This window comes from Paenibacillus mobilis (genome assembly GCF_058267595.1).
This window is the reverse complement of record NZ_JBZCMS010000003.1, coordinates 403701-519043: the sequence shown is the minus strand read 5'-3', so window position 1 is coordinate 519043 and position 115343 is coordinate 403701. Positions and strand designations below refer to the sequence as shown.

At 53.7% G+C, this 115343-nt stretch carries 91 protein-coding genes and 1 riboswitch (2 of these 92 cut by a window edge); of the genes, 32 read left to right on the top strand and 59 right to left on the bottom strand.

Annotation, left to right across the window (positions count from 1 at the left end; all coding sequences use genetic code 11):
* From AC3ZPD_RS08510 to AC3ZPD_RS08460, 11 genes are all read right to left on the bottom strand, one after another.
* On the bottom strand, positions 1-688 hold the 5' portion of the coding sequence (locus AC3ZPD_RS08510; protein WP_490983851.1) for an amino acid ABC transporter ATP-binding protein. 59 nt of this gene lie to the left of the window's left edge; the window shows 688 of its 747 coding nt (coding positions 1-688); the start codon lies at positions 686-688; its stop codon lies off the left edge, out of view.
* Positions 689-706: 18 nt separating this feature from the next.
* The gene (locus AC3ZPD_RS08505) at positions 707-1351 is read right to left on the bottom strand and encodes an amino acid ABC transporter permease (protein WP_490983850.1); all 645 of its coding nucleotides are present in this window, start codon (positions 1349-1351) and stop codon (positions 707-709) included.
* A gap of 84 nt (positions 1352-1435) precedes the next feature.
* Positions 1436-2338 carry a substrate-binding periplasmic protein gene (locus AC3ZPD_RS08500; protein ID WP_490983849.1) on the bottom strand — a complete coding sequence of 301 codons (903 nt, stop codon included), beginning with the start codon at positions 2336-2338 and terminating at the stop codon, positions 1436-1438.
* An 85-nt stretch (positions 2339-2423) separates the two neighbouring features.
* Positions 2424-3056: a TetR/AcrR family transcriptional regulator gene (locus AC3ZPD_RS08495; protein WP_490983848.1), complete on the bottom strand. Its 633-nt coding sequence runs from the start codon at positions 3054-3056 to the stop codon at positions 2424-2426.
* A gap of 211 nt (positions 3057-3267) precedes the next feature.
* Complete coding sequence (locus AC3ZPD_RS08490; RefSeq protein ID WP_490983847.1) at positions 3268-4083, bottom strand: TatD family hydrolase; 816 nt, start codon at positions 4081-4083, stop codon at positions 3268-3270.
* On the bottom strand, positions 4080-4958 hold the full coding sequence (locus AC3ZPD_RS08485) for an ABC transporter ATP-binding protein (RefSeq protein WP_490983846.1): 879 nt from the start codon (positions 4956-4958) through the stop codon (positions 4080-4082). Before AC3ZPD_RS08485 ends, AC3ZPD_RS08490 begins: the two co-directional genes overlap by 4 nt.
* A gap of 52 nt (positions 4959-5010) precedes the next feature.
* On the bottom strand, positions 5011-5787 hold the full coding sequence (locus AC3ZPD_RS08480; RefSeq protein WP_490983845.1) for an ABC transporter permease: 777 nt from the start codon (positions 5785-5787) through the stop codon (positions 5011-5013).
* Positions 5784-6077 (bottom strand): MTH1187 family thiamine-binding protein, encoded by a 294-nt coding sequence (locus tag AC3ZPD_RS08475; RefSeq protein WP_490983844.1) that lies wholly within the window; start codon positions 6075-6077, stop codon positions 5784-5786. The genes AC3ZPD_RS08480 and AC3ZPD_RS08475 overlap by 4 nt, the downstream gene beginning before the upstream one ends.
* A gap of 650 nt (positions 6078-6727) precedes the next feature.
* Positions 6728-7807, bottom strand: coding sequence for an ABC transporter substrate-binding protein (locus tag AC3ZPD_RS08470; RefSeq protein WP_490983843.1), 1080 nt, complete (start codon positions 7805-7807; stop codon positions 6728-6730).
* Between the two features lie 118 nt (positions 7808-7925).
* Positions 7926-8039: riboswitch (TPP riboswitch) on the bottom strand.
* Between the two features lie 159 nt (positions 8040-8198).
* The gene (locus AC3ZPD_RS08465; protein ID WP_490983842.1) at positions 8199-8399 is read right to left on the bottom strand and encodes a copper ion binding protein; all 201 of its coding nucleotides are present in this window, start codon (positions 8397-8399) and stop codon (positions 8199-8201) included.
* A gap of 24 nt (positions 8400-8423) precedes the next feature.
* A complete protein-coding gene (locus AC3ZPD_RS08460; protein WP_490983841.1) occupies positions 8424-8777 on the bottom strand; it encodes a metal-sensitive transcriptional regulator in 354 nt (117 codons plus the stop codon).
* A gap of 403 nt (positions 8778-9180) precedes the next feature.
* Between AC3ZPD_RS08460 and AC3ZPD_RS08455 the strand changes: the two genes are divergently transcribed.
* Both AC3ZPD_RS08455 and AC3ZPD_RS08450 read left to right on the top strand, forming a co-directional pair.
* A complete protein-coding gene (locus AC3ZPD_RS08455) occupies positions 9181-10836 on the top strand; it encodes a copper resistance protein CopC (protein WP_490983840.1) in 1656 nt (551 codons plus the stop codon).
* A gap of 55 nt (positions 10837-10891) precedes the next feature.
* The gene (locus AC3ZPD_RS08450) at positions 10892-11608 is read left to right on the top strand and encodes a YcnI family copper-binding membrane protein (RefSeq protein ID WP_490983839.1); all 717 of its coding nucleotides are present in this window, start codon (positions 10892-10894) and stop codon (positions 11606-11608) included.
* A gap of 134 nt (positions 11609-11742) precedes the next feature.
* Here AC3ZPD_RS08450 and AC3ZPD_RS08445 read toward each other — a convergent pair whose 3' ends face one another.
* A complete protein-coding gene (locus tag AC3ZPD_RS08445) occupies positions 11743-12294 on the bottom strand; it encodes a flavodoxin family protein (protein ID WP_490983838.1) in 552 nt (183 codons plus the stop codon).
* Positions 12295-12565: 271 nt separating this feature from the next.
* On the opposite strand from AC3ZPD_RS08445, the gene AC3ZPD_RS08440 reads away from it, so the two are divergent.
* Both AC3ZPD_RS08440 and AC3ZPD_RS08435 read left to right on the top strand, forming a co-directional pair.
* Positions 12566-12793, top strand: a complete 228-nt coding sequence (locus tag AC3ZPD_RS08440; protein ID WP_490983837.1) for a PspC domain-containing protein — start codon at positions 12566-12568, stop codon at positions 12791-12793.
* Positions 12794-12813: 20 nt separating this feature from the next.
* A complete protein-coding gene (locus AC3ZPD_RS08435) occupies positions 12814-13494 on the top strand; it encodes a PspA/IM30 family protein (protein WP_490983836.1) in 681 nt (226 codons plus the stop codon).
* Between the two features lie 249 nt (positions 13495-13743).
* Here the strand turns inward: AC3ZPD_RS08435 and AC3ZPD_RS08430 are convergent, their stop codons facing one another.
* Entirely contained in the window at positions 13744-14673 is a 930-nt protein-coding gene (locus AC3ZPD_RS08430) for an SPFH domain-containing protein (protein WP_490983835.1), read from the bottom strand.
* Positions 14673-15107: an NfeD family protein gene (locus AC3ZPD_RS08425; RefSeq protein WP_490983834.1), complete on the bottom strand. Its 435-nt coding sequence runs from the start codon at positions 15105-15107 to the stop codon at positions 14673-14675. Before AC3ZPD_RS08425 ends, AC3ZPD_RS08430 begins: the two co-directional genes overlap by 1 nt.
* A 214-nt stretch (positions 15108-15321) precedes the next feature.
* On the opposite strand from AC3ZPD_RS08425, the gene AC3ZPD_RS08420 reads away from it, so the two are divergent.
* Positions 15322-17127: a glycoside hydrolase family 13 protein gene (locus AC3ZPD_RS08420; protein ID WP_490983833.1), complete on the top strand. Its 1806-nt coding sequence runs from the start codon at positions 15322-15324 to the stop codon at positions 17125-17127.
* Positions 17128-17345: 218 nt separating this feature from the next.
* Here the strand turns inward: AC3ZPD_RS08420 and AC3ZPD_RS08415 are convergent, their stop codons facing one another.
* The 4 genes from AC3ZPD_RS08415 to AC3ZPD_RS08400 form a co-directional block, all read right to left on the bottom strand.
* Positions 17346-18191, bottom strand: coding sequence for a sugar ABC transporter permease (locus tag AC3ZPD_RS08415; protein WP_490983832.1), 846 nt, complete (start codon positions 18189-18191; stop codon positions 17346-17348).
* Positions 18188-19489 (bottom strand): carbohydrate ABC transporter permease, encoded by a 1302-nt coding sequence (locus AC3ZPD_RS08410; protein ID WP_490983831.1) that lies wholly within the window; start codon positions 19487-19489, stop codon positions 18188-18190. The genes AC3ZPD_RS08415 and AC3ZPD_RS08410 overlap by 4 nt, the downstream gene beginning before the upstream one ends.
* A 120-nt stretch (positions 19490-19609) precedes the next feature.
* A complete protein-coding gene (locus AC3ZPD_RS08405; protein WP_490983830.1) occupies positions 19610-20932 on the bottom strand; it encodes a sugar ABC transporter substrate-binding protein in 1323 nt (440 codons plus the stop codon).
* Entirely contained in the window at positions 20853-21098 is a 246-nt protein-coding gene (locus AC3ZPD_RS08400) for a hypothetical protein (RefSeq protein WP_490983829.1), read from the bottom strand. Before AC3ZPD_RS08400 ends, AC3ZPD_RS08405 begins: the two co-directional genes overlap by 80 nt.
* Before the next feature lie 314 nt (positions 21099-21412).
* On the opposite strand from AC3ZPD_RS08400, the gene AC3ZPD_RS08395 reads away from it, so the two are divergent.
* From AC3ZPD_RS08395 to AC3ZPD_RS08375, 5 genes are all read left to right on the top strand, one after another.
* Positions 21413-23161: an alpha-glycosidase gene (locus tag AC3ZPD_RS08395; protein ID WP_490983828.1), complete on the top strand. Its 1749-nt coding sequence runs from the start codon at positions 21413-21415 to the stop codon at positions 23159-23161.
* A 105-nt stretch (positions 23162-23266) separates the two neighbouring features.
* Positions 23267-24313 carry a LacI family DNA-binding transcriptional regulator gene (locus AC3ZPD_RS08390; RefSeq protein WP_490983827.1) on the top strand — a complete coding sequence of 349 codons (1047 nt, stop codon included), beginning with the start codon at positions 23267-23269 and terminating at the stop codon, positions 24311-24313.
* Positions 24314-24579: 266 nt separating this feature from the next.
* Positions 24580-25245 carry a beta-phosphoglucomutase gene (gene pgmB / locus AC3ZPD_RS08385; protein WP_490983826.1) on the top strand — a complete coding sequence of 222 codons (666 nt, stop codon included), beginning with the start codon at positions 24580-24582 and terminating at the stop codon, positions 25243-25245.
* 67 nt (positions 25246-25312) lie between these two features.
* Entirely contained in the window at positions 25313-27637 is a 2325-nt protein-coding gene (locus tag AC3ZPD_RS08380) for a glycoside hydrolase family 65 protein (protein ID WP_490983825.1), read from the top strand.
* Between the two features lie 54 nt (positions 27638-27691).
* Entirely contained in the window at positions 27692-29362 is a 1671-nt protein-coding gene (locus AC3ZPD_RS08375) for a glycoside hydrolase family 13 protein (RefSeq protein WP_490983824.1), read from the top strand.
* A gap of 105 nt (positions 29363-29467) precedes the next feature.
* Here AC3ZPD_RS08375 and AC3ZPD_RS08370 read toward each other — a convergent pair whose 3' ends face one another.
* From AC3ZPD_RS08370 to AC3ZPD_RS08360, 3 genes are all read right to left on the bottom strand, one after another.
* Complete coding sequence (locus AC3ZPD_RS08370) at positions 29468-30586, bottom strand: acyltransferase (RefSeq protein ID WP_490983823.1); 1119 nt, start codon at positions 30584-30586, stop codon at positions 29468-29470.
* A 204-nt stretch (positions 30587-30790) separates the two neighbouring features.
* Positions 30791-31369, bottom strand: coding sequence for a nitroreductase family protein (locus AC3ZPD_RS08365; RefSeq protein ID WP_490983822.1), 579 nt, complete (start codon positions 31367-31369; stop codon positions 30791-30793).
* A 204-nt stretch (positions 31370-31573) separates the two neighbouring features.
* The gene (locus AC3ZPD_RS08360) at positions 31574-31903 is read right to left on the bottom strand and encodes a thioredoxin family protein (protein ID WP_490983821.1); all 330 of its coding nucleotides are present in this window, start codon (positions 31901-31903) and stop codon (positions 31574-31576) included.
* Between the two features lie 348 nt (positions 31904-32251).
* On the opposite strand from AC3ZPD_RS08360, the gene AC3ZPD_RS08355 reads away from it, so the two are divergent.
* The 8 genes from AC3ZPD_RS08355 to AC3ZPD_RS08320 all read left to right on the top strand — a co-directional run bounded on the left by AC3ZPD_RS08355 (position 32252) and on the right by AC3ZPD_RS08320 (position 41888).
* Positions 32252-34507, top strand: coding sequence for a helix-turn-helix domain-containing protein (locus AC3ZPD_RS08355; protein ID WP_490983820.1), 2256 nt, complete (start codon positions 32252-32254; stop codon positions 34505-34507).
* Between the two features lie 201 nt (positions 34508-34708).
* A complete protein-coding gene (locus AC3ZPD_RS08350) occupies positions 34709-36310 on the top strand; it encodes an extracellular solute-binding protein (protein ID WP_490983819.1) in 1602 nt (533 codons plus the stop codon).
* A 39-nt stretch (positions 36311-36349) separates the two neighbouring features.
* Positions 36350-37255 carry an ABC transporter permease gene (locus AC3ZPD_RS08345; protein WP_490983818.1) on the top strand — a complete coding sequence of 302 codons (906 nt, stop codon included), beginning with the start codon at positions 36350-36352 and terminating at the stop codon, positions 37253-37255.
* Complete coding sequence (locus tag AC3ZPD_RS08340) at positions 37255-38151, top strand: carbohydrate ABC transporter permease (RefSeq protein WP_490983817.1); 897 nt, start codon at positions 37255-37257, stop codon at positions 38149-38151. Before AC3ZPD_RS08345 ends, AC3ZPD_RS08340 begins: the two co-directional genes overlap by 1 nt.
* A 6-nt stretch (positions 38152-38157) precedes the next feature.
* On the top strand, positions 38158-39108 hold the full coding sequence (locus tag AC3ZPD_RS08335) for a sugar phosphate isomerase/epimerase family protein (protein ID WP_490983816.1): 951 nt from the start codon (positions 38158-38160) through the stop codon (positions 39106-39108).
* Positions 39108-39785, top strand: a complete 678-nt coding sequence (locus AC3ZPD_RS08330; protein ID WP_490983815.1) for a hypothetical protein — start codon at positions 39108-39110, stop codon at positions 39783-39785. Before AC3ZPD_RS08335 ends, AC3ZPD_RS08330 begins: the two co-directional genes overlap by 1 nt.
* A gap of 4 nt (positions 39786-39789) precedes the next feature.
* Positions 39790-40872 (top strand): Gfo/Idh/MocA family protein, encoded by a 1083-nt coding sequence (locus tag AC3ZPD_RS08325; protein ID WP_490983814.1) that lies wholly within the window; start codon positions 39790-39792, stop codon positions 40870-40872.
* 29 nt (positions 40873-40901) lie between these two features.
* Complete coding sequence (locus tag AC3ZPD_RS08320; RefSeq protein WP_490983813.1) at positions 40902-41888, top strand: Gfo/Idh/MocA family protein; 987 nt, start codon at positions 40902-40904, stop codon at positions 41886-41888.
* Between the two features lie 273 nt (positions 41889-42161).
* Here AC3ZPD_RS08320 and AC3ZPD_RS08315 read toward each other — a convergent pair whose 3' ends face one another.
* Positions 42162-43058, bottom strand: coding sequence for a LysR family transcriptional regulator (locus AC3ZPD_RS08315; protein WP_490983812.1), 897 nt, complete (start codon positions 43056-43058; stop codon positions 42162-42164).
* A gap of 111 nt (positions 43059-43169) precedes the next feature.
* On the opposite strand from AC3ZPD_RS08315, the gene AC3ZPD_RS08310 reads away from it, so the two are divergent.
* Positions 43170-44639, top strand: a complete 1470-nt coding sequence (locus tag AC3ZPD_RS08310; protein ID WP_490983811.1) for a DHA2 family efflux MFS transporter permease subunit — start codon at positions 43170-43172, stop codon at positions 44637-44639.
* A 417-nt stretch (positions 44640-45056) separates the two neighbouring features.
* Here the strand turns inward: AC3ZPD_RS08310 and AC3ZPD_RS08305 are convergent, their stop codons facing one another.
* The 13 genes from AC3ZPD_RS08305 to AC3ZPD_RS08245 all read right to left on the bottom strand — a co-directional run bounded on the left by AC3ZPD_RS08305 (position 45057) and on the right by AC3ZPD_RS08245 (position 69384).
* A complete protein-coding gene (locus AC3ZPD_RS08305; RefSeq protein ID WP_490983810.1) occupies positions 45057-47792 on the bottom strand; it encodes an alpha-mannosidase in 2736 nt (911 codons plus the stop codon).
* Positions 47793-47980: 188 nt separating this feature from the next.
* A complete protein-coding gene (locus AC3ZPD_RS08300) occupies positions 47981-51133 on the bottom strand; it encodes a beta-galactosidase (RefSeq protein ID WP_490983889.1) in 3153 nt (1050 codons plus the stop codon).
* Between the two features lie 2 nt (positions 51134-51135).
* Positions 51136-52455: a glycoside hydrolase family 125 protein gene (locus AC3ZPD_RS08295; RefSeq protein ID WP_490983809.1), complete on the bottom strand. Its 1320-nt coding sequence runs from the start codon at positions 52453-52455 to the stop codon at positions 51136-51138.
* A 193-nt stretch (positions 52456-52648) separates the two neighbouring features.
* On the bottom strand, positions 52649-55801 hold the full coding sequence (locus tag AC3ZPD_RS08290) for an alpha-mannosidase (protein WP_490983808.1): 3153 nt from the start codon (positions 55799-55801) through the stop codon (positions 52649-52651).
* Positions 55801-58104 (bottom strand): glycoside hydrolase family 3 N-terminal domain-containing protein, encoded by a 2304-nt coding sequence (locus tag AC3ZPD_RS08285; RefSeq protein ID WP_490983807.1) that lies wholly within the window; start codon positions 58102-58104, stop codon positions 55801-55803. The genes AC3ZPD_RS08290 and AC3ZPD_RS08285 overlap by 1 nt, the downstream gene beginning before the upstream one ends.
* A 64-nt stretch (positions 58105-58168) precedes the next feature.
* Positions 58169-59122: a carbohydrate ABC transporter permease gene (locus tag AC3ZPD_RS08280; protein ID WP_490983806.1), complete on the bottom strand. Its 954-nt coding sequence runs from the start codon at positions 59120-59122 to the stop codon at positions 58169-58171.
* 27 nt (positions 59123-59149) lie between these two features.
* A complete protein-coding gene (locus AC3ZPD_RS08275) occupies positions 59150-60040 on the bottom strand; it encodes an ABC transporter permease (protein ID WP_490983888.1) in 891 nt (296 codons plus the stop codon).
* Positions 60041-60217: 177 nt separating this feature from the next.
* Entirely contained in the window at positions 60218-61717 is a 1500-nt protein-coding gene (locus tag AC3ZPD_RS08270; protein WP_490983805.1) for an ABC transporter substrate-binding protein, read from the bottom strand.
* Positions 61718-62112: 395 nt separating this feature from the next.
* Positions 62113-63633, bottom strand: coding sequence for a response regulator (locus AC3ZPD_RS08265; RefSeq protein ID WP_490983804.1), 1521 nt, complete (start codon positions 63631-63633; stop codon positions 62113-62115).
* Positions 63626-65464 (bottom strand): sensor histidine kinase, encoded by a 1839-nt coding sequence (locus tag AC3ZPD_RS08260; RefSeq protein WP_490983803.1) that lies wholly within the window; start codon positions 65462-65464, stop codon positions 63626-63628. Before AC3ZPD_RS08260 ends, AC3ZPD_RS08265 begins: the two co-directional genes overlap by 8 nt.
* Positions 65465-65528: 64 nt before the next feature.
* A complete protein-coding gene (locus tag AC3ZPD_RS08255; protein WP_490983802.1) occupies positions 65529-67913 on the bottom strand; it encodes a sensor domain-containing protein in 2385 nt (794 codons plus the stop codon).
* A gap of 182 nt (positions 67914-68095) precedes the next feature.
* The gene (locus tag AC3ZPD_RS08250; RefSeq protein ID WP_490983801.1) at positions 68096-68584 is read right to left on the bottom strand and encodes a pyridoxamine 5'-phosphate oxidase family protein; all 489 of its coding nucleotides are present in this window, start codon (positions 68582-68584) and stop codon (positions 68096-68098) included.
* Positions 68581-69384 carry a formate/nitrite transporter family protein gene (locus AC3ZPD_RS08245; protein WP_490983800.1) on the bottom strand — a complete coding sequence of 268 codons (804 nt, stop codon included), beginning with the start codon at positions 69382-69384 and terminating at the stop codon, positions 68581-68583. Before AC3ZPD_RS08245 ends, AC3ZPD_RS08250 begins: the two co-directional genes overlap by 4 nt.
* Before the next feature lie 259 nt (positions 69385-69643).
* Here AC3ZPD_RS08245 and AC3ZPD_RS08240 point away from each other — a divergent pair, with 259 nt between their 5' ends.
* Positions 69644-69799, top strand: coding sequence for a hypothetical protein (locus AC3ZPD_RS08240; protein ID WP_490983891.1), 156 nt, complete (start codon positions 69644-69646; stop codon positions 69797-69799).
* Positions 69800-69938: 139 nt separating this feature from the next.
* Here AC3ZPD_RS08240 and AC3ZPD_RS08235 read toward each other — a convergent pair whose 3' ends face one another.
* The 9 genes from AC3ZPD_RS08235 to AC3ZPD_RS08195 all read right to left on the bottom strand — a co-directional run bounded on the left by AC3ZPD_RS08235 (position 69939) and on the right by AC3ZPD_RS08195 (position 79918).
* Entirely contained in the window at positions 69939-70937 is a 999-nt protein-coding gene (locus AC3ZPD_RS08235) for a glycosyltransferase family 4 protein (RefSeq protein WP_490983799.1), read from the bottom strand.
* Between the two features lie 6 nt (positions 70938-70943).
* Positions 70944-71948, bottom strand: coding sequence for a phosphotransferase family protein (locus AC3ZPD_RS08230; protein ID WP_490983798.1), 1005 nt, complete (start codon positions 71946-71948; stop codon positions 70944-70946).
* 157 nt (positions 71949-72105) lie between these two features.
* Entirely contained in the window at positions 72106-73068 is a 963-nt protein-coding gene (locus tag AC3ZPD_RS08225) for an alpha/beta hydrolase (protein WP_490983797.1), read from the bottom strand.
* 182 nt (positions 73069-73250) lie between these two features.
* A complete protein-coding gene (locus tag AC3ZPD_RS08220; RefSeq protein WP_490983796.1) occupies positions 73251-74345 on the bottom strand; it encodes a GerAB/ArcD/ProY family transporter in 1095 nt (364 codons plus the stop codon).
* 29 nt (positions 74346-74374) lie between these two features.
* Positions 74375-75619 carry a Ger(x)C family spore germination protein gene (locus AC3ZPD_RS08215; protein ID WP_490983795.1) on the bottom strand — a complete coding sequence of 415 codons (1245 nt, stop codon included), beginning with the start codon at positions 75617-75619 and terminating at the stop codon, positions 74375-74377.
* A 3-nt stretch (positions 75620-75622) separates the two neighbouring features.
* Positions 75623-77233 (bottom strand): spore germination protein, encoded by a 1611-nt coding sequence (locus AC3ZPD_RS08210; protein ID WP_490983794.1) that lies wholly within the window; start codon positions 77231-77233, stop codon positions 75623-75625.
* A gap of 251 nt (positions 77234-77484) precedes the next feature.
* Complete coding sequence (gene aguB / locus AC3ZPD_RS08205) at positions 77485-78360, bottom strand: N-carbamoylputrescine amidase (RefSeq protein WP_490983793.1); 876 nt, start codon at positions 78358-78360, stop codon at positions 77485-77487.
* Between the two features lie 36 nt (positions 78361-78396).
* Positions 78397-79425 carry an agmatine deiminase family protein gene (locus tag AC3ZPD_RS08200; RefSeq protein WP_490983792.1) on the bottom strand — a complete coding sequence of 343 codons (1029 nt, stop codon included), beginning with the start codon at positions 79423-79425 and terminating at the stop codon, positions 78397-78399.
* A gap of 220 nt (positions 79426-79645) precedes the next feature.
* On the bottom strand, positions 79646-79918 hold the full coding sequence (locus AC3ZPD_RS08195; RefSeq protein WP_490983791.1) for a GNAT family N-acetyltransferase: 273 nt from the start codon (positions 79916-79918) through the stop codon (positions 79646-79648).
* Between the two features lie 268 nt (positions 79919-80186).
* Here AC3ZPD_RS08195 and AC3ZPD_RS08190 point away from each other — a divergent pair, with 268 nt between their 5' ends.
* Both AC3ZPD_RS08190 and pepF read left to right on the top strand, forming a co-directional pair.
* Positions 80187-82631 carry a UvrD-helicase domain-containing protein gene (locus tag AC3ZPD_RS08190; protein ID WP_490983790.1) on the top strand — a complete coding sequence of 815 codons (2445 nt, stop codon included), beginning with the start codon at positions 80187-80189 and terminating at the stop codon, positions 82629-82631.
* A gap of 311 nt (positions 82632-82942) precedes the next feature.
* Positions 82943-84742 carry an oligoendopeptidase F gene (pepF, locus tag AC3ZPD_RS08185; RefSeq protein WP_490983789.1) on the top strand — a complete coding sequence of 600 codons (1800 nt, stop codon included), beginning with the start codon at positions 82943-82945 and terminating at the stop codon, positions 84740-84742.
* Between the two features lie 86 nt (positions 84743-84828).
* On the opposite strand, the gene AC3ZPD_RS08180 is transcribed toward pepF, so the two are convergent.
* The 3 genes from AC3ZPD_RS08180 to cidR form a co-directional block, all read right to left on the bottom strand.
* A complete protein-coding gene (locus AC3ZPD_RS08180) occupies positions 84829-87876 on the bottom strand; it encodes a PAS domain S-box protein (protein WP_490983788.1) in 3048 nt (1015 codons plus the stop codon).
* A gap of 301 nt (positions 87877-88177) precedes the next feature.
* Positions 88178-88963, bottom strand: coding sequence for a delta-lactam-biosynthetic de-N-acetylase (gene pdaA / locus AC3ZPD_RS08175; protein WP_490983787.1), 786 nt, complete (start codon positions 88961-88963; stop codon positions 88178-88180).
* A 76-nt stretch (positions 88964-89039) separates the two neighbouring features.
* On the bottom strand, positions 89040-89978 hold the full coding sequence (gene cidR / locus AC3ZPD_RS08170; RefSeq protein WP_490983786.1) for a cidABC operon transcriptional activator CidR: 939 nt from the start codon (positions 89976-89978) through the stop codon (positions 89040-89042).
* Positions 89979-90110: 132 nt separating this feature from the next.
* Between cidR and AC3ZPD_RS08165 the strand changes: the two genes are divergently transcribed.
* The 4 genes from AC3ZPD_RS08165 to AC3ZPD_RS08150 all read left to right on the top strand — a co-directional run bounded on the left by AC3ZPD_RS08165 (position 90111) and on the right by AC3ZPD_RS08150 (position 94308).
* Complete coding sequence (locus AC3ZPD_RS08165; RefSeq protein WP_490983785.1) at positions 90111-90491, top strand: CidA/LrgA family protein; 381 nt, start codon at positions 90111-90113, stop codon at positions 90489-90491.
* Positions 90488-91171 carry a CidB/LrgB family autolysis modulator gene (locus tag AC3ZPD_RS08160; RefSeq protein WP_490983784.1) on the top strand — a complete coding sequence of 228 codons (684 nt, stop codon included), beginning with the start codon at positions 90488-90490 and terminating at the stop codon, positions 91169-91171. Before AC3ZPD_RS08165 ends, AC3ZPD_RS08160 begins: the two co-directional genes overlap by 4 nt.
* A gap of 274 nt (positions 91172-91445) precedes the next feature.
* A complete protein-coding gene (locus AC3ZPD_RS08155) occupies positions 91446-92834 on the top strand; it encodes an MBOAT family O-acyltransferase (protein WP_490983783.1) in 1389 nt (462 codons plus the stop codon).
* 37 nt (positions 92835-92871) lie between these two features.
* Positions 92872-94308, top strand: coding sequence for a copper amine oxidase N-terminal domain-containing protein (locus tag AC3ZPD_RS08150; RefSeq protein ID WP_490983782.1), 1437 nt, complete (start codon positions 92872-92874; stop codon positions 94306-94308).
* Between the two features lie 64 nt (positions 94309-94372).
* Here AC3ZPD_RS08150 and AC3ZPD_RS08145 read toward each other — a convergent pair whose 3' ends face one another.
* Together AC3ZPD_RS08145 and AC3ZPD_RS08140 are read right to left on the bottom strand one after the other, a co-directional pair.
* Positions 94373-94855, bottom strand: coding sequence for a hypothetical protein (locus AC3ZPD_RS08145; RefSeq protein ID WP_490983781.1), 483 nt, complete (start codon positions 94853-94855; stop codon positions 94373-94375).
* A gap of 3 nt (positions 94856-94858) precedes the next feature.
* On the bottom strand, positions 94859-95416 hold the full coding sequence (locus AC3ZPD_RS08140; protein WP_490983780.1) for an NAD(P)H-dependent oxidoreductase: 558 nt from the start codon (positions 95414-95416) through the stop codon (positions 94859-94861).
* A gap of 215 nt (positions 95417-95631) precedes the next feature.
* On the opposite strand from AC3ZPD_RS08140, the gene AC3ZPD_RS08135 reads away from it, so the two are divergent.
* From AC3ZPD_RS08135 to AC3ZPD_RS08110, 6 genes are all read left to right on the top strand, one after another.
* Positions 95632-96267, top strand: coding sequence for an HlyD family secretion protein (locus AC3ZPD_RS08135; RefSeq protein ID WP_490983779.1), 636 nt, complete (start codon positions 95632-95634; stop codon positions 96265-96267).
* A 9-nt stretch (positions 96268-96276) separates the two neighbouring features.
* Positions 96277-97851: a DHA2 family efflux MFS transporter permease subunit gene (locus AC3ZPD_RS08130; protein ID WP_490983778.1), complete on the top strand. Its 1575-nt coding sequence runs from the start codon at positions 96277-96279 to the stop codon at positions 97849-97851.
* Between the two features lie 167 nt (positions 97852-98018).
* On the top strand, positions 98019-98483 hold the full coding sequence (locus AC3ZPD_RS08125) for an RrF2 family transcriptional regulator (protein ID WP_490983777.1): 465 nt from the start codon (positions 98019-98021) through the stop codon (positions 98481-98483).
* Between the two features lie 90 nt (positions 98484-98573).
* Positions 98574-99221 carry a nitroreductase family protein gene (locus AC3ZPD_RS08120; protein ID WP_490983776.1) on the top strand — a complete coding sequence of 216 codons (648 nt, stop codon included), beginning with the start codon at positions 98574-98576 and terminating at the stop codon, positions 99219-99221.
* A 279-nt stretch (positions 99222-99500) separates the two neighbouring features.
* The gene (locus AC3ZPD_RS08115; protein ID WP_490983775.1) at positions 99501-99656 is read left to right on the top strand and encodes a hypothetical protein; all 156 of its coding nucleotides are present in this window, start codon (positions 99501-99503) and stop codon (positions 99654-99656) included.
* A gap of 101 nt (positions 99657-99757) precedes the next feature.
* Positions 99758-100786, top strand: a complete 1029-nt coding sequence (locus tag AC3ZPD_RS08110; protein WP_490983774.1) for an ABC transporter substrate-binding protein — start codon at positions 99758-99760, stop codon at positions 100784-100786.
* Between the two features lie 158 nt (positions 100787-100944).
* Here AC3ZPD_RS08110 and AC3ZPD_RS08105 read toward each other — a convergent pair whose 3' ends face one another.
* From AC3ZPD_RS08105 to cydC, 10 genes are all read right to left on the bottom strand, one after another.
* The gene (locus tag AC3ZPD_RS08105) at positions 100945-102606 is read right to left on the bottom strand and encodes a glycoside hydrolase family 13 protein (RefSeq protein WP_490983773.1); all 1662 of its coding nucleotides are present in this window, start codon (positions 102604-102606) and stop codon (positions 100945-100947) included.
* Complete coding sequence (locus tag AC3ZPD_RS08100; protein ID WP_490983772.1) at positions 102603-104165, bottom strand: serine hydrolase domain-containing protein; 1563 nt, start codon at positions 104163-104165, stop codon at positions 102603-102605. The genes AC3ZPD_RS08105 and AC3ZPD_RS08100 overlap by 4 nt, the downstream gene beginning before the upstream one ends.
* 38 nt (positions 104166-104203) lie before the next feature.
* A complete protein-coding gene (pgmB, locus tag AC3ZPD_RS08095; RefSeq protein ID WP_490983771.1) occupies positions 104204-104872 on the bottom strand; it encodes a beta-phosphoglucomutase in 669 nt (222 codons plus the stop codon).
* A gap of 76 nt (positions 104873-104948) precedes the next feature.
* Positions 104949-107150, bottom strand: coding sequence for an amylo-alpha-1,6-glucosidase (locus tag AC3ZPD_RS08090; protein ID WP_490983770.1), 2202 nt, complete (start codon positions 107148-107150; stop codon positions 104949-104951).
* Between the two features lie 22 nt (positions 107151-107172).
* Positions 107173-108015 (bottom strand): carbohydrate ABC transporter permease, encoded by an 843-nt coding sequence (locus AC3ZPD_RS08085; protein WP_490983769.1) that lies wholly within the window; start codon positions 108013-108015, stop codon positions 107173-107175.
* A gap of 15 nt (positions 108016-108030) precedes the next feature.
* Positions 108031-108927, bottom strand: coding sequence for a carbohydrate ABC transporter permease (locus tag AC3ZPD_RS08080; RefSeq protein WP_490983768.1), 897 nt, complete (start codon positions 108925-108927; stop codon positions 108031-108033).
* 58 nt (positions 108928-108985) lie between these two features.
* Entirely contained in the window at positions 108986-110272 is a 1287-nt protein-coding gene (locus AC3ZPD_RS08075; RefSeq protein WP_490983767.1) for an ABC transporter substrate-binding protein, read from the bottom strand.
* A 29-nt stretch (positions 110273-110301) separates the two neighbouring features.
* Positions 110302-112635, bottom strand: coding sequence for a glycoside hydrolase family 65 protein (locus tag AC3ZPD_RS08070; RefSeq protein WP_490983766.1), 2334 nt, complete (start codon positions 112633-112635; stop codon positions 110302-110304).
* A gap of 144 nt (positions 112636-112779) precedes the next feature.
* The gene (locus AC3ZPD_RS08065; protein ID WP_490983765.1) at positions 112780-113790 is read right to left on the bottom strand and encodes a LacI family DNA-binding transcriptional regulator; all 1011 of its coding nucleotides are present in this window, start codon (positions 113788-113790) and stop codon (positions 112780-112782) included.
* Positions 113791-114008: 218 nt separating this feature from the next.
* Positions 114009-115343 carry the 3' portion of a thiol reductant ABC exporter subunit CydC gene (gene cydC, locus AC3ZPD_RS08060; protein ID WP_490983764.1) on the bottom strand. It continues 396 nt past the right edge of the window, so only the last 1335 of its 1731 coding nucleotides appear in the window; its start codon lies beyond the right edge, outside the window — the gene reads right to left on this strand; it ends in the stop codon at positions 114009-114011.

The window sequence follows — 115343 nt, the reverse complement described above, 5'->3', positions numbered from 1 at the left end:
AAAAAACCTCCGGCTCCTGTTCCTCCACGATCACGCCGCCGTCCATAAATACGATGCGGTTCGCCACCTGGCGCGCAAATTTCATCTCATGGGTCACGACGACCATGGTCATCCCTTCCCGCGCGAGCTGGCGCATGACCTCCAGCACCTCGCCGACCAGCTCGGGATCAAGCGCCGAGGTCGGCTCGTCAAACAGCATCAGGTCCGGCTCCATCGCCAGGGCGCGGGCGATCGCCACCCGCTGCTGCTGGCCGCCCGACAGCCGGGACGGGTATTCGTCCCTTTTGGCCAGCAGGCCTACCCTGTCCAGCAGGCGTTCGCCGATCCGCACAGCTTCTTCTTTGGTCAGCTTCTTGACCGTCAGCAGCGACTCGATTACATTGCCGAGCGCCGTCTTGTGCGGATAAAGATTAAACTGCTGAAAAACCATGCCCGTGTGCCGCCGGATTTCCCGGAAGTGGGCCTGCTTTTTCTTGGCCGGCATTTCCGCGTCCACGCGTACGCCGTTTACCTCAAGCGAACCCCCGTCAAGCTGCTCCAGTCCGTTGAGACTGCGCAGCAGCGTGCTTTTGCCGGAGCCGCTTGGACCGAGCAGGACCACGATTTCCTTGGGAGCTACGCGCAAATCGATTGTTTTTAAAACCTCCAGGCCGTTAAAAGACTTCGAAAGCCCTGTAGTTTGAATCATCCCTTCGCCACCTCCGGCTCAATAAACCTTGGACAGCCGTTTCTCCACGGCCTCCAGAATAATCGAAAACACGGTGCTCATCACCCAATACATAACGGCAATGCCTAAATAGAAGGGCATATTTACGTAATACTGGGCAATCAGCAGCTGCGCGGACCGCAGCAGTTCGGTTACGGTAATGGCGGAGACAAGCGCCGTCTCTTTGAGCATGCCGATAAACGTGTTCCCCATCGGGGCTATGGCCACCCGTGCCGCCTGCGGCAAAATGATTCTGCGCATCGTCTGCCAGGCCGTCATGCCGGTCGCATAAGCCGCTTCGGTTTGCCCTTTCGGAATCGACAGGATCGCCCCGCGAAAGGTTTCGGACAGGTAAGCCCCGACGTTGATGCTTAACGCCACATAAGCGGCGGTCAGCGGGCCAAGCGTCACTCCGTAGTCCACAAGCCCGTAATAAACGATAAATATTTGAACCAGGACGGGCGTCCCCCGAATGACCGAGACGTAGGCCCGGGCCAGCCAGCGGACCGGACGGTTGCCTTTTATCCGGGCAATCGCCACCACCAGGCCGATGACCAGTCCGAAAAACATGGATACCACCGTAATAAGCAGCGTATAATAGGCGCCTTTAAGCAGGAAAGGCAGGTTGTCCCATACAAGCTCCATAGTCGTTTAAATCCCCTTTGATTTGCTTCGTTAAGAGGACAAGGCCATGATCGCAACCTTCATGGCCTTGTGTCTCTGCGATTTTTACTCGGCCGGCGGTTCCTCTCCAAACCATTTCTTGAAGATGGTGTTATAAGTACCGTCAGTTTTCATGTCCGTAAGAGCCTGGTCGATTGCGGCCAGGAACTCGGGATTGTTTTTGCGGACTGCAATACCCGCCTGGTCGGACTTGATGGCATCGCCCACCGCTTTGATCTTGAAGCCGTTTTTATCTACGATCGGTTTCAAGGCGTACAGGTTGTTGATCGTTGCGTCAATGCGGCCCGCGTTCAAATCCTGAAGGGAAGTAATGACATCGTCATACGTCTTGATCGTAAACTTGCCGACCTTAGGAAGCACTTCGTTGCGCAAGTAGGATTCATCGTTGGTGCCGAGTCCTACGCCGATATTTTTCCCTTTAAAATCTTCGAGTTTCGTAATGGAGTTATTGTCATCCTTGACGATGACCTTCACTTCATTTGTAATGTACGGCTGGGAAAAATCGATTTGCTGCTTGCGTTCATCCGTAATGGTCACCTGGCTGATAATCGCGTCGATTTTGCCGGACTGCAGGCTTGGGATCAAACCGGAGAACTCTTGCGGAGCAAATTCGACTTTCACGCCTAGACGTTTAGCCACTTCTTTGGCGATGTCAGCGTCAAAGCCGTCGATTTCCTTGTTGTCGTTCAGGAAGTTGTAAGGCGCGTAAGTGCCCATCAATCCAACCTTGATTACGCCTGCCGCCTTGATCTGACTCAACAGGTTGTCGCCGCTGCCGCTGTTGGCGGAGCTGTCGGAAGCCGTGCTGGCCGGGGCCTCGCTGGCCGCGCCTTGAGCACCGTTCCCGGTGTTATTGTTTGAGCCGCAGCCCGCCAGCGCCAGGACAATCAGCAAAAGCGCGGATAAAGTTAGAAACAGCGGTTTTCTGGATTTGTTTTTCATTAACATCGTTAATCTCCCCTATCTCTGTTTTGAGTGATCCGGCCGAAACCGGCTGATGAACCCCTTCTAATGAAACAAGCTGCTTATTCGGCTAAACGCCAAGCAAGCCAAAAAATTCAAATCTCGCCGTTTCGGCTGCAAGCTGACGGGCTGACTTTGTGGCGATTCCGCTGTCCGTCGGCGCAAACCCAAACAACCAGCGCGCAATGACGCCTTCAATCAAACTCATGATCAGCGCTGCCCGGAATTCGGCATCAATCGTAGCCGGAAGCATGCCAAGCTCGATCGCCCTCCGGATGTTCTGCAGAAAAGCGTGCTCCATCGCAGCGCGGGTCTCCCCGATCGCGGTGCGGATCGTTTCAATCGTTCCTCCGCCTCCGAAAAACAGCTCCATCAAATACCGGTTGGATTCGGCGAATTGAAACAGCCTGTCCAGCAGAGCCTCCGAGGCATGCACCATATCCTGCACTGTTCCTGCCTCGCGGCGGTACCCTTGGCCGATGACCTCCAGCAGCTGCCTGCGTCCCTCTTTCACAATCTCCAGAGCAATCGCTTCTTTGCTTTTGAAGTACCAGTAGAAAGTGCCTTGTGCGACACCCGCTTCGGCCACAATATCGGATATTTTGGTCGCATGATAACCATCTTTGGCGAATCTCCGCAGCGCGATCTGCAGAATATGTTCCCTGCGTTCACTGCTGATTTGAGCCTCTTTATCTCCGCTCAATGCTCTGCCCCCCACCTGATTGACTAGTCAGTCGATTGTTTATTAAATCCTATCGGATTTGTGTGGTATTGTCAACCCTAGGTTTGGACAACCGTTTTGATAGCCGTATCATAAGGAAAGAGCCCATAAAAAAACCGGAGCCAGACAAGTGACTTGTCTGCTCCGGTTAGCATTTGTCGCATTCCTATTCTATATTCAGGCCTTCCTATCCCTAAATCCGATAAAAACGTCTGGTATTAGCCTCCAATCGCAGTGCCGTCTCCTCATAACTCCAGCCGCGCAGCCCCGCCAAAGCTTTGGCTACGTCGTGAACCATGCGGGGATGTGTCGGCTGCCCTTCAAACGGCCCCTCAAAAGGCCAGGGGCCGTCCGTTTCGGCCATGATCTGCTCCGGCGGATAAAGCAGCGCCAAGCGGCGGATTTCCTCCTCATAAAGGAGATCCGGAGTGAAAGAAACGTAGTACCCTCGTTCCGCCATACGCCGGACGGTCGAATCGGCCCCTTTGAACCAGTGAAAATGCGCCTGCTGGACGCCGTATTGGTCCAGCAGGCCGCAGACCAGATCTGCATCCTCATAAACGGCATGCAGAACCACCGGTTTGTCCAGCTCCGCGGCCAAAGCCAGAAAACGCTCCAGCACCTCAACATAAGGCTGGAGATCAAACCGTTCTCCCGCCCGCTCCTTCTCGCGGCGCAAATAATACGGCAGGCCGATTTCGCCGACAGCCGTCATGGAATCGGCGTGCTGGCGGATCCACGCGAGCAGCCGGTCCAGCTCGGCCGCCTCCGGAACCGGCTGCTCGGGATGGTACCCGTAGGCCGGCTTCACCAGCGCCGGATACCGGACCGCCAGCTGCTCGGTACGCTGGCACGATTCCAGATTCATGGACACGGCGACGAGTCCCTGAAGGGCGTCCTGCTCCGCGTCCGCCAGCATGGAGTCGATCTCTCCGTCGTTGTACTGCTCCAAATGAATATGCGCGTCGATCATTGGAAGCCGCTGCCTATGATTCCCGTTGGTCTTCATCTGTCCGACCTTCCTTCCTGCATCTTCCGCTGCTCTCTTCGCATCAGATCCGTCATCTCGCGGCGGAGGCGCAGGAATTCAGGTTCCTCCGCGATCTCCGGCAAGCGGGGACGAGGGAACGGGACCGTCAATTCATGCAGTACCCGGGCCGGCCTGCCGGACAGCAAGACAATCCGGTCCGATAGCAGCAGCGCCTCCTCAATGCTGTGGGTGATAAACAGCACCGAACGGCGGTTTTTCTCCCACAGCTCCAGCAGCCAATGCTGCATGTCGCTGCGCGTCATAGCGTCGAGCGCGCTGAACGGTTCGTCCAGCGCCATCAGCTCCTGCGGGCTGAGCAGGCCCCGCAGAAATGCCGCGCGCTGCTGCATGCCGCCGGACAACATGTGCGGGTAGGCCTCTTCATAGCCGGCAAGCCCGGCTTTGGCCAGCCATTCCCGCGTCTGCGTCCGCGCTTCACGCAGCGGCGTGCCCGCGACCTCCATCCCCAGCGCGACATTGTCCTGGGTGGTGCGCCAGGGAAATAACGCGGGCTGCTGCGGAACGTACGCGATGTGCCCGCGTTCGCCCGTAATGTCCCGGCCGCGCAGGGAAATCCGGCCAGCGTCCGGCTGCGTTAATCCGCCGATGAGGTGGAAGAGCGTGCTTTTTCCGCTGCCGGAAGGCCCAACGATGGATACAAACTCGCCTTCGGCCACCGTCAGATCAATGCCGTCCAGTACCTGCACCGCCGTCTTGCCTTCCTGATAGGTTTTGCTTAAACCCCTCACCTCCAGCACGGTCTGGCGGCCGGACGTATCTGTCGTTACGGCAGTCCTGCCGGCTCCGCCCGATTTGTCCGCGGCGGCTTTCCCTTCTTGTTCTTCGTCTGCCATCCTGGTCTCCTCCTTCCCTTGACTTACAGACTTCCTCACCCTGATTTGTTCTTCAGCGCCCTTTCCGGCGCGGCGGGCTGTACCTCGACAGCAACCTTTCCACGATAGCAACGGCTACAAACATCGCCAAGCTGATTGCGACAATGATTATTATCGCCACAAACACGCGGTCCGTCCGAAACGTGGACTTCTGCATTTTCATATAGTAGCCGATGCCCTTCTCCGCGCCGAGCCATTCGGAGATAATCGCTCCCATCACGCTGTAGGTAGCCGAAATTTTAAGGCCCGACAGCATAGACGGAATCGCATAAGGAAACTCCAGCTTTCGAAAAATTTGCCCTTTAGTCGCTCCGGCCATCTCCATGTAATTGCGCATCACATGATCGGTTCGGGCAAGCCCGTCCATAGCCGCAACGGCGACCGGGAAAAAACAGACCAGCGTAATCAGGATCAGCTTCGGCAGCACGCCGAACCCGAACCAGATCATCAGCAGCGGACCTAGCGCAATCGTCGGCACGTTCTGGCTGAGGATCAGCAGCGGGTAAAGCGCCGATTTGACAAAAGGAATCCGGTGCAGCAGCACGGCCACCAGCAGCCCGACGATTGAACCGACCGCAAACCCTTCCAGCGTCAGGGCCAGCGTGGCTTTGGTGTGCTCCCACAAGCCCGAAGCGCCGTTTGCCGCCTCATGGCCGATATCGGACGGGCTGGGAAGGATCCATTTTTCCACATGAAAGACGTCGACCGCAACCTCCCACGCCAGTAAAAACAAGAGGACCGCCACAAGGGGCGGCCACACGCTTTTCCAAACGGCCCGGACCGAGGTCATGGACGGTATTTCTCCGTTAGTTTATCCATGCTGACGCCGGCCGGCCCGTACAGGATTTTGATCTGGGAAATGATGCTGTCGCTGCCGAATTCATGGACCGCTTCGTTCATTTGGCGCACGATGTCCAGTAGCTCGGTCAGTTCGCCTTCCATCGTTGTATCCAGCGCATTCACCTGATGTTTAACGCCGGATTTTTGAATGACTTCAATGGCGCGGTCCACATAAGGGATGACGCTTTCCCCATTCGGAGTTTTCGGAATGATTTGAATGCTTACAAGTGCGTTGGGCATGAGGGATTCCTCGCTTTCAGATGGGAGTGGGAAAAATGGACAAATGAAGGGTTTGGAGCGATGCGGAACTTTTGAGATAGCTAGTGGAAAATAATGAGTTACGTCCTTCCGCTGGGCTGCGATCCGAATGTTCCTACGACCGCTGTTGTTTTTGAATTTTTATTATTAAATTTGAATTGGTTAAATTTCAAAAACAAAGGCGGGCGCTTACGCTTCTTCGGAATCATTCGGCTCTCCGCCAGTTACGTTTGACTGGCCTCATTATTTTGTCATGGGCATCTCCTAAGTTCCCGCCGTGCTGTTATAGGCTTCATTTGTCCCTTTTTTGTGAGATTAGTAATTAGGGAACAGGATCGTTTGAATTCGATCCTGTTTTAATCTTTAACACGTGCTGCTTACGAACTGCTTAAATTCTACTTTTAAGTTCGATTTCCCTTTGTTCTTTTATTCCTTTGTTCCTTACTCTTGCTACTTACTCTCTTCTTACTCTCTTCTTACCTTCTTCTTACCTTCTTCTTCCGACGCTTTTCAAAGCTCTGTTAATCCGATTAAACCTTAACCTAGTTAAACTCCTGTTCCTGAACGGTCCTTGTCACTGGCATCGGTTAGTCGACTACTAGACCCGGTCTAAGTAAGCGCCTCATCCTCAATTAAGATTCAGGCAGGAAGTCGTTCGTGAATGCTTTGGAGGCATCCAGCGGTTTGTCGAGCAGCTTGCGCTCGTACATCCAGTTGGCGTAGCCGGCCCAGACGGACTCCTTTTGCTCGCCCCATTTGGCGGCGTCGTCCTGATAGCGCGGGCTCAGCCATTCCTGGCTGGCTTTGACCAGCTTCGGATCAAGGTCCGGTACAGCTTTGATCAGAATGTCGGCCGCTTCGTCCGGATGAGCGATGGCATATTCATACCCTTTGGAAGTGGCTTTCATAAAAGCTTTGACCAGATCCGGGTTTTGCTGAATCTCTTTTTCATTGGTGGCGATGACCGGCGTGTAATAATCCAGATCCTTCGAATAGTCCTTCACATACAGCATATCCAGTTTCTCGCCGCGCAGCTCGGCTTCGATGCCGGTCCAGGCGTAATAAATCCAAGCAAAATCGACATCGCGTTTCACGGCCGTGAAATAATCGGCGTCGCCGATGTTGATGATTTTCACTTTATTTACATCGGCATTCTGCAGGTCCATGATGGATTTCATCACTGCTTCTTCCACCGGGGAACCCCAGCCGCCGTAACGTTTGCCTTCGAAATCCTTCGGCGATTTGATGTTCCGGTCCGCCGGGGCGGCAAAACCCGAGGTGTTGTGCTGGATCACCGCCGCAATCGAAACCAGCGGCACACCTTGCGTTTGTGCCTGGGTGATACTTTCCTGGTAACTGATGCCGAACGGCACTGCATCGGAAGCGATCATCGCATCGGCGCCGCCTTCATCCGGCTGCACGATTTGCACGTTCAGGCCTTCCTCTTTGTAGTAGCCAAGCTCCTGGGCGACATACAAGCCGGTATGGTTGGTGTTTGGCGTCCAGTCGAGCACCACTTTGATGTCCTTCAGGTCCTTTGCATCCGTAGATGGCGCTGCACTTTCGGCGCTGCTTTGGGAGTTGCCCGCCGCGTTGCTCGCACCCGGCTCCTGACTGCCTGCCGCGTTATTTGCTCCGTTTGAACCGCAGCCCGCTATCGCCAATAACAGCATGCCGGACAACAGCAGGGTTCCTAATTTTTTTGCTTTCACTTCTTGTTCGCTCCCTCTTCTTTTGGTTTCCCGCTTTTTGAAACTTAACTTGCCCTGAATGCCAAAAAAGGCGCCCGTCTCGGGGGCGCCTGCATCATTGTCAAATGTTATTAAACATGCAATTGACAGTAGCTCTTCCTACGCTGGCATTATCCAGATCAGGTATAAGGGTCAGCGTCTTTCGCGGGACGCACTCTCAGCCGGCCTTCATCCAGCTCCCCATGTCTATGAAATTGCGGGTTTTCACAACAAGTATTATAGTCATATTCTGCAAATGTTGTCCATAGCAAAAGGAAAGACTCCAGCCGTGGCCGGGCAGCGGCCGCAAAGCGGGAGTCCTATCCGTTCAAAATATTGTCAAAGCCTATCTCCAAAAAAACAAAATCAAAGTTTAAACAACGTCGTAACCCTGATCTTCGATCGCTTCTTTGATTTTTTCGAGGTTAAGCTTGCTTTCATCATAAGTAACGTCGACTTTTTTGGCCGCCAGATCCACTTTTCCCGTTGCTCCGGCTTCTTGAACCGCTCCTTCTACCGCTTTCACGCAGTGGTTGCAGGACATGCCTTCTACTTGCAGGGTAACTGTTGTCATAATAAAATTCCTCCTTAAATGTCGTTATCTCATCAATTTATTAATCGTCACAATCAGCTCATCCAAAACTTCGGTTTCGCCTTCCTGAATCCGTTCCACGATACAGCTTTTCATATGGCCTTCCAGCAGCAGCTTGCCGACGCCGTTCAGCGCGGATTGAATCGCCGCAATCTGATTCAGGACATCATCGCAGTACGTGTCCTTTTCGATCATGCCCTTAACGCCGCGTATCTGGCCTTCGATCCGGTTCAAACGGGCAACAAGCTTGCCTTTCATCTCTTCGGAGTGATGGCTGCGCCGCTCGGCCGGCTTGTTGTCCGTTCCGTTATGGCAGCTATGCTGTTCTTCATGCGGATGGCCCCCGCTAGTTTCCGCCACGGACTTCACTTCCTTATAATCATTAATTTTTCAATTCTTCGCTTTCCGTTATGCATTAATCCTGACATGATTCATTATACCCCCACCCCCTATATAAAACAAGTTTATTTCCTCCAAATTCCAGGAACACGCACGAACACACACCAGCACATACGAGACCTGAATTAGCCTTATTCCCTGCTTACTATGTAAGAACCTCGTCAATACTGGCAAATAGCTAAGCTAAACAATTCAAAACTTCAAGGCAATTTCTCATGGTATCGGAGGTTTATTCCCAATCCTTCACAGGATCGACACAGCTCTTTTTAAAATTTTAAATATTCATAGCCCGTTAAGGTCATGATTTGTCAGGCGCTCCATGATAAATTGTACAAATAAGACTCCGAGAGAGTAGGTTCTTTGTATGTTAAAAAAATATGTTTCCGGCGTACTAGCCGCCTTTTTTGTTTTTTTCGCGATCCAGCTGCTAATCCCGCAGATCGGCTCAGCCCATGCTTATATCGTCAAATCTGAGCCGGTTTCCGGAGAAACCTTGAAGACCGCTCCGTCCGAAGTCCATTTGGTCTTCAACGAAGCCATTGATCCCACCTTCTTTACCCTCAGTGTTCTTAACAATAAAGGTCAAAAGGTGACCGGCGGCGCACCCGCCATCGACACGGATAACCCGGCTGGTTTATCCGTGAAGCTGCAGCCTGACCTTCCGGAAGGCGTTTATATCGCCAGATGGAGAGTGATCTCCGGCGACGGCCATCCGATTTCGGGGACGATCCCTTTTGCGGTCGGTGAAGCGGCCGGTGGCGCGGCCGCGGCTCTGGCCGCCGGCGATTTGTCCGCGGGCGGCAACCCCGGCGCCGACCAAATCGCCATCCGCTGGCTCCTGTACGGCGGATTGATGCTGCTCGCGGGCAGCCTGGCGTTTCCGCTGTGGCTGTTCCCCCGCTTTTTCCGCGCCGAGGCGTTTGAGATGCGCAGCTTCCGGCTGCTGCTGCTGGCCGGCTCGATCCTCGCCGCCATCGGCATCCTGCTCAGCCTGCCCTTGCAGATCCGGCTGGAGACCGGCGCAAGCTGGATAAATCTGTGGCACGGCGAATGGTTCCGCGAGACGCTGAAAGACGGCGCGTTCGGCACGGTCTGGTGGGTGCAGAGCCTGCTGCTGCTCCCGCTGGCCTTTCTGGTCTACGCGCTTTGGTCGCGTGACTACGTGAACCGCCGCCGGATGTATGGGTTCCTGGCTTTGATCAACGCGGCGGCCATCGCTGCGATGAAAGCCATGACCGGCCATCCGGCAACCGCGCCGTCCCGCCTGGCGGCCAGCGCGGCGGACTTTCTGCACCTGTCGGCTGCTTCAGTTTGGGTCGGTGGCCTGCTGGTCATGGTTTTTGTCCTGCCGAAAGCCGCAGCCCAGGATCCAAGCGGGAGGCTTTATCCTGAAACGGTGCGGCGGTTTACCGACACGGGCTCCATCAGCGCCGTTGTGCTGCTGTTTAGCGGTTTGTACGGCAGCATCATTTACCTGCCGGATCTGAACGCGCTGGTTGATACCACTTATGGTTGGATTTTAATCGCCAAAGCCGCTATTCTCATAGCCATGCTCGCTTTTGCCCTGGTGAATTTCCGGAGAGGCCGGAAGGACCGGCGCCTCGGCACTGCCGTCAAAATCGAATGGGCAGCGGGAATCGCCGCCTTGATTCTGGCCGCCGCTCTCACCAATCTATCGCCGGGAATCGCAAAAGGCGGACCGTCCCAGCATTCCGAAACCGGTCAGGCCGGTTATACGACCTTGATCGATGTTTCGCCCGGCATCGTAGGCGATAATCATTTCAAAGCGACGGTAACCGATGCCGACGGCAAAACGGTTGAGGTTCAGCAGATCACCATCAAACTGGTCTGTCTGGAAATGTCCAATATGGAGGAAGAGCTGACTTTAACCGATGCCGCCCATTTGGAAGGCGACGCTTCGCTTCTCATGCCGGGCAGTTGGCGCGCCGAATACCACGTGCTGCTGAAATCCCTGGATTCGTTCGACGGCAGCTTTACCTTTAAGGCCGGCGCCCCTTAAGCGGCCCGGTACTGCGAGTTTGATATAACTTAATGATGTAAGAGGGGGATTTTCCATGTCTTTGAAAAAATCTTTGCGTTTCGCTTCCATCTTATCCACGGCTCTGGCCTCCACCCTGCTGTTTGCAGGAATCGCCAGCGCTCATGTGACGGTCAAACCGTCTCAGTCCGCGCCGGAAGCGTGGGAAACCTACACCATGAAAGTTCCGACCGAAAAAGACATTCCAACGGTTAAAGTCGCCCTCAAGGTGCCGGAACAAGCCGAGCTGGAGCAATATCAGCCCGTTCCCGGCTGGACGGCAACTACGGAGAAAGACGACAGCGGCCGGATCAAAACCATTACTTGGGAAGCGGCTGCCGGCGGCGGAATCGAACCCGGACAGTTCCAGCAGTTTAATTTTGTAGCGAAAAACCCTGCAGCCGAAGGCGAATTGGACTGGGATGCTTTCCAATATTACAGCGACGGGTCGGTCGTGGAATGGACAGGCGATGAAGGAGCCGATACTCCGCATTCGATCACAAAAATCACTTCGTCTCCTGCCGGCGCAGCTCCGGCCGATAGCGGTCATGATCAAGCCGGCACCGCCGGAAACAATGCCAATGCTGGAGCCGCCGACAATGGCTCGAGCCCGGAAACGGATGCCGCAGCCGCTTCAAGCAGTTCTTCCGGCAGCGTGATGCAAACCGTAACGCTCATCATTACTATCATTGCGCTGATCGTTTCGCTGGCGGCATTATGGTTTGCTGTGCAAAACGGCCGCCGCAAGGCTTAAACAGCGGATTTATATCCCAACAAAAGAAGGCAGATCCAAGTTTCCCGGGAGAAGTAACGTTCCTTATCCCGGCTCTTGAATCTGCCTTTTCTTTTTTCCTGGCGGCGGTGTCCCTACCTTTGCCCTCTCTGGACTTAAGCTTTAACCAGCGCCTTCAGCTGCTCGTTCAGCCACTCCGCCTCGGCCAGCGCCCGTTTATCGTTCAGAATATCCCCCGGCTTGGAGGCCTGGCCCAGCACATACCCCTCGAACGGCAGCCCGACAAAATCAAACGTGTATTTAAGCTGCTGAATCATCGGCAGGGCTTTAATGCGGGGATTATCGCCGCCTACTACTATTGCGTAAGCCTTTTTCCCGGCAACCAGCGCTTTGAAATCGTATCCCGGTTCGCGCAGGCTTTGGGACCAGCGGTCAAACAGATTTTTGATAAGCCCCGTTACGCTGTACCAGTATACCGGAGAAACGAACACCAGCGTATCGTGCGCCAGCACCTCCTGAATGACGGATTCGTAATCGTCGCCCACCGGCTGGAATCCGCCGGGCGTATGGCGCTGGTCGACGATCGGCAGGATCTTTTTATCCCGCAGCACAATCTCCTTGTAATCAAGTCCAGCCAGCGCCACTTGGGTAAGCTGCTCCGTATTTCCCCCTTCACGCCCGCTGCCGTTAATGACCACTATACTCATAAAAGACACTCCCTTTTCGTTTTCTTTACCGGTTTTGTTTCGCCTTAATTTTCCAGATAACTCCTCTTATTGTTATACGGTGTTTGCTCTCTTTTCAGACTATATTTTAGCAAATGATTTTGTTTCTACCTACCTTTCCCCGTCTTCAGGACCGAGATGCGTCCCCGACCAAGGTCCAGCCCACAAACCGCCTGCGGGCCGTTTTGAAGGAACCCGGAAAAGGCTATGATGAGGACATAACAAATGAACGAGAAAGCGAGTGAACTTAGGAATGAGTAAATTGTACCGTTCCAGAAAAGACAAAAAGATTTCAGGGTTGTGCGGCGGACTGGCCCAATGGCTTGGGTTTGACGCCACAATCATTCGGTTGGCCGTTGTGATCGCCGCTTTTTGCAGCGTCGGTGCCGTTGTCGCGGTTTACCTGATCGCCAGCCTGGTTGTGCCGGATGAGCCCGTAGGCTGGTATGACATCGATGATTCCTATTACACCAAATATTAAGAAGCCGAGGAGAGATGAACATGAGTTTATTTGAACGTATTGCCAATATTACGAAAGCTACTTTGCATGAAGCCCTGAACAAGCTGGAAGACCCGGTCGTCATGACCGGCCAATATCTGCGCAATCTGGAGGAAGAGCTGGATGATGCGCAAAACGAGCTGACGGCGGCCCGATCTTCCGCCCGCATCCTGCAATCCCGTCGGGAAGAAACGGAGCATCAAATCGGACTGAAAGAACAGCTGGCCCTGAAGGCCGTTGCGGATGGCGACGAACTTGCGGCACGCCGTGTGATCGAAGCCAAGCTGCATTTCACGGAGCAGGTTTCCCGCCTGTCGGCCGAGGAAGATGCCGTGAAACACCGGATTGCCGAGCTTGAAACGCAGCTGGAGCTGGGCAAGGAAGAACTGGAGCGCCTCAAAAAGAAACGCGAGGAGCTCGCGGAACGCGCCCGCAAGGCCTCCGAGCTGAAAACCGCGGCTCACCCGCAGTTTAGCCGCGGTCTGGATACCGGCTCGGCAGCGCGCGGCTTCGAGCGTATGGAAGAGAAAATCAGCGGCTGGGAAACCACTGCTTCCGCCGCAGCCAAAAGTCCTTACAGCGTCAATAACGCCTACTCCAGCCAGGTCGATGAGGAGCTGGCCCGGTTGCAGGGCCAAACCAAGGCCAAAGAAAGCGAAAACAACGAGAAGGCACCGGAATAAAATGCTATTGAAGCTATGCGCTGTTTGAGAAAAAGATGCTGAGCTGCCAACCTTAGCTATAGCCAAAGCTTCGGCAAGCCGGATTTATCCGAATCCGATTGTCGCCTTAAAAAGCCCGGTCAAGAACCCCCTTGACCGGGCTTTTACCTGTCTTCCCCATGCCGTCAAAGAGGAAAACCCCCTTGCTTCCAAATGGAAGGTAAGGAGGTTTTCCGAGCGTGGGGCCTTATTTTTTCAATGATGAGAAGCTTAATCTTTCTTCCCTTTGAACAGCTCGCCCACAGCGCCGAGGCTGCCCAGCGTTTCCACTGCGTTGGACGGGATAAACACTTTGTTGGCCGGTCCTTTGGCCACTTCTTCAAGCGCTTCGAAGGAGCGGTAAGCCAGCACCGTTTCGTCCAGACCCGCGCTGCGGATCAGCTCGATCCGCTGCTTCTCGGCGGCCGCTACGGCTTCGATCGCCTTCGCCTGGCCCAGCGCTTCCAGCTCCTGCGCCTGGCGGAGACCTTCCGCTTCGCGGATGCGCGCCTCCTTGTCGCCTTCGGCTTTGAGGATTTTGCTCTGCTTATCCCCTTCGGCGCGCAGGATCATATCCTGCTTCGCGGCTTCCGCCTCCAGCACGATTGCACGTTTGTTCCGCTCGGCTTTCATTTGTTTGTCCATCGCTTCCTGAATGTCGGCCGGCGGCTGGATATCGATGACTTCCACCCGTTCAATGCGGACGCCCCACTTCTCGGTGGCTTCGTCGAGCGCGATGCGGATCTCGTTGGAGATTTTTTCCCGTCCGGACAAGGTTTCATCCAGCTCCAGCTTACCGATGATCTGCCGCATGGTGGCCGTCGAGATGTTCCGCACCCCGTACACGTAGTCGGAAATGCCGTAAGTCGCCTGCTCCGGATTCACGACCTGATAGAAAATAATCGAATCGATCTGGACCTGCACATTATCTTTCGTAATAACCGTTTGCGGCGGCACGTTAGCCTGTTGAATCCGCAAATCGTGGTAAACCCTTACTTGATCAATAACCGGAATAAGAATATTAAGACCCGGGTTCAGCAAACGGTTGAATTTACCGAGACGTTCCACAACGCCTACCCGCTGCTGCGGCACAACTTTCACCGTCAGTGCGATAAAGGCGATAACGACCACCAGAATGACCACGATCACAATCCACTGCATTAAAGAATCTCCTCCCATTTCTCTACTTCAATTCTTGTACTGCTCATTTTCATGACCCTCACCCGTTCATCTTTCCCCAAAAATACCGGGGCCGTCGCGCTCCAGGTGTCGCCGCCGACCTTTACGATGCCGTAATGTCCCGGTTCGATCGGTTCCACCACAATGCCCTGCCGGCCGAGCAGCTCGGTACCTGCATCATGAAATCCCCGTGAACTCCGCAATTTGCGGGACAGCGGTTTGGTAAATACGGTCAGCACCAGAGCAACTATACAGCCGACAAGCACCTGCAGCAAAATCGCATCCGGAACCACCAGCGAAACCAGCAGCGCCGCGATTGCTCCAAGGCAGATCCAAAGCAGGTAGAACGTAAGCGTAAACATTTCCAATACGAGCAAAATGCCTGCTGCGATCAACCATATCGTCCATACATGCATAGGGCAGATTCACCACCTTTATTCAGCATTATATTAAGTATATACGGGTAATAAGGGATTAGGTATCACATTTCTTGTCAAAGAGATGTTTTTCTTCGCCTTGCAAACGGATCTGCAGAATTTATGAAGGTCAATTTGGAAATCCTACCCTTATTGTTTTTATTTTTTTCGCCGAGTCGCTGTCTTTATTCAAATTCATACCGGGAGGAATACCATGCTGCTTGAAGCTGTCTACCATCGTCCGAAAATGAACTGGGCTTACGCTTACGATGACTATACGCTCCACCTCAGACTGCGTACGAAAAAGGACGACGTCTCCGAAATTTGCGCCTGGGTCGGCGATAAATATGCCTGGAAGGATACGGAAGAGCTTGTTCCGATGGAACGGGTTTTTCGCGACAAACGGTTCGATTATTGGGAATGCGAGGTCCGGCCGCCTTACCGGCGCCTGAAGTACGGCTTCCTGCTCAAGGCCGGCTGCGAATCCGTCTGGATGACGGAAAATGATTTCCACGACGAACGCCCCGAAATTCCGGACCGGCTGTTTGACTTTCCTTTTATTAATCCGATTGATGTTTTTAAGCCGCCGGCCTGGGTGAAGGATGCGGTTTTTTATCAGATTTTTCCCGAACGCTTCGCTAACGGCAACCCCGATAACGATCCTGAAAACGTGCAGCCTTGGGGCGGCAAACCGGAGGTCGACAATTATTTCGGCGGAGATCTGCAGGGCGTCATCGACCACCTGAACCATTTGTCCGAGTTGGGCATAACGGCCATCTATTTCACGCCGATTTTTGCGGCTGCGACCAATCATAAATACGACACCGAGGACTACCGGAGAATCGACCCTCATTTCGGCGACGCCGAAAAGCTCAAGGAGCTGGTCGGGCTTTGCCATGAGCGCGGCATCCGCGTGCTGCTGGACGCAGTGTTTAATCATGCTGGGAGAACCTTTGCCCCGTTTGTGGACGTTCTCGAGAAAGGCGAACAATCCAAATATAAAGATTGGTTCCATATTCACGAATTCCCGCTGACCGACAAGGACGGCCGCCCCAACTACGATACGTTCAGCTTTGAGCCGCATATGCCAAAGCTGAATACCGAAAATCCGGAGGTGAAAGAGTACCTGCTGGGCACCGCCGAATACTGGATCCGCGAAATCGGCATCGACGGCTGGCGGCTGGATATCGCCAACGAAGTGGACCACCATTTCTGGAGGGAATTCCGCAGCCGGATCAAAGCGATCAACCCGGACGCCTATATTCTGGGCGAGATCTGGCATGAAGCCTCGCCTTGGCTGCAGGGCGACCAGTTCGACGCCGTGATGAATTATCCATTCACCGACGCGGTGCTGGATTTCGTGGCGCGAGGCACGCTGAACGCCAGCGAGCTTGCGAACGCGATCCAGATGCAGCTGTCCCGTTATCCCCGCCAGGCCAGCGAGGTGCTGTTTAACCTGCTGGACAGCCACGATACGCCGCGTCTGCTTACCTTGTGCGAAGGCAGCAAGGAGAAGATGAAGCTGGCGGCCGTGATCCAGTTTACTTACAGCGGAACGCCGTGCATCTACTACGGCGATGAGTACGGCCTGGACGGCGGGGCGGACCCCGACTGCCGCAAATGTATGCCGTGGGAGCCGGAGCAGCAGGATCGGGAGCTGTTTGATTTTTACAAGACGCTTATCGCGCTTCGCAAAGCCCACCCGGCTTTAAGAACGGGCAGCATGCACTTTAAGGAAACCGGCGGGGAAGGCACCCTGCTGGCGTACGAACGCCGGCTGCATCACGACCGGGTGGCGGTGCTGATCAACAATGCGGATAAACCGCAATCGGTTGAGTTGCCGCAGCAAACCGGGCGGAGGTCGGAAGCGGGGAGCCGGCCGGGGGCCTCATCGCCAGCCGCCTGCTGGATCCCCCTCTTCGCTTCGGATTCCGTACAGCTTCAAGTGGAAAATGGAAAAGAAACGGTCCGACTTCCCGCTTTCGGTTTCGCCGTGCTAGGGCCGGTGGAGGAAGACTGACCGGCCCCGCAGGGGGTTGAGGGCTCTCCCCCTTTCTTTAAAAAAGGCGGTCCCTAAGTCTGCTCAGACTTTGGGACCGCCTTTTTTAAATTTCTTGCCGGACATGGACCAGCGACAGCTGCATCGAACAGGCCAGCGCCTACAACCGGGCGGAAAGCCTGACTAGCTGCTCGCTGACTCGCTGACTTTAAATGAAGTGCGGACATGGGGGCCGCTTCTTAGCCTTTGCTCGCCCCCGACGTCAGGCCGTCGACCAGAAGCCGCTGCAGGAACATGAACAGCACCGTTATCGGAATAGCGATCAGCACCGCTCCCGCCGAGAACACAGTAAAGTTGGTGTTTTGATTCGACGAAACCATGTCGTACAGCCCGACGGCCAGCGTCCAGTTCTCTTTGGTCCGCAGCACGAGCCTTGCAAAGATAAAATCGACCCACGGGCCTACGAATTGCGTCAGCGCCATGTAAGTCAGCATCGGTTTGGAGAGCGGCAGAATGATCCGGGTAAAAATCATCATATTGCTGGCGCCGTCGATTTTGGCCGCTTCATCCAGCGTTCTCGGGATCGTATCGAGAAACCCTTTGGCGATAAACGTCCCGCCAAGCGGCGCTCCCGCCGCATATACGATAATAAGCGCAAGATGGGTGTCCAGCAGATGAAATTCCTTCAGCAGCAAATAAATGGCAATCATGCTCATAAACCCAGGGAACATACCCAGAATGAGAATGGTCGACAGCGCCGTCTGCCGCCCGCGGAAGCGGAACCGCGACACCGCGTAGCTGGTCAGCAGCGTGAGCAGCACGCCGATCAGCATCGAGAAAACGGCGATCTTGAGCGTATTCAAATACCATTGTCCGAACAGGATCGTGTCGGAGGTGAAAAGCTCCTTGTAATGATCCAGCGTAAAATGCTCCGGAATCAAAGTTTTGCTGTACAGCGATTTACCCGGGCGGAGCGAGCCGAGCACGACCCAAAGCGCCGGATAAACGGCCGTGACCGCTAACAGGACAAGCACGATATAGCTGAGGGTGAGGCGAATCGTTTTTTTCGTTTTCATGCCGCTCATTGGATCATATCCTCCTCTTTAAACGACTTGGTTCTGCGGTAATTGTAGATGGAGAACGAAGCGATAATCAGGAAGATGATGATGCCGACGGCGGAAGCCATATTGTATTTGTTCTGGTCGAGCGTCAGTTTGTACAGCCAGGTTACAAGCAGGTCCGTAGCGCCCGCATACTGGTAATCCCCGACGACCGGGTTGCCGTTGGTCAGCAGGAAGATCGCGTTAAAATTGTTGATGTTGCCCGCGAACTGCATGATCAGCGTAGGTGCGGTCGAGAACAAAATCATCGGCAGCGTAACGATTTTGAACTTCTGGAAGCCCGTCGCCCCGTCCACCTCGGCCGCTTCGTACATGTCGCGCGGGATCGTGGTCAGCACGCCCATGATCAGGATCATGGACACCGGTATACCCACCCACATGTTGACGATGATGACCGTAACTTTGGCCCAGAACGGATCCGTCAGCCAAGGCAGTCCGTCCAGCCCGAAGTAGCCCAGGTACTGGTTGATCGGCCCGAACTGTCCGTTAAACATGTTGCGCATAACGAGCAGCGAAATCAACTGCGGAATGGCATAAGGGATAATAAGGATCGTTCTCCAGAAACCCTTGAATTTAATCCCCTGCTGATTGATCAGCAGCGCAACAAGCAATCCGCCGAAATAAGTCGTTACCGTAGACAAGACGGCCCAAATAATCGTCCAGACCAGCACGCCGAAAAACGTATGGCTCCACGATTTGAGCGCCACCAGGTCGCGGAACGTCCGGAAGCCGACCCAGTCAACCAGCTTGGCCGGCGGAATGTGATCCGGTGAAGAGTAATTGGTAAACGCCAGCAGAATCATAAAGATGATCGGCATGATCGTAAAAAACAAAATGCCTACGGCCGGCAAAGCCAAAAAAGCCTGGGCAAATTTATAGTCCATCAGGTAGCGCAGAGAACGCTTGAAGTTATGAGGGGGGATGCCCTTCTCCCGTTCCGCCGCCGTTTTGCGGGCGTCGCGGATATTCATGACGTAAATCAAAATAAAGATCGCCAGGAAAATCAAGGTGATCAAGCTCTGTACCAGCAAATAAATCGAGTGGTCCCCGTTGACGAATTTGCCGTGCACCTTGTGGCGGGCCGTTTCGCCCAGCGTCGTTATTCCCCACAGCGCCCGGCCAAGCGTGCTGCTGAAATAGAAAATCCCCGCCGCTTCGACAAGCAGATAAAGGATGCCTTTGATGAATTGGCGGTTATATATTTGTCCCAATCCCATGCTTATGATTGACAGTACAGTGGCTTTGTTGCGGTGTCGGTCCATTCTCTTCTCCTTCCCTTCGCGCAAACCACGGAAGGGCCCGCCGCTGGCATTCAGCGGCGGGCGTTCTTCTGATGGTCCGTTATTGCCGTGTCCGTTAAGGCCCGTTATAAGACAGCCTGCTTATTGGCCGGAACCGTTGTTCAAATCCTTGATTTGCTGAGCGGCTTTGTCCATAGCCTGCTGCGGATCTTTGCCGTTGTCCCAGATTTCAGGCAGCGCGGCGTTTACCGGCGACCAGACATTGCCCATTTCCGGAATGGAAGGCATCGGCTGAGAGTTTTTGGTCTGCTCGGCAAAAGCGGACACGTAAGGGTCGTTTTTGATTTGATCCGATTCCAGCGCTTCTTTGTTGGTTGGAACGGAGCCGACTTTTTCATTCAGAATGAGCTGAGCGTCTTTGGTTGTCGCAAATTCGGCAAACAATTTCGCTGCGTTCGGGTACTGCGTAAAGGAGTTCACGTACCAGGCTTTAATGCCGGAGAAAGAAATGGCCGGTTTGCCGCCAATGCTGGGAATCGGCGCGAGGCCCAGCTTGTCGCCAAGCGCCTCTTTGTAGCCTGCCAGCTCCCAAGGACCATTAATGTCCATGGCTACATCGCCGGAGTTGAACAAGCTGCGTTTAATGTCCGGGTTGATGTCGCCGCTCTTGACCGGCAGAACTTCTTTCAAAGCCACATAGGTTTTCAGGCCTTCAATGGCACCGGCGCTGTTGATGCCGATATCGTTTTTATCCGTGCCGTTGCTGCCGAAAATGTAGCCGCCGGTCGTAGCAATGAAAGGATAGTTGAAATACATGTTGCCCGTTTCCCACATGATGCCGTATTTGTTTTTGGATTTGTCTGTGAAGGTTTTGCCGAAAGCGATAACGTCGTCAAACGTTTTTGGCGCTTCTTTGACCAGATCCTTGTTGTAATAAAGGGCATAGGTTTCCGCGGATCTCGGATATCCGTACAACACGCCGTCATAAGTCACGGCCTGGATGGAGGCTTCCGTATTGTTGTTGGTCGTTTCTTCCGCAAAATCGTCATTCTCCAGCAGCAGTCCGGCTTCCACGGCTCTGCCCAGGTTATCGTGAGGGAAAACAACAACGTCTGCGGCAAGCCCGGACGGACCGTCCTGCGTAAGTTTCGTTACCTGATCGGCAGGCGCTACTTCTTCAATTTTGACAGGAACGCCGTATTTCTCCGTAAACTGCTTGGCGATCTCTTCGGTATAAGTTCTTTCTTCCTTGCTCTCCCAAACGAGCAGCTGAGCACCGTCCTCAGGCGCGATTGCTGCTCCGCCGGCCGAATTGTCGGCGCTTGCGTTAGCGGCAGTCTCATTGGCTGTGTTGCCTCCGTTGTTGGCTGCGGCATTGCCTCCGTTATTTCCGGATCCGCACGCCGTAACGGATACCGCCAGCGTCAGCGCGGCCAGCGTCACCATAAACTTCTTCATTTTCATACTTGATTAACCCCTCTCTTGTGCGTTTATTAAGATCGACTAGTAAACCAATAATTTTGCGCAAACGATTCCACAAATGACAGCAAAAATTCCGTTTATCACTCATAAAATGCTGTTTTATGCTGAATTTGCGATTCCGAAAGCGCTTCATTCTGGCCACCATCATACATGACACTCCTCGCTAAGTAAAAACGTTTGCACAATCGATTTCAGGCAACTATTCCCGTTAATGCTTGAAAATGCTCGCTCGCTCTCTTTGTTTCACATTTTTTCTCCGTTTAAACTTGGCAAGGAAGCTGTGCTATAGTGTTCCTGTGAGACCCGCAGTGTTTATCCTGCGTCTTTCAGCTAAACCAATCTGAAGGCACTGTTATCTGAAAAGGTACATCCTCGGCCCTGTTTATGCAGCCGAAGATGTGCCTTTTATTTTTTTGAATGCTACAAAATTATTCCAATTCTCAACTTAACGGAGGGATTACCATGCTGCTTGAAGCCGTTTATCACCGTCCCAAAATGAATTGGGCGTACGCTTATGACGAATCGACGATTCATTTGCGCATCCGCACCAAAAAAGACGACGCGCTCCAGGTTTTCGCCTGGGCCGGGGACAAATATGCCTGGGAAAACACCCAGGAGCTGATACCGATGTCCAAAGCTTTTACCGACTCGATGTTCGATTATTGGGAATGCGAAGCGAAACCGCCGTACCGCCGCCTGAAATACGGATTCCTGCTGAAAAACGGGGATGAAGCCTGGTGGATGACCGAAACCGGCTTCCAGGAAGAGCGGCCCAAAACGCCTGACCGGCTGTTCGATTTCCCGTTCATCAATCCGGTGGACATCTTTAAAGCGCCGGAATGGGTGAAGGATGCGGTATTTTATCAAATTTTCCCCGAGCGGTTCGCAAACGGCGACCCTTCACTGAATCCCGAGGGCATGCTGCCTTGGGGCGGACAACCGGAACGGGACAATTTCTTCGGCGGCGATCTGCAGGGCGTGATCGACCATCTCGACTACCTGTCCGAGCTGGGCGTTACCGGGATTTACTTCACGCCGGTGTTTGAAGCGACCACGAACCACAAATACGACACCCAGGACTATATGAAGGTCGATCCTCATTTCGGCGATGCCGAAACGTTAAAGAAGCTTGTCGCTTTATGCCACGAACGCGGCATCCGTGTGCTGCTTGACGCCGTATTCAACCATGCGGGCCGGACCTTTGCCCCTTTCGTGGATGTCCGGGAGCGTGGAGAGCGTTCGAAATACAAGGACTGGTTCCACATCCGCGAGTTCCCTCTCGCCGTGAAGGATGGAATTCCTACATACGACGCTTTTGCTTTTGAACCGATGATGCCCAAGCTGAACACGGAAAACCCGGAGGTCAAAGAATATCTGCTGAAGGTGGCAGAATACTGGATCAAAGAGGTGGGTATTGACGGCTGGCGCCTGGATGTGGCGAATGAGGTGGATCATCAATTCTGGCGCGATTTCCGCCGGACCGTCAAAGCGGCCAATCCGGAAGCTTACATTCTCGGCGAGCTTTGGCACGAGGCCTCCCCTTGGCTGCAGGGTGACCAGTTCGACGCGGTCATGAACTATCCGTTTACGGATGCGGTGCTGGATTTTGTCGTCCGTGGCTCGCTGGATGCGAAGCAGTTCGCCGCAGCAGTCGGCCGCCAGCTTACCCTGTATCCGCTCCAAGCCAGCGAAGTGGCGTTCAACCTGCTGGACAGCCATGACACGCCGCGCCTGCTGACGTTATGCGAAGGCAATAAAAGCCGCATGAAGCTGGCGAGCCTGATCCAGTTCACCTATCCGGGAACGCCGTGCATCTATTATGGCGACGAGGTTGGACTGGACGGCGGGCAGGATCCGGACTGCCGGAAATGCATGGAATGGGATGCGGGCAAACAGGACAAAGAGCTGTTCGGCTTCTACCGGAAGCTGATTGAAGTGCGGAAATCCCACCCTGCCCTGCGGACCGGCTCGCTCCGTTTCCTCAAAGCGGAGACCGGGGAATCCGTGCTCGCTTTCGAGCGGCGGCTCGGCGCGGATCACGTGCTGATCCTGCTGAATAACGACGCCGCCATTCAAACCCTGCGGCTTGAGGATCAGCCGGCGGGCGTTTGGAAAGACGCCTTCGGCGGCCGGATTTGGGAAAGCCGGCGGGATGGTTTGAATGTCCGGCTCCCGGCTTATAGCTTCGCCGTGTTAGTGCCGGGCGAATGAGGGCAAGCGACCGTCGCTGCAGGGGAAACCCCGCCTAAATCACTCTCTATTTACAAGTATTAAGCCATCCATTAAGATAATAGGCAAACGGTTTCACAAAGGAGGTTGCTCATGGCTGTTACGATCAAGGATGTCGCCAGAAAGGCCGGAGTATCACCGTCCACCGTGTCCCGGGTATTGTCCGATCATCCCAGAATCAGCACCGAAACCGCCAGAAAAGTCAAAGCGGTGATGGAGGAGCTCGGGTATCATCCCAACATCATGGCCAAAAGCCTGGTGTCCAAAACCACAAACAGCATTTGCGTGCTCCTGCCGAAACCGGCGGAGGAGCTGTTCTCGAACCTGTTCTTCATGGAGCTGATCCGGGGCATCGTCGCCCAGGCCAACCGCTCCGGCTACGACGTGCTGCTCAGCTCGGGCGGGAGCGAACAAGAAGAACTAACGGCCGTATCCCGGCTGCTGAACGGGCGCCGGGTGGATGGCGCCATTCTGCTGTACTCCCGGAAAGACGACCCTGTCGTAGATTTCCTTTACCAGCACGGCTATCCGTTTACGCTGATCGGACGCAGCGAAGCGCATCCGGATATTTTGACGGTTGATACGGATAACGTTCAGGCCGCTTACGATGCCACGAAACACCTGATCACGATGGGACATGAGCGAATCGGCTTTGTCAGCGGCCCCTCTAACCTGGTCGTATCCCAGGACCGGCTGCTCGGGTATCGGCAGGCAATGGCCGATTCGGGTCTTGAGGTCCGGCCCGAGTGGATTGTCGAAGGCGAATTCCTGCAGGAAAGCGGCTACCGGGCCATGTCCTTCATCATGAATCTGCCGAACCGGCCGACTGCGCTTGTGGTCGTGGACGACATGGTTTCGTTCGGCGTCCTTAGAGGGCTTCATGAACTGAAATTCAAGGTTCCCGAAGACCTTTGCATCGTCAGCTTTAATAACATTCCGTTATCCGAGCTTTCGACGCCGCCGATCAGCAGCATCGACATCGGCATCTATCATTTGGGTTATACGGCTTCCCAGATTCTGATCCAATCGATCCAAAACGAAGGAACGGGCGCTCTCTCCACGCCGGCAAGGCACGTTATCCCGCACCGGCTGATCGTCCGCGAATCTTCGGCTTTTGCGGTTCCGCGGAAATAACGCCGCATTTCGGGTGTATTTTTAAGCTTATTTTGTTTATTTAAGCCGGGGAGATCCTGCTCCATCGTCCCAAAATATGTGAGGCACCTGGTGCTTCATATATTTTTTAGGGCTTGTTCAAACGTTTGCACTATTTGAAATTTGAAACTTTCATTTCTATTCGAATTCAAACTCATCTCTAACCGAATTCAAACTCATTTCTAACCGGTATCGAACTGTTTTCGAACCGTTTCTAAACGGATTGCCTATCCTAAGGAGGCCACAACATGGATGCCATACAAGCCTGCCTGTTTGATTTGGACGGCGTTTTGGTCGATACGGCCAAATATCATTACCAGGCGTGGAAGCGCCTAGCAGGCGAGCTAGGTTTCGAGTTTACCGAGAACGACAACGAACGGCTGAAAGGCGTCAGCCGGGATGCTTCGCTGCAAATCCTGCTGGAGGTCGGCGGAATCGGCGATGTTGAGGAAGAGCGGCTGCAGCAGCTGGCCGAACGCAAAAACAGCTGGTACGTCGAATCCATTTCACGGATGGATGCTTCGGAAATATTGCCGGGAGCCCTGGAATTTCTAAAAGAGTGCCGGGCTAACGGGATTCGGACGGCCTTGGGGTCCGCCAGCAAAAACGCCCCGTTAATTTTGGCCAACACCGGTCTGGCCCCTTATTTCGACGCGATCGTCGATGGAACGCTGACCTCCCGCGCCAAACCCGATCCCGAGGTTTTCCTGCTTGGAGCCGCCAAGCTTGGGGTTCAGTCCGGCGCCTGCGTCGTGTTCGAGGATGCCGAAGCCGGCATTGAGGCCGCCGTCCGCGCCGGAATGCGTTCGGTCGGCATCGGCTCTCCTTCCCTTTTAGCCAAGGCGGACATCGTTGTCCCTTCCCTTGCGGCTTTTTCCATGGCGAAGCTCCGCGAATGGCAAGTCACCGCTTAACGGTGCGTGAGACCGCGGTGAGATATATTTTTTCAATAAAATAAAGAGAACAAAGGAGCCGTTAAGCATGAAGCAATATTTACAGGTTAACGAATGGTCCATCATCGAAGATTCGTTTGATCCGTCCACGCAGGAAATTTCGGAAAGCATTTTCAGCATCGGCAACGGTTATATGGGCCAGCGGGCCAATTTCGAGGAGCGGTACAGCGGTCGTTCGCTGCAGGGCAGCTATATGGCCGGCGTTTATTATCCGGACAAAACCCGGGTTGGCTGGTGGAAAAACGGGTATCCGGAATATTTCGCCAAGGTGCTTAATTCCACCAACTGGATTGGCATCGACGTGGTTATCGACGGCGAGGCGCTGGACCTTGCAAGCTGCAGCGTGAAGGAGTTCGTCCGGGAGCTGAACATGAAGGAAGGCTGGCTGTCCCGCCGGTTTACGGCTGTTCTGGACGGCGGCCGGGAGCTTCGGGTTGAAGCTATCCGTTTCGTCAGCTTCAAACGCCAAGCGATCGGGGCGATCCGTTACGCGGTAACGCCGCTGAATTTTTCAGGCAGCATTACTTTTACTCCGTACCTGGACGGCGACATTCAGAATAAAGACGCCAACTATGAGGAGAAGTTCTGGAACGAGGTCGAGAAGCAGGCTTATGCCGGCGGCGGTTATTTGACGCTGAAGACCAAAAAGCTGGATTTCCACGTAACCTCCGCCATGGCCTATCGGCTTGAGAAAGACAGCCACCCGGTCGAAGCTGAAATCACCTTTACCGAACGGGAAAAATACGTGGCCGGCTCCTTTACCGCAGCCGCCGCGTCCGGCGAAAAGTTAACGCTGCACAAATACGTCGCCAACGTCACCTCCCGCAAATACGGACTGGGCCAGCTAGTGGAGGCCGCCAGAGATCAGCTTGAGGAGGCCGTTCAAGCCGGCTTCGATGTATTGAAACAGGAGCAGGCCGAAGCCTGGGCGGAGAAATGGAAAGAAAGCGACATCGTCATTGACGGCGACCCGGCCGCGCAGCAGGCGATCCGGTTTAATATTTTTCAGCTGAATCAGACTTACAGCGGCGAAGACGACAGGCTGAATATCGGGCCAAAAGGATTCACCGGCGAGAAATACGGCGGCAGCACCTACTGGGACACCGAAGCTTACTGCGTCCCTTTCTACCTCAGCACAGCGGATGCCTCCATCGCCCGTAACCTGCTCATATACCGTTATAAACATCTGCAGAAAGCGCGCGAAAATGCGCGGAAGCTCGGTTTTACGAAAGGCGCTCTTTATCCGATGGTGACGATGAACGGCGAAGAATGCCACAACGAATGGGAGATTACGTTTGAAGAGATTCACCGCAACGGGGCAATCGCTTATGCCATTTATAATTACGTCAACTACACTGGAGACCGCGCTTATCTCGGCCAATACGGGCTGGAGGTGCTGGTGGAAATATCGCGTTTCTGGGAGCAGCGGGCCAACCGTTCCACAGCTAAAGGCAAATACGTGATCCTGGGCGTTACCGGACCCAACGAATATGAAAACAACGTCAACAACAACTGGTACACCAACCGGATCGCGGCATGGACGCTGGAATATACGCTGGAGGTGCTGGAAGAGCTGGAGAAATCCGAACCTGCCCGTTACGCGGAATTGCTGGAGACGCTGAAGCTGGATAACGAGGAACGGGCCGTTTGGAAAGATATTATCGCCAATATGTATTACCCCTACGAGGAGGAGCGGGGCGTGTTCCTGCAGCAGGACGGTTTTCTCGATAAAGAGCTGCTCCCGGTCAATGAGCTGGCGCCGGAGCATCTGCCTCTTAACCAGAATTGGTCCTGGGACCGGATTCTGCGCTCCTGTTACATCAAGCAGGCTGACGTGCTGCAAGGTCTTTATTTCCTCGGGCACCTCTATGATCTGGACACGAAGAAACGGAACTTTGATTTCTATGAGCCGCTGACGGTTCACGAATCCTCCCTGTCCCCTTGCCTGCACAACATTTTGGCCTGTGAATTGGGATATAAGGAAAAAGCCTACGAGATGTATCTGCGGACGTCCCGCCTGGATCTCGACAATTATAACAACGATACGGAAGACGGCTGCCACATCACCAGCATGGCCGGCACCTGGATGTCCGTCGTGCAGGGCTTCGGCGGGCTCCGGGTCTTGCAGGGCGAGCTTGTGCTGAATCCGTTTATTCCGGAGCGCTGGCGTTCCTTTTCCTTCAAAGTGATGTTCCGCGGGACACGGTTGAAGGTTAATGTACAAGGGGAGGCGGTCAGCGTGGTCAACGAGACGGGAACACCGGCTGCCGTCCGGATTTACGGCCAAAGCTTCAAGCTGGACGGCATGTCTGAGGTGCACACCCGCAAAAACGAAGCCGAAGCTAATGTCTGATCGAAGCATATATCCAAAACATCCGAAACATCCGGGACAGGAGGAATTGCAGCAATGAAACGCACTTTTTGGAAAGAAGCCGTCGTATATCAAATCTATCCGCGCAGCTTTAAAGACAGCAACGGCGACGGGGTCGGCGATCTGAAGGGCATCACATCCAAGCTGGATTATTTGAAGGAGCTTGGGATTGACGTCGTTTGGCTCTCCCCGGTCTACAAATCCCCGAATGACGACAACGGCTACGATATCAGCGACTATTACGATATTATGGATGAATTCGGCACGATGGCCGATTGGGAAGAACTGCTGGAGGGCATGCACGGCCGAGGTATCAAGCTGATAATGGATTTGGTCGTGAACCATTCCTCGGATGAACATCCGTGGTTCATCGAGTCCCGTTCTTCCAAAGACAACCCTTACCGCGATTATTACATTTGGCGAAAAGGCAACCCGGACGGATCCCCGCCCAATAACTGGGTTTCCTTCTTCAGCGGCTCGGCCTGGCAATACGACGAAGCGACGGACGAATATTATCTGCATCTGTTCTCCCGAAAGCAGCCAGACCTGAACTGGGAAAATCCGAAGCTGCGGTCCTCGATCTACGACATGATGAAATTTTGGCTGGATAAAGGCGTGGACGGCTTCCGGATGGACGTCATTAACGTGATCTCCAAGGTGGAAGGGCTGCCATCAAACGGCACGGCCCCGTTGGCTGACGGAAGCCGGTATTACATCAATGGGCCGCGCGTCCATGAATATTTGCACGAAATGAACCGAGAGGTACTGTCCAAATACCCGATCATGACGGTCGGCGAAATGCCGGGCGTTACCGTGGAGGAAGCGAAAAAATATACGGCGGAAGACCGCGAAGAGCTGCAGATGGTGTTCCAGTTTGAGCATATGGACGTGGATTCCGGTCCAGGAGGCAAGTGGGATGTGGCCGAATGGACACTGCCACAGCTGCGCGAGGTGCTGGACAAATGGCAGCTGGGCCTGGCGGAGGAAGGCTGGAACAGTCTGTACCTGAACAACCATGACCAGCCGCGGATGGTATCCCGTTTCGGCAATGACGGCGAATACCGCGTACAATCGGCGAAAATGCTGGCTACGCTTCTCCATACCCTGAAGGGAACCCCGTATATCTATCAGGGTGAAGAGCTCGGCATGACCAACGTACGTTTCGAGAAGCTGGAAGACTACAAGGACATAGAGATTCATAACATGTATAAGGAAAAAGTAACCGACGGCGGCGAAGACCACGCCAAAATTCTGAAGGCCATCCATGCCAAAGGCCGTGACAACGCCCGCACGCCGATGCAGTGGAGCAGCGGAGCGAACGCCGGATTTACGACCGGAACGCCGTGGATCAAAGTGAATCCGAATTACAAGGAGATCAATGCCGAGCAGGCACTGGCCGATAAGGATTCGATTTTCCATTACTACAAACGCCTGATTGCTCTCCGCAAGGTTAATCCAATCTTGGCTTACGGCGATTATACGCCTCTTCTTCCGGACAACGAGCAGATTTATGCTTACACCCGGACGCTGGAGGAGGAGCAGTGGCTGGTGCTGCTGAACTTCTCCGATCATGAAGCGGCGTTTGAGCTGCCGGAGGACCTGAATCCGGCAGCTCAAACGCTCGTCATCGGCAACTATCCAGCCGAAGGCCAGGCGGAGGCTCCGCTCCGTCCTTACGAAGCGCGGGTATACCGGATTAAAGGGTAAACAGCCCGTCCACTTGAGTCCTATACGATTCAACGCAGAGCCTTAAACGCAAAGAGCACCCGCAGGCCCGGTATCCGGGAAGGGTGCTCTTGCTTTTTTTAGCTATCAGCGTCCAATCACATATTGGCTCCATTTCCATCTGCGCAGCAGCAGGTAGAAGGCCCAGGAGACCAGAAATACGACCGCCCCGCCAAGCCAGGTCAAATAATGATAATAAGCGCCGTATCGGTCCACAGCGGCCATTCTCCAGTAATGAAGCAGTAGCGGATGAACCAGGAAGATGGCAAACGAAGCCGCGCCGAAGCTCGATAAAAGACGGACCGGCCAGCCGTTTTTCAAAAGCCTGGACAATCCCCTCGCGATCAGCAGCAGGGAAAGACTTGCCGATACCGTAAATACATAATAGATCGCGAAATTGAAAACCATTTTATAAGGCAAAAGCGCGGGAACCCAATCATAATACAGCCTCCCGGCAAACACGAAACAGAGGCCGCTCCCCACAAACAGCGGCAGGATCAGCCAAGCCCATTTCCGCAGAAAAGCCATCGACTGCTCCAAGTTCATCCCAAAGCTGGCTCCCAGTGAAAACAACAGAAAATAGGTGGCGAAAACGTCGCCGGACGTCCAGTGCAGCACCTCGTTATTCAGAAAATAAAAGACGGTCTGGAACAATACGGCGAACGGAATCAGCCATTTATAAGACGATTTAAAGCTGAGCGCCCGGAGCAGCAGCGGAAACAGCAAATAAAACTGAATCAGCATCACAAAATAATATAAATGCTCATAATTGTTGCCGGTCAGCAGATCGGTGAAGAAGAGGTCCAAACGGCCGAGAGGGGAACTCCCCTTCTCTCCTTCCTTCATCACAAAATAGATGAACGACCAGACTACGTAAGGCACAAAAATATACAGCAGGCGTTTCTTGTAGAAGCCCGCCACCCAGCCGCGCCTCGGCCGCTCGGGATCCCAATAGTTGTAGAACAGGACCAGACCGCTGAGAAAAACAAAAGACGGAACGGCAAACTGGCTGAACTTGTTCCATAACTCGTAAAAAATCGTCAGGCTGCTGCCGGGTTTCTGCTGCATCCGGATCATCGGACTCGAGGTGACGTGAATGATCACCACGGCCAAAATCGCCAAAGCCCGGTAGACGTCCAGATCTTCTATTTTCGGCTTTGCTTTTGCTGCTGGTTTTACTGCTGTTTTTGACAGGGACACGTTCACTTGGATTCACTTCTTTCGGCAATCATTCAAAGCTTCATTTGTTTCACCTTTACCCAGCATCGGTACAATTCCCTACTGATGCTGCACCTAGATATTTACCCAACCCGAATGCTGCCAAGCGAATCTAGCGGATTCCAATTTTGACCACCCTGCTATGGATACCGTAATGGAAAAGCAACCGCGGTATATGGATATGCCTGCGCTTTAAGCGTTGTCGATCCAAACCGTTTTATCCGCGAAGGACTCTCTTTTGCCTTCAGGGAGCTCTTTTACGGCCGGGTAGCCGATGTATAAGAAGCCGAGCATTTTTCCTTTATCCCCCAAACCAAACGTCCGGTTGATGACCGGATGATAAGCCTGCTCGCCGGTTCTCCAGACAGCCGCCAGGTTAAGGCCGTGGATTTCGAGCAGCATGTTTTGAATGGCTGCGGCTACCGCCGCATACTCTTCCAGCTCCACAACGCCCGGCTTATCCGAGGGCTGAACGGCCACGCCGATTACGACCGGAGCCCGTTTCACCTTATCTTCGGCTTTGGCCAGCAGCTCGGCCGCCTTTTCTTCGCTCACGTCCCCGGCTTCCAGTCTGGAAATCTCCGCCAGCGCTTTAGCCAGCTTCTTGCGGCCTTCTCCCCTCATAACGAAAAACTGCCAAGGTTCCGTCCGCCGATGATTCGGCGCCCAGGTGCCCGCTTCCAGAATGCGTTCAATCAATTCCTTGGAAACCGCCTCTCCTGTGACTTTGCCAATGCTCCGGCGCGTACGGATCGCTTCAAAAATATTCATGGTTGATCCTTCCCTTCCATGGAATGAGATAATATTCCGCCCGGCCCAGCCGGGGGTTCTTTAATGGGATAACTGTATGGAAACGCTATCAAGGGATAAGGGTTCCTTATCCTATAAATCTATTTTAAACCTGATTTCATAAATTTAGCAAAAAGAAAAGAAGCTGTTTGAATGGGCAGGCCAGCGGATCTCAGCCCCCCTCCCTCAAACCCGGTACAGCTTATCCTTCCGCAAAAACTCATATAAATGATCCACCGAACGCATCGCATATTCCTTATGAAGCAGCTCGCCCCCTTGGACAATCGCCACGCCCGGCACGCTTTCAATTCTCCACTGCTCCCGAAGCGCCGGCGCATAATTAATATTTAACTTCCTGACCGGAATACTCCGGCCTGTCGCCTCTACGATCTCCAGCATCCTTTCGCCAAGCTGGCAGGTTCCGCACATCGGAGTGAAAAACATGACAGCTTCTCTCTCCTGCCCGGCCTGCAGCTGGCCGAGGAGTTCCTGTTCGCTGATTTCCGGCAGCGGCATCCAAGCCCCTCCTTTCTTATCCCCTTTCCTTCTTCCGAAGGTTCGGGTATTCCCGATTTTAACATAGTTCCGCAAACGTATTTTACACTTTGCAGAAAAACTTTAACAAAACTGCGGTATTCCAAATGGAAAAAGAACGGTCGAATTTCGGCCCCAGCCCCCGCTATTCCAGCCGTAGCGGCCAATGTCCTTCAGCAGGAATTGGCAGGTTGCTCCTCTCTTCTCTTTGCCTGTCCAAAACACTGCGATAACACAAGGCGAGTAACATGGACAAAAACGGGCTGTATTCAACCTTATACAAGAAAAACCGACTTTTAGCGAGCGCTTTACGGAAGGAAGTGGTTGAAAATGCGAAATAAAAAATGGTTGAAGCAAATGCTTTATTCCCATTTGGCTATCCTGTGCGGCTTTGGAGCTGCCATTATTTGCATCACATACGCCATCACATACAGTGATCTGGTTCGGGATATCAAAAAATCCAACAGCGATTACGCCAGCCAGGTAGTAGACAGCATGACGACGTCCTTAAAGAATATTGAGCGGACACTAGCCGGACAGATTGTCAAAAACCAGGCGATCAGCGATTTTTTTGACGATGACGGAGGCGAAGGTGCAGCAAACCTGATCAATTATAACGCTTCCAGCGAGTTAGACAAAATTCGCAATAACCCCTTGATTCATTCCGTCTATTTTTTCCGGAGCAAAGACCAGGCTGTGCTGACAGGGGGCTATATCAGCAACCTCTCCCGGTTTAAAGACAATCTTTTCATCAAAAACCTGCAAAACGATCCCCCGGCCTCCCGCTGGTCTTCTCTCCGTACTTATAGTGAATTTCCGTTGATCGACCCGCCCGAGCGGATTATATCCTTGACCCAGAAAATAGGCTCCGAAGGCTGGATTGTTTTGAACGTCAAGGCGGATCCGCTGCTCGCTGCGGCCGATAAGCTCAGAAACCATTCCCGCAGCTTTATGACCATTTCGGATGCCCAGGGTCAGCCTATTTATTCAACCGGATCCGATAACGGCCCTTCCAAGCTGTCAACCCGGCTGTACTCCAATTATATGGGCTGGGCTTTTACAAGCGGGACGGCGGATGAGCATCTGCTGGGTCAAGCAGCCTTGCTGTCCTTGATCCCTTTAACGATCATTGTTTTGACCCTGGCGGCCATCGTAGCGGTGATCCTTTACATTACCCGAAGAAGTTACCGTCCGATCGAGCATATGGTGACGAGGGTTTCTTCCTACCGGCAAGAGCTTAAAGCCTCCGGCCATGATGAATTTGCCATCCTGGAGCAGGCTTTCGATGACATGCTCGTCCGGATGAATCAATTCGATCTTAAGGAAGCCGAAAATCTGCAGTACAAACGCAGGCAATTTTTCAGCGAGCTGCAGGATTATGAAAACGTCGTTCCGGCCGAGGAATGGCAGAACTACCTTGCCTTGTTTGATCTTCCGGAGCAGGCCAGCCTGATCATCGCCATTTTGGAAATTGATAAATACGTGCCTTTACTGCGCCAAGACCGCCAGAACATGCTAGATTCCAAGCAGCGGCTGGAAAAGCTGGCCGGAGAATGGCCAAACCTGCAGGCCCGGACGGTCTCCGCGGATTGGATTTCAGCCGACAGGCTGGCCCTGCTGCTTGACGTTACCCCGGTTTCTCCGGATCCGGTGCACGCTTCCGAAGGGAAGAATGAACCGCTGCAAACCGTGGTGCAGGCCCTTGAAGAGCTGCGGCTCCGCGCCGAAAGCGAGCTGGCGTTTACCACCACTATGGGCGTCGGCTCCCTCGTGCCGGAGCTGCCGCAGATTAAACAATCCTTCGGCGAAGCGCTGACCGCCCTGCAATATAAAATGACGGCAGGCAGCAACCGTATTCTCGTTTACCTGGATATGAGGGACCGTCAGGAATCCGTTAACCCGCTTTATTTTAAGTGGATAGAAGATTTAGTTCACCATTTCCGGATTCAGCAGCCGGAGTGGAAAAATGATTTTTTCCGGATTTTCGATCATCTGGAGGACCAGCTGCTGAAAAATGAAGAAATGCAGCTCCTCTTCAACTATCTGACGCACCGCTTTGCACGGGAAATGGAGGATACCTCGCCTACGATCAACGAATATTGGCACAGGGTGACCTACCCCCAAATGAGTGAAGCGCTTAAAGAGAGGGAGGAAATCCCCGAAATCCGGTCGCTGTTCAGCGAGCTGCTTGACCAGCTGTACGAGCAATACAACGTTATGCTGGAGTCGAGAAGCAAAGATCACCTGATTTACGAGGTTAAAAAATATATTGAGGATCATTTTGACGACTTTGATCTGTCCTTGAAATCCATAAGCGACCGCTTCGGCATTAACGGGAAATATGCCAGCCAGTTGTTCAAAGAGGAATTCGAAGTCAAGTTTGTCGATTTCCTGATCGGACTGCGGGTGGACCAAGCGCAAAAGCTGCTGCGGGAAACCAACGAATCGGTAAGCGAAATCGCGCGGCTCGTCGGTTACGAGCACGTCATTTCCTTTGGAAGAATCTTCAAGAAAACGGTCGGCGTGTCTCCCGGCGATTACCGCAAGCGAATGCAGACTGCGGAGAGCCAGGCCGGCCACATCTAACAAGCCAAATGCCCTAATTCCGGCCGTGTTTGGCTTTTTGTATGCTGTCTGAATAAGGTTTATCCGCCTTCATGGCTCCCCTCCGGCGCCACTTCTGCTCTTTTGTATAGGCCGCGGAAACTTGTAAATTGTCTGGCTTCACTCCCACAGGCTATAACGTAATTGCAACTCCAAATTTTATAGCGAGGTGAAGAAAGGTTTATGAGAAAAAGAGCGTTGAGCTACGCGTTGTTGGCCACCTTGGCTATCGGCTTGCTGGGCGGGTGTTCGGCCGGAAGCGGAAACGAAGCTCCTGCAGCGGCTGGTGCGGCGTCCGCAAATGCGGGCAAGGCGGATCCGGGCAAGCAGGTAACCTTAAAGGTCGGTATTTTTGACCGCGGGAATGCACCTGCCGGGTACACGGCTACGGACAACTATTGGACGGATTACGTTCAGAAAAACTTCGGCGATCCGAACAATATTAAGGTCGAATTTGTTCCGATTCCCCGCAACGACGCCACCGACAAAGTCAACGTCATGATGACCAGCGGCGACGCGCCGGATATCGTATTTGCCAGCACCAACGTACTGACGCCTTACAGTTACGCCAAGGATGGCGGCCTGCTTCCGCTCGATTCGCTTATCGACCAATATGGTCAAAATCTCAAAACGTATCTGGGGGATGCTCTGGACGTCGGCAAGGTTGACGGGGTGCAGTATTCGATTCCCGGACGCCGCGTCAACACGGGCAAATACGAAAACCTGATCCGCAAGGACTGGCTGGACAAGCTTGGACTGCCAATGCCTCAAACAACGGAGCAGGTGTATGAAACGCTGAAGGCTTTTAAAGAAAAAGATCCCGGACAAACGGGCGGCAAAGTCATTCCGCTGGGCTTGTCCCTGACGCCTGGCTCCATCGAACCGATCGTCTGGTCTTTCATCCAGGACGGCCTTACGGACGAACAGCGCTATACCCTGTCGGAGAACCTCGGTTATCCGCTGCTGCTCCCTGGACATAAAGACGCGGTCAAGTTTTTGAACAAGCTCTACAACGAAGGCCTAGTAAGTCCCGATTTCGCATTGGATAAAGATGAAAAACAGGTGTTCCAGGATGTCATGAACGGAAAAGTCGGCATGTTCAGCGACAACTTGGGCAATGCCTATCTAGACAATCCTGGCATCGCCAAGGTGCTGACGCAAAACGTTCCGGGCGCAAATCTGGTCCCTGTCGACCCTTATACCAACAATGCCGGCAAACATCTGAAACCGGAATATGACCCTACAGGTTTCTTCCTGATGATCCCGGCTTCCAGCAAACGCGGCGTCGAAGCAATCAAATACCTCGACTGGATGGCTCAGCCGGACGTGCTCTTTACGCTGATGAACGGCATCGAAGGCGAAGATTACACGCTGGTAGACGGGTTGCCGCAGCGCAACCAATCGGACGAAACCAACAAACGGATGTTTAATGCCGCCGACATTGTCATGATTACGCAAGGCGAGGATTTCGGCAGCAACGAGAAAAACTGGGCTGCAGCCGCCGCGGCGGTGCCTGAACAGTTCCGGCAGGACGTCATCGACGCTTACAAAATGTCGCTGACCGATACGACTCATTATGCCAACTTCACCACGCCGATCGAAGCAGAAAACAAATATATGCCAACGCTTAGAGACAAATATGATCAGCTTATCGTGAAAAGCGTCATGGCTAAACCAGCAGACTTCGACAAGGTTTACGACGATCTTCTAAAAGATTATATGGCCAGCGGCGGCGACGCTATTCTTAAGGAACGTACGGAAGCCTACAAAGCAATGGCCAAATAAGCTTCGAAATTTATCTAATTCAACCATTGGAGGATCGGAATGAAACAACTGTGGCTTTACTTTTTGCGGAATTGGCAATTGTATGTCCTGCTGCTGGGTCCGGTCGCCTACTTTCTAATCTTTAAATACGGCCCGATGTACGGCATCCTGATTGCTTTTCAAGATTTCAATCTCTTCAAAGGGGTTATGGGCAGTCCCTGGGTCGGGTTCGACGTGTTCCGCGAGGTTTTTGGCATGAGCGCCTTTTACAAGGCGCTCCGGAACACTTTTATGCTGAATCTTACGGACCTGCTTTTTTCGTTCCCTGCCCCTATTCTGCTAGCGCTGCTGCTGAATGAGCTTTCCCGGGCAAAATTCAAAAAAATGGCCCAAACCATCTTGTATCTGCCTCATTTTTTATCCTGGGTCATTATCGGCGGCATCATGCTTCAGGTTTTCGCTACCAATACGGGGATCGTTAATCTGCTGCTGGGGCATTTGGGGATAGATCCGATACCGTTCCTGACCAATAAATACGACTGGCTGATCACCTACCTGGTTGTGGGGGTGTGGCAAAGCGCGGGCTGGGGGACGATCATTTACCTGGCGGCCATAACCGGCATCAATTCCGAGCTTTATGAAGCCGCAGCCGTGGATGGAGCGGGACGTTTCCGGAAAATGTGGTCCATTACGCTGCCGGGCATCCGGCCGACCATTGTGGTGCTGCTTATTCTCAAGATCGGGGAAATCGTGCAAATCAGTTTTGACCGGCCGTATGTCATCGGCAATGTAAGCGTTCTGGACTTCTCCGAAGTCATCAGCACGTTCGTATATAAGACCGGGGTTCAAACGGCCAACTTCTCCCTCGCGACAGCGGTGGGGCTGTTCCAGGCCGTAGTAGGCATCGTGCTGCTGCTTGCGGCAAACCGGATCGCCAAGAAAATAACGGGTAACGGAGTGTTCTGATGAAAGCTGCAAACCATAGACAGACCGTTTCGCCAGCATCAGGCGGCCGGGCTCTCGAACTTATCAATATGGGGATCATCGCTGTGCTGGTCATTTTATGCCTGGCTCCTTTGCTTCATATCGCCTCCATGTCGCTTAGTTCCAACCGGGCTATCCTTTCCGGAGAGGTGACCGTGTTCCCGCTCGAAATCAATTTCGAAGCTTACCGAAAAATCTTTCAGGACACTTCCATGGTCCGTTCGCTCCTGTTGTCTTTAGGGCTGACGGCGAGTTACACCGTCTTGTCCATGCTGATGACGGTGTTTGCCGCCTATCCGCTGTCCAAACGGCTAAAGGGTGGAAAATTCGTGATGTTCCTTATCGTGCTTACGATGTTTTTCAGCGGCGGCACCATTCCGGATTATTTGCTGATCCGCAGCCTGCATTTGACCAACCATCTCGGCTCGCTGCTGCTGCCTACGATGATCAACCCTTTTTTCCTGATTATTCTGATTACGTTTCTTCGTTCCCTGCCGGCGGGGCTGCTTGAAGCCGCCGAAATGGACGGCAGCAGCCATTTTCACTCTCTGCTCCGGATCGTCCTGCCGCTTTCGCTGCCGGCGCTGGCTACGCTCAGCCTGTTCTATGCCGTCGGCCGCTGGAACGGATTTATGGATGCCTTGATGTACATTACGGATCCGAAGCTGTACCCGATTCAGCTTAAGCTGTACCAGGTCGTCATGAACAGCATGACCAACGATCCTTCATCGATGCAGGGCGATCAGGTCGTGTCCGTATTGCCGGAAGGCATCAAAGCGGCAAGCATTATGTTTGCCACGGTTCCGATTCTGCTCGTTTATCCGTGGCTGCAAAAATATTTTATCTCCGGCGTCATGATCGGGGCCGTAAAGGAGTAGTACATCATGAGGAACAAAGGCGACTTTTCGTTCTCCACCTGCTGGAACATCAAGAGACACCGGGAAGGCAGAGCCATGCTGGAGGAGATCATGGAGCTCGGCTTCCAATCTGTCGAGCTGAACTACAACGTCACGCGGGAGCATCTGGCCACGATCGAACCGATGATCGAAAGCGGCGTTATCGGCGTATCCAGCGTCCACCACGCTTTTCCGTTTATTGAGGACAAGGATTTTGATACGGACTCGCCCATGCTGGGCTTTGAAGACGAGGAAAAACGGAGACGGGCGGTCGAGCTGCTCAAGCAATCCGTCGAATATGCCGTCCGCTACGGGGCAAAAGCCGTCGTGGTTCATCCCGGCGAGGTCCCTTTTCCGGATAACATCGATGCCCGGCTTAAAGAGATTTACAAAAATGAGGGCAGAAGCTCGGAGGCCTATTCGGCGCTTTGGAGGGCGATGCTGGAGCAAAGACAAAACCAGGCTCCGCAAAATTTGGACCGCATACATCGCAGCCTGGAGGAGATCAGCGAATTCATCGAGCGAAAAGGCTACAAGGTAGCTATCGGCATCGAGACGCGGGCCCGCTGCTACCAAATGCCGACGCTGCGCGAGGCCGAGTGGCTGACCAGCCGCCTGAAAGGAAGCCCTGTCGGGCTTTGGTACGATATCGGCCATGCCATGATGATGGACCGCATGGGGCTTTACGACAACCTGCGCGACCTTCGTGAGCTCGACCTCCCGCTTGCCGGCGTCCACATTCATGAAACGATTGGACTCTCCGATCATTGGTGCCCTTATGTCCACAGCGGGACGGACGAATTTGACGTTTTCCTGGATACCATCCATAAAGCTCCTGTCCGGGTTTACGAGCTGAAATCGGCTTGTCTGCCTGAAGAGATTGAACTAAGCCACACTCAAATCATAAACAAATTACTTGTGATGGAGGGTCAAGCCTGATGATGAATACCGAATGGATTTCCAAATACGCGCCTTATATTTATTTTGACAACAACGAGCCGTTTTTCCCTGTCCGCGTAGGCGTTACCGTGCTGGAGGAAGCGGGGCCTTCCCCTTCCACGCGCAGAACCTTTGCTTTCGACGAGCCGGGCCTTAAATACATTATCGAATATGCGATTTACTGGGATTACGATATTCAGCACCTGTACGAGCTGGAGCATGTCTGGATTTACGTGGGACAAAACGGCGAAGTGATCGATTGCGACGCCAGCTTCCACGGCCGGCATTTCAAGGGGCTTCTGCATGACCGCAGCAACCTGGTGGACGGCACCCATGTCAAGCTGTATTCCCAGCCGGGCAAACATGCCTTCATGCCGCAGCCGGAAATGTTTTATCTGCTGCCGGAGCTGATGACCGCAACCGATGAATTTGCGGGAAGACGCGGCCTGCTGATTACCGGTCCGTTCGATGGGGTTTATACGACGGACGACGAAACGGACCGCAAAGTGCAGCTTTATTTGCAAAGCTTCCGCTTTAAACCTGCCATGGAATTTTCGGAATATCGCATTGATCCGGCATTCTACACCACTTGGGAGCAGCTCCATGCCGAGGTTCCCGTCCGCATTAAGGAAAGACTGTCCGAAATTGATGAATGGATGAAAACTAGGGAGGAATAGAGAAATGAGCAAACAATTAAAAGTGGGCATCATCGGCTGCGGATCGATCGCATTCGGCAAACATTTGCCTTGCTTGAGCAAACAAGAGGCTGTTGCCATTACGGCTTTCTCCGATATCGTTCCCGAAAAAGCCAAGCAGGCCGCCGAAAAATTCGGAACGCCTGACGCCAAGGTTTACGGCGATTACCGGGAGCTGCTGGCCGATGCCTCTATCGACGTTGTGCACATTTGTACGGCAAACGATGCCCATGCTGAAGTCGCTATCGCTGCCCTAGAAGCAGGCAAACACGTCATGTGCGAAAAACCGATGGCCAAAACCGCCGCCGACGCCCGCCGCATGGTGGAAGCAGCTAAACGTACGGGCAAAAAACTGACCATCGGCTATAACAACCGTTTCCGGCCGGACAGCCAATTTTTGAAGCAAGTTTGCGACAATGGCGATCTCGGCGAAATTTATTTCGCCAAAGCCCACGCGCTGCGCAGACGGGGCGTTCCTACCTGGGGCGTGTTCCTCGACAAAGACAAACAAGGCGGCGGACCGCTGATTGACATCGGCACCCATGCTCTGGATCTGACGCTTTGGCTCATGAACAACTACGAACCTCAGGTTGTGCTCGGCACCACCTATCAAAAGCTGGCTAACCGCAAAGGTTCTGCCAACGCGGGCGGAGCTTGGGATCCTAACAAATTTACGGTGGAGGACTCGGCGTTCGGCATGATTGTCATGAAAAATGGAGCCACGCTGATGGTAGAATCCAGTTGGGCTCTGAATATGCTGGATACTCGGGAAGCTTTGTACACGCTTTGCGGCACCGAGGGCGGCGCAGACGTGAAGGACACGCTCCGGATCAACGGGGAGAAGTACGGCCGTCTCTACGCCAACAACATTCAGTTTGACGTCAAAGGCGCCGATTTCTTCGACGGGCGCAAGGAAACGATGCATGAGCGGGAATGCCGGCTGTGGATCGAAGCGATTCTGAATGACACGGAACCGGTCGTCAAACCGGAACAAGCCTGCGTAGTTTCTGAAATCATCGAAGCCATTTATGAATCGAACCGCACCGGCGAGGCCGTTTACTTCGACTGATACAACTCTAATAAAGGAGGATTAAGGGAATGATCAATGTAGCGATATTGAGCTTCTGGCATGTCCATGCCAAGGATTACGCGCTGCAAGCCGAGCAGCATCCGGAGATCGCCGTCAAAGCGATCTGGGACGAGGATCCCGAGCGCGGGGCCATGCAGGCGGAAGCGCGGCAGGTGCCTTTTTACGCCGACTTGGAAGAAGTGTTGGCCAATCCGGATATCGATGCCGTGATTGTAACGACGGCTACCTTGAGACACCGGGAGGTCATTCTGGCAGCGGCGCGGGCCGGCAAACATATTTTTACCGAAAAAGTGCTCGCTGCAACCACCCAGGAAGCTAAGGAAATCGTGGATGCCGTGAAGCAAGCGGGCGTTAAGCTGACCGTCTCCCTCCCCCGGCTGAACACCCCTTTTGCCCAGGCTGCTCAAGAGGTCGTCGCAAAGGGACTGCTGGGCAAACTGACACAGGTTCGGGTAAGAATGGCGCACAAGGGCGCGCTGTCGGAAACGGGATTGCCGCCCTATTTCTACAGCCTGGAGCAAGCCGGCGGCGGAGCCATGATTGATCTCGGCTGCCACCCGATGTACCTGACCCGCCTGCTGCTCGGTATGCCCGAGACCTTGAGCGCAAGCTACGGTTACGTAACAGGCCGGGAAGTAGAAGACAATGCCGTCGCCGTATTGGGTTATGCTAACGGAGCTTTGGGGATCGTCGAAACCGGCTTTGTAAACCCGCTGTCCCCACTTACGCTGGAAGCCCACGGCACCAAAGGAAGCATGGCCTTCAGCCTGCAGAACCGGAAGCTGGTCGTGGCCAGTCTGGATAATGGCTCCAATCCATTGATGGAGTGGCCCTTGCCCGAAGCTCTGCCTTCGGATCTGGAGCAATGGGTTTCCCATATTCAGCAGAACACGGTAAACACGCAAAACCTGGAGATGGCTCTTGACCTTACCCGTCTGATGGAGGCCTCCAATCTGTCGGCCAGGCTGGGCAGAGCGGTAAACGTGGTAATATAATTGAATGATAAGTTGATTATGTTAGGATTAGAATAGAAAGAAGGACGGTCAGCAGACCGTCCCCAGCATAGCATCTTAAGCGGGATTCCCTAAGCCTGCAAAAGCGATCAGAAAATGACCCACCGGTTTGCCAACCTGGAGTGGGTCATTTTCGTTTAATCCCCTCTTAACTCCGCTATCCCCATAATCACGGCGAATGCTACCTCTGCAAGAAAAAAAAGACCAAAAAGAAACAAAACTCCATACCCAAGCCAAATCGCTACTCGAAATTGATTATAAGTCAATGTAGTCCAGGAATTTTTTAATGATTCTCTTGCGGGAATTCTTATCTGAAAAGATCCAGCCGAATGAAAGGTTAGAAGCAAGTTGATTATTAGCCAAGGGGATAGCGATAATCCGCCCACTTTCAATGTAGGGGTCATCAATTAACAAATAATTAGATAAAAAACTGATCGCCAGCCCTTCAGCTACTGTTTTCTTAATCACTTCAGAGTTTGAGGTTTTGAACAGCACATTCATGGAACCATTGCTCTCTTCAAGCAGGGTCATGAAATTTTCCCATAACTGACTTGCATTCACGACCAGTGGATAGTCCGCTAGATCCTGAAGATTTAATACTTTTTGAAAAGCAAGAGGGGAATACTTAGGAACGATTACTTTAACGTCAGGTTTGTAATCAAAGGCTTCAAAGATTACATGTTCGGGCAATGACTCCTCAATTGACTCCTGCATGACGGTAAGTCCTAAATCCACTTGCTGTTTTTTTACTTGTTCAATAATCCCCTGACTTTCCATTTCGATTATGGTTACTTTTATATGAGGATAATCTTTTTTAAATAAGGAAAGAATTTTCGGGAAAAATGCCATTAAACTGGGTGTGGCTGCGATTTTTAGCTCCCCTTGAAGAATGGACGCCGTGGTTTGCGCTTCTTCTTTGATCATCTCCATATATTCAACAATTTTTAAAGCTTTAGTTATAATCTCTTTTCCTTCTAGCGTAGGGGTTGTTCCAAATCGGGTTCTTTTGAACAGCTGAATTCCCAGTTCTTTTTCAAGCAATGAGATTGACTGGCTGACAGCGGATTGGGAAACATGAAGATTTTGCGCTGCTACCGAAATGGATTGCGTATGGACAATCTCTTTGATGTACCCCATCTGTTCTAAGTTCATCTGCACACCCCTTACATAAGTAATACTTATATAAATATTAAAAATGATAATTTTACATAGGTAATCATGATATCTATATTTAAAGTATAGCAAAATAGGAGGAGAAAATAATTGGAACAAGCAAAAGAAACAAAAGATTCGTTTATCTTTATAATGATAGCCATTTTTCTAGGGAATTTTATAGCCATGTTAAATTCAGGCACAGTAAACGTTGCACTTCCGAAGATCATGAACGATCTGCATTCGGGTATAAATACCGCTCAATGGGTAGTAACAGGATTTTTGCTGGCCATAGGAATTATTGCTCCCGTTACGGGCTACCTCGGAAACAAAATCGGCTACAAAAATTTATATGTATATGCCTTGATCGGATTAACCGCTTCTTCTGCACTATGCGGGCTTTCATGGAACATGGGTTCATTAATTATTTTTCGTTTCTTGCAAGGTTTTAGTTCAGGTTTGATTCAAATATCGACCATGACTATTATTTTCCAATCCGTGAATAAAGAAAAGCAATCGATGGCAACCAGTTTATGGACGGTATCCCTGATGGTTGCTCCCGCAATCGGTCCGACCTTGGGTGGAATTTTAACCCATTCCCTTGGTTGGAAAGCGTTGTTTTTCGCCAATGTTCCATTCGGAATCATAGCCGCTTTATTTGCTTATTTTTTTATTCCTGCAAGAGAAGGGTCAAAAGAGGTTTCACTTGATTTCATGGGGCTGCTTACGGTTGTAGTCGGTAATGTTTCTTTGTTGATGTATTTTACAAAAGGGGCTGACTTAGGCTGGCTTTCTGTAACGGCTTTGTCTTTGTTATTTTTAGGCGTAGTTGGGATAGCCGCATTTATATGGAGGGAATTGACGGCCAAAGAACCCTTATTGAATATCCGAGTTTTTAAATATGCAAAATTCTCATGGGGAATGGTCATAAATTGCCTTATTTCTGTAGGATTGTATTCCAGTGTTTTTTTGGTCCCGATCTTTATGGAAGAAGCACAGGGAGAGTCTTCATTTACAGCAGGGATGATCATGCTGCCAGGGGCTTTATTTATGATTATAGTTACCCTTATAGGCGGTAAACTGCAGGAGAAAATAGATTCTTTCTGGTTAGTGCTGTTCGGGGGATGTTTGCTGAGTCTTGCTACGTGGGAATTCAGCCGGTTAAACATGGACTCCTCCTTGGTTTATATTACTTTTTGGATGGTTATTCGTTATATAGGGATAGGGCTTGCGGCTTCTCCGGCAATGAGCATTTCGATGAGTGTGATTCCGCGGGAAAACGCCGGTCATGCATCAACGATATCCAACTGGCTGCGCCAGGCGATGGCTGCCTTAGCCATTGCAATCTTCAGCTCTATTTTGGCCGCAAGGACACAAACACATCTCCTTGCATTAAGCGGAGAGAAAACAGGTGAGGCGCTGAAACGCTTTGCATTGGTTTATGCAACCAACGATACGTTTCTTGTGGGTACCTTCGTCACCATCATGGCCATTCCGCTTTCGCTGCTTTTGAAGCAAAAGAAATCCAAAAGCTCCAAGGAGAATCTTGCAACGGCAGAGAGAAAACCTGTAATGAAGTGAACCCAACAAAAGGAGACGGCTCTTGGCCCGCCCCCGTCTGATGGAGACCTCTAACCTGTCGGCCTAGCCGGGCAGAGCAATACCGTTTTCGCAGCTGCGGGGGCAGACGGTTTAATAGCGGGTAAAAAGCTTCCGGAGGGAAAAAGTCGAATTTTTTATACGCCCACAAATGTAAGATAAAATTGAATGATAAGTTGATTATGTTAGGATTAGAATAGAAAGAAGTAACCCGACCAAGCTAACAACTGTGGCGGGTTACTTCTTTTTTCGTTCGATATAGGTCAGCAGCGCTACAACAAATGCAGCAAAAGTGGTTACATCGGCAAAAGAGAAGTTCATACACATCACCTCCAAGCAAAAAAACTCCCCAAATCCTAGGGGAGTTTTTTTGCTGTAGCGGTAACTTGAGTTTTAAGATTAACGTTTAATCCCTACCGTCACAATTTCGCAAGGACCAACCGGAAGGGTCAGGCTGCCGTCATTCGCAGGCTGGAGCGCTTCGCCCTGCTCCTCCAGAATGTTGCTCTTGTAGCCGGAGCCTTTCAATGGCTTGAAGGCAAAAGACAATTCCGCGCTGCTGCTGTCCATGTTGTACCAGCGGAACATCAGGTCGCCGGATTCCTCGCTCACTTTCAGCGAAGAGAAAGCCAGCTCCTGGCCGTTCCAGGCCAAAGGCGCATAGTCAGGCGTTACGCTGCCCGCATGCACGCCGGTTTGGGCTGCCGTCCAAGGAATCTGGAACTGGTACGCTTCGGCATAGGCGCCGGAACGAACGCCGTCGCCATCATGCGGAATGACTTCCATGTGTACGGTATGGTCGCCGAGGCACTGCGCCTCCGGCGTTGGGAACAGGCCCCAGTCGCCAAGCTCGCCCGTAGCGCGAAGCAGCGTTACGGCAATCGTGTTGCGGCCGTCGCGCAGAACCTCGTATTCGTTAAGGCCCAGGTTGGCAACGGTAAGACCGGCGCCCGCTTCGCTGACATCTACAAAAGCCTGCTGGTGCTGCGTATTGCTTGGATTTTCCCATTCTTCGGCAGGTACCGTATCCCGTTTGGCGATTTCAAACATGGAATCGACATGGTGAACGTTCGCCTGCAGGTCCGCCGGGAACAAAGCCCGCAGACGGTGATCCTTAGCCTGGTTGTTAAAGGAAGTTTCGATCGAAACGCCTTTGCCATTTTTGCTCAAGGAAACAATCGTACGGAGCGTAAAAGGAATCAGCTCTGTGGAGCGCTGCGCCTTGCGGTTCGGATACCAGATCAGCTCGCGCTGTTCCTGGTCCAGCTTCTCATCCGCGGACGCCGGGATCTCCCAATGATGCACGATTTCCACGGAAGCGCGGTAAGGCGTATCCTCGATCACGTTAATGTCGGCTTTCAAGCCGCGCGTGGTCAGCGCTTCTTCGCCGTCCGGCTGACGGAACATGTATTCGTTGCCGATGTCGCCGACATTCTCGTAAACGCCGAGATCGCGGTATACGCGGCCGGTTTGTTTGTCGGTCAAAGCGAAGGAGCCGTTGTCCGCAATCTCCACTTTAAGTTTGCCGTTCTCCAGTGTGCGGCTGTCCGCAAACAGAGAAGCTTTGGCAGATGCGGATGCAGATGCCGCGGCGGAGCTGCGTACCCAAGCAAACGTTTTAAGCCCGAGCGCAGGCACGTTAGCCGCTTCGAAGGTAAGGCGCACACGGCGGCAGCTGTAAGGCTGGCGGAATTTGTCGTCCGGCAGATCGTAGCCGAACAGCAGTCCCAGGTCTTCCACCGTGCAAGGAATTACGTTGCCTTCGGCGTCGACCAGCACGCGGCCGGACAAATCCACGCTGCTCATGCGGCGGGTGGTTTCTTCCAGGCCAAGATTTTCACGGAAGTAAAGACGGGCAGCATCCACCTCAACGGAGATTACGCCGCTGCGGTCCCAACCGGAGGTATTGAACGCTACCAAAGGCACCGGATCTTCGCCGTATTTGCTGAACACAGTCGTATCGACCGCATCTGCAATCGTCCGTTTGCTGTCGTCGATAATCGTTTCGGTCACGTGACGGCTCTTGTCGAAGCGGGTCACCATCTCGCGGTGCACCTCATCGACGCTGCAGCCGCAAATGCTGTCGTGCGGGTGGTTTTGCATCAGCGTTTTCCACGCATAAGTAAACGTGTGATGCGGGTAAGGTTTACCGAGCAGGTCGGCCAGGGAGGCCAGCGGCTCGGCGACTTTTTCCAGCAGGGCTTGGCCCTTCTGGTTCATTTGTTTCAGGTAAATCCGCGCGGACGCGGTATTGACGAGTGTTCCCCAGCCGTCGGTGCGCTGGCTGCGCAGCTCGCCTCTAACGCTGGAAAGCTCGCGGTCTACCGCTTGTTCTACAGCGTTAATATAATCCGGGAAGTTGGAGTGGATGAACTCCACGTCCGGGTACAGCTTTTTCGCGGTTTCGATCGCTTCCGGCAGATCCAGCTGCACCGGCTGATGGTCAACGCCGTTCATGAACAACAGCTCGCCGGTGGAGGCGTATTTCTCCGCGTCGGCCAGCTTACGCTCCCAGTAAGCTTTCGCTTCCTGCTCGTCTACCGGCACCTCGTTGCCGTTGGAATACCAGTTGGCGAACAAAATGCCGAGCACTTTGGAGCCGTCCGGTCCTTCCCAGATCAGCTCGGAGAACGAAGACTCGTAGCCGCTGTCCGAAACCATGTTGTTAAAGCCTGTCGGCTTCACGCCGCGGCCGAAAAATACGTTGTTAATGCCGGACTGCTTCATCAGCTGCGGCGTTTGGCCCGTCAATCCGAACGTATCCGGATAATAGCCGACTTTCGCTGGGCTTCCGTAACGTTTGGCGTCATGATGGCCGACCTGCATATTGCGCACGTTGGCTTCGCTGCTGGTCAGGAATGCATCCTGCAAAATATACCAAGGACCGATGATGATCCGGCCGTCTTTGATATGTTTCTCCAGACGTTCGCGCTGCTCCGGACGAACCTGGAGATAATCCTCCAGGATGATGGTTTGGCCGTCCATGTAAAAGCTTTTAAACTCGGTACCCGCATCCAGTTTGTCCAGCAGGGAATCCACCAGGCTGATCAGCCGCATGTGGTGTTTCTCATAAGGTAAATACCATTCCCGGTCCCAGTGCGTGTGGGAAATGATATGGGCTTTTTTCTTGCTCATAACTGCTCCTCCTCTATACCAAAACTTCCAAAACTGCTTGTTCCTATACTAACCCAACCGGTTCAGGGAACCAATTATAAGATTCCGACATAAGGGCCGCCCGGATGTCGCAGGGCTCCATGTTACAGGCCCGTATCCCATCGGGGCGGCAGTTTGACGTTTATAGCTTACCTTTATCGAGTCAAAGCTTAGCCCTCGGTAGCAATGTTCACTTCTTCCGGCCGGTAGACGGCCGTGATCCGGCCTTCAAGGTCGGTCGCAAACAACACGCTGCGGTCGCTCTCCAGCGTAAAGCTGTAGATCTTGCCGGTCGCCGCGTCTTTGATCTTCACGTCGGCGTCCCAGCCAAACTCGGAGACAAAGACGAACAGGCCGCCGTTTGCAAACGTAAGCTTGCGTCCGTACACGCCCGGCAGATCGCCGGCGGACAGCCATTCCATATCGCGCTCCACGTCCGCTACCTCGGCCGCATAGCGGTACAGCTCGGCGATCGGTTCATCCCGTCCGTTCAGCTCCAGCGGCAGCGGGCTCCAGATCAGACGACCTTTGCCGAGCGGCAGGTCCATCACGCGGTCCACGCGTTTGCTGGCGGCATCGGCGGAAGCGGCGGCAAGGCTTTCCTTCGCCACTTCGGCGATGCGGCGGTGCCCATAGGATACCGGCAGCATTTTGCCGCCGAAGCCGAGCATTTCCTCGCGGCGGACGTTGCCCAGCACGCGTTCGCCCAGCAGGGCGTCTGCGCGGTCCGTCGGACGCCAGTAAGCGTCCAGACCCAGCGGACCCGTGACGAGAAGCGTGGCGCCCGAGTCGCGGACGATGTCCAGCAGGCGTTCCAGTGCCGCGCTGTCCAGGTTATGCGCGCTTGGCAGCAGGATCAGCTTCGGCGGAGTAGCAGCCAGATCGTCCAGATGGTATTCGGACGCCCCGCGGCTTGCCAGCTTCAAATCATAAGTCAAAATCCGGATCGTACGGGTCGTGGATTCAAACGCCAGCTTCCGGTTGGAGAAGTCGTTTGAATACGGGAAGACTACCGCAATCTCCTCAAGCTCGCGGTCCGTGAACAAATCGCGGGCTGCGGCGATAAACCGTCCGAAATCATAAGAAACATCCGCTTCCGGTTTCTCCGTTCCATCCGCGCGCAGGGCGCCGATGTGGGATTCGTTGGCGTTATCCATATAGAAGTTGGTGTTCCAGATCCAATGGATAGCGCCTGCTCCGCCTGTGGAGAAAGCATAAGCATATTTGCGCTCCAGAATATTCCGCAGCTCCGCTTCCGACCGTTTGGCGCGGCCGTCCGGCGTTTCCACGTACATGATACCGGTCTCCTGAATCAGGTTCGGTTTGTTTGGCGTCTTCGCGAACACGCCGTCCCAAACGAGATAATCGTTCAGCCACCAGGAGTGAACCGTCGTATAGTCAACCGCTTCCTCATAGAAAAACGGCGACGGACGCTGCGCGCCGAGCGCTTCGTCCTGCCCGACGACCACCAGATGCTCCGGACACAGGTCTTTAATAGTCGCCACAAGCTGCTTGGCCCACACATTGTGCATCTCCATGGAGAATAGGCAATAGTCCAGCCAGCGTGTTCCCTTCTTGGCCCGGTGCATATCCTGAACGTCGAAGTTGATTTCCTCCGGCTCCGGAATCGTAACGGACGCAAAGTCCGGCAGCTGCTTCGGCGACATGTTCCAGGCCGCCTGCAGATCTTCGATCCGGACGTGACGCTGCTCCAGCCATTTCACGAAAGCTTCGCGCTCAAACGGATCGCGCGCGGAACGCGGGCCGTCCGAGAAGATGCGCGGCGGATCGAACATCGACGGTTCGTTGATCAAATCCCAATCCACATGCGTCGTTGCCGTATGACGGCTGACGATGGCGCGGATAAACCGCTTTTGCGCTTCCACGCTTTGCGGATCGAGGTATGGGTTAACCCCTTCCCACGTTTCAGGCGTGAAGGAGAAGAAAGTAAACGTTACTTGAAGGCCGTGGCGTTTCGCCGTCAGTAAGAAAGCGTCGATCGCCCGCAGCACTTCCTCCGACACATGGCCGTCAACCTGCATAATATTGCGGTAAGCCGTCCAGACGCCGGTGCGGATCCAGTTGATGCCGGCTTTCGCCATTTGGGCCATGTCGCGGTCCCAAACCTCCACGTTCGGCAGAAACAGGAATTTCCGGGCCACGTCGGAGGTCATGTAGGTCATGCCCACGACCGGCAGTGGCCGTCCGTCCTTTACAAAATAGTCCCGGCTGCGCGTAATCGGCGTGCCTTCGGCCAGCAGAGCGTCATCGCGGCCCCAGAAGCCCTGGCGCAGCACGCGTACTTCGCCGTCCGGCCCTTCGGCGCGGAGCTCGGCATGGTACAGGCCGGCACGGATAGCCAGCGGCACCGGCAGGCGTACAAAATTCTGCTCGCCGGTCACGGAGGCCTGGAAGCCGTGGCTCCAGCCTTCCGCCTCTGCGCTGCCTTCACCTTCAGCTTCGTTTTCCGGCCGTACGCTCAGCTCGAAGCTCCACAGCTCCGGCGCAGCCTTGCGCTCATTGCCGCGCTGCAAAATTTGCGTCTGCAATGTCAGCGTAACCGGCTCGCCCGGCGCATAGGAAGCATAATTCGGCTTCAAGCTCAGCTCGGTTACGCCTTTGGCACAAAACGCGGCCCAGCCTGCCAGCCTCTCCGCTCCGCCCTGCTTCCAGAAGGAGGCGGTCAGCGGCAGGCCGATGAACATCCAGCGCGAACCCGCGAAGGTAACCCGCGAGTTCTCCCACAAAATGACCGGAGCGGCAATTTCGCGCCCTTCCGCGCTGATCCCTTTGAGCAGCGGATAAATCTGCGTGCTCATCGGGCCTGCGGAGCCCATTTGCTCCGGCAGGTCGCTGCTGCGCGTCGTATGTGGAACCAGGTTCCAGCTGTCCGCCGCTTCAAACAGGGACTCGGACCCTGCCAGCACGGGCACCGTGTCCAAGGCTTTCAAAGCCGTGATCTTGGAGCCGTCCACCGGCAGCGCCTCATGAATATACAGCTCCTGATGGTAAGCCGTTTGCGGCTGCTCGGCTGCCCACTGCCCCTGCTCCTTGCGGACAGGCTGCTTAAACGGCGCGCCGCCCGCGTTGATCAGGCTTCCGCCTCTGTGCAGGAAAGCTGCGATCTCCGTCCAGGCCGCTTTCGGAAAATACGGCGCATGCAGGTTCACGAAACATCCGTTATCCAATCCGCGCAGCGCCTCAGCCAAACCTTCGGCCGTAACCGTCCGCACGCCCTCAAAAGCGTCAAAAGCTCCCTGAGCCGGCAGGGAGCCGGCTGCAGGAAACTCTGCATCAAACAAAATGACGATATTCCGGTCCATGCTCATAGCAAACCGTCCTTCATCGCTTTATAGACAAGCTGGGAGAACAAGCTGTTCGACCAGGCAAACCATTTTCTCGTAAAAATCGTCGGATCGTCCGCATGGAAACCTTCATGCATAAAGCCGGTGTCCGCATCGGTCGCTTCGAGCATCGCGATCATCTGCAGCTTCTCTTCCGCCGTTTGCGCCGTAATGCCCTGCATGGAAAGCGCCATATGCCAGATGTAATCCTCCGGCGTATGCGGGCTTCCAATGCCTTTGGCTACTTTGCCTTCGTAGTAGAACGGATTCTCTTTGCTCAGCGCAAAACGTCTTGTATTTTGATAAATCGGATCGTCGGAAGTAGTGTAGCCCAGGTAAGGAATGGACATCAAACCAGGTGTACCGGCGTCGTCCATCAGACAGTAGTTGCCGAAGCCGTCGGTTTCGTAAGCGTAAATCGGACCGAATTCCGGATGACGGTAAATACCGTACAGCTGAATGCCGTGGTTGACTTCGATTTCAAGCTCTTTAAGCTCGGCCAGCAGATCCATGTCGCGGAACACCCATTCGGCAAATTCCTGCATCTGGCGCAAAGCTACGACCGCAAACATGTTGCCCGGCACGTTATAGTGGAAATCGCACGCGTCGTCGCTGGAACGGAAGCCCGACCAGATCATGCCCGTGTAGTTGACCGGCATCCCAAGACCGTTGTTGCGCAGGGAATCGGTCAGAATTCCGTTGTTGCGCGTAAAGCGGTACGGGGATTTTTCAAAGTGATGCTGCTCGGTTTTGAACAGATCGACGATCGTACGGATCGCTTTCTTGAAGTTCGCGTCAAAAATATCCGTCAGCTCGGTTTCTTTCCAATACTGGTAAGCCAGGCGGACCACAAAACACAGCGAGTCGATTTCGAATTTGCGCTCCCACACCCATGGGGACATTTCCGTCACGTCCGTCGTGTTCCAGTGCCAGTCGTTGGCCGATTCGTTAAACGCATTGGCGTAAGGGTCGATCAGGACGTAATTCACATGGCGTTTGATCAGGCCGCTGATAATGCGCTGCAGGTCTTTGTCCTCTTTGGCAAAAGGGACATAATGAATGACCTGCTCGACGGAGTCGCGCAGCCAGGAAGCCGGGATATCGCCTGTGATAACGAAAGTGGTGCCGTCTTCCATCAATTTTGTAGTCGTTTCCAGCGTGTTCGGAAAACAGTTTTTAAACAGTTGAAGCAGCTTGGGCCGGTGGGCCAGCTTCTCTTCCGCTTCGCGGATCACTTCCTGGATAGCCTGCGGCAGCTCCAGCTTGGGCATCGGGATTTTAGGCAGTCTGAATTGTTCCAAGTGAATTACGCTCCTTTGCTTTTAAAAAAGTTTGAAAAATGAGGGGAGGAACCGGCCTTCGCCGGCCTCCTCCGTTTTTGGGCTTGCTTATCTTATTTCGCAGCTTTATCTCGCTGCTTCATCTCGCTGCTCTATCTCGCTGCTTCAATCCACAGCAAGTTTTATTGCTTTATTCTCTAGCCTTTTAATCGTGCTACTTCAGCAGCACGGTTTTGATTTCGTAAGGGGCAAAAGAAAGCGAAAGCTTCCCTTCCTCCGTTTGCAATTCCTCCACCTGCTCTTCCAGAGCGTTGGACAGGTAGACTTTGGTGTTACCGGAAGCCAGCGGCCCTTGCAGACTGATCTGCTCGCGTCCGCCGGAAGATTCGTAGAAACGCAGGATCGTGCCGTTTCCGTCTTCCGCCGCTTTCACCGTATCCAGCACCACATGGGAGCTTTCGAAGGCGATCAGCGATCCGGCGGACGGACGGGAACCAGCCTTACCGGCTTCAAGCTGAAGCACAGGCATTTCCAGGTTCAGCTCGGCGGCATGGCGGACAATATGGCTGGTACGCCAGTCGCCTTCATGCGGAAGCAGCGAATACGTAAAATCATGCTCCCCAAGGTCGGCCTGGACGTCCGGCCATTTCGGCGCGCGCAGCAGGGACAAACGGATCGTGCTGCCCTGCACGTCATAGCCGTATTTGCAGTCGTTCAGCAGGGAGACGCCGTAGCCGAATTCGGAGACGTCGACAAAACGGTGTCCGCAAACCTCGTATTGCGCCTGCTCCCAGCTAGTGTTCCGGTGCGTCACGCGTTCAAGCGATCCGAAGGGAATTTCGTAGGTGGCTTTTTCGGTCAGCACCTCTACCGGGAAACCCACCTTCAGCAGCTTGTGCGCTTCGTTCCAGCTGACATGCGTTTTGAAGTCGATCCGGCGGTTCTGATGGTACAAGATAACGTCCTGCGAAATCTCGGAATTTCCGATTTTCCAGCGGAAACGGAGCACGTCTTTCGTTTGCCCCGCCAGCACCAGCCGTTTCTCCAGCAGCTCGGCTTCGCCGGCCCGCTGCTTCTCGTAACGGGTGTCGATATCCCAAGCGTCCCAAAGCGTCGGACGGTCATGGAAGAAATGGAACCGGTTCGCCGCTTCGCCCGGCTTGACGATTTCGCGCCCGGCCTGTTTGTCGAACAGGCTTACGATTTCGCCGCGCCCGTTAAAGCGTACGGAATAGAAATCCGTTTCCCACGTATCGTTCAGCTCGGAAGGACGTGCGGCCTTGGCCGGATCATTAGCCGTATTGGCGGAAACCTCAGCAGAAGCCGCAGCAGCCCCTGCCTTCACCCAGAAGGTTTTGTAGCCGAAGGCCGGCACTTCCGGAACGTAGACGGTCAATCCGCCTTCCTCGTGGTCTGCTTCAAGCGGCTGGCCGGATTCGTCGCAAACGGCATAACCGGACGCGTCAGTGGCAGCTTCCAGCTCTGCAAGCTCAACGCGGACCGCCGCGCTGCGGCTCCAGCCGAAGCTGTTGAACACCGCGTAAGGCGTGCCTTCAGGCTGCCTGGACGTGTCGATGCCGGAAGCGAGGGCCGTAAGGCCTTCCTGCAGACCGGCCTGCCCTTTTTCAAAAACTTCCACGTATTCCTTATCCGAAGTCTCGTAAGATTCGGTGATGGCGGAGCCCGGAATAATGTCGTGGAACTGGTTCAGCAAAATCAGCTTCCAGCCCTCGTGCAAGGCCGTTAAGGCCTGCTTGCGGCTATTTCCTTCCTGCGCCGGACGGGCCAACTCGTTCCACAGCTCCGCTTCGCGGTACAGCACCTCGGCTTTACGGTTGCTGCGCTTGTTGCGGGCATGCGTGGTATAGGTGCCGCGATGCAGCTCCAGGTATAAATCGCCGTGCCAGGCCGGCAGCTCCGGATTCGCGGCGCTGATGCCCTCGAAGAACTGCTTGGCCGTGCTGTAGCGGCTGACCGGCTGGCCGACCATCAGCTCGGAACGGTCCAGGTATTCCAGCATCTCGCGGGTGACCCCGCCGCCGCCGTCGCCGTGTCCGTAGAGGAGCATCTGCTCGTTGTGGACGGCTTTTTCCCGGTAGGACTGCCAGTGGTCGCGAATATCCTTCGGCGTAGTATGTTCATTAACTCCGTGATTCAGGTAAGACAGCAGCGGCGTGCCGTCGATGCCGACCCAATGGAACAAGTCGTAAGGGAACACGTTCGTGTCGTTCCAGCCCAGCTTGGTGGTCATGAAATAATCCACTTTGCCGTGCTTCAGGATTTGCGGCAGGGACGCGCAGTAGCCGAACGTATCCGGCAGCCACTCGATGTTCGACGTTTGGCCGAACTCCTGCTGGTAGAAACGCTGACCGTAAAACATCTGCCGGATCAGCGATTCGCCGCTCGGCAGGTTGAGGTCGGGTTCGACCCACATGCCGCCGACCAGCTCCCAGCGCCCTTCGGCAATCCGTTTCTTCACCCGTTCGAACAGCTCGGGGTCGTTCTCTTTCAGGAAAGCGAACAGCAGCGGCTGGCTTTGGGAATACCGGTATTCCGGATATTCGTCCATCAGCCGGTCCACCGTCGAGAAGGTGCGGCTCGTCTTGCGGACCGTCTCGCGCACCGGCCACAGCCAGGCGATGTCGATATGCGACTGGCCGACCATATGCTCAATACCTTCGGCGTTGCCGCCTACCTCTTGAACCTCCTGCTTCAGCTTCCCTTCTATTTCAGCAACCGATGCGCCTTCGCGCACGGCTGATTCATCCAAATTCACGAACCGGTCCATCGCCCGGTACAGCGCTTCTTTCAGGCGGACGCCGCGGAAATCGTCTGCGGACAGCAGAACCAGGGAATCGCGGACCACCGTGGCGGTATACATCAAGCTCCGCACGGCATGGTTGGGCCGTACCAGCAGGCTTGTGACCGACGTAATCGGCGGCTGGATCACCGCCTGGCGGTTCAGCGGATCCACGGGCTCCGGCACCGGATCAAACAGCTCGATCTCCAGTTCGGGAGTTTCCCCTACTTTAGCGGGGTCAAGCGTAACGTAAGTGTGATTGCGGTCCAGCCCCTGGAAGGAAACGCCGTTGACGCGGAGCAGTCCTTCCCCGCCGGAAGTAAAAACAAGTCCGTAAGGCTCCTTCCGCCATTCGGCCGGAACCTCCAGGGTTGTTCTGAAGAAGTAGGTCGTACCCTGCTTGCTTGGGAAAAAATCCAGCCCCTCTCCTTCCGGATAAGGCGCAAAGTTCTCATATTCTCCCGGCAGCTTGTAATACGATTTCGTAATGCTCCAGCTGCGAAGCTCCTTTTGCTCCAGCCACTGGCGGTCTGCCAGCTCGCGGATAAAACGTCTGATACGTTCCATTATTCAGCCTCCCGAACGGTTAACTCGCAGCTAACCGTGTCATTTACGTGTCTTCCGACATGGATGCGGAATCGTCCAGGTTCAACCTCCGGCTTCAGATTACGGCCGATATACTGCAGCTGCTCCGCACCGATCTCAAAGCTTACCGTCTTAGTTTCGGCGGGCTCCAGGGCCACTTTGGCAAAACCCTTCAGCTCCATGAAAGGACGGCTGACGGCGCTGACGGCGTCGGAAATGTACAGCTGCACGACTTCCGAGCCGGCCATGTTCCCCGTATTGGTCACATCAACGGTTACGACCGCTGATTCGGCGGCCGTGATCCGAGTCCGGCTGATCCGCAGGTGGTCATAAGCAAAGGTGGTGTAGCTCAGTCCGTATCCGAACGGGTAACGCGGTTTGGAGTCCTCCTCCAAATACCGTTTGCCGCGGGAACGTTTGCCGTTGTAATAAACCGGCAGCTGGCCCACATGCTTCGGAATGGAGACCGTCAGACGACCGGACGGGTTGACGTCGCCGAATAAAACGCGGGCAATCGCATGTCCGCCCTCCTGTCCCGGATACCAGGCTTCCAGAATAGCGTCTGCATGCTCGTCTACCCAAGGCTCGGCAATCGGACGGCCGTTGATATAAACCACGATCAGCCGTTTGCCAAGCTTGCGGATCTCCTGCATGAGCTCCAGCTGGACACCTGCCAGACCAAGCGTCATGCGGTCGATGCCTTCGCCGCACTCCATATCGTTCCACGAGTCGTCCGTCACCTTGGACGCTCCCGTCTTCAGATCGATAGTACCTTCGCCGAAATCGCGGGCGCTTGAGCCGCCCATGACCAGAATAACCGTTTCCGCTTCTTCGGCACAGGCCAAAGCGGTCTCGAAGCCTTCTCTGGAATCCCCTTTAATCCGGCATCCCGGCGCATATAACACGTGTCTATTTTCATTCTGCAATCTGGCCTGAATTCCTTTTAAAACCGTAGCAACTTTTTCGGAAGGCTGCGGCGAAGTGTAATCGCCGAGCTGGTTATAGCCGTGATCGGCGTTGGGGCCGATGACAGCAATTTTGCCGCTGCTGGGAGCGAGCGGCAAAGTTTGATTTTCATTTTTCAAAAGAATAATGCCTTCCTCCGCCAGCCGCTGCGCCAAAGCTTTATGCTCCGCACTGCCGATCACCTGCTCGGCCCGCTGCGGATCGACGTAAGGTTTCTCGAACAAACCTAATTTGAATTTAAGCGTCAGCACGCGGAGCACGGCGCGGTCCAGCACTTCTTCCGCCAGCTTGCCTTCGCGGGCCGCCTGAAGCAGATAACTGCCGAACATGGCACCGGACATTTCCATGTCGATGCCCGCTTCAATCGCCTGAACGGACGCGTCCAGGCCATCCTCGGCCACGTCGTGGCCCGAAGCCAGCATGTCGATCGCGCCGCAGTCGGTGATGACCATGCCGTCAAAGCCCCACTGCTTGCGCAGCACGCCGTCCAGCAGCTCGGCATTAACCGTACACGGTACGCCGTCAATTTCGTTGTAAGCCGGCATGATGGAAGCCGCTCCGGCCTCCACCGCCTTCTTGAACGGATAAAGGTCCACCTCGAGCAGCTCGCGCCAGCCCATGTGAACCGGACCGGCGTTGCGTCCGCCCTCCGAGCTGCCATAGCCGACAAAATGCTTCAGCGTCGCAGCTACGCTGCTTTCGCTGTTCAGGCTTTCGCCCTGCAGCCCCTGAACGGAAGCTGCCGCAAATTCGCCGATCAGATAAGGATCTTCGGCGAAACATTCCTCCGTCCGTCCCCAGCGGGGGTCACGGACGACATCGAGCACCGGCGAATAAGTGACCGCGCCGCCTTGGGCGCGGGTCTCCGCCGCAACAGCCCGGCACATCTCGCGGTACAAATCCACGTTCCACGTGCTGCCGAGCAGCAGCGGAACCGGGAATACCGTACCATCGATGGCCATATGCCCGTGCGAGCATTCCTCCCCGATCAGGATCGGAATGCCTAAACGGGAATTTTCAACCGCATAGCGTTGAATTTGGTTGACGGCTTCGGCGCCTTCTTTGGCCGACAAGCCGTTCTCCAGCGTAACGCCGGTCCACGGGTCGGCGCGCAGCACCCCGTACAGGGAGCCGACGCCGCCATTTTTGACCTGCTCTTTAAAATCTTCGGTAAGCGCAATAGTGCCGCTCCGGTTCTCGTAAGTCTGCCAGCCGAAAGGCTGGACAAGCTGCCCAACCTTTTCCTCCACGTTCATCAGGCTGAGCAGATGCTCCGCCCGCTCTGCAGCGGGTAAGGCGGCGTCTTTATATTTCAGCATGCGTAGCCTCCTCCTCCCAATTTCTCTCTATGGTGAAGTTATGAGTTAACGTTTGAATGTATCTTTATTCCTTAACAGCGCCGACCGTCAAACCTTGCACGAAATAACGCTGGAAGAACGGATAAGCAAAAATAATAGGCAGCGTTGCAAGCACAACCATTGCCATACGGGACGTATCCTGCGGGATGGAGGACAAGGCCTGTATGCTGAGCGCGCCGTTCTGCGAGTTCTGCTGCAGGAACTGGATGCTGTTCTCGATCCGCATCAGCATCGACTGCAGCGGAACCAGATTCGGGTTGTCGATGTACAGCAAAGCGTTGAACCAGTCGTTCCAGTAACCGAGGGTACTGAAGAGACCGATGGTAGCGAGACCCGGCAGCGACAAAGGAAGCACGATCCGCAGGAAGATGTAGAAATCGCCCGCGCCGTCGATCCGGCCGGATTCGATGATCGCTTCAGGCACGCTGGTGCTGTAGAACGTTCTGAGAATCATGATGTAGAAGGCATTCATGGCCAGCGGAAGCACCAAAGCCCAAATCGTGTCTTTCATATGCAGCAATTGGGATACGACCATGTAAGTCGGAATCATGCCGCCGTTAAAGAGCATTGTGATGATGGCAAACACGGAAAAAAATCTGCGGTAGCGGAAGCTGGTCCGCGAAATGGCATAAGCGTAAAGCGAAATCAGCACCAAGCTGATGATGGTCCCCAGCACGGTAACCAGAATCGTCACCCCGTAAGAACGGAGCAGCGCGTCGCCCGTCTGGAAGACGAAGCGGTAAGCCTCCAAGCTCCATTTGGTTGGGAACAGGCGGTAGCCGTCGGTGGCCAGCGTTTTTTCATCCGTAAAGGAAATAATGACGACAAACAGAAAAGGAAAAACGCAGATAAAGGCAAACAGCCCTGCGATAATATTCAATACCACGTTCCAGCCGGTAGAAATGTTATGAAAATCTTTCGGTTTCTTGCGCGGAACTTCAGAAACATTTTGCGTATTGCTTGTAGCCACTTCAGCCATGATGTTCAAGCTCCTTTCAGCTTTAAATTAGAACAAGGCGCTTTCTTTGTCGACTTTGCGCACGATGAAGTTCGAAACGATAACCAGTACGAAGCCGACTACGGACTGATACAAACCTGCGGCTGTACTCATTCCAATTTCACCGGTCGTTTTGAGGCCGCGATAAACATAAGTATCGATAACGTTCGTTACGGAATACAGCGTACCCGAGTCGCGCGGAACCTGATAGAACAAACCGAAATCCGCGTAGAAGATGCGTCCGACCGCAAGCAGCGTCATGATGATAATGATCGGGGAAAGCATAGGAATCGTAATGTTGCGGATCTGCTGCCATTTGCTCGCGCCGTCAATCATGGCCGCTTCATACAGCGATTTGTCGATCCCCAGGATGGAAGCGAGATAAACGACGCTGTTGTAGCCGATCGACTTCCACAAGCTGACGAAGATCAGAATATAAGGCCAATATTTAGGATCGGAGTACCATTGGACTTTCTCCACGCCGAATGCGCCCAGGATTTGGTTAAGCATCCCGCGGTCCATACTCAGGAAGCTGAATGCAAAATAGCCGACGATTACCCAGGATAGGAAATACGGCAAAAACATGCCGGTCTGATACACTTTGGCCAACGTTTTCCCAACCAATTGCGACAAAAGGATCGCCATCGCCACAGACAAGACAAGTCCGATAAAAATAAACGCAATATTATAAAGCAGGGTATTCCGGGTAATGACCCAGGCATCGGTGCCGTTGAACAGGAACTTAAAGTTCTGCCAGCCTACCCATTCACTTTTGACGATACTGGCCCAGAAGCCTTCACGGTTAAAACGGTACTCTTTAAACGCAACTACCGTTCCCACTAGCGGAAGGTAGGAGAAGAAAAAGAACCAGATCGCGCCTGGCAGTACCATGAGCAGCATCACTTTGTTTCTAAGGATGTTTTTTAAAAATGTAGCCACTGACGTTCCCTCCCGAATGATGATGTAGATAATGTGAAAAAGGATCGGGCGCTAAGACCACCCGCCCGATCCTTCTCGAAAGCTTGATTACTGTTGTTCCGATTACTGCCGTTATAGCTTGGAATTGCTTAAACCATCTTATTTGCCGTTTGCGGCTCTCCATGCGTCGAGCTGGGTTTGAGCTTCAGCGATGATTTTATCAAGACCGGCTTCTTTAAACTTCTCGATGGCTTTAGGCAGATAAGTTTCAGGATCAACTGTACCGGTCATCAAGGAGGACCAGAATTGTTCCTTCACGTTTTGTACCGCAGCCATTTCCGTTGCTACCTTCGTGCTGTCAAAGTTGAAGCTCAGGATTGGAGAATCTTTACCTGTAGCGTTGAAGCTCTTGAATTGATCCCATTTGTCATCAGGATCCCCAGGGTTCAAGTAAAGCAGCATGTTGTTGCCAAGCGAATAAGAAGGCATGTCATAGTTTTTGGAATCCGGAAGGTTTTCGATATGAGTGTCATCGACCTTCTTGTAATGCACGCCTTCGATACCGGAGTCGACCATGTTGCGGAGCACCGGATCCGTGTTAAGCAGGTTCAGGAATTGCATCGCTTTGTCCGGATGTTCGGAGTTTGCGGAAATCGCCATAATCGAACCTTGTACGGAGTTGTTATTAATAATCGCATCGCTCGCCGGTGTCGAAACTACCGGATAGCCATAACTTGCGGACCACAGGTTATCGGCCAGCGGCTGGGTTTGCGCTTTGTCGGTAAACCAGTTGCCGGAAGTGGTCAGGTCATTGGTCGAACCGGTTGTTGCCGCTTCAGGCGCAATGTAGCCGGCTTGATAATATTTGTGCATCGTTGTCAAAGCCTGTTTCATTTCCGGAGTTTCCAGAACGTCTACGACTTTGTAGTCCGTTGTATCGAGCTTAACTGCCATTGGCAGGTTTTGTACGATGTAGTCGTAAGGAACAACCGGAAGGAAGTTTTTGTCCATGCCGAACGGAGTCACATTCGGTTCATTTGCCTTGATTGTTTTCAGAAGCGGCTCCAGGCTTTCCAGCGTGTTCACTTTGGAAATATCCAGCTTGTATTTGTCTACGAGGTTTTTGTTAAACCGCCAAACGTCTTGGTAAGGAAGTTCTTTGTTGGCCGGGATACCATAGTTATGACCGTCCACCTTGGAGCCTTCCAGGAACGCAGGGTCAATGGTGTCTTTAATGCCTTGACCGTATTGGTTGAGCAAATCGTCGATTTGCAGGAACGCGCCTTTTCTAGCGTTTTGAACATAATCGAAACCGCCGGAAGCCGTAAAGAGAATGTCCATCGGTTCGCCGGATGCTACGTTAACTTGCATCTTTTGAGCGTAATCGCCCCAGTCGATCATTTTCATCGTAATGGTGGCGCCGATTTTTTCTTGCGTGTACTTGCTTACTTCCGCCATAACTTTGTCTACGTCTTTTTGCGGCGTACCGATCGTGTACCAGATCAGGTTGACCGGCTTCTCGGAGCTGCCGCTGTTCGAGCCGGATGCGGAATTGCCGCTGTTTGCGCTGTTATTTCCGCCGCCGCAGGCACTCAATACAAAAGTCAGTGCCGTTAACATGGCAAGCGCGATGGAAAGTCTTTTTTTACTCTTTCCCATTTGTGGATCCTCCCCTTGTAAATGCTTTGTGTACTGCAGGTTCTCTCACTCTTCCAAAGCTTCCTCCGCCGGATAGGGTTATCTTTGTTTTTACTCCGGCATTTGCGAGTGCAATTGGCTAACCAAATGAACTACCTTAACCTTACCGGATGTAAGCATTCTCAAAAAGAAGATAAACTTAATAAATTCATGTACAAATTAAAGAAAAACGCGAGAATTGTAGAAAATTGTCACCGTTTTCTTAAAACGCTTACTTTTCCCGTCAGATTCATGTCTGACACCAAAAGATAAACCCAAAAACCCCCGGCCGAAAGACCGCCGGCTGCTGCTTCGGTTATCTTTCGACTGGGGGTTACTCCCTTATTCACGGAGTTGATAAAAAGATTTATTAAGCGTTATAAAGCTTTAAAATCCGTAGGCGAAATTCCCACGTATTTCTTGAACTGCTTGTAAAAATATCCGGTTTCCCAATACCCCACGTTCCTGGCGATCTCCTGCACCTTCAGGTTGGTGTGCTTCAGCTGGTATTTCGCTTTATCGATCCGGTATTTGTTGATATATTCGGCAAAAGATTCGCCCGTTTCCTTATGAAACAGCTGGCCTAGATAGACGGGGTGAATATGATACTGCGCTCCCAGCGTCTTCAGCGAAAGCTCGTCCCCGTAATGATCGTGTATGTGAGCCAGCACCTGGCTGACGACCGGATTTTTGCTGTCCTGCAGCAGGGAATCTACCGTGGCCCGGGCGACCTCCTGCAGCGCCTCAACAAGATCGTTAAAAGCCAGGCTGCGGCGGACCTTCTCCAGTCCTTTCCTGAAGATGTCGTCTTCCTCCGTATGGCGGATTTCCTCCAGCTCCATTTTGAACCGGACGACCAGCTCCAAAGCGCGGTTCTGCAAATCCTTCGGACTGATGCCCGCGCATTCTCTCATGTTCTCGAAATCAAGCGCGATTCTTTCGGCCAGGCCTTCTCCGTCGCGGGCGAGGATCAGCTTGACATACTCCGGCCACTGCAGCGGATTTTCCTGGCTTCTCCGGCGTTCATCCGTTTCCAGGCCCGAATAGTCCATTACCCTGCGGTCGGGATACACCATGAAATACTCCAGCGCCTGTTTCGCTTCCCGGTAGCTTGGTGCCGCTTCCTCCGGCCATTCTCCTACGCTGCCGATGCCGATCTGGACGGCGCGCTGCAGATCCGTAAGCTCGACGGAAAGCTGCTCAAGCAGGTCGATAAAGTCGCGTTTCCCTTCGGCCCAGCGCTCCATGGAGGCGATCAGCACCAGATCCCCGTCCACGTCCCGGAACAACGTTAGCCCCTGTTCCCCGGCTAATCTTCTGCGGATCCAGTCGAACACGTCCGGACCGCTCTCCACCGGCCGCATAACTGCCGTAGCCACATAAGGCCGGCTCAAAAAGAGGCCGAGCAGGTCGGCGCGCTCTTCAAACTCGGCCGCCGCGATCTGTCCGGTAAGCCAGCGGTACAACGTATTGTCCTTGATGATCTGGACATCAAACGCATCGTAAAGCTCTTCCGATTTGGAGCTGTCCAGCTTCTCCACGGCGATGCGGAGCGTCGACTCCAGCTCTTCGATATTGATCGGCTTCAGCAGGTAGTTTTCGATGCCCAGCTTCATGCCTTCTTTCAAATAATCAAACTCATTAAAGCCGCTGAGAATAATGACCTTCAGCTCCGGATGCAGCATCCGGGCTTCCCGGATCAGACGGAGCCCGTCCATGACCGGCATGGAGATGTCCGTGATCAGCACATCCACCGGCCTTGCCTTCAAAGCCTCCAGCGCCATTTTACCGTTCTCCGCTTGGCCAACGATTTCCAGACCAAAGGCGGGCCAATCCAGAATATCGTATAAACCTTCAATGATAAACGGCTCATCATCGACAATAAATACTTTATACATGCTCAGCCTCCACCTCCTCACGGTTCGGATAGTTGACCAGGATCGTTGTGCCTTCGCCCGGCGTGCTTCTGATCGTCAGGCCGTACTCGGAGCCGTAAAGAAATCTTAAACGGCTGTGCACGCTGCGCAGGCCGAACATTTTTCCCGTTTCCTCCGGTTTGTCCAGCTCCTCGCGAATTTCGGCCAAGCGCTCCGGTTCAATCCCTTTTCCGTTATCCCTGATTTCGGCCACAAGCGCGTCACCTTCGGCCCATACCCGTATCGACAGGAAATTGTCCGAGCGGTCTGTCCTGATGCCGTGCACAATGTAATTCTCGATAACGGGCTGCAAAGATAGCTTGGTCACCGTTTTGTTGTCAAGACTAGGGTCCGCGTCAATGGAATAATTAAACTTGTCCTTATAGCGGATACGGAACAGTTCCAGATACAACTGGCAGGACTCCAGTTCATCCTTCAGGGTGTAGGTTTTCTTCTGCTTGACCAGATTTTTGAACAGCACCGACAAGCTGTAGATCATTTCTCCTACGTCCCGGGCTCCCTGTGAAATCGCCCTCATCCGAATCACTTCAAGCGTATTGTATAAAAAATGCGGGCTGATCCGCGCCTGCAGCGCCATCAGCTCCGTTTCCTTCTGTTTGATTTCCGCCTTGTACACGCGTTCAATATACAAATTAAGCTCGTTCAGCATGTCGTTAAAGCTTCTGGAAATCTGCCCGAGTTCATCCTCATGGTTGTCTTCGATGCGGGCGGACAAGTCCCCGTTTTTCACCTTGCGGGTAAATTTAATGATCCGGTTGGTCCGGTTGGCAAAATTCATCACAAAGATCACCGGGATGCAAATCGCGAACAGGATACAAAAAGCGCCGATCAGGATGATCGTTTTTTTAATGCCCGAATAAGCTTGCGCGACCTCCGATTTCGGCACGGCACCGATCACCACATAACCGTCGTCCGCCGCTATCAGCTTATTGATATATAAACTCTGCCAGTTGCTCGCGGCCGCCGATTCCGAATTGTCATAAAGCGTGCCGTCAACATTGACGTAAGGGTATTTTTTTCCGTAATACTGGTCTTTGGAGTCGTAAAGCACCGTGCCTTCGGTGGATAGAACGACAATTTCGCCCTTCAGGCTTTTCTGATAACCCGACAAAGCGGACGAAATGCTCCTCGAATTCAAATATACGAGCATTTGGCCTGCGTTTTTCAGCGTTTGCCGGTTGTTGATCGGCACCCGGACAGCGTATAATGCCGGATCCATCTGGTTAACGGCCTTCCTGATCCAAAGGTTGGGGGCCGTAATGTTTTTCGTCTCCATGGCCATCACATCCGGAATGTACGAGTGCGTGAGCTGGGTCGAAGTTTGCTTGAATTGCTTGTTGGTATTAATGGACGTCAGCAGCTGACGGTCCGAGCTGTAGAGAATCAGGCTGACGAAATCAGGATTTTCGTCCATCAGGTTTTGAAAATACTGAAGCGCGTCGGTGGATGAATCGCTTGTTTCGTTATAGAACTGATCCATCCGGTGCTCCACATAATCCGAGTAAGTATGCTCCATCAGATAATTGATATTGGTGTATAAAATCTCATTTCGGTACATGTCGCGGACCGTGTTCTGTACGGCATCATAACGGGCTGAAATGTAACGGTTTACGCTTTCCATCGCCGCTTTCTGGCTGTCCAGCTCCCGGTTTACGATAGCTTGGGATAAAGATTTGAACATCAGGTAAGAGAGGGTGACGATCATGACCACCGCTATTCCCATAAAGAGCAGGAGCATGCGAAGAAAGAGATTGTTTTTGAAATAATTCCTGTAAATGTATCCGATCCTCATGCCCCAGCCTCCAAACCCGTAATAGGACTATTATAACATGTCCATGCCGAAAGCCGCATTGACGTCAATGGGTTCCCCACTCCGTCAAAAGTCCGGCGATTTTCGGTTCCGGCAGAGGTCTGCTGAATAAATAACCTTGAATCATATCGCAGCCGTGCGTATTTAAAAATTGGAACTGGGCGTTGGTTTCGACTCCCTCCGCCACGATCTGAAGGTCCAGACTGTGGCCGATCAGCAAAATGGCGGAAGCCAGCGAACGGCTGGCCTCGTCTTTTTCGATTCCGTCCACGAACTTTTTGTCCATTTTCAGCGTCGTAATCGGAAGCTCGCGCAAATAACCGAGGGAGGAATAGCCGGTTCCGAAATCGTCGAGCGCAATCCCGATCCCCATCCGCCGAATTCTGTCGAGCTTGGCAATCAATCCTTCCCTCTCGGCCGATTCCATAAACAGCGATTCCGTAATCTCTATTTCCAAATATTCCGGCGAAAGGTCGGCTTCCTCCAGAATTTCCTCCAGCATCCGTACAAATCCCTCTTGCTTCAGCTGGATAACGGAAATATTCACCGATACCTTGTAGCCTGCATAACCGGAATTATGCAAGGTTTTCAGAAAGCTGCAGGCCGTCAGCAGCACCCATTCGCCTATGGGAATGATCTGCCGGCTGTCTTCGGCAATCTGGATGAATTGGTCCGGCGGGACGCGGCCGAGCTCGGGGTTGTCCCAGCGCAGCAGGGCTTCAAACCCGCTGATCCGGCCGGTAAAGGTGTCGATCTGAGGCTGATAATACAGTTCGAATTCATCATGATCGAGCGCCGAAAGCAGCTGGGCTTCCAGCTTCATCCTGCTGTGCAGCTCCATCTGCATCGAGGCGTCATAAACGGCGCAAGAGCTTTTGCCCAACTTTTGGGCATGGTAGAGGGCGACATCCGCGTTTTGGATCAGTTCCTCGGGGTTGGAGGCCTGTTCCGGATAAAGCGCAATGCCGATGCTGATCGACAGATGGATTTCCCCCTGCGCCACCACAAAAGGCGGTTTGAACGCTTTAATCAGATGTCTGGCCAATTGCTGCAGACCTGCGGGAGAGGTCGCTTCCCTCACCAGCATGACAAATTCGTCGCCTCCGAACCGGAACAGCATTGCGCCGGCAGGCATGATCGAGTTGAGCCTGTCCCCCGCTTCCCGGATCAGCAGATCGCCCCATTTATGGCCCAGCGTGTCGTTGATGCTCTTGAAATTATCCGCATCTACGAACAGCAGCGCCGCTTTCTGGTCAGGATCCGCCAGGCAGCTCTCCAGCATTTCCATCAGATATACACGGTTTGGCAGTCCGCTGATCGGATCAAAGTAAGCCAGCTTCTGCAATTTGTCTTCGTTTTGACGGAGCTGCTGCTGGCTTTCCACCAGCAGATGAACCTGCTGCTTCAGTTCCTCCTGCATGGAAGCCAGTTCCCGGTTCGTATGCTCCAGCTCTTTGAAGCTGGTTTTCAGCTGAAGCTCATAATTTTTGCGGTCGTTTATATCGATTAGCGAACCGGCGAACCGGACGCCGCCGCCGCAAGGATCTCGCAAAACCTTGCCGCGGACCTGCATCCAACGGTACTCCCCTTTTTTCGTGAGCATTCGGTATTCTGCATTGTAGGTGGGATCGTTCCCTTCCAGATGCCGCCGGCGCGCTTCATCAGCCTGCAGGGTATCCTCGGGATGGATCAGCGCCAGAATTTCCGCTTCGCTGTAAGGCTCTTCCCGTTCCTCATAACCCATGAGCTCCGTCCACCGTTTGGAGAACGTATAATTTCTGGCGGTCACATCCGATTCCCAGATGATCGCCCCCGAACCCTCGTGGGCAAGACGAAGTCGTTCTGCAAACTTGTTCCGCTCCGTAACGTTTATGCCGGTAAGAATGTAATTTTCCTGTTTTTTCTCTTTGTCCCCGATTACGGTCAGCCGGGTCTCGAAATCCAGTTTCTTACCGGACGCGCTCAGCAGGGAAAGCTCCACCTCTCCGCCCGGCAGTCTGCCCGATAAAGCCTCTTCCATAAGATGGACGAGTTGGCCGTAACCGGCCTCCCGGAGCCCGGTTTGATGAGGCTGCTTTCCCAGGACTGCTTCCTTCGTCAGCCCAGTCAACTTTTGGGCGCAGCTGCTAAAATAAACCGTTCCGGTTGAAGGACGAACAGCCCAGACTAAAATTTCATAATGCCCCAGCGCTTCCTTAAAAAAGGCCCTCGTTCCCTGGATTTCCTTGAGGAGCCTGAATTCCCTGAGTTTCAACAGTACGGCTGCAGCGATAAATCCTATAGCGAATAAAGCGCTTATCATGGCTGTAAGTTTATAAGTATTTAACTCCGCATAGCCGGCCGGCAGGAACGCCGTTAGCCAACTCTCTCCCGGATCCCCTGTAATCGCCGCCTGAAGGGGCATACCTCTCCCCCAAATCCAACTTTGCATAACTTCCTCCTAGCTTAACTTGCAAAAAACGACAAAAAATTGTTAAACAATCCCACTCATTATACCTTGCCGCCACCCCCGAAAGAAACCATTTTCTTCATATGAAAATATGGGTTTATTCCAATAAAATAAGCTGTTTTCCGGAGGTTTATCCCTCTTCGAAAAACAGCCACATTGTTCCATTAATTCTTTAATAAGTCAACTATTGTTTTTTCCCACCGGTCGATGACGGCGGGAGAATCATGCAACGCGATTTTAATGCCACTTGTGATATCCGCATATTTTGCGACATCCTGTTTGATCTCAAGCAGATCGGCCTCATACCGGTCCCGCGGAAAATCGCTTTCTTCTGCAGCCGGAAGCGGCCTCGCCTCCAGCTTCAGATAACTGACCTTGCCCTTGTAAACCGCAATCAGCAGCGCTTTCCCCGTCCGGGCGATATTCCGGCTCGTCACGGTCCCCGGCCATAATCCGATCCTCAGCGCTTCGGGCCGGATGGCCACGACTTCCCCAACGCTCAGCATGGCGTTGTGAGGCCACCCGTCGTCCGAAACCGTCGTCAGCAGCATCGCTTCTTCCTGCTTCTCCGCAAGCCGGCTCCCGTCCAGCAGTTCGTAGAGATCAGGAGGCAGGCTAACGCTGGCCGCGTGTCCATCCCTCATCTTGTTCATCCCCTGTCCATCTCCTTGTCCTCGTCTTCCAAATAAGGTTTGTTGACGAAATAATACATGACGCCCATCAGCAGCACCCCGCCGACGAGGTTGCCCAGCGTAACCGGAATAAGGTTGTAAACCACCCCGGCAAACGAAAAATTCTCCGAATGCTGAAGCACCAGCGCAATCGCAAACGTACACATATTGGCGATGCTGTGTTCATAGCCGGAAATAAAAAAACAAAAGACAAACAGCATCATGGCAAACAGCTTGGCCCCGTCCCCCTTCATGGACATCGGCAGGAAGAAGGCCAGACACACCAGCCAGTTGCACAAAATTGCGCGGAAAAACAGCTCGCCAAACGGAGCCTCCACCTTATGCTGCGCTACGCTCAGCAGAAAACCGTTCACCGACGGGGAATCGAACAAACCCGTCAAATGGATAAGCAGCGCAAAAACGAGCGCCCCCAAGATATTCCCCAAATAGCTGGAACCCCAGAGCTTCAGCACCTCCGTCCACTTCAGCCGCTTCCGGAGCGCAGCATACGTATAATAAAACGTGTTGCCCGTAAACAGGTCGCCCCCGCCGTAGGAAATCAGAATAATTGCCGCCCCGAACGTCATCGCCGCCATAGGGTAGGTAAACGGAGAATCCTTCAGATAGAAAAAGTTCCCGGTTTTAAAGGCGACAATAACGCCAAAACCGATGAACATGCTGGCCAGCATCGAGCGGGCCAAATACCGGATCCAGCTTTGCGTAAAAATTTTGTGCTTCTTAAGCGCAAGCTCCTCGACCTTTAACAGTGCTTCTGTTTCCATAGCTCCTCCATGATCCGTCATGCCTGTCCGGCAGTTCCTGTATTTTCCGTAATATAACACAAAATTAAAGGAATTAAACCCGGATTTCTAACCCGGCCATGGTCTTTTCCGCTTTCTCTTCAAAAGGGTTGGCAATTCCCCGACATTTATGCCATAATAAGAACAGTTATAGATGATAATGATTATCATTCTTTGTATATGACACGGCTGTGTTTACGCCATTCCTATAATGAATCCAAGACAGAAGGAGTTTATGAACATGGTGAACCGAACCTCCAAATGCGATCTTCAAGTCGATGATTATCTGGATCTGCTGAATCTGGCCCAGCGGCTTGGCGATCCGAAATGGCAGAAGGAAATCATGCGGAAATTGAGCAGTTTCGACTGCGGCTTGAAGGTTAAACAAAACGTATAGGCTGCAATCGTGAATCTTGTTCATGGCCTTGAATAGAAAAGCCCGTTTCAGCACGCGCCGGATCTCCGGAATAGGCTGAAGCGGGCTTTTATTGGTTTAGCGGGCAAACCTCTTTGATAATGGGCTTTTTATTTAACCTTTATTTAAGCCAGGATTCGTAAAACCTTCTATATCCTTCTTTCATTACGCTCTCCGAAAAGTGGCCGAAAGCATATTCGCGATTCGCCTCCGACGCCCTGCGCGGATGGGCCGCGGCCATGTTCACCAGCTCAAACCAGTTGGCTTCATTCCCCGCAAAGCAGTGCGGACCATGAATGTGTCCATAACAGGGATGCTCCGGTTTGACGACGATTTTTCCCATGGCCATCGCTTCCGTCAGCGGCATCGCAAAGGTATCGAACCTGGAGGAGCTGAAATAAACCTTCGAGGAATTCATGAGCGCAAATACTTCATCCTGGGATAAAGCAAACTTAAGCTTCACATTATCGGGAATGGCGTATTTCTTCATGCTTTCCTTATACCGCAGGCCGCCGAATACCATGAAGACCTCTTTGTCCGGATTCCGTCTGGCATATTCCAGCACCACGTCAGGCCGGCGGTTGGCTTCATCCCGCCCGATCCACAGCACCCGGTTATGGACAACGGCATCCGGGTCATAATGGCGGTTCGCCAGCTCTTCGCTGAAGCCGATCGGAATGACGTCCACGTCCGTTACCCCGTACCGCTCCCCGATTTGTTCGCGCAGGAACTCCGTCTGCACCACCGCTTTATCCACCATCGTATAAAAAGGTTTCATCATCTCGTAGCCGGTCAGCGCCGGATCCGGAAAGCTGTGCGGAAACAGGACGCTTTTCGGCAGAAACATTTTCAAAAAAGTAAAACCGGATACCGTATAAAGGACATGCTCGATTTTGTGTTCGTAAATCTGGTCCAGCACAATATCATAATTGACCAGGTCGCCTTTCTCATGTTCATATCCAGGGAGCCAATCGTGTTCGCTGACGTGCCGCTCAGGCGAAATAAAGACCAGCTCGACGCCAAGCTCCCGGCTGATCCGCTGCAGCCGTTCCGCAAAAATCCGCGGTCCCTGCGCTTCGGCGAACTGAATTTTTCGCATTACGAGACCTACCTTGCTCATCTTCGTTTATTCCCCCTCTGCCTCTTTCATCGCCGGGCCGGCGTCCCCGCTGGTCTGCAAAAGCCGCAGTCCGCAGCCCTGCAGGCTCGCCATGGCTTCCGAGCGCTGCCGCATCAGCTGTGACCTGCTCCAGTAGACGCTGCCGGTTCGGAGATCCGATTCCACGAGGAGCAGCATCCACAAGGAAAACAGCACCGCATATGCGCAGTAATCGGCCGCAAGCCGGGACTCTTCCATGGGCTGACCATAATAACGCCTTTGATGGGCATAAACGCCGAGAATCCGATCCCTGAATTCCGGGGTCACCGGAAAAGACCTTGGAAACACCGGATGGGACATGTCCAGCAAATGGTACAGATCCCACAGCGGCGTATTCAAATGGGCATGCTCCCAATCCAGCACATACAGCCTTCCCGCCGATAAGGCGTAGTTCCCGGCATGCAGGTCGCCGTGGTTAAGCACGCTGGACCCTGCCAGTTTAGATTGAGATGTATGAGAAATGGCCAGATCCAGCAGAGCGGTCGGCAGATCCCCTTCTTCGATCAGCCTTTGGGTTTCCTCTTCCCGATCGATCAATTCCTTGCCCATTTGCCATACAGGCGGTTTCGGGGCTCTGAACGCGGCCGGATCCCAAGCCGAGGTCTCTATACTATGCCAGCGGGCGGCAAGCTTGGCCATTTGCAGCAGGGTCTGCGGCCGGTGCTCATGGCTGAGCGGACCCAGATCCTCAAATACCGCCCAGCCGGGCTCTCCATGCTCCGAACGGTCAAGCAAGGCCGGGTAAACGGAAGGAACCTTGGACAGCACCTGCTCGTAAATCCAGATTTCCCTTTCCTCCTGACCCTGATGCGTAACCGGCTTAAAAATATAGCTTTCCTGCGGGGAAACAAAAAACCGCTCCACATAACGCCCGTTCATCCCCTGATACAAACGTTCGCTGCGGTAAACCAGGCCGTGGTCAAGCTTTCCTTCCTCCGTAATAAACCGGCTTAACGTTCCGATTGTCCTCACTACCTTCCTCGCCACCTTGAAGTTACTTTCCATTTAACCTGATTCTTTTGCGGGAATCAATGCCTGCCGGCTGGATAAACGAGGAAACGCCCTCCAAGGAAATCCTTGAAGAGCGTTTCTAAATAAAGAGCAATTTCGCTTTTATTGGGGGCTTCGATTATTGGCGAATCCAGGCATTGGCCAGCAGCATGGCGCCTTTCGCCGCATTCGTCTCAGCCAAAGCGTTCAGCATCACGAAATCGTGAATCATCCCTTGGAAACGTACGGCCGTTACGGATACGCCGGCTTCGCGCAGTTTGTTTGCATAAGCCTCGCCTTCATCCCGCAGAACGTCCGCTTCACCGGTGATAACAAGCGCTTCGGGCAGGCCTTTCAATTGGTCCAGGCTGGCCCACAGCGGGGAAGCATAAATCTCGGCTCTTTGGTCCGGATCGGTCGTGTATTGATCCCAGAACCATTGCATGCCGTCACGACGCAGGAAATAGCCTTCGGCAAACTGATGATAAGACGGCGTATCAAACGATGCGTCGGTCACCGGATAAAAAAGCAGCTGTTTGGCAATTTGAGGGCCTTTGCGGTCTTTAGCCATCAAGGTCAGGGCAGCGGTCATATTTCCGCCTACACTGTCTCCAGCAGCCACGATCCGGTCGGCTTTTAATCCATGAGAAGCCCCTTCTTTGGCGATCCACTCCAGCGCCGCGTAAACCTGCTCAATGGCAACCGGATATCTCACCTCGGGAGAAAGGTCATAATTGGTGAACACAACGGCCGAGTCCGTTCCAACCGCCAATTCGCGGATCAGGCGGTCATGCGTATGCGCATTGCCGAATACCCAGCCTGCACCGTGCGTATAAAGAATGACCGGCAAGGTAGCCGCGGCGTTTTTAGGTTTGATGATCCGGATCGATACTTTCCCGGTAGGACCGCCTTCAATGGTTAGGTCTTCGATGTCGACCTCCGGTTTGGCGATATCTCCGGACTGGACTTCGTCAACAGTTTCGCGGCCTTTTACCGGGCCAAGATCGAACAGATACGGCGGGTTGGCTGTATCCTCTACAAACTTCTGGGCTGCCGGCTCCAATACGATTTTAACGTTTCCTGCTTGATTTTGATTTGACATGATTTATTCCTCCTTGGAATTTTAGATGAAAGGCGATACGACTTTTGTATTTCTAAAAATTATATTGTGTAAAATCTTTATGTACTCAATATACATTGTGCACAATATAATGTCAACAAACTTTTAAACATTATTTACCCGCTTCTAATGCCAATAAACCTTTTCTGCGGCAAATCCTTTACTCAATGCGGTTTTAATTTCTTCCGGCGGATCAGCATTACGGCAAACAGCAGAAGCGGTAAACCAATCTGGAACAAGGGCCATACGCTTAAAACTACGACCTCGCGCCCGATATAAATATGATGCGTATAGTTGGGGGACCAGAAAGCGGCAGCGAAAATAAACGTGCCGAGGGGAAGAATCCATCTTCTGAACCCGATGCCGGTGATTCGCTCAAGTCCGATAACTCCGCCCAGGAAGAAGGCAGCCATCTTGATGCCTAGCCCGATAAATAGAAACAGCGTAAATAAAGCGTCCATTCTTTCAAACAAGCCCGGGAACCGGATCAGCTGAACCGTTTCCAGAAGAGGAAGCGTGCTATTTTGCACAAGGTTCGGCCCCAGGACAAGCACGTTAAGCTGATTGATCAAAGTCAGAAACAATACGATCCAGCCGAAGGAAAACAGCGTTTTTGGGACCATTTTTCCCTGACGCTGTACCATCGGGTAGAACACGAGAAAAATGACGCTTTCACCGAAAGGAAACGAAACCATTTTAATCAGCGATTTGCCCATTTCAGGGGTGATCCCGTGCTCCAATACAGGCAGCATGAATTCAAAATGGAGCAGACCGGAAATGGAGACGGCCCCAAGCAGAACTCCATAAGCGGCGACCATAAAGGGCAAAAAAACAATCCCCATCAGGAAGTTGACTTTTGGACCATGACGAACCGCATTGGAAATAACCAGAAAACTGATGAGCATGGTCAGCCATAATTTGGTATTGGGCAGCAGAGTCATCAAGGTCAGTTCCCCCAAGTCCCGAAGGTTCCGCGACACTTCGTAAGCAAAATAACCGATAAAACCCAAATTGATTACGGTTCCGATCCACGGACCCATATAACGGTGAAACAGCAAAAACAAATCCAGACGGGGATCTCTGGAGTGAATGATCAGATGAAGCAGCAGAACCAGCATACCGATGACGCCGGAAGAAAGCATCAGGATCCAGGCATCCTGCTTGGCCTCTCCTCCCTGAAAGAAAAGCGTAGTGCTGCCCACCTCGAATAAAAATAGGCTGATAATCAGCTCGGATGTAGTAACTTTCCCCTCCTTCATAACCGCCCCCCTCCTTTTCATTTATTGGCTTAATCCCTTTCCTCCCCTCCATGGACTTTCTCCTGAATTCTGCGGAAGGATTGCACAATGAGACCTGGACGTTTGATTGACGCGTGAACCTGGATCTCGATCTTCATTTTTGAAAACTGCTTCTTCCATTGCGGCTTTATTTGCTGCCATTCCTTTGGATATTTCCGATGGATTTGGTCGGCCACGCCTAAGACATCCACCTGGCGTTGTTGAATCGCTTTCCAGCCCTGAATCATATCATTCCTAATTTGGCGTTCGATTTGTTGTTCCAGATGCCGAATTCCCGACAGGCTGCCGATATCCTCCTTGGAGTCCGATTCACTCAATTCCCCGTTCACCTTCGCCCTGATCTTAAGCTTGTACCCGCCTTCTTCTTTGACCGGAGTAATCTTAACTTTGGCAGAAGTGACCCTGTAGGCGGACATAACCTGGCCGGCCTCTCCTTCCTGCTTGCCCCCGAAAGAGACCGTATGCCTTCTGACCCGGTTCATGAGCCAGGAAACGCCCAGGCTCTCCTTTTCGTTCAAGCTTCCCACACGTCTGTCTCCCTGGAACAGGCTAAACCCGCTCAAAACGAGGTTGGCAGGTGGAGACGTAAATTTGAACGCATCCTGCGATTTAATAACCTGGGGATCTGAACCCTCCAGCTTGATTTCGGGAACACCGGCCGCTCCGGAATCAGAGCTTAGCTTTAACGCCAATTCATACATGGAAGTGTCATTATATAAAGACAACCATTTCTGCTCCATATCCAAAAGCTCCTCCAAGGCTTTGCCCGTAAGCTTTTCCGGGGGCAGCAGCGCTTCCAAAACCTCCTCCGCCGTGGAATCGGCGACCATCACTTTAACCGTTTCGCGCGTATCCAGGTTGCGCAGGTATCTGTCCAGCAGCTCCGAAATGCCTTCGTTTGCCGTTTCCTTACCAATGACAAGAACGTTATTATGGGAAAAATAGAGCTGCCTTGGATTCTTAAGCGTGCTTTTGACCAAGGCCTCTCTAATCGTCCGGCCCTGCGTGTTTAACACGTATACGCCCAAGGAGGAACCCGCCCCGCTGGATCCACCCGTTCCGCCGAACATCGCGGAAGGGACGATAATTTGCGTCGAGGTACGGTAGTTCCCCTCGCTGCCGTCCAGTCCGGTGGCGATTACGACCCCCAGCTCATTCAGCTCTCTGCGGCTTCCACAGGCAGAAAGCAGCAGCAGTCCGAGCATCAGAAGAAAAATCCTAACGTATCGGCTCATAGGTTAACTCCCTTGCTTATCCTGCTTTTCCTGAGCAGGAAGAACTTGTTCTTCGACCGGCGGATATTGATAAGGGGCCTGCCTTACTTTGTTTTTGCCGGCAAACTGGTCTGGACGCGACTTCATGGCCCACCAAGGCACACGGACCAGCAAATCCTTGGAGTTCGTCTTATTAAACGGGGCGTAAGGGAGAAAATAATCGACCCCAAAGGACCGCAGCGAAACCAGATGATTCAGAATCGGAACAACTCCGGCCAAAATCCCGAACAACCCAAACGTGCCGGCCAGGATCATTAAAGTAAATCGGATGAGACGGATGGCCGCCGCCATGTCGATCGAAGGAATGACAAAATTCGCGATAGCCGTGAAGGATACGACGATAACCATTGTCCCTGAAACGAGACCCGCCTGAACGGCCGCCTGACCGATGACCAACGCGCCCACGATGGAGATCGCCGGACCGATCACCCTCGGCATTCGTACCCCCGCTTCCCGGATCACTTCAAAGGTAAGCTCCATAACAAAAGCTTCGATCAAAGCCGGAAGCGGCGTTCCCTCCCGCTGCGCGGCCAGCGTAACCAGCATGGTCATGGGCAGCATCTCCTGCTGGAACGTAGTGATCGCAATATACAAGGAGGGCAGAAGAAGAGCTACCAGACAGGCCAAAATCCTTAAGATTCTCAGAAAAGTCGCCAAATCGTATCTCTGATAATAATCTTCGCTTGATTGAAAAAATTTAAAAAAGGTAACCGGCAATATGAGGACAAAGGGAGTGCCGTCCACCATAACCGCAACCTGTCCGTCGAGCAGACTCGCCGCAACAGCATCCGGACGTTCCGTGTTCATGATGGTCGGAAACGGCGTAAGCGGCGCGTCCTGAATCATTTCCTCGATGTAGTTGCTCTCCAGAATGCTGTCCGTTTGAATCGAATCAAGGCGTCCCCGGACCTCCTCGATCAAACTGTCTTTGGCAATGCCTTCGATATAAGCCAAAGCAACTCTCGTTTGCGTATAAGTTCCGATCGGGCGGACCTCCAGACGCAGATCCGGCGTTTTCAGCTTGCGGCGGACCAAAGCCATATTCGTGGAGAGTTCTTCGGTAAATCCCTCTTTAGGGCCCCGTATTACGGACTGCGAGGTCGGTTCCTCTACGCTTCGCCGGAGGCCCCCGCCAATTGCGGCCGCTAAGGCGTAAACCGTTTTATCCATCAGAAAAACAACGTTCCCCGATAACACCGAAGCAAATACGTCGTCCAGCGTATCCGTTTTGTGGAGCGCCTGCGGAAGATCCCGGATCAGCTTATCGGCAATTGGCTCTCCGGCACCGGACGCGCTGTCCGTCACCGCTTTTGCCGCCGTTTCCAGCAGCTCTGCAAGCAAAAGGTTGTCGATCAGCCCTTCGACGTAACACGCCGCGAGCAGCGGGCCGGAACCCGCATCTTCCGGCGCAAAAGACCGGATGATCACGTCAGGACTGTTTCCGAGCTTGCTTCTGAGCAGCTCCAGCGTAACCGTCAGGTTCTGATGGACAGGGAGCGGAAGGCTCGCCTTCGGGGGAACAGGACGTCCGGCCTGCCGGGGAGTCAGTGCTTCTTTAAGCCATTTGCGCAGCATGTTTCCCCTCCTTCCTTTCCCTATTTCTGTTTCTAACATTTGCTGGAAACCGTTAAAATATTCGTGTTTGAGGAGCTGAATTCTCCGCTAGCGCAATCTTAGGAATCCGGCTTTTTCCCGTGCGGATCTTTCTTCCTCCACGCAAAAAAACGCCCAACCGGCGGCCGGCTGGGCGTTGTGCAAGTTGCGCCTCGCTAGGAGAGGCGGATCTAACTATAAACCTGTTCGGTTGAATTCTTTTGCTTAAGCGGTTAAACCATTTGCTCCCCGTCATAAGAGGTAATAATTTTGTACAGATCAGGGCGACGGTCACGAAAAATTCCCCACTCGATGCGCTGGGACTCCAGCTTGTCGAGATCAAACTCGGCAACCAGCACGGCTTCTTCCGTCCGGCCTGCTTCAGCTACCTTGCTGCCCGTAGGGCCAGCGATAAAGGATGAGCCGTAGAAATTGATGCTGGAATCCTCGTCGGTTTCCATACCGATCCGGTTCGAAGCCACAACCGGAACGAGGTTAGAAGCGGCATGCCCGAGCATGCACGTCTGCCAGTGGTCCTTGGAATCGATGGACGAATCCTGGGGCTCCGAACCAATCGCGGTCGGGTAAAACAGGATTTCGGCGCCCATCAGCGCCATGCAGCGCGCGGCTTCCGGATACCATTGGTCCCAGCAGACGCCGATGCCGATTTTTCCGTAGCGGGTATTCCACACTTTAAAGCCCGTATCGCCAGGGTTAAAGTAAAATTTCTCTTCATATCCCGGTCCGTCCGGGATATGGCTTTTACGGTAACGGCCAAGCACCTCGCCGTTCGCATCGATGACGGCCAGCGAATTGTAGCGGGCGTTATTTTTTTTCTCATAAAAGCTGATCGGCAGCACGACCTGAAGCTCTTTGGCAACCGTCTTGAAATGGTTCACCGCTTTGTTATGCTCCAGTTCCGTTGCGTACGGGTAATAATCGGCTTTTTCCTTTTGGCAGAAATACGGGGTTTCAAACAGCTCCTGCAGCAAAATAATTTGCGCGCCCTGCTTCGCCGCTTCGCGGACCAAACGGTCCGCTTTGGCAATGTTCTCTTCTATATTCGATGAGCAGCTCATTTGAGTGGCTGCAACTTTAACATTTCTCAAAAGGTTCCCCTCTCCTTTCTGATTTGGCCCTTCGGCTTATTTGCCGGCAGGCATTTGCTGCGTCGTGCAGTGCACGTTCCCGCCTTCGCGGATCACGGCCATTCCGTTTACCGTACGGACTTTCCGGTCCGGGAAGGTGCGTTCCAGCACTTTCTTGGCCAGACGGTCGGTCTCTTCAGCGGTCCCGCCAAACACCGGCAAAATAAGGCCGCCGTTAACGAAATAGAAATTCAGATAACTTAGCGTCAGTCTCGAATCTTCATATTGAACGGCTGGCGGCTGCTGGACCGGGATCACTTCGATTTTGCGGCCTTTGGCATCCACGGAGGCTTCAAGAATCGCCAGATTCTCGCGGGTGATTTCATAGTTCTCGTCTGCCGGATCATCGCAGACCTGCAGGATCACCTTGCCAGGGGCAGCGAAGCAGGCCACGTTATCGACATGACCATCGGTTTCGTCGCCGCTCAGGCCGCGTTTCAGCCAGATGATTTTCTCCACGTTCAAATAGTCCTTGAGCATTTGCTCGATTTCCCCGCGGCTCATATGCGGGTTGCGGTTGTCGTTCAGCAGGCACTCTTCGGTGGTGATCAGCGTGCCCTCCCCGTCAACGTGGAAGGAGCCGCCTTCCATCGTGATCGGCGCATCGAACTGCTGGATGCCGAAACGGCTGAGCAGCTTCCCGGCAACCTGGTTGTCCAGATCAAACGGTTTGTACTTCTCTCCCCAGGCATTGAAATTCCAGTTGACGCCCGCGCGTTCTCCCGCCGGGTTCACCACGAAAGTCGGGCCGTTGTCGCGCAGCCAGGCATCGCTATGCTCCAACGGAAGGATTTCGATATTTGCCTCCGGAAACATAGCGCGGACGCGGTCCGCTTCCTCCGGGTTCACGAGCACGCTCACCGGCTCGAATTCGGCAATCGCCTGGATCAGCTCCTGGTACCCCCGACTTACCTCTTCATATTGGTCCGGGTACACCATGGAGTCCTGCACGGGCCAGGAAATCAAAGTACGTTCGTGTTCAGCCCATTCAGGGGGCATGGCATAATTCGCCGATCTAGGATTCATCTATGTCAACTCGCTTTAAATAAAATTTTTGGGGTTTAGTCCAGAGTACATCATACAATATAATTCCCCCTGCCTCAATGAGTCGGCAAGATGAAATTTTTTCTGCTTCGAAAGGCAAATTTCCCTTACGCCAAAAAGAAAACCGCTCTGCCGGCCAGAAGCCAATGGAGCGGCCAATAAGCCGGAAAGCGGTTCAAATGCCGAAGAAAAAAACTTCGGCTTATCGTTTCCAAACATCCGAATATTTGTCATGCCGTTTAAACATGGTTTGCACGTAAGAGCATTGAGGCGCAATCCGATAACCCTGCTGACGGGCATATCCGACCAGTTCATCCAGCAGCTTTTCCGCAATTTTTTGTCCCCGAAGCTCCTCGGAGACAAAGGTATGGTCCGCCACCAAAACGTCGCCATCCTGGCGGTAGGTAATTTCCGCTACCATCTTGCCGTCCTCCTGCAGCTCAAAACCGTAACCCGTGTTCACCATTTCCCTCATTTTTAAAAACCTGCCTCTCACCTATAAAATTTAATTCCCTAAAAATTTAACTTCATAATAATTTAACTTCATAAAGGTTATGTCCCTGCTGTTTCTAAAAGCCCAATTCCCTGCCTGTCTTTCTGTTCTCCTTCAGCTTTCCCCAAAGCATCCAAGCTCATCGGCCCCGCAGACCGGGAATATGATATATTTATGTAATGCGCTGTTTGATGACCGGTATTCGGGTTGACAGCCGATGTCCTACATTTAGAGGCAAGGTGATTTCGAAATGGAACGTTATTTATTTCAACATAGACCTGAAGGAGCGGAAGGTCAAGCTCCCTTCGCCCCCCGCGCGGCCGCCGGAACCAGCCGGGAGCTTGTCGCCGATTCCGAAGCGGATGCTTGGTATTTCAGGCGGCTTGAGGAAAACGGCGTGCTCCTGAACCAAGCCCAGATTCGGGCGGTCCGGCACGGAGACGGGCCCGCGCTTACGCTGGCCGGCGCCGGCTCGGGCAAAACCTCGGTGCTGGTCTGCCGCACGGGGTATTTGATCGGGGTCCGGGGCGTGGATCCGGCCGGTATTCTGCTGCTGACCTTTTCGAGCAAAGCGGCCGCGGAAATGCGGGAGCGGATCGCCGGACTGCCCGGCCTGGCCCCCCATCATATCCGGCCGCTGTCGGCGCGAACCTTTCACGCCTTTTTCCTGCGGTTTCTCTACAGCCGCGGAGCAGCTTCCGACCTGCTGACGGATACCACCCGGCAGCACATTATGCTGAAGCAAATCCTGCGCGAGCTGGGGCTGCCGCAGGATGCTTACGAGCCCGAAACGCTGCTCGCGCTGCTGTCCTCGGCCAAAATGAATCTGATTGCCCTATCCGATCTGCCGGAAACCAGCGAAACGGAGCGGGAGCTGAAACGGATCTTCGAGCGCTACGAAACCCTCAAAGCCCAGCAGGGCCTCATGGATTTCGATGACGTGCTGGTCCGCTCCCATGACATGCTGAAGGAGGATCCCCGCAGTCTCCGCTGGCTGCGCGAGCGGTTCCGGTATATTATGGTGGACGAATTTCAGGATACGAATTTGCTGCAATACGAACTTGTCCGCCTGATCGCCGCCCCGGTCAATAATTTGATGGCCGTCGGCGACGATGACCAGACCATCTATTCGTTTAACGGGGCCCGGAGCGAATTTATCCTGCAATTCGACAAACAATATCCGTGCGCTGCCGTCATCACGCTCGACATCAACTACCGCTCCTGTCCGAATATTGTCGGACTCGGCAACGACATGATCCGTCACAATGTGCAGCGCCGCCGCAAAACGCTCAAGGCCGCTAGACCGGCTAGCGGATTAAAGCCGCTTTATTTAAGGCCGTATACGACGGATAAAGAAGCTGAATTTCTGCTGGACCGGATCGAACATGAAGTCGTAACGGGAACACGGCAGTACGGCGATTATGCGATTTTGTACCGCGCTGCCAGCAACAACCGGGCGATGCTGGAGCAGCTTGTGCTCCGCGATATTCCGCATATCGACTACGGAGACGGGCAGCTGCTCTATCAGCAGCGTGCCGTAAGGCCCGTGCTGGATTATTTGCGGCTGTCGCTCAACCGCCGGGATTTCCAGGCGATCGAAAGCATACTGACGACTTTATATATTAACCGGAATCTCGGTATGGCCCACATTTTGGAGCAGGAGAAGCTCCGGGCCAAAAAGGGGCCAATGGTTCATCTGCGCACCCTGCCGGGGCTGAAGGATTTTCAGATCGGCAAAATCAACGACCGGATAGAGCTCATCCGCTCTCTCCGGCGCAAAACGCCGGTGGAAGCCATCCGCCTGATCCGCAGCGGTTTCTATAACAGCTATCTGGAAACGGACGAACGCCAGGAGGCGACCCAGCATCGGGAGATGCTAAAGGAGCTGCTGGACGAGCTGGAGACGTCCGCCGAACGATTCGGCAGCATCGAAAAATTCCTTGATTTCGTGGATGAAGTAGTCGCCAAAAACGAGGAAGCCCGAACGCGGAAGCTGGAGGGCCAGGGCAACAGGGTCGCCCTGATGACCATCCACCGCTCCAAAGGGCTGGAGTTCCCCGTTGTGTACCTTATCGGGGCCTCGGAAGGAAGTTTGCCCCACGCTTCGGCGCTTGACGCCGACCGGATGAAGGATATTCATCCGAAGCTGGCCGCGGGGCAGAAAAACGAAGCGGCGCTGGAGGAAGAGCGCCGCCTCGCTTACGTCGCCGTCACCCGGGCCAAGGAGGAGCTGGTTGTCAGCTCCCCCGCGCGCTACCGGGGCAAGAAGGCGGACGTGTCGCGCTTTCTGCTCGCCGCGTTTGGCGCAGGCGCAGCGGCGGACAAGGCCGCAGCCGGGACACGCCTGGCGTCCCGGCCGGCCGGAGGCGCCAGCGCGCAAGCGGCTGGCGCGGGGGGCCGCGCGGCGTTCCCGGGCATCCGCGGGAACGCCGCGCGCGAAATCGCCGCCGCGGGCAGCCCCGGCGGCGCAGCCGGTGCGCCCGGCAGAAGCGCCGGGCGCGGTTTGGCCGCTGCCGGAGCTGCGGCAGCGGGTTCGCCGGCACGCGGGCGCAGCGTGCCGGCGTGGCTGTGCACGGCCCAGGGCTGCGCAGCCTGGGTCCGGATCGTCAGCGACCGCGAAGCGAAGCTGACGGAAAGGCTTTGCCCGCTGTGCGGTTCGCCGATGGCGAAAGGAACGCGCAGCGTTCCTCGCTAACAGCGGACTTGCCGGCCCAGCGGGCCGCCAAACGCCCCCGGGAGCTGTCCAACTGGCTCCCGGGGGCGTTTCTTGTTCGCTGCACGCTCCTGCCTCTCTGCTCCTTTGTTCCTTTTATTTCTTTGTTCCTTCGTTCTTTGCTTACCTGCTCTTTTACCCGCCTGCTTCTTTCTCCCCTTGTTGGATCCTCACTCTATATCGCTAGCATATGCCTGTTTTACCTTTAGAATCCGATGCAGAACTGTGCTAATATAGAACTATGGTAGATTAACTTACATAAATTTGCGATTTAAGAGAGGAGACGTCGATTTATGGCAAAAATGCTGACACGCGCTGAGGTTCCCGTTGAAGCAACCTGGAACCTGGATGATCTGTTTGATTCGCAGGAGGGCTTTGAAAAAGCACTAAAGGAAGCATTGGATAAAGCTGCCCATTTAACCCGCTTCAAGGGACGCCTGGGCGAAGGCTCCGGCGTGCTGCTGGACTGCCTGAAGGAACAGGACGCCTTGCAGGAGCTTGTTATTCGGGCCGCAAGTTATGCCCGGCTTCGCCAGTCCGAAGACGGAACAAACCCGGCCAATCTGGCGAACTCCTCCAAATCGGGAGATGCCTTGTCCCGAATCCAAGCTTCGCTTACCTTTATCAACTCCGAGCTGCTTGAGCTGGAGGTCGGACAAATCGAGGCCTATCTCGCTGCCGAGCCGGGCCTGGCCGTTTATGAACGCAGCCTGAAGCTGCTGCTTGAAAGCAAGCCGCACCGGCTGAGCTCCGAAACGGAAAGCGTGCTGGCCTCCCTCAGCGAGGTGCTTGAGGCCCCTTACCGTATTTATCTCCGGGGCAAGCTGTCCGACATGACCTTTGCCGAGATCGGCGAAGGGGAGAACAAGCTGCCGAACTCTTTCCGTTTATATGAAAACAAATATGAAATGTCGCCGGACACCCAAATCCGCCGCGAAGCTTACGCTTCCTTCTCCCAATCGCTTCACGGCTCCCGCCATACGTTTGCGGAAGCCTATGCTACGGAGGTGAAGAAGCAGGTCGTGCTTTCCCGCCTGCGCGGCTACGGCTCCGTAACGGAAATGCTGCTGCGGCCTCAGCAGGTTACACTGGAAATGTACAACAACATCCACGACACGCTGCTGGCCGAGCTTTCTCCCCACATGCGACGGCTTGCCGCTTTGAAGAAAAAAGAGCTGGGGCTGGACAAAATGCTGTTCTGCGACCTGAAAGCGCCGCTCGACCCGGATTACAATCCTTCCGTCACTTATGAAGAAGCCTGCGCGATCATCCAGGAGGCCTTGGCCGTGCTTGGACCTGAATACGGGGAAATCGTGGAAGCCGCTTTCTCCAAGCGCTGGGTGGATTACGCCGACAACATCGGCAAGTCGACCGGAGCTTTCTGCTCCTCCATTTACGGCGTTCATTCCTACATCCTGGTCACCTGGGCTGATAATATGCGCGGAGCTTTTACGCTGGCTCACGAGGTCGGCCATGCCGGACACCTGATGCTTGCAGCAAGAAACCAGGCTTTGGTCAACTCCCGTCCGTCCATGTATTTCATTGAAGCTCCCTCCACCATGAACGAGCTGCTGCTGGCCGATCATCTCATGGCAAAATCCGAAGACAAACGGATGCGCCGCTGGATCATTTCCCAGCTGCTGAACACGTATTACCATAACTATGTAACCCATTTGCTCGAGGCCGAACTCCAGCGCCGGGTTTACCGTCATGCCGAAGCCGGCGAGCCGATTACGGCGGATGTGCTGTCGAGCTTCAAAGGCGGAATCTTGTCCGAATTCTGGGGCGACGAGCTGGAGCTGGACGAAGGCGCCAAGCTGACTTGGATGCGCCAGCCTCATTATTATATGGGCCTCTATCCGTATACCTATGCAGCCGGATTGACGGCGTCCACCGCCGCCGCCCAGCTGGTCCGCGAAGAAGGCCAGCCGGCGGTAGACCGCTGGCTGGAGGTGCTGAAAGCCGGCGGCAGCAAAACCCCGCTTGAATTGATGGCCATGGCTGGCGTCGACATGACCAGCAAAGAGCCGATTTCCAAAGCGGCCGCTTATGTCGGCTCTCTTGTAGCCGAGCTTGAATCGCTGTACGAATAATCCCGAGCCGTACTTTCAAACACAGCTCAAAAAGGTCCCAGGCTGCCGAAGCGGCAGCCGGGACCTTTTTCTAGTTGAAGAAGGTTTTATTCGGATCTCCCGATATCCCCTTCATTCGTATCCGCTTCTTCCACGATTTTTTTGCATGGGAGGGTGAAATAAAAGGTCGAGCCGCTGCCTTCCAGGCTTTCCACCCCGATGGTGCCGCCCATCAGCTCCACCAGCTTTTTGCTGATGGCCAGTCCCAGACCGGTCCCGCCGTACTTGCGGTTTAAGCTTGGATGCAGCTGGGAGAACGACAGGAAGAGCTGATTTTGACGATCATAAGGAATACCGATGCCCGTGTCCGTCACCTTAAAGGTCAAAGCTGTCACCCGTTCATCCATGGAGGACTGCGCTTCGACAGTGACGGTTACGCCCCCATGGTCCGTAAACTTGACGGCATTGCTGATCAGATTAACCAGCACCTGGCGGAGCCGCATGGAATCGCCGAGCACAATCGCCGGAATCTGTTCCGGATTTTTCAGCAGGCCGGTCAGCCCGATGCCCTTCTCCTTCGCCCGCGGCGTAAACAGCTCGATCACGCCTCCCATAAGCGCCTGAAGATGAATGGGCTCGCTGTTCAGCGTCATTTTTCCCGTCTCAATTTTGCTGAAGTCCAGGATCTCGTTCAAAATATGCAGCAAGGCGTTGCTGCTTTCCTTCAGCACTTCCGCAAACATCTTCTGCTCTTCGTTTAAATCGGTGGTTTGAAGCAGATCAATCATGCCTATAATCCCGTTCATCGGTGTCCTGAGCTCGTGGCTCATCATCGCCAGGAACTCCGATTTGGCCTGATCGGCCTGTTCCGCGGATTCCTTAGCACTGATAATTTCCTTCTCGTCGGTAACGTCGCGGAAAACAATGACCGCTCCTTTACGCTCTCCTTTGTCCCATATAGGCGTAACCTGGTAATCGGCAAAAAAGCTGGTCTCATCCCGCTTCCAGAACACGGCGTCTTTCTTCGAAAAATGCAGGCCCGACTTTACCGCCTTCAGGATCGGCGAGTCCTTGACCGTATAGTAGCCGCCGTCCTGCCGGGTCTCCCGGAACACTCTCGGAGATGGAATTCCAATGATGGCTAACGCTTCATATCCCAGCATATCGGCACCCGCCGGATTGACGAATATCACCTTGCCGTCGTTATCGAGCCCGACGATCCCTTCCGACACCGTATTTAGCAACAGGCTGTGTTCCCGGCTCAACCGTTCGATCTGCTCCACATAACGGATTCGTTCCGTAATGTCATTGGTAATGCCGTACACGCCGACCACTTCTTCATCGACGATGATCGGAATATTTACCGTGTTGATCTCTACGGGATGTCCGTCTTTATGAATGATGGTCAAATCATAGCTTTGGGGTTTGCCTTTCCGGGCCAGGTTAAAATGATAAAGCGTTCTTTCCAGATCCTTCTCGGATACGATCGGCCCGAAATACATGCCCAGCAGTTCATCCAGCGAATAACCCGTGAGTTTCTCCAGATTGGCGTTCGCCGTTAAATAGTCCCCTTCCATATTCATGGAATAAACGGCCGAAGGATTGTATTCAAAGAGAGAACGATAACGCTGTTCTTTCTCTTTAAGCATAAACTCCATGATTCTTCGTTCGGTGATATCCCGGGCCACCGATATCACTTCTATGGGCTTGCCTGTGTCGTTCAGGATAAATTTGCTATTGGCCTCCACCCAGATATGGCGGCCATCTTTATGAATAAACCTATAGGTCACGGTCTGCGGCAGCTCATAACCCGGCGTCTTTCTGCATGCCTCAATATATTGCCGGACTGCAGGCACGTCCTCCGGATGCAAATAATCATAGGTGCAGGTCCCTTCCAGCTCCTCCGGCCGGTAGCCGATCAGATGATAGGAAGCCGGCGAGCAATATAAAAACCGGGAATCCTCAACGGTGCAATGCGAGATGAAATCAAGCGTATTTTCTGTGATCAGCCGGTATTTCCGCTCCTGCTCCAGCAGCTCCCGTTCCATCTCCACTTGTTTCGTGATATCCTGCACCATGCCGATCATTTCGAAGGGCCTTCCGTCATCGGTAAAGGATACCTCCCACTGGGCTCGAATCGTGCGAAGCCGTCCGTCCGGCAGTTTAATCTGGTATGTAAGACCTTCGCTGCTTCCCTTTAAAGCACGTTCGACCGCCGAGGTAAGTCTGGCCCTATCCTCCTCCACGACCAGCTGCAGCAAGGAAAAATGATTGTTTTCCCTGGCGGACATGACATCGCCGTAAATCCTTCTCATTTCACGGCTGTAGTGCAGCTCACCGTTCGTCAGGTCCCATCTCCAGGAGCCCACCCGGGCAATCTGCTGGGCTTTCGCCAGCGTATCTTCGTTATTCACCCGGCCGGTTACGTTCCGTCCAATCGCCAGAACTTTTCTGACCTGGCCAATCGGATCCTTAAAAACTTGGAAAGAGGTTTCCAGCCAAAGGTAATGCCCATCTTTATGCCGTACTCTTCTTGTAAAAATATCCTCCTCGGAGTACAGCTTTCCCGGTCTGGCCATTTCCTTGGCATCATTGGAATGATAAAAGGAACTGCGGAGCCGTCCGATCATTTCCGCGGCCTCGTAGCCGAGCAGGCTTTTGCAGGAAGGGGAAATATATTGAATCACGCCATCAGCGGAGCTGATGCTGATGAGGTCTTGTCCTTTTTTGGCAATCAGCGCAAAAAGTTCTTCGCTCTCAATATCTTTATCTTTCAGCTCAGGCAGATAAGTGATATCTTCCGCGCAGCAAATAAGCTGGTGTCCCTGCTCCGGCGAAGTTTCCTCCAGCAGCGACCAGCTGAGCTTGCGCAGTATTCTCGCACCGGATCTGCGTCTGAATTCTACCTGCTGCTCATATCCGGTCAAAGGGTTCCTGAGCACCTCTTCATAAATACCTGTCAGATCCAAGGAAGACATCCCTTCAAGCTCACAGAACGCCATCCGGTTAAGACCTTCGTTCCCCAGGCCAAACAGCCTCCCGAAGGCTTTGTTCCCTTCAAGCAATATTCCTTCTTCAGGCAGCACAACGGCCATGCCGATCGGTGCATTTCTGTAGATCCGCTCCCACTGTCCCATATCCGATCCATAGCCCATATCGACGCCTCCCTGAAGCTCTTTGTCTCTTGATCATATTCGTTTGGCCGCACTGCCGCAACCGTTTCCGTCCAGGCTGAAGGGGTCCAATTCCTGAACCTTCCAAAAACTGAAATCCCTCTAGTTAAGAGTATACAAGAGACAGCCTGATTAAAATGACTCTTCCGGTCCATTTTTCGGCCGGCTCAGAGCAAAATCCACACCTGTGCAGCAAAAAAACCGCCCGTTGGCACGAGCGGCACGATGCATTGGCGCTTCAAGCCCTTTCGGCCTGGAAGCTTCTTCGTGGAAAAGCGGTTTATTAAGGCTTTGGCAGCTCGGTCAAGGCTTTGAAGGTGTAACCCTTCTTTCGGATATCATCGATAATCCGGCCCAGCGCTTCGGCATTATCCCTGGAAACCGAATGCAGCAGCAGCACTTCGCCCGGATGGAGCTGGGACATCACTTTCTGATAAGCGTATTCGGCGCCTCGCTGGTCATTGGTATCCCAATCCTTATAGGCGGCCGACCAGAAAATGCTGCGGTAACCGGCGGCATTGGAGGTCTGGAGCGAACGGTCGCTGAAAATGCCGCGCGGAGGGCGGACAAATTCCATCTTCTGAATTCCGGTCAACTCGGCAACGGCTGCCCGCACCCGTTCCAGCTCCGACTTGATCTGGCTGTCGGAAATCGCGGACATGTCCGGATGGCTCCAGGAGTGGTTGCCGACCAGATGCCCTTCGGCAACCATCCGTTTGACCAGCTCCGGCTGATCTTTTACATAATGGCCCGTCACAAAAAAAATGGCAGGAACCTGTTTGGCCTTCAGCGTATCCAAAATCGGTTTCGTATAGCCGTTCTCATAACCGTTGTCGAACGTCAGGTAGATTTCCTTCTGCTGGGTATCCCCCAGAAAAACGGCATGATTCCGGTCAATGATGTCTTTGAATCCTTCCTCATTAATAGAAGGAAGCTGTCCGTTCTGGCTGCGTTTAAACCCGAAGTTGAAAGCACGTTCCGATCCTTGCGCCGCCGCGTCCTCCAGCAGCGGACAGGTCAAGCCCAAGCACACCAGCAGCGCGGTTAAAGCAAGCGTCCAGCGCTTCATTATCCTATCCCCTTTCGCCAAATAGATGGTCAGCTTTTAATGTCTGCCTGACCGGGCGAAATTATGCACAATTGGATCAAACGAGGGGCATTGGACCTTTTAGCTTCCCTGCTACCTCCCTCCCCTTCTCCTGCTGCAGGACGGTCCGCGCCAGACGGATCCACTCTCTTGCCGCAAAGGACATGTACCGTTCCTTCTTCCAGATGATGCCGAGCTTCCAGGGAATGACCGGGTTCACCAGCGGCAGGATCCGGACACGCTCCAAATCCATCTCCCGGCAGATTGAGTCGGGCAGCAAAGCGATGCCCAGCCCGGCCGCCGCCATTTGGCTGATCAGGTCCCACTGCGAGCTTTCGTAGATGACTTTGGGCTGAAATCCCGCCTCCTGACATTCTTTAATAATCCGGTCATGCAGCGCGAAATCCTCGCGGAACATAATAAAAAATTCCTCCTGAAGCTCGGACAGCCCAACCTCCGTGCTGCCTGCCAGCCGGTGGGACGGAGGAACGATCAGATTCAGCTTCTCCTCGACGAACGGAAATACCTCGAAGATGCCTTCTGAATCCGTAGGAAGCACCACGACTCCCAAATCAAGCGACCCTTCCTCTACGTCGATCTCGACTTTTTTGGCCCCATCCTCAAAGAGGCGAATGGTAATGTCAGGGTAACGGAGGTGGAATTCCCCCATGACCTTTGGGAAAAAACTCGAGCCCACCATCGGCGGCAGTCCGATTCGAATGTGGCCTCTCTTCAGGTTGCGGAGGTCGTCGAGTTCATCCGACAAATTTTGAAAGGCATTCAAAATTTCCTGGGCCCGCTCCACGATGATGCGTCCTGCATCGGTAAGTTCGATGCTGCGTCCTTGCCTTGCAAACAGCACGATCCCGAGCTCTTCTTCCATCTGCCGGATCGTTTTGCTGATCGTCGGCTGAGTTATAAATAACGCCTCCGCGGCTTTGGTAAAACTGCGGAGCCTGGCCACTTCGACCAGATACTGAAGCTGACGGATATCCACTAACCCACCTCATTTCCATAACTAAACGGAATGCTAAGTATTCTATATATGAATTTTACCTATGAAAGAGAGTGATGTAAAATTTCTGTAAATCAACTTTTTATCCAATGAACGAAAGGTGTAGATTCCGTTATGACCAAAACGAAAGCCTTATGGATCGGGATTGTACAGGTGGCCGTTTTGTTTCTGATTTCCTTCGCGATGAACAAACTTACGGAGCTGCTCCATCTTAAAATACCCGGAAGCATTCTCGGCATTATTCTTGTCTTTATTCTTCTGCAGACCAAAGTCATCAAGCTCGAATGGATCGAACGCGGCGCCAACTGGCTGTTGGCCGAATTGCTGCTCTTTTTCATCCCGTCCGCCGTCGGCATTATGCAATACATTCCTATGCTGGAAAATGACGGCCTTCAAATTTTGCTGGTCGTGATCCTCAGCACCGTGATCGTCATGCTCAGCTCTGGCATCGTCGCTTCCCGCATTACGAAACGAAAGGAGAATAAATCTGCATGATTATTGGTCTGATTTGCCTGCTGTTTACGCTGGTTGTCTATGGGATTACTAAACAATTTTACAAAAACAAACCGCGGATTTATTTCTCTCCGCTCCTCGTTACGCCGATCGTGCTAGTCGGCTGCCTGCTTTTGACGAAAGTGCCGTATACCTCTTACAACCAAGGAGGAAAGCTGCTCAGCGATTTTCTGCAGCCGGCCACGATTGCTTTTGCCGTTCCCTTGTATAAATATTTCCATGTGCTTAAGAAACACGCCGTCGAAATCGTGGTCAGCGTGCTGAGCGGTTCCGTAGCGGCTATGATTTCTTCCGCTTTCCTTGCCAAGTGGCTGCACCTGGACGCTTCGCTGATCCACAGCCTTGTACCGCGTTCCGTAACCACGCCTATCGCGATGAACGTTTCCCAGGTAATCGGCGGCGTTCCGAGCATTACGGCCGTTTTTGTCATTATCACCGGCATTTTGGGCACCCTGATTGGCCCTGTCATTTTGAAGCTGTTCAAAATCGAAGGCGAAATTGCCAGAGGCGTGCTGCTGGGCACCAGCGCCCACGGTACAGGTACCTCCAAAGCCTTTGAGCTCAGCTCGCTTACCGGCACTATCTCCAGCATCTCGATGATTCTAGCCGGATTGATTACGCTTGGCATCGCCCCGGTCTTCATAGCGCTGGTCCTTCATTAAAAATAGGCAAAATGGCGCTTTATGCCGGTTCACTTCGGTTTTCCTCTAATTTTCCATATCTTTTTCCAATGGCCGCCTTTGATCTTGAGGCGGTTCTTTTTTTAAACCTTATCCTGATAGGATTCCCCTTTTCCGCATTTCTTCAGATTTCTTGTCGATAATAGAGTTTGCTTCCCGCCTCATATTTAGTATAGTAGGAGGGTCTGGTTTACAAATACAGGAATCGCAACAAGGAATGTGGGAAAGGAAAGAAATTTGAAAGTGGGGTTTGATTGTGCTTTTCAACTCGTATGAATTTATTTTTGTTTTCATGCCTGTTACGGTGATTGTGTATTTTCTGCTTAACCGGTTCCGGCTTATCTTCCTAAGCAAATTATGGCTCGCTTTAAGCTCCCTGTTTTTTTATTGCTGGTGGGATATCCGGTACCTGCCTCTGCTGCTTGGCTCCATCGCTTTTAACTATATTATGGGACGGACGATCGGCAATCTGGGGAAACCCGGCGCCAAACCCCGCAAAACTGCGCTGTTTATCGCCATAGCCGTTAACGTCCTGCTTCTCGGCTATTACAAATACGCGGACTTTTTCTTGACGAATGCGGGCGCGGTGCTGCATAAGGACTTTCCGCTTCTGCACATCGTCCTGCCGCTTGGCATCAGCTTTTTCACCTTTACGCAAATCGCGTATCTCGTCGACGCTTACCGCGGCACGGCCAAAGAATATAACATCGTAAGTTATGTCCTGTTCGTTACGTTTTATCCGCATTTGATCGCGGGTCCAATTCTGCACCACAAAGAAATGATGCCGCAGTTCGACCGCCTGAAGGGGAAAAAGTTTAACTACAGCAACGCGGCCAAAGGGCTTTTCCTTTTTTCTATCGGTTTGTTTAAAAAGGTCGTCATCGCCGACTCCTTTTCGCCGATTGCCGCAAACGGGTTCGATACGATGACCCAGCTGAACTTCGTTCAGGCCTGGACAACCTCGCTGGCTTATACCGTTCAGCTCTATTATGACTTTAGCGGTTATTCGGATATGGCGATCGGAATTGCCCTGCTCTTCAATATCAAACTGCCAATCAATTTTAATTCGCCTTATAAGTCCGTCAGCATCCAGGATTTCTGGCGCCGCTGGCATATGACGCTGAGCCGCTTTCTCCGGGATTACATCTATATTCCGCTTGGCGGCAGCCGTAAAGGAACGACCCGTACGCATATCAATTCCATGCTGACCATGCTGATCGGCGGTTTGTGGCACGGCGCGGGCTGGACCTTTGTTTTCTGGGGTTTCCTGCACGGGTTTGCCCAGTTGATTCACCGGATCTGGCAAAAGACCGGCATCCGGATGCCGAAATGGCTGGCCTGGTTTATCACCTTCCAGTTTATCAACTTCGCCTGGGTATTTTTCCGCGCCACTAGCTGGGCAGACGCCGTCAAGGTGTTGAAAGGCATGATCGGCCTGAACGGCATCGGCCTGAACGCGCTGGACAAAACCGCCGTTTTGTGGCTGGCTGTCTTTATTCTGATCGCGCTGCTGTTCCGCAACTCGATGCAAATGTTAGAACGGTTCAAGCCGGGCTGGAAAAGCGCCGCTTTCGCTGCCGCCCTGTTCGTGTTTGCCGTCGTTTATTTCAATAAAATCAGCGAATTCCTGTATTTCAGCTTCTAAATCCCGGCCCGGGGCCGGTATGTAAGGAGATTTCAAAGTGAGATATAAACAATCGAAGCATAGAAAGTTTCTGTTCCAGTTCTTGGGGAGCATCATCATTTTCGCCCTTCTGGTGGGCTCCTTTGTGGTGATCGTGGATCCGCTCCAATTTTACCGAAAAGCGTCTTTTTACACGCCGACCTACTCCTGGGAGGAACGTTATCAGAACCCTGGGCTTGCCCGCAGCTATAGCTACGACACGATTGTGCTGGGCAGCTCGATGACCGAAAACTTCCTGCCGTCCGAAGTCGGCGACAAGCTTGGCGGCTCGGTGCTTAAACTTTCCATTGAAGGGTCTACGGCCAAAGAGCAATACCTGACCGCCCAGGTTGCGTTCGGCAGCGGCCAGGTCAAACAGGTGCTTTGGGGATTGGATTATTTTGCTTTCCGCGGCAACCATGTAAGCGACCAGGGCGACTTCCCTTATTATTTGTACGACAATAACGTGCTGAACGATTATAAATACATTTTTAACGAATCCAATATTCAAAACGCCTATAAAGCGCTAAGAGACTCCAAGGCACGGGCCGCAACCCATCCTTCTCTCGAAAAACTGTACAACTGGGACAAAAGCGTCAAATACGGCAGCGATTTGGTCATTAAAAACTGGGAGTTCGCCCGTTATAACGAGACGGCTTACGGCGATAACGAAGATCCCCTGGAATCGGTTAAGCAGAGCTTTAACGATAATGTGCTGCAGGTGGTTAAGGAGCATCCGGAGACGACCTTCTATTTCTATTATCCGCCGTACTCCATCCTGCGGCAGCAGGTTTGGTATACAACCAACCCTCAGCGGTATGACAACCAGCTGGAGATGAAACGGTATATGTACGAACAGCTCAGCCAATTCGATAATGTCAGCCTTTACGAGTTCCAGACGGATAAAGACATTACGTACACGTTGGACAACTACAAAGACCTTTCCCACCATTCAGGAGCGATTAATTCCCTGATCGTAGATGAAATCTCCAAAGGCACGCATAAGGTGACGGCCGACAATCTGGAGGAGGAAATCCATAAGCTGAAACGGCAGGCCGAAAACGTCATGGTGAACAAGCAAGACGGCAGCGTCTATTCGCTTGATCTTCAAATCAACGATAAAGAGGCAAGCTTCGGCTTTATTCCGCCGTCCCCGGACGACACGCTGATGGCCCCTCTGAAAAAATATGCCGAGCTGCTTGGCGCAAGCTTCGATTATGATCAGCCCGCCAAAAAGATCACCCTGAAAAAAGGCGATGACACCGCCGTATTGACCGTGGGCTCGGACGAAGCCGACGTTAACGGCCAAACGGTGAAGCTTGCGGCCGCCGTCAATCAGATCGATGGCACGATGGCCGCCCCGCTGGAATCCGTTCCGGCTTTGTTCGGCGGAACCGTCGAAATCGGGGAGCTCTCCGATTACATGCGCGGCGTCGATATCACGATGCCCCAGTAACCTTGTTCTAAAAAAAAAGAACCCGCAGAAGCCTTCTGCGGGTTTGTTTGTGTTAGAGCGCCGCCTATTCCTTCCGGCGCATCGCGCGCAGCGCGTCGCGGTAAGCCTCGTCGGCGCTTTTGCCAGCGGGCCCGCCTTCCTGGCCGGGCCGATTGGCCCTGTCGCCCAGGCTTTCTTCCGCCGCGAAACGCCTCAGCGCATCGCGATACTGCGCGTCGAGGCTGCCTTGTCGGGCGGCTTTTAGGTCCTCGGTTGCCGACCTTACCGGCGGATGGTCCAGCTCGATCGCCCCGACAGCTGCCGCTTCCTCCAGCGAAGCCGGGTCAAAGGAGTCCGGGTTGGTGCCGAGTTCTGCCCGGACGACTGCTTCCGGCGCTTCCAGGCTCCCTTCCGCGGGTAAACCGGCTTCCATCCCGGCTTCCGTCTCTTTCCTTTCGACGTTCTCTCCGGCCGTATGGGCTTTGGATTTTTTTCTGGCATTGCGCGTGTTATAGATGATAAGGAAAAGAATCCCGAGCACTACAAGGATGATGAACCCGTAGACCATGTTTTAGCTCCCTCCCTGCCCCTTACCCCGCAGCAAATTTCCGGTCAACTCGGCAACTCTCGCCCCAAGCGCACGGCCCAGGCTCAGATCCTGCTCGCTGGGTTCACTTGGAGGACCATCCGGCGTTTCTTCTACCGAACAGGTGATGCCAACCCCGTAGTAGGAGCCGTAAAGCGCATTTTCACGGATGGTTCCCGGCAGTCCCGTAATGATCATCCCCTGGTGCAGCATAGGGACAATAAGATTCAGCAAGGTCGATTCCAGTCCCCCGTGCACGGTAGCCGTTGTACAGAACACAGCTCCGACCTTATCCACCAGCCCGCCGGTGGCCCATAAATAACCCAGCTTGTCGATCCATTCCTTCAACCCATCGCTGATGGTTCCGAAATGACCCGGGCAGCCCCAGATAATGGCATCCATATCGGCAAGGTCATGAACGGAAGCTTCTTTGACATGATGCAGGGCAACCTTCGCGCCCGCTTCTCCGGCTCCCTGGGCTATGGCTTTTGCAAGCAGCTCCGTATGGCCGCTGTCGCTGTCATATACTACGTATACGTTCATCGGTGTCTCCCCTTGTTATCCAGTTTTCTGGTTATTTTCTCAAAATCGGTGTAACGGCTAAAAGGCATTCCCGGTGTTCGTTTATGTTTTCATTATTGATGTCCAAATGAACCGTAAATATTAGCCGACTCACAGGGATAGCATTTCCTTCTTTCGGAGAAACTCTCCACAACAACTCAAAAACAGAAAACCAGCAAGGGAGATGAACCATTACAATGAGTTCGAAAGCCATATTAATCAATATAATCGTCATCGTCATTATATTGGTTGGAGCGGGCGCAGGAATTTATTACTATAACCAGTCCACCAGTTTCGTAAAAACGGATAACGCCCAAGTCACCGGACAAGCGATTAACCTGGTGTCGCCGGCGGCCGGGGAGCTGAAGCAGTGGACGGGCGATGTCGGCAAAGATTTTTCGGCAGGTCAAAAAGTCGGGTCGGTAACAGGCGGGGGAACCACCGTGGATATCACCATGCCTTCGCCGGGGAAAATCGTACAGAACACGGCCGTAGAGGGTACCCTGGTCGGGGCCGGCACCGTTCTGGGCCGGGCCTATGATTTCAATAATCTCTGGGTAACGGCCAACATCGAAGAAACCCGGATCAACGACATTAAGGTAGGGCAAACCGTCGATGTGTATGTGGACGCTTTTCCCGATACAACCTTGACAGGACGCGTGGATTCCATCGGACTGGCTACCGCGGGCACCTTTTCCCTGCTGCCGGCCTCCAACAGCAACGCCAACTATACCAAGGTCACCCAAGTGATTCCGGTTGTGATCACGATCGAAGGCTATAAAGGGCTGGGCATCGTGCCGGGGATGAACGCCTCCGTACGCGTCCATATATAGGTGACGCCTATGGCACAACTCTCAATGGGCAAAACCCTGTCGGTATTGATGCTCGGAGCTTTTATCTCCATCCTGAACCAGACGCTTCTGAACGTGGCTATCCCTCATCTGATGAATGACTTCAACGTGTCGGCCACAACCGTTCAGTGGCTGTCGACGGCCTATATGCTCGTCAACGGCGTGCTTATTCCGATAACGGCTTTTCTGATCGAATCCTTCGGGACGCGGTCCCTGTTTATCTCGTCTATGGTGCTGTTCGGGGTAGGCTCGGTCATCTGCGCAATCAGCCCGACCTTCAGCATCATCCTGATCGGCCGGATCATCCAGGCCAGCGGGGCGGGCATTATTATGCCGCTTGTCATGAACGTTTTTCTGACGGTATTCCCGCCGGAAAAACGGGGGGCGGCCATGGGAACCATGGGTATCGCCATGATGTTTGCGCCGGCCATCGGACCTACGTTGTCCGGCTGGATCGTGGAGAATTACACCTGGCGCATCCTGTTTTTTATGGTAATCCCGCTGACGGCGCTGGATATTCTGCTTGCCTTTGTCTGGCTGCGCAACGTGTCCAAGCTGTCCTCCCCCAAATTCGATACGCTGGGCACGGTTTTCTCCACCATCGGCTTCGGCGCGCTGCTTTACGGCTTCAGCTCGGCCGGCAGCGACGGCTGGACAAGCGCAACGGTGGTTCTGTCGCTGATTATAGGCGGACTGTTTGTCCTATTTTTCGTTATGCGCGAGCTTGGTATGGACAGACCGATGCTGGAATTCAGGGTGTTTAAATACGATATCTTCACGATTTCCACTATCGTTGGGGCAACGGTAAACATGGTCCTGTTCGGCGGGATGCTGCTGCTTCCGATTTATCTGCAAAATATCCGGAGCTTTACGCCGCTGCAATCCGGCCTGCTGCTCCTGCCCGGCGCCATCCTGATGGGGATCATGTCGCCGATTTCGGGACGGATCTTCGACCGGATCGGCGCCAGGCCGCTCGCCGTGATCGGGCTCCTTATTACGGCCGTCACGACCTTAGAGTTCAGCAAGCTGACCTCCGAAACCGCCTACGGCTCCATTATGATGCTGTATACGATCCGGAGCTTCGGGATGTCCCTGCTGATGATGTCGGTTCAGACCGAAGGGCTCAACCAGCTGCCAAGGCATCTCGGCAGCCACGGCACGGCCATGTCGAACACGGTGCGGCAGATCGCCGGTTCCATTGGGACTGCTCTGCTGGTCACCATCATGACCACCCGTTCCACGGTTCATATGGGCAATTTCAGCAATACGCTGACGACCAACAACCCTTCCGCCGTTCAGAATTTCAACGAGCTCGGACAAACCTTGTCCGCTATGGGTGGACTCCCCGAGGAAACCGCCCAAGCCGTGGCCGCCCAGACGGTCTACAGTCTGGCCCTTCGCGATTCATCGATCGGCGGCATTAATGACGCGTTTATCATCGCTACCTGGATCGCGATCGCCGGTTTGTTTTTCTCCCTGTTCCTTCGGCGCAGCGTAAGGTGGACTCCGCCCAAGGTCCATGAAAAAGAAGTGAAACCCGTTCCGGCCGGGGATGCCGGGCCATAACGAAGTGCCGATCCTCCGTCTCGCCGGCAACATCCCTGGTGCGGCGGAGTTTTTTATATGTCCGTGCTGAGCGCACTATTTGGTCTCTTTTAAACTGTGCTTGCAACTTGCACAGAATGCGGATATACTAACTTCAGTGACGGCAGCCAGGAGAGGAGAGACCATTTATGTTTGAAGCCGAACTTTGCAAATCGCCCAATTTTAAATGGTTTGGCCTGGCCCTCCAGTCGCTGGTGGTTTTATCCCGGCTTGAGGACGAACCCTGTCCCAGCCATACGATTGCCAAAACGATCGGCTCCGAAGCGACTCTGATCCGGAGAATCCTGTCCCAATTGGCCATGGGCGGAATTTTGGAAACCCGGGAAGGACGAGTCGGGGGTTATCTGCTGAAGCGCTCTCCGGAGCAAATTTCCCTGGCCGAGGTTTACCTCGCTTTGGAAGGGAAAGACCTTCATTGGGGCGCCATGCTGGAAACCGTTGGACCTCTAAAGTTCCAAACCGATCTGAAGGGTACTTTCGAAGAAATCATCGGAAGGATCAACACCGGCATGCTGGATATTCTGAAGGATTACACCATTGCCGATTTGCTTCAAAGTTGTGCGAATGCAGAACATGCCGCCCGCCTGACCTGAAAACAGGAATGCGTTAGGCCTGCGTTTACCATAAACTGTGCTTATTCAAACACAGTAAAAAATATTTTAAATGACGGAGGATGATAAAAAATGAGTCAACCCCTACAAGTTACTCAAGATTTGGCTACGATTTTGAAAGAAAGACGTTCAGTTCGCCACTATGATCCAAACGTTAAAATTTCCCGTGAAGAGCTTAAAGAAATGCTGCAGCTCGCCTTGACAGCTCCTTCTTCTTCCAACATGCAGCCTTGGCGTTTTCTGGTCATTGACGACCAGGACCTGAAAGAAAAGCTGCTTCCGATCGCCTATAACCAACAGCAAGTTGTGGATGCCGCCGCTGTCGTCGCAGTCCTCGTTGACATGAGATCTTACGACAAAGCTGCTGATATTTACAATCGCACAGCCGAATTCGGCATTATGAGTGAAGAAACCCGCGATAAAATGATCGAGAACTCCGTTAAAACATACGGCAGCCTTCCGCAGGACGTGATGCGCCGCATCAATTCCTTCGACGCTGGCATGATCACTATGCAGCTGCTGCTGATCGCCCGCTCCAAAGGTTATGACACGGTAACTATGGGCGGCTACAATGCCGATAAATTCAAAGAGGCCTTCGAGGTTCCGAATACCTACGAGCCTGCCGTTCTGGTCGCCATTGGGAAAGCGTCCGAAGCCGGTCACCCGAGCTCCCGCCTTCCGCTGGACGAAGTGTCTTTCTGGAACTCGTTTAATAAATAAATATTTGTCCAAAGCAGTGAACCCCTGTTCATTGTCTGGATAATATAGGATACAAGGAACCGTCACGGGCCGCGAGCTCGGACGGTTCCTTTTTGCTGTTGCAGGGAATTCAGTTTCCTTGTTTTTGTTCCATATCCTGCAGCCCGCTGCAGGAAGTTTTTTTATTTTTGCGAATACTATAGGGCAGTACGGGCTGAGGGCATACATTTTCCGCTTAAAGGGTAAACATGAAATAGGTGAAGTGCAGGCCATTCCATTTTTAATTAAGGAGAGATCGATATGAAAGTCATTATTACGCAAAGCGAAGCCATCGATAAAGGCATCTGGCCACAGGTCATGCAGTGGTTTGGCATTGGCAACGAAGACGATACCTGGCCCGCCGAAGAATTTATCCTGACAGAAGAACAAGCAAGGGAAGCCGGATTAATCAAATAAATAAACAGCTCTCACTCAAAAGTAATTGACAACGATAGTGATAATCATTATCATTTAAAGCAACGAGAAAACTATCTTGCTTAATTATGGGGGATTAAAGAATGTTTAATTTGCACAAGAAAAAAACCGGCAAAGCCGGATTTGTCCTGCTCAGCATGTTTGTCCTGATGCTGGTGCTGTCCGCTTGCGGAAGCAACGCCGGGAATAACAATTCGGGCAATGCGGCCGCTTCTGCGGAACCAAGCGCTTCCGCTTCAGATACAGCGTCTGCTGCACCTAGCGAAGCAACCGAACGGACCGTTAAGGATGCCATGGGGCATGAAGTTAAAATTCCTGCAAATCCGCAAAAAGTCCTCGCTTCCTATCTGGAAGACCATCTGGTTGCGCTCGGCGTCAAACCTGTAGCCCAATGGTCCATTGCTGACGGAAAAAGCGTTCAGGACTACCTCCAATCCTCGTTATCCGGCGTGCCGCCTATCGCCTACGATCTGCCGCCTGAACAAGTGGCCAGCTTCGGTCCGGATTTGATTATCATCGACTCCGAATCCGCCGTTGAAAAGGGATTGTACGAGCAGTATTCCGCCATCGCTCCAACTTATGTGCTTGGCGATGCTGTCCGGAATGACTGGCGCAAGTCGCTCACTACGATTGCTGATCTGCTCGGCAAACAGGATGCAGCGGATAAGGTGCTCGCCGACTACGACCAGAAAGCCAAAGATGTGAAGGCAAAACTGGACGGAGCAGGCTTAACCGGACAATCCGCAGCTGTGTTGTGGATTACGCAAAAAACCGTTTATATGGTTAAAGACAGTGTAGCCAGCGGTGAAGTACTATACAAAGATTTGGGCTTCGCAGAACCAAGCCTTGTCAGCGATATTTCCAAAACGGCTCAGGCCGACTGGAACCCGGTTCCGCTTGAGCAGCTGTCCAAGCTGGATGCCGATCATATCTTTGTCATGAACAGCGACGGTCCGGATTCCGAAACGGTGAAGAGCCCTCTTTGGCAAGGTTTGAAAGCCGTGAAGAACGGTAATGTTCATGAAATCAGCGCCTCAGGCGGCTGGATGTACAAAGGCGCCGTTGCCGGCGGACAAATCATGGATGAAGTACAAAAGATTCTGGTGAAATAAGCAATGAAAAGGCTGTCCCTCAACCGAATTCCGGTAGGGCAGCCTTTTTTTGCTGAAATAGCAGGAATAGCGGGTACGCAGCGGCGGGTTCAGAGTACCGCATCGCAAACGCACGGTGTCTGGCCGTTTGATTTGCTTACGGCAGACCCGGGGTGCGTTTACAGCTTTTCCTCGACCCCGGGCAGCTCGCATAAAACCGCTTCATAAGGTCTAAGTTTTACCGCTCCTTCTTCCCGCTGCAACAGGGCATCTTCATAGTTGCCCAGCAGCACCTTGTAGGCCGAAAAAGCAGGCAGATCGGCCAGCGGAAACGTCTGGATACCGGCCGAATGATTTTGCAGGACAAGCCAGGTGGTTCCCGGGCGGCTTCGGGTATAGGCGTAGACCTGAGGATGGCCTTCCGACCAGTCGCGGTAATCCCCGTAAACCATGACCGGGTTGCTTCTGCGCAGGCCGATCAGCCGCTGGTAAAATCGGTAGATGGAATCCGGACTGTTTAAATCTTTTTGCATATGGATTTCTTTGTAGTTCGGATTCACGCGAAGCCACGGCGTACCCTTGGTAAACCCGGCATGGGCCGAATCGTCCCACTGCATCGGCGTTCGGGAGTTGTCCCGGCTCAGCGGCTGCAGGCTCGCCAGCACCTCTGCGGCAGGACGTCCCTTGCCGGTCTCTTCCTTGTATTTGTTCCGCATGGCGATATCCTGATACTCTTCGATCGAAGCAAACCGGACGCCGGTCATGCCGATTTCTTCCCCTTGAAAAATATAAGGCGTACCCGGCAGCGTATGCAGCAGCATTGCAAGCTGTTTGGCGGACAGGACGCGGTACTCCGCATCGTTGCCGTACCTTGACACCTGGCGGGTATGGTCGTGGTTGTTCAGGAACTGCGAATTCCAGCCTTCCTCTTTAAGCGCTTCGTACCAACACTTCTGAATTTCCTTATAGCGCGGCAAATCCCAGTTTGGCATATCGTCGGCCACCTGAAAGTGGAACAGCATGTTCAGCTCGTTCCGGCTTTCCGCTACATACAGCCGTCCATCCTCCGGACTGACAAACGGGATTTCGCCTACGGTCATCATATCGTAATGCCGCAGCACCTCTCGGTTCATCTCCTGCAAATAAGCATGGATGCCCGGTTGGTTGCCGAGATATTCGATGCTGCCGGGGTCCTGCGCGTCCGGGAATCCGGCCTTTTTCGCGAGCAGGTTGATTACGTCCATCCGGAAGCCGTCAATGCCCAGATCCAGCCAATACCGCATCATCCGGTAGATCTCCTGCCGCAGGTCTTCATTCTCCCAGTTCAGATCAGGCTGCTCCACGGCAAAGGAATGAAAATAATACTGCCCGGTCCGCTCATCCAGCGTCCAGGCCGAAGGCTCAAAATAAGAACGCCAGTTGTTCGGCGGGCCACCGTTCCGGCCATCCTTCCAGATATACCAGTCTCTTTTCGGATGGCTCCTGGAGGAGCTGGACTCGATAAACCACTTGTGCCGGTTGGAGGTATGGTTGACTACCAAATCCATGATCAGCTTCATGCCCCGCTGATGAATGCCGTCCAGCAGACGTTTAAAATCCTCGAACGTTCCTGCCTTCTCCATAATCCCGTAATAATCCGAAATGTCGTAACCGTTGTCTTTGTCCGGCGATTCATAAATCGGGTTCAGCCAAATGACGTCGGCGCCAAGCTCCTTGATATAATCCAGCTTCTCCGTGACGCCGCGCAGATCGCCGTAACCGTCCCCGTCCGTATCGTAAAAGCTGCGCCAATACACCTGATAGACGACCGCTTCCTTCCACCATTTCCGCTGCTTGCTCATCGGCATTCCTCCCGTGTCCCTGTCCCCTGTGTCCCCAATTCCGCTACAAGCCGTCCGGCAAACCCCCGGAAGATTTTGGCCCCGAAAGATACGTTTCTTACTTTGTCGACAAATACGTTATCCCCTTCAAACCGGCACGTGACCGTATCGGCATAAGGCGTTTCGATCCAGCGCCAGACCATCTGCAGCGTTTGCCCGTCCAGCCACTCCGCGGCGGCATAGACGGACTCCGTCCTGTCCTCCTGCGCCTGCAGCCGGGCTTCGCCATGCTGCCACTTCCCATATCCGCAGACAATTTGTTCTGCCTTTCCTTCCTGCTGCCAGGAGAAGGCAACCGAAGAAGCCGAAAAATCGAAAGAGACTTCGCTGATTTCAGATCGATCGTCTTCTGCCTGGGCTTCCTCTGCGACTAGGGCAGTGGAAGCAGATGCGACGGTATAACGCCGGGGGTCGGCTGGGAGCGGCGGCGGATTTACGCCGGAAGGAGGCGGCGGCTGAAGCTCAAGCCCCTTCAAATAACCGGATAGCTTCGCAAAAGCCGGGCCACCCTTTTCCCGCGGCCCCTCCACTGCTTTTGCCGCCGGCAGCGGACCAAAACCCGGCAGCAGATGCTGCCAGGCCAGGTTGAGCATCAGCTGCATGTCGTCATACCCTCCGGTCAGGACCAACACGGCCTGCTGATCTGGCATCACTACGCAGAATTGGCCGAATGCGCCGTCTCCCCTGTAAATTCCGCCGCGGCAGCGCCAAAACTGATAACCATACCCTTGCGTCCAGTCGCTGGACGGATCGGAGCCGTTGTCGATCTGCTTGGACACGGCGGCAGCCACGAAATCGGCAGGCAACAGCTGCACGCCGTTCCAGCGGCCCTGCTGCAAAAACAATTGGCCAAACTTCGCTACATCCTCAGTGTTTAGCCGAAGCCCCCAGCCGCCTGTATTTCTGCCGAGCGGACAAACGCTCCAATACGCCTCACGGATGCCGAGCGGATCAAGCAGCCGCGGCTTCAGGTAGTCCAGCAGCCGCTGGCCCGTCGCCTGCTGCAGCACGGCCGACAGCATATAGCTGGCTCCGCTGCTGTAGACGAAGCGGGTGCCGGGCGCGCGATCCGGCCTGGAGCGGAAAAATGCCGCGGCATAATCGCAGTCCGGCTGCGCCAGCATCAGCGGTTTGGTGTCCGCATCATGCCCGGTCGACATCGTCAGCAGATGTTCGACCGTAAGCTCCAGCAGCCGCGGGTCGGCTCCGGCCGTCAGCTCCGCCGGGAAAAAGGACGCGGCTTTATTCGTCAAAGCCAGCTTCCCTTCGGCGGCAGCCAGGCCGATGGCAGTGGCCGTAAAGCTTTTGCTGAGCGAAAAAAGATCATGCGGCGTACGCTCTCCGTATGGCTTCCACCAGCCCTCCGCGATCACGTTCCCGCGGCGGAGCAGCATCAGACTGTGCGCCTCCAGGCCGGCTTCCCGCACGCCTTCCAGAAACGAAAGCACCGCCGCAGAGGATACCCCTTGAGATTCAGGGGTCCTCCGCGGCAGCCGGGCAGGTCGTTCGTTATCGTTCATCTTGGTTTTCCCGCCTTTCACGATTCGTTGTTCCTGCCTTAAGCATGCAGCAGCCCACGCAGAAACTCAAGCGTCAGCCCGCGTGTATCCGGCAGCACAATATCCGCTCCGGCCGCCTTCAGCGCTGCCTCGCTGCCGATGCCGACGGCTTTCATGCCGGCCGCCTTGATGGCCGTAATGCCTGACTGGGCATCCTCGATCCCGACGCACGTCTCCAGCGCGGCGTCAACCTCCTCCGCGCCCCGCAGGAACAGGTCGGGCGCGGGTTTGCCCCGCGGCACCGAATCGGGCGGCACGACAAACCGGATCAGTTCAGCCAGCTCGAGAGCCCGCAGAATTTGCGGGGCGTTTTTGCTGGCCGAAGCGATCACGGCCGGAAGCCCGGCCTCGCGCAGCGCAAGCAGCAGCTCCCGGATACCGGGATAGGCATCCGCCGGAGTCAGGCGGTCCAGAAGCGAGACGTAATGGCTGTTTTTACGCGCTGCCATCTCCTGTTTCGCTTCCTCGGAATATTCGTCCGCTTTGCCGCCGTGCCGCAAAATCGCCTCCAAGGATTCCATGCGGCTGATGCCTTTCAAATTTTCGTTGAATGCCCGGTCGATCGGGATGCCGATCTCCTCGGCAAGCTGTTTCCAGGCAATATAATGAAATTCGGCCGTGTCGGTAATGACGCCGTCCAAATCAAAAATGACCGCTTTTAACACCATGGTTTTTCCTCCATTCCAATCCTCATCGTCTAAATTCGTCTATTGTCTGTCGTGTCTGTCATGTCCGTCGTGTCTATCAAAGCTCCCATTCGATCCGGCTGTCCCTGCTGGTCAGCCGCCGTCCGTCCGTCTGCTCCAGCTCAATCTGCCAGCCCTGCTTGTTGCGGACGATCAGCCGGCTGCGGCCGCCTTCTCCCCCCGGCTTGACCTCGAGCTCGAACCCGGCGGAGCCGATCTGCAGACCGGTCAGGCTGCAGCCCTTCTCCAGCCAGGAGGCGGGGAGCTTCGGCGAAAGCGTAAGCCGCCGCTCGTGAGCGTCCGGCTGCACGCCAAAGAAATGGCGGACGACCGGAACGGCCAGCGCATAAATCGTCCAGGCCTGGACCACGCAGCCGTAATCCGGCGACATTTCCGAGAAAGAGCCGGGCAGCGCCTTGGAGAACGTACCCAACATCCGTTTGAGCAGGTCCAGCGCTTCGTCCGGATTTCCGCTTGCCGCTTCGGCCACCACATGGACGCCCGTTGAAATCGTCATCGTCCCCTGTTGATAGATGCCGGACAAATAAGTTCCGTGTTCGCCGATGAACTCGGGCGTTCTCATTGAGGCCAACGCCCGGTCGGCTTTGTCCGGATCGGCAATCCCCGCTTCCATCGGGGTCGCGATGACCCAGTTTTTATTAAGCAGCCAGCCCCGGTCGGCGTCATCGCCGCCCGCCTGCTCCAGCAGCTGCCGCAGATAAGCGTCATACCCGGCGATACCCTGCTTCTCCGCCAGCGCTACCATATGACCCTCGCTGGCCGCGATTTGGGACTTCGGCCCAACCGCGTCGGCGTACAAGCCTTCGTCCTCGCACCAAAACGCCTCGTTAACGGCCCGGACGGCACGTTCGGCCAGCCCGGCATAGTGACGCTGCGCGGCTTCTTCGCCCAGCTGTCCGCTCATGGAGGCCATCGCCCGCAAAGCCTGGGCCGTATAAACGGCGCTGTCGATCAGCTCCATATTCAAGCCGGCGATTTCAATAATGCCGTAGCCGGAAGGGAACAAATCGCCGTCCGGGTCCATTTCGCCCAGCAGCCAATCGATGCCTTTCACGCAGTAGGCATAGTGACGGCGCAGCAGCGCCTCGTCGCCGGTCCAGCGGAAGCATTCCCACACGAAGGCAATGTAGTGGGCCGTTTCCTGGGTATTGCCCGGATTCGGCACCGCTCCCATCGTCGTGATTTCATGCACGACTCTTCCGTTTCCGTTCACTTCCTCGGACTTCCGCAGGATGAGATCCAGCGTATCCTTGGCGAGCTGCGGGTCGCCGATAGCTAGCACCCCTTGCAGCGCATACGTGCTGTCGCAGCCGAACCACCACGGATAAGTCGGTCCGCCCGCGGTCAATCCCCTGCCGGTCCCGTCCACGGTCTGCACCAGCCACTGGTTGTTCCATTTGGCCCATTTGAACGCCTCGTTCAGCCGGTCCTCCCCGGGAACGAGAAGCCTGGCACGCTGTTCGACGGCTTCGTAAAACCGCTGTTTTTCTTCCAGCAATGCCGTATGCCGGCTGGCAATCGTTTCGTACGTCCGGTCGCATTCTTCCCGCGACGCATAAGACCCGGCGGCGAACAGCCGGAATTCGAACGTCTCCTTGTCCTGAAGCTCAATGTCCGTCCGGAACGCCACGCCCAGGCCAGCTCCCGCCGTGAACTCCGGACCGTACAGCTCCGTTCCGGTTTCGATCACGGCGTCCGGCAAATCCGTGCCGACCCGCACAAACCAGTTGTGGCCGCTGTCCTTGACCAGGACGGCCCGCTCCGACACGTCGGCGGCTTCGTCCCGCTCGCCGTCCGTGATGCCGATTTCGTCCGAGAACCAGACCGGACGAAGATCGGTACGCACGAGCAGTTCCAGCCGGAGGCGTGTCGTGCCCTGGCCGTAAGAGAGCAGCTTAAACGCGGATACGAATCCTTTTTCCCGTTCAGGCGCGAACTGCACCCGTTCCAGAGAAACCGGAATATGGCTGAGTCCGTGGTCGTAGCTGAACCGGCTGCCCCAAGGTTCGTTCGTAAAGGCGTCGGCTCTGGACCAGACGGAAATCCGGCGGTCCAGATCGGTCAGCTTGAGCCAAAAGCCGTCCAGCAGCTTGATCGGATGCAGCCAGACTCCGCCCATCTCATTGGCCAGATGGTGTCCGAAATCCGGAAAATAGCCGTCCTGTGTGCCGCAAATTTTCAGATATTCGCCGGCGTTGTAGTAGAGATTAAAAGGATGCCTGCTTGTAAGTCCGGTCATGAAAATCCTCCTTGGCAAGTCCTCAGCCCTTGATGGCCGATGAGATGGAAATACCTTCTATGAAATATTTTTGAGCGGCGAAGAAAACGACGAGGGCCGGCAGCATGATCAGGATCGTGGCCGCCATCAGCATGTTCCATTCGACGTTGTACAGTCCCTTGAACATTGAAAGGCCCAGCGCCAGCGTATATTTGTCGTTGGAATTCAAATAAATGAGCGGACCCTGGAAGTCGTTCCAGACGCCCATAAAGGTGAAAATGGAAACCGCAATCAGCGGCGGCATGGACAGCGGCATAATGATGCGCGTAAAGATCTGCAGCCGGTTCGCCCCGTCGACAAAAGCCGACTCGTCCAGATCACGCGGAATGCCCCGTATAAACTGGCGGATCAGGAAAATGTTAAACGCCCCGCCTCCGAAAAATGACGGCACGATCAGCGGCAGAAAGGTGTCTACCCAGCCGGCTTCCTTGAACATGATGAACATCGGAATCATTGTCACTTGGGAAGGCAGCATCATCGTCGCCAGCAGGACGAGAAACAGCGCTTTTTTCCCCTTGAACCGGAAGCGGGCAAAGCCGTAGGCGCACAAGGCCGATGAAAAAACCGTTCCGATCATGACCGGAACCAGAATGATGACTGTATTTTTCAGAAACGTAAAAAATGGAATCGCTTGAACCGCGTCTGCATAATTGCTCCAATGCCAAACGCTCGGAAAAAAGTTGTCTTTAAACACCTCGGCAGGCGATTTTAAAGAAGTAAACAAGGTCCAGGCCAGCGGAACAAGCACAACCAAAGCCCCGCCGATGAGAATCAGCCAGGACAGGATGCGGGCCGGATGGATTTTCGCGTTTACAGTATGGTTCACGGTGATCGTCTCCCCTCAGTCCCTGTCGTCGTCGCCCTGATAGTACACCCACATCGAAGAGCTGCGGATGACGACAAGCGTGAAGACCAGAATAATGACGAACAGGATCCAGGACAAAGCCGAAGCATAGCCCATTTCATAATCCTGAAACGCCTTGTTGTACAGGTACAGGTTGTAAAATAACGTCGAATTCAGCGGTCCCCCGTTCGTCATGACGAAAGCCTGCGTAAAGTATTGGAAACCGCCGATGATTCCCATGATCAAATTAAAAAAGACCGTCGGCGAAATCATCGGCAGCGTGATGCTGAAGAAACGCCGAAAAAGCCCGGCTCCGTCCAGCTCCGCCGCTTCGAACATCTCCTCGGGTACGCTCTGTAGTCCGGACAAGTAAATGATGATCGTGTTGCCGACGCCCCAAATGCCCATCACGATCAACGCGCCAAGCGCATAGGACGGGTCTTGAAGCCAGGCCGGCCCCTGAATGCCAAACCAGCCGAGCGCTCGGTTCAAAATGCCGTATTCGGGGTTGAAGATCATCACCCACATCATGGAAACCGCAACGGCCGGAATCACCGACGGCATGAAATAAATGAGCCTGAACAGCTTCATGCCCCGGCTCCGCATATTAAGCAGCAGCGCCGCGAGCAGGGAAACGATCTGGTATAAAGGAACGGAAACCAGCGCAAAAATAAACGTTACTTTCAGCGACTGGTAAAACAGCTCATCGTGAAAAATCGCCTTGAAATTGTCCAGGCCTACCCATTCGATGGACTTTACGCCGGTAATGATGTCCCATTTGCTGAACGCCAGCAGCAGGGAAAACAGCATCGGACCGATCGTAAACAGCAGCAATCCGATGAGCCAGGGAAGGATGAACAACAGCCCGGTCCATTCCGATTTTGACTTATGCATGGCAGCCTCCTTGGTGAAGAGGGTGAAGCGAAATCAGCGTTCGCTCCACCCGTCGTTTTTACTTGATTTTGCTGTCTATATTGGTTGCTGCCTCATCCAGAGCCCCTTTGACATCCTGTTTGTTCAGCAGGATCTTCTCCATGGCTTTCGTGAATTCGTCGACGAAAATCGGGCCGTTTGCGGAGCGCATGGTCACCGGCTTTTTGGCATAATCCATCATTTCGATGACCGGTTTGTCGTCCACTTCCTTGGCTTTGACTTCATCCAGCTCCTTCACCGTGGCCGGCAGCACCTTGCTGTTCTCGGCACGCAGCTTTTGAGCATCCGTGCCCGACAGCCATTTCACCAGCTCGTAGGCTTCCTGTTTGTGTTTGCCTGCCGCGTTGATCGCCCAGCCTGCGCTGGCAATGATGCTGCTGCGCGTTCCGTCTTCGCCTTTCGGGATCAAAGCCGAACCGTACTGTACGTCGGATTTGTCCAGATCCCCTTTGATCCAGCGTCCCGTAACCATCATGGCCAGCTTGTCGGTCATAAACATGGAGGAGTCTCCGCCCATCGTCTCCGTATCCTGCGGAGTCGGCGAAACGCGGTCCGGGCCGGTGGACAAAGCCACGTATTTTTCAAGCGCCGCTACCGTCTTGTCGCTGTTGATATAACCATCGGCTTTGGTGCCGTCTTCATTGGCGATATCCGTGCCGTAATCCCAGAGGTACGTGTAGATCGGATATTCCCATTTGCCGGCTTCAAAGCCGAACTCGGTGTATTTGTCGCCGTCTTTTTTAGTGAGCTTTTTGGCCGTTTCGATCAGGTCATCCCAAGTCCAGTCGTCCGTCGGGTACGAAATGCCCGCTTCGTCAAACATTCGCTTGTTGTACCATAAGGCAAGAGGATTAAAATCCTTCGGCAGGTAATACTGCTTGCCGTTGATGCGCATGCTGTCGATCAGGTCCTTCTGAAAAATATCCAGGCTGAAGGAGCTGTCGTTCTTCAAATAGTCATCGAGCGGCTCGACGACGCCTTTGTCGACATATTTGTAGTAGTCGCCTTCGCCGATCAGGAACACGTCCGGCGCCTGCCCGGCGGCCAGCGAAGTGGTCAGCTTGGTGCCGTAGCCGTCGCTCGGAATCGGTTCGAACTTCACTTGAATGTTGGGATGGGTTTTGTTGAACTCATCGGCCAGCTGCTGTTCGTTGGCGCCGGAATTGACGTCTCCCCAAACGGAGAACGTCAGGTTAACCTTGCCGCCGTCAGCGCTTTTGTTTCCTCCTCCCCCGCCGCCGCAGGCGGAAAGAACTATGGATGACATCAAAAGGATTGCAACTGCTGTGGACCATTTCTTTTTCATAAGATTTGACCTCCCCGGAATTTTCGATTTCAATAGGTGATCTGCAATTCTTTCGCAAATCGTACGGTCCGTCCGTGCACAACCAGTTCAACCTCGGCATCGGAATCCGTTCGGATACTCAGCGTATCCCGCTTCAGCTCCACCTTCATGCGCTGTCCCTGCCAATAGAGCGGGAAGGCAAGCTCTTCCCAGGCGGCAGGCAGTCTTGGATTCAGATGCAGCTCGCCTCCCAGCATGCGCACCCCGGCAAATCCCAGCACCACGCATTCCCAAATGCCGCCCAGCGAAGCGGAATGGATGCCTGCGTCGGAGGAATGCGGATAAGGACCCAGATCGATCTCCGCAGCGCGCCGGAACAGCTTGTAAGCGAGCTCCCCGTCTCCGAAATCATTGGCCAGAATGCTGTGCGTCGACATGGAGAGCGAGGAATCGTGAAGCGTTTTCTCCTCGTAATAATCGTAATTGGCTTTTTTGATCTCCGGCGCGAACCGGTCTTCCAACAGGAAGAAAAGCATCATGATGTCCGCCTGCTTGGAAACCTGCATCTCGCCGATCTGATCCAAATTGTAGTCGTCGAAAATAGCGGCTACCTTGCTCTGCTCCTTATAAGGGGACAGGTCGATCACTTTCTTAAGCAAATAAGTGTCGTCCTGCGGGATGATGCCGCCTTCGTCCGGCTGCGGCAAATAAATCAGCTGCACTTTGCCGTTCCAGTCGGCCATGGCCTCATCCAGGGACAGCTTGCGGTTCAACTCCTCGAACAACCCGGCATCCTCGCGCCGAAGCTGCTCGTAATAATGCATGGCCAGTTCGATGTTGAAGTGAGCCATGTAGTTGGTAAACGCGTTGTTGTCGACGTGTTCTTTATATTCGTCGGGCCCGACAACTCCGTTAATCTCGTAACGTCCCTTCGTTTCGTTCCACTCCAGCCGGCTCGCCCAGAAGCGCGCCGTATCGAAAATGATTTCGAATCCGAAGCGGTTCATGAAATCCCGGTCTCCGGTGGCCTTGTAGTAATGCCAGACGGCATAAGCGATATCGGAGGTAATGTGCTGCTCGATAAAGCCGGACCAGATTTTCGTCTGCTCCCCGGTTACGATGTCCACCTGGCCCCAGACCGGCGTCACTTCGCCGTCGCTCGGCCACGCAGCCTCCCAAGGGTACATCGCCCCCGCATAACCGTTGTCCTTCGCCTTGGCTCTGGCCCCTTCCAGCCCGAGGTATCGGTATTCCAGCAGGGCGCGGGCTACGACCGGATTCGTATAAATGTAGAACGGAAGGATAAAGATTTCCGTATCCCAGAACGAGTGTCCCTTATAGCCTTCTCCGCTCAGTCCTTTGGCCCCGATTCCCATCCGGCGGTCATGCGCCGGCGTCATGATGACCAGATGATAGATAGCAAAGCGGACCGCCAGCACATCAAACGAATGAACGGATTTCAGGGAAATCGCATATTGCTCCCATACCTTGCTCCAGGCGGCGCGGTGGCCCTCAAACAGCTTCTCGTAGCCGGCTGCATACATGCCTTTCAGCTCCGAAAGCGCCGTTTGCCTTACCCGGTCAAGCGATCGGTCGTCTTCGAATTCCCGATCCCGGCTCGTGAAAACGGTTGCCATTTTCTCAAAAGCAAGCGTGTTTCCTTCCTGCAGGTTCACGGAATAAGACACCGCAACCTTGCGCCGATCGATGTCCATTTTGGGAGAAAGATTTACCCTCTGTCCGTTTACGCTTACATGATGGGCCGCCCCCAGGACAAAGTCAACCTTCGATTCGGTCGTGGTCTGGATCAGCTCCAGATACGTTTTGTCGTAAATGCGCTTCTCTCCCTCGTGAAAATGCTGGCTACCGCTGTTGGTAAGCTGGCCGTCAATGCCCGAGCGGAGCACCAGCGTAATGTCCCCTCCTTCCAGCGGGGTGATTTCGGCTTTCAGGCCGATCTGGTGAAGCCGGTCCAGCGAAACGAAACGGCGGAAGCGGAAGCGGATTTTCTTGCCGCCGCAGGTCCAGACAAAACTGCGCGTCAGCTCTGCGTCCCGCAGGTTCAGCGACCGCTCGTATTCGGTCACCGTGCCGCGCTCCAGCGAAAGTCGCGTACCGTCGACGAATATGTCCAGCCGGGTCAGATCCGCCGCGTTTGGCAGCTCGCTCACTTCGAACTCGTCGAATTTGTTAAAGGTGCCGTTTACGAACAGGTTTCTTTTCTCCCCGATGTAAGGCTCCTCCGCCGCCGAACGAAGCCCCATGTACCCGTTGCCGAGCGACATGACGGCTTCGGCTTTACCGAGCGCCAAAGGCCGAAACTCCTCCTCGGAAAATACCCAATTCTTTAAATCGTCTGACCGGGTCTCGTTGTAGCTAAGCATGGTATACTCCCTTTCCTGAACAATCTTTATCTAGTTTTGAAAGCGTAACCTAAATCGTTTTCGGAATAGGTAAAAAAATCCGAAAACGATTTCGATCTAAGCAAAAAAATAAAGGTGTTGCAATCGAAAACGTTTTCGGAGCTATTATTGCACTTTTACGGTCTCCCTGTCAATAATTTCGAACGGAAGAATTTTATGATACCCGGCCGTTCGGTTCTCAAGCATCTTGACGACCTGCTCAAAGGCGGTATAGCCGATCTTCGAAAAATCCTGTCTGACCGTAGAAAGCTTCGGCGTCGTATAGCTGGACAGCACGATATCGTCAAATCCCATGATCGAAAGGTCCTCGGGAATACGGACATTCAGCTCCCGACAGCGGCTCATGAAACCGATCGCCATCAGGTCGCTGGCAATAAAAACGGCCGTAAGCTCCGGATGCTCCCGCAGATAAGACTCGGCGGCCTCATAGGCTTCTTCCTCGCTGAAGTTCGCTTCAATTACCCGGCTCGAATCAAAACGCAGACCGGCCGCTTCCAACGCTTCGCGGTAGCCTTGCAGGCGCTGCACGCTGACCGCGGCAAAGCTGTGACCGTTGATCATGCCGATTTCGCGGTGTCCTTTGCCGATCAGGTATTCCACCGCTTGTCTGGCCGCCCCCACATTGTCGGTAATGACCGATCCCGCATGCGGGCCGGCAATATCCGCGTCCACCACCACGCACGGAAATTCGCTGTTGACCAGCTCATCGAAATAAGGGTCCGTCGTCCGAAGACCCGACATAACGACGCCCGCGATTTTGTTCTCCTTGCAAAACTGCCAATAGGACTTGTCCTGCTGCTCCGACAGGCTCCGCGTATAAATGACCACCTCATAATGATAATGCTGGGCGGCCGCGTATACGCCGTTCATGATCTGGAACATGACGCCGTCCTTGCCGTTCGTCTGCTCGAAGTTGGAGATGATGAGGGCGATCGTTTTGGTGACCTTGTGCTTCAGATTTTTAGCCAGCATATTAGGAAAATAATTTAATTCCTGCGCGGCCTGCATCACTTTCCGTTTAGTGGCTTCGCTCACATCGGCATAGCCGTTAAGCGTCTTGGACACGGCCGAAATGGAGACGTTCGCCCGCTTCGCTACATCTTTGATTGATACCATAGGCTTCACCACAACATTTCTTTAACATTCTTTGGATTTCTTTGGATACAAATACTATTGTAGCGGTTACCGGCAAAATAGCAATCCTGCGCGCCGTTTGCGCAGAGGTTATGCCGGAAAGCGAAAGGCGGGCTGGAAGACAAAGTTCCGCCGGGAGCACGAACAGACACCGGGAAACGGTCCGGTGCCTCGCTCGCATGCTGCCGCTGCCTCCCCCTTTACTCCGGCCGGTCCAGCCGGTATAAACGGCGATATCGTTCATGGTTTGCCGTCAACTCATCGTGGGTGCCTCTCATTTCGATGCCGCCTTGATTCATAAAAATAATTTCATCCATCTGGCGGGCAAAGGTGAGATGGTGCGTCACCCAGATCATCGTTTTGCCTTTCGCCGCCTCCAGGACGGTCGTCATCAGCTCCCGCTCCGTCTTCGGATCAAGGCCGATTGTCGGCTCATCCAAAATGAGGACGGGCGTGTTCTGCAGCAGGACGCGGGCCAGCGCCACGCGCTGGCGTTCGCCGCCGGAGAAGCGCTGCCCGGTTTCGTGCATCGGCGTATCGAGGCCGGCGGGCAGCGAGGCAATCAGCCCGCCGAGACGGGCCGACTCAGCAGCCGCGGCGATTTCCTCATCGGTGGCTGAAAGTTTGCCGAGCCGGATGTTGTTGCCCACCGTCGTATCGAACAAATGCGGGCTTTGGTTGAGCACCGCCGCATATTCGGGCATACGCGGAGCCAGCTCTGCCGCAGGTACGCCGTTTAAGGTGATTTCGCCCGCACTTGGCGCAATCGCTCCGAGGATCAGTTTAAGCAGCGTAGATTTGCCCGCGCCGCTGCGGCCGATCACGGCGATCCGTTTGCCCTGCGGCAGCTCCAGGTTCACATGGGAAACAGATGGACGTTCGCCTTTGCTATAAGCGAAAGAGACATCTCGGATCGAAATATGGACCTGACCGGACTGCGGTACGGCCGGCGCGGGAGTTACCGCAGCCGGCTCGCAGCCGGACCCTGCGATCCGGTTTAATCTTGCCACCGCATCCTGGTATTGCGGAATCCGCTCTACGGCTTCGGAGATCGGCAGAAAGGCGTCCATCAGCGGAAAAATAACCAGTACAAACGCGGCGATCAGGGTAACGTCAATGCGGCCGGAAGCGTATTCCTGCCCGGACCAATACAGCGTAATCACCACGGCTAAGCCCACTGCAAGCTGGCCGATCAACGCCCGCAGCCGGGCCCAGCTGCGCAAAGAACGTTCGATCCGGTTTACCCGGGCCTCGGCCTCTTCATAGCTGTCCGCAAAACCGGCGGCACGTCCGCTGATGACCCAATCGCCGATGCCCATCACCGCGTCGGTCAGCTTCTGGTAAAGCCCGCTGCGCTGTTCCTTTAGCTGCTTGTGTTTCACCCGGGTCAGGCGGTAAGAGATGTAGGGCAGCACGGCGATCAGAATCAAAAGATAAACCGCGGCCAGTGCCGCGAAGCCCAGGCTGAAACGGCCGGCAAAAACAACGGCCAGAACGTACATGACCACGGCAGCCGCCGCCGGAAAAATCGTCCG

Bases quoted from the DNA above. Each gene is read 5' to 3' on its own strand.
- AC3ZPD_RS08505 (WP_490983850.1), bottom strand. From the start codon at position 1,351: ATGGAGCTTGTATGGGACAACCTGCCTTTCCTGCTTAAAGGCGCCTAT.
- AC3ZPD_RS08500 (WP_490983849.1), bottom strand. From the start codon at position 2,338: ATGTTAATGAAAAACAAATCCAGAAAACCGCTGTTTCTAACTTTATCC.
- AC3ZPD_RS08490 (WP_490983847.1), bottom strand. From the start codon at position 4,083: ATGAAGACCAACGGGAATCATAGGCAGCGGCTTCCAATGATCGACGCG.
- AC3ZPD_RS08485 (WP_490983846.1), bottom strand. From the start codon at position 4,958: ATGGCAGACGAAGAACAAGAAGGGAAAGCCGCCGCGGACAAATCGGGC.
- AC3ZPD_RS08480 (WP_490983845.1), bottom strand. From the start codon at position 5,787: ATGACCTCGGTCCGGGCCGTTTGGAAAAGCGTGTGGCCGCCCCTTGTG.
- AC3ZPD_RS08475 (WP_490983844.1), bottom strand. From the start codon at position 6,077: ATGCCCAACGCACTTGTAAGCATTCAAATCATTCCGAAAACTCCGAAT.
- AC3ZPD_RS08465 (WP_490983842.1), bottom strand. From the start codon at position 8,399: ATGACAACAGTTACCCTGCAAGTAGAAGGCATGTCCTGCAACCACTGC.
- AC3ZPD_RS08455 (WP_490983840.1), top strand. From the start codon at position 9,181: ATGTTAAAAAAATATGTTTCCGGCGTACTAGCCGCCTTTTTTGTTTTT.
- AC3ZPD_RS08450 (WP_490983839.1), top strand. From the start codon at position 10,892: ATGTCTTTGAAAAAATCTTTGCGTTTCGCTTCCATCTTATCCACGGCT.
- AC3ZPD_RS08445 (WP_490983838.1), bottom strand. From the start codon at position 12,294: ATGAGTATAGTGGTCATTAACGGCAGCGGGCGTGAAGGGGGAAATACG.
- AC3ZPD_RS08440 (WP_490983837.1), top strand. From the start codon at position 12,566: ATGAGTAAATTGTACCGTTCCAGAAAAGACAAAAAGATTTCAGGGTTG.
- AC3ZPD_RS08435 (WP_490983836.1), top strand. From the start codon at position 12,814: ATGAGTTTATTTGAACGTATTGCCAATATTACGAAAGCTACTTTGCAT.
- AC3ZPD_RS08430 (WP_490983835.1), bottom strand. From the start codon at position 14,673: ATGCAGTGGATTGTGATCGTGGTCATTCTGGTGGTCGTTATCGCCTTT.
- AC3ZPD_RS08425 (WP_490983834.1), bottom strand. From the start codon at position 15,107: ATGCATGTATGGACGATATGGTTGATCGCAGCAGGCATTTTGCTCGTA.
- AC3ZPD_RS08420 (WP_490983833.1), top strand. From the start codon at position 15,322: ATGCTGCTTGAAGCTGTCTACCATCGTCCGAAAATGAACTGGGCTTAC.
- AC3ZPD_RS08415 (WP_490983832.1), bottom strand. From the start codon at position 18,191: ATGAGCGGCATGAAAACGAAAAAAACGATTCGCCTCACCCTCAGCTAT.
- AC3ZPD_RS08410 (WP_490983831.1), bottom strand. From the start codon at position 19,489: ATGGACCGACACCGCAACAAAGCCACTGTACTGTCAATCATAAGCATG.
- AC3ZPD_RS08405 (WP_490983830.1), bottom strand. From the start codon at position 20,932: ATGAAAATGAAGAAGTTTATGGTGACGCTGGCCGCGCTGACGCTGGCG.
- AC3ZPD_RS08400 (WP_490983829.1), bottom strand. From the start codon at position 21,098: ATGATGGTGGCCAGAATGAAGCGCTTTCGGAATCGCAAATTCAGCATA.
- AC3ZPD_RS08395 (WP_490983828.1), top strand. From the start codon at position 21,413: ATGCTGCTTGAAGCCGTTTATCACCGTCCCAAAATGAATTGGGCGTAC.
- pgmB (WP_490983826.1), top strand. From the start codon at position 24,580: ATGGATGCCATACAAGCCTGCCTGTTTGATTTGGACGGCGTTTTGGTC.
- AC3ZPD_RS08380 (WP_490983825.1), top strand. From the start codon at position 25,313: ATGAAGCAATATTTACAGGTTAACGAATGGTCCATCATCGAAGATTCG.
- AC3ZPD_RS08375 (WP_490983824.1), top strand. From the start codon at position 27,692: ATGAAACGCACTTTTTGGAAAGAAGCCGTCGTATATCAAATCTATCCG.
- AC3ZPD_RS08365 (WP_490983822.1), bottom strand. From the start codon at position 31,369: ATGAATATTTTTGAAGCGATCCGTACGCGCCGGAGCATTGGCAAAGTC.
- AC3ZPD_RS08360 (WP_490983821.1), bottom strand. From the start codon at position 31,903: ATGCCGCTGCCGGAAATCAGCGAACAGGAACTCCTCGGCCAGCTGCAG.
- AC3ZPD_RS08355 (WP_490983820.1), top strand. From the start codon at position 32,252: ATGCGAAATAAAAAATGGTTGAAGCAAATGCTTTATTCCCATTTGGCT.
- AC3ZPD_RS08350 (WP_490983819.1), top strand. From the start codon at position 34,709: ATGAGAAAAAGAGCGTTGAGCTACGCGTTGTTGGCCACCTTGGCTATC.
- AC3ZPD_RS08345 (WP_490983818.1), top strand. From the start codon at position 36,350: ATGAAACAACTGTGGCTTTACTTTTTGCGGAATTGGCAATTGTATGTC.
- AC3ZPD_RS08340 (WP_490983817.1), top strand. From the start codon at position 37,255: ATGAAAGCTGCAAACCATAGACAGACCGTTTCGCCAGCATCAGGCGGC.
- AC3ZPD_RS08335 (WP_490983816.1), top strand. From the start codon at position 38,158: ATGAGGAACAAAGGCGACTTTTCGTTCTCCACCTGCTGGAACATCAAG.
- AC3ZPD_RS08330 (WP_490983815.1), top strand. From the start codon at position 39,108: ATGATGAATACCGAATGGATTTCCAAATACGCGCCTTATATTTATTTT.
- AC3ZPD_RS08325 (WP_490983814.1), top strand. From the start codon at position 39,790: ATGAGCAAACAATTAAAAGTGGGCATCATCGGCTGCGGATCGATCGCA.
- AC3ZPD_RS08320 (WP_490983813.1), top strand. From the start codon at position 40,902: ATGATCAATGTAGCGATATTGAGCTTCTGGCATGTCCATGCCAAGGAT.
- AC3ZPD_RS08315 (WP_490983812.1), bottom strand. From the start codon at position 43,058: ATGAACTTAGAACAGATGGGGTACATCAAAGAGATTGTCCATACGCAA.
- AC3ZPD_RS08305 (WP_490983810.1), bottom strand. From the start codon at position 47,792: ATGAGCAAGAAAAAAGCCCATATCATTTCCCACACGCACTGGGACCGG.
- AC3ZPD_RS08300 (WP_490983889.1), bottom strand. From the start codon at position 51,133: ATGGACCGGAATATCGTCATTTTGTTTGATGCAGAGTTTCCTGCAGCC.
- AC3ZPD_RS08290 (WP_490983808.1), bottom strand. From the start codon at position 55,801: ATGGAACGTATCAGACGTTTTATCCGCGAGCTGGCAGACCGCCAGTGG.
- AC3ZPD_RS08285 (WP_490983807.1), bottom strand. From the start codon at position 58,104: ATGCTGAAATATAAAGACGCCGCCTTACCCGCTGCAGAGCGGGCGGAG.
- AC3ZPD_RS08280 (WP_490983806.1), bottom strand. From the start codon at position 59,122: ATGGCTGAAGTGGCTACAAGCAATACGCAAAATGTTTCTGAAGTTCCG.
- AC3ZPD_RS08275 (WP_490983888.1), bottom strand. From the start codon at position 60,040: ATGCTGCTCATGGTACTGCCAGGCGCGATCTGGTTCTTTTTCTTCTCC.
- AC3ZPD_RS08270 (WP_490983805.1), bottom strand. From the start codon at position 61,717: ATGGGAAAGAGTAAAAAAAGACTTTCCATCGCGCTTGCCATGTTAACG.
- AC3ZPD_RS08265 (WP_490983804.1), bottom strand. From the start codon at position 63,633: ATGTATAAAGTATTTATTGTCGATGATGAGCCGTTTATCATTGAAGGT.
- AC3ZPD_RS08260 (WP_490983803.1), bottom strand. From the start codon at position 65,464: ATGAGGATCGGATACATTTACAGGAATTATTTCAAAAACAATCTCTTT.
- AC3ZPD_RS08255 (WP_490983802.1), bottom strand. From the start codon at position 67,913: ATGCAAAGTTGGATTTGGGGGAGAGGTATGCCCCTTCAGGCGGCGATT.
- AC3ZPD_RS08250 (WP_490983801.1), bottom strand. From the start codon at position 68,584: ATGAACAAGATGAGGGATGGACACGCGGCCAGCGTTAGCCTGCCTCCT.
- AC3ZPD_RS08245 (WP_490983800.1), bottom strand. From the start codon at position 69,384: ATGGAAACAGAAGCACTGTTAAAGGTCGAGGAGCTTGCGCTTAAGAAG.
- AC3ZPD_RS08240 (WP_490983891.1), top strand. From the start codon at position 69,644: ATGGTGAACCGAACCTCCAAATGCGATCTTCAAGTCGATGATTATCTG.
- AC3ZPD_RS08235 (WP_490983799.1), bottom strand. From the start codon at position 70,937: ATGAGCAAGGTAGGTCTCGTAATGCGAAAAATTCAGTTCGCCGAAGCG.
- AC3ZPD_RS08225 (WP_490983797.1), bottom strand. From the start codon at position 73,068: ATGTCAAATCAAAATCAAGCAGGAAACGTTAAAATCGTATTGGAGCCG.
- AC3ZPD_RS08220 (WP_490983796.1), bottom strand. From the start codon at position 74,345: ATGAAGGAGGGGAAAGTTACTACATCCGAGCTGATTATCAGCCTATTT.
- AC3ZPD_RS08215 (WP_490983795.1), bottom strand. From the start codon at position 75,619: ATGAGCCGATACGTTAGGATTTTTCTTCTGATGCTCGGACTGCTGCTG.
- AC3ZPD_RS08210 (WP_490983794.1), bottom strand. From the start codon at position 77,233: ATGCTGCGCAAATGGCTTAAAGAAGCACTGACTCCCCGGCAGGCCGGA.
- AC3ZPD_RS08200 (WP_490983792.1), bottom strand. From the start codon at position 79,425: ATGAATCCTAGATCGGCGAATTATGCCATGCCCCCTGAATGGGCTGAA.
- AC3ZPD_RS08195 (WP_490983791.1), bottom strand. From the start codon at position 79,918: ATGAGGGAAATGGTGAACACGGGTTACGGTTTTGAGCTGCAGGAGGAC.
- AC3ZPD_RS08190 (WP_490983790.1), top strand. From the start codon at position 80,187: ATGGAACGTTATTTATTTCAACATAGACCTGAAGGAGCGGAAGGTCAA.
- pepF (WP_490983789.1), top strand. From the start codon at position 82,943: ATGGCAAAAATGCTGACACGCGCTGAGGTTCCCGTTGAAGCAACCTGG.
- AC3ZPD_RS08180 (WP_490983788.1), bottom strand. From the start codon at position 87,876: ATGGGCTATGGATCGGATATGGGACAGTGGGAGCGGATCTACAGAAAT.
- pdaA (WP_490983787.1), bottom strand. From the start codon at position 88,963: ATGAAGCGCTGGACGCTTGCTTTAACCGCGCTGCTGGTGTGCTTGGGC.
- AC3ZPD_RS08165 (WP_490983785.1), top strand. From the start codon at position 90,111: ATGACCAAAACGAAAGCCTTATGGATCGGGATTGTACAGGTGGCCGTT.
- AC3ZPD_RS08160 (WP_490983784.1), top strand. From the start codon at position 90,488: ATGATTATTGGTCTGATTTGCCTGCTGTTTACGCTGGTTGTCTATGGG.
- AC3ZPD_RS08145 (WP_490983781.1), bottom strand. From the start codon at position 94,855: ATGGTCTACGGGTTCATCATCCTTGTAGTGCTCGGGATTCTTTTCCTT.
- AC3ZPD_RS08140 (WP_490983780.1), bottom strand. From the start codon at position 95,416: ATGAACGTATACGTAGTATATGACAGCGACAGCGGCCATACGGAGCTG.
- AC3ZPD_RS08135 (WP_490983779.1), top strand. From the start codon at position 95,632: ATGAGTTCGAAAGCCATATTAATCAATATAATCGTCATCGTCATTATA.
- AC3ZPD_RS08130 (WP_490983778.1), top strand. From the start codon at position 96,277: ATGGCACAACTCTCAATGGGCAAAACCCTGTCGGTATTGATGCTCGGA.
- AC3ZPD_RS08125 (WP_490983777.1), top strand. From the start codon at position 98,019: ATGTTTGAAGCCGAACTTTGCAAATCGCCCAATTTTAAATGGTTTGGC.
- AC3ZPD_RS08120 (WP_490983776.1), top strand. From the start codon at position 98,574: ATGAGTCAACCCCTACAAGTTACTCAAGATTTGGCTACGATTTTGAAA.
- AC3ZPD_RS08115 (WP_490983775.1), top strand. From the start codon at position 99,501: ATGAAAGTCATTATTACGCAAAGCGAAGCCATCGATAAAGGCATCTGG.
- AC3ZPD_RS08110 (WP_490983774.1), top strand. From the start codon at position 99,758: ATGTTTAATTTGCACAAGAAAAAAACCGGCAAAGCCGGATTTGTCCTG.
- AC3ZPD_RS08105 (WP_490983773.1), bottom strand. From the start codon at position 102,606: ATGAGCAAGCAGCGGAAATGGTGGAAGGAAGCGGTCGTCTATCAGGTG.
- AC3ZPD_RS08100 (WP_490983772.1), bottom strand. From the start codon at position 104,165: ATGAACGATAACGAACGACCTGCCCGGCTGCCGCGGAGGACCCCTGAA.
- pgmB (WP_490983771.1), bottom strand. From the start codon at position 104,872: ATGGTGTTAAAAGCGGTCATTTTTGATTTGGACGGCGTCATTACCGAC.
- AC3ZPD_RS08090 (WP_490983770.1), bottom strand. From the start codon at position 107,150: ATGACCGGACTTACAAGCAGGCATCCTTTTAATCTCTACTACAACGCC.
- AC3ZPD_RS08080 (WP_490983768.1), bottom strand. From the start codon at position 108,927: ATGCATAAGTCAAAATCGGAATGGACCGGGCTGTTGTTCATCCTTCCC.
- AC3ZPD_RS08075 (WP_490983767.1), bottom strand. From the start codon at position 110,272: ATGAAAAAGAAATGGTCCACAGCAGTTGCAATCCTTTTGATGTCATCC.
- AC3ZPD_RS08070 (WP_490983766.1), bottom strand. From the start codon at position 112,635: ATGCTTAGCTACAACGAGACCCGGTCAGACGATTTAAAGAATTGGGTA.
- AC3ZPD_RS08065 (WP_490983765.1), bottom strand. From the start codon at position 113,790: ATGGTATCAATCAAAGATGTAGCGAAGCGGGCGAACGTCTCCATTTCG.